Below are 115,343 nucleotides of genomic sequence, written 5' to 3'. Positions count from 1 at the left end.
TAAATAGCCCAAGGGTGCAGGCCCCAATGGAACATAGTTGCCCCCATTGCCAGTTTTGCAGCTTCTGGGGTGTTGGCTGTTACATTCAGTGGTGTTTCATACCAACCAGTAAAATATGCAACCGGTTCAGCTACCCCCCAAAACATTAAGCCAATACCCATGCCTGCGGCGAATAACATAGCGAGCCATGAAACACGAGTATATGAAGGCTTAGCATCACTGCCTCCTAAACGGATCTTTCCGTAAGGAGAAACAATCAGTGCTAAACAAAAAATAACGAAGAAGTTTGCAGCCCACATAAACAAGGCATCAAAATTATTAATTATATCGAGTTTCACACCATCAAGTGCTGCTTTTGCAGTTTGTGGATCGGTAGCGAGAATGGCGATTAAAAAGATGACAATCAGGCCCGCGCTGATGCCAAAAACAGGGTTGTGTATATCAAACCCCCATTTTTGCACGTTATCCTGACCTACGGTGTAATCCGTATTGTCGATACTATATTTGTCATGATTTTCGCTCATGCAATACCTCTTTTGTTGTCCTAACAAGCTGCTTGTTACCAGCAACATACCTAATTTAATTAGTCTAAGTAACCTGAGCTTTGGATAATAAATCACTACGTTAGTAAATTTTTAAAGCAAAGTTCAGGTTAGGTAATAATTGATACTTAAATTTATTTGAAGACTAACTAATTTAAAAGATGATCATACAGCTACTAGTGTATGAGTTAAATACCAAATGTAAATGATTTTGTAGTTAAATAGCGGCTTATATGGCCATTGCAACCATTTTTATGTTTTTATATAAAACTACATAATTCGCAAAAGGTCAAAAATTAGTTTGATTGTTAAAGTAATCGTGGCTGTTTTTTGTGGTTAATTGAACTATTATTTTTTGTAGTTGTAAGAGGCAGCTGCACGAGATTGACGTTTTATAGTCGCAGTAATGAAAGCGTAATATGAATATGATTTAACATTAGGTGAGCTATATCATTGTTAAGTTGTGATAAGGAATTTAGTCATTACTATGAGTAACCATGGCAAAGAGAACACTAAAAACACGGCTGATGAGCATCAGTTAGTCCATCATTACCAGCGTGTTCGACATCAAAGCGTGACGTTAATAAACTCGTTATCAGCAGAAGACTGCCAATTACAAGCTATGGCAGATGTAAGCCCTAGTAAATGGCACCTTGCGCACACAACGTGGTTCTTTGAAACTTTTTTACTAATTGCACATAGCTCTCACTACACAGTATTTAATCCTAACTTTAAAACTTTATTTAACTCATATTATAACGGTATAGGTGAACAATTTAAGCGTGCCTGCAGAGGGAGTTTATCGCGGCCTAGTTTAGATGACGTGATTACCTATAGAGAATATGTTGACCTAGGCGGTGATTGAATTACTGAGTGCACCGTGTAGCGAGTCAATAAAGCAAGTTATTGAATTAGGACTTAACCATGAACAACAGCACCAAGAACTAATGCTGATGGACATTCAATATAACTTTTCAGTTAATCCGTTGTTTCCTGCTTATTGTGACACTAACAACAACCGTATAGAAAATCCTGTTACGCAAGCCAGTCCTCTTAGCTTTGTGGCATTCTCAAAGCATACTGCACATATTGGTGCAACTGAGCAAACGTTCAGCTACGACAATGAACGGCCAACTCATCAAGTGCTTATTCAGCCATTTAAATTTGCTAACCGGCTAACTACCAATGCTGAGTATTTAGCGTTTATACAAGATGGTGGTTACCAAAACCCAGAGCATTGGCTCAGTGACGGTTGGGCGCAGATAAATAATGCTCGGCAAACTGCGCCACTCTATTGGCATAAAGTAAATAATGAGTGGTTTGAATTTACATTAGCTGGATTACAGCCTTTGGCGCTAAATGAGCCGCTAAGCCATGTTACCTTTTACGAAGCAAACGCTTTTGCACATTACTCACAAGCACGCCTCCCAACCGAATTTGAATGGGAAAGCGTTGCTAACAGTAATGCGGCGCAAACTATCACCCAGCTGACCTACAACTGTTGGCAGTGGACAAACAGCGCCTATTTACCGTACCCAGGCTTTAAGCCAATAGCAGGCGTGGCAGGGGAATACAATGGTAAATTTATGGCGAACCAAATGGTACTGCGCGGTGGCTGTAAACTTACCCCGCAAAATCATTTAAGACTAACTTATCGCAATTTCTATTACCCACACCAAGCGTGGATGCGCAGTGGTATTAGACTCGCTAAGGATTGAGCATGAGCCAAGTAACAACATTAATGACAACCGACATTGATAACCGCTTTTTAAACGATGTTATTGCGGGACTGTCACAGCAACAAAAGAATCTACCCTGTAAATATTTTTATGATGATAATGGGGCCGCTTTGTTTGAGCAGATCACTGAGCTTGATGAGTACTACGTGACACGCACAGAGCTGAGCATTTTAACCAAGCACAGCCAAGCAATTGCCAAGTTGCTTCCTGATAACTTATCAATCATAGAGCCGGGCTGTGGCTCAGGTAAAAAAATTGCTTATTTGTTAGCGCACTTAGTGAATGTGAAAAGTTTTGTGCCATTTGAGATCTCTAATGAAATGCTTAATTACTCACTGGCCCATTTATCTCCATTATTTCCTGAGTTAGCTATTTCGCCGTTGTTGGGGGATTTTACTCATAGCCAAATGGTAAAGCAGTTAAGCCGTGAAACACAATTGGATAGCCAAACGAACCTCGTGTATTTTCCAGGCTCAACAATAGGCAATTTTTCACCGCTAAAAGCCATTGAGATCATGAAAAATTTCCATCGGTTATGTGGTATTAACGGTTATGTATTGATTGGCATTGATTTGCTCAAAGACCGTCAAGTATTACTTGATGCTTATGACGATAAACAAGGCGTCACCGCGGCATTTAATAAAAACTTGCTCCAGCGTATTAATGCTGAGTTAAATGCTGATTTTGATCTTAGCCAGTTTAATCACCAATCACGGTTTAATGAAAAACTAAGCCGTATTGAAATGCATTTGATCAGTAACTGTGATCAAACAGTCACCGTCAATGGCGAATCATTTAGCTTTTCTCAAGGTGAGAGTATCCATACAGAAAACTCCCATAAATACGCACTACAGGCATTTACTGAACTTAGCGCCCAAGCTGGATTACGTTTAGAGCAAACGTGGCAAGACGAGCAGGGGTATTTTGCATTGTGTTTATTAAGGCCAATTTAAACAATGAACAGTCCATAATTTATTATTTAACTGTACTTAGCTAAAAATGCTGCGCAAATTGATTTTTTAATAGTATAAATACTACATTAAACCTACGGCTGCTGGTGTAGCCATTATAAAACCTTATTACGAAGAGGTTAGTGTGGACAGTTCTACTAAATTAAAAACGATTGCAGCACATTTATTTGCACAACGCACAAGTGCAGCGCCACAATCAGATTTACCGCCACAATTAGCATTAACAAGCACTGAAGATAGTTTAGCTGTTCAACAATTGATGATTGCATTAAACAAGGGCCAAGTATTTGGTTGGAAATGCCTATTACCACTTGATAACGGTGCGATTATTTTGGCTCCAATATTAAAGCCGCCGCAATCATTTGCACAAATCTGCACATTATATACTGAACAAAACAAGGCACGGATAGAGCCTGAAATTGCTTTTGTGTTTGCGCAAAATATGCCAAAGCAGGCCAGCTATAGCGAAGCTGAAATTGACCACGCGGTGAGTGACACGCATATGGCACTTGAGCTGATCCAAAACCGTTTCTCTACAGCGTATCAAGCAAATCACTTTGCAAAGTTAGCGGATGGTTTAAGTAACCAAGGGGTGTTACTTGGTCCTAAAATTAATAAGCAAGCAGCTTATGATGCGGCACATATTACTATCGCGATAACACAAAATAATCAGTGTCATAGCTATCTTGGCAAGCACCCATGTGGTCTGGCACAAACACCAATCTATTGGGCAATAAATTATCTGGCTAAGTGTGGGATCACGCTCGCTGCTGGCCAAATTCTCATAACAGGCTCATATTGTGGTGTTATTGAGTTAGACACTGATGTTGATACTGAAATTGACTATGCAGGGCTTGGAAAATACACCGTCAAATTTAGTGGCTTAACTGATAATGACATTACTGTTTTTTAAACGGTAATTAATGGTTGCTCCGGCAACTGAATCTTGGAAAAGCTGGCCATGTGTTTGTTCAGTGTATTGTTTGATTATGGGGGCAATAATGCAGATGGCTGAACCTGTAGCGCTATCTTCATCAACGCCATAATAAGGAGCAAAATATCGAAAATGCCACTGTGTGTTTTGATAAGCTGTTTGGCGTTGTTGCAATACAATCACTGCATTTGGGTAGTATTGTAATTGTGCTGTATTTATCGCGAGTGTTTTTAAAGGCTGATCACTGTTAATCATCAAAGTACTGTAGCCGTTAATTTCTGCTGTTTTATAGCTTTGCACTATTGAGGCTGGAATGGCTTGTTGCAGCAGAACCTCTGTTTGTACCTCGGTGCTATCAATGGTGGTTAATTGTAGTTGCAGTGCGCGTTGATGTATTCTGGTTTCAAATACTTCCCCTGTTTTTGTATAAAAGGTGTTTGGGCTAAACCCTTGCCATTTTTTTAAAAACAGTGCAGCGGCGAGTGTCCCATGACCACAGCGGCTGATCTCGTGGCTGTGATTAAACCAACGAATAGGGCATCGATTTTTTTTGATATTGGCTTGATTTAAAAATACGGTGGCGGGCTGAGCGGTGTTTTTTGCAATCCGCTGCATTAGTCGAGTTGTTAACCCAGTTTTATAAATAACAATTAACGCAGACGAACCTTTACAGCGTCTCGCTGTATCGTTAAAAACTTGCTCAATAGCAAAAGACTGCACAAAGCGCGGGGCTTTGTGCAGTCTGTGAGTTATTGCCAGATTTAATAAGCGACTGGGCTTATTATTTCTTTTGTGCATAGGCGTCGTTATGAATACCTGCGGCACGACCTGATGGATCGGCATTATTTTGAAATGATGCATCCCATAATAACGCTTCAGGCGTTGAACAGGCGACTGACTTACCGTGTGGTACACATTTAGCGGCTGCATCACCTGGGAAGTGAGATTCAAAAATAGTACGGTAGTAATACGCTTCTTTTGAATCAGGTGTGTTAATAGGGTATTTAAATTTTGCGTTTTCAAGCTCTTGATCGGTTACTTGCTCGTTTACAAATTCTTTTAATGTATCAATCCAGCTATAGCCTACACCATCCGAAAACTGCTCTTTTTGACGCCATAACACTTCATCAGGTAAGTATCCGTCAAAGCCTTCACGTAAAATATGCTTTTCAATTTTGCCATCTTTACACATTTTAGCTTCAGGGTTGATACGCATAGCAACATCAACAAACTCTTTATCAAGGAAGGGAACGCGGGCTTCTACACCCCATGCCGCCATTGATTTATTTGCGCGTAAGCAATCAAACATGTGCAGTTTAGATACTTTACGGTTTAATTCTTCATGAAACTCTTGTGCATTTGGTGCTTTATGAAAGTACAAGTAACCACCAAATAGCTCATCAGCGCCTTCACCAGAGAGCACCATTTTAATACCCATCGCTTTGATTTGGCGAGCCATTAAGTACATCGGAGTAGAAGCACGGATCGTCGTTACATCGTAGGTTTCAATGTGATAAATAACTTCACGCAGGGCATCAATCCCTTCTTGAATCGTAAATATAATCGGGTGATGAACAGTTCCTATCATATCAGCTACTTTTTGTGCAGCCGCTAGATCTGGGGAGCCCTCAAGGCCAACCGAGAAAGAGTGCAGTTTAGGCCACCATGCATCGCTTTCATCATTATCTTCAATACGTTTTGCTGCAAAACGTTGGGTAATAGCTGAAATAACGGATGAATCTAAACCGCCTGACAACAACACGCCATAAGGTACGTCACACATTAGCTGACGTTTAACGGCGGCTTCAAGTGCATCTTTGACGTCTTCGGCTTTTGCGCTGTTATCTTTAACTGCATCGAAGCTTTGCCAATCACGGGCATAATATGGGCGCAATTGACCATCTTTACTCCATAAAAAATGTCCAGGAGGAAATTCTTCAATATGCTTACAGATTGGTGAAAGTGCTTTTAGCTCTGAGGCAACATAAAAGTTACCGTGCTCATCGTGGCCAGTATAAAGTGGAATAATACCAATATGATCACGGCCAATTAAATAAGCGTCTTGTTCTTCGTCATATAAACAAAAAGCAAAAATACCGTTCAGATCATCTAAAAATTCAGGCCCTTTCTGTTTGTATAACGCTAAGATAACTTCACAATCTGATTGAGTTTGAAAAGTGAAATCGGTTTCAAGGTTAGCGGCAAGTTCTTTGTGATTATAAATTTCGCCATTAACCGCTAGAATATGAGTTTTTTCAGGGTTGTATAAAGGCTGCGCACCGCTTGATACACCAACAATGGCTAAACGTTCATGCACTAAAATCGCTTTCTCAGATGAATATACACCAGACCAATCAGGCCCGCGGTGACGTAATAATTTTGACATTTCAATTGCTTGCGTACGCAATGGAGCGGGATCAGACTTTATATCTAATACACCAAAAATTGAACACATAGTAACTCCTCATTCCTATCATGTGTGTTAGTTAGGTCATAATACCTAACCATTCACGTTTGTTTTAACAGAAATAATTAACTAAGTCACATAGCTTTTACAATATTTTCAGAATAATTTATGCACCAGCATGGCCGCTGATGCACCAAGTTGGTCAGTGGGTGGTGCCAGCCGCGACTTTTACATCTTGTTTTGCAACAATAGCTTCGTTGATCATTACTTTTAACGCGCTTAGCACGGTTTCTTCGCTCATACTCGGTGCGCCATTATGGTGCACGGCTTGGCTTGGTAAATAAGGGATATGCACAAAGCCCCCTTTGATGTGTGGTTCATGCTCATTGATATGATGTAATAGACCATACATAACGTGATTACACACATATGTACCCGCTGTATTAGAAATGGCGGCTGGGATCTCACTTTGTTGCAGTGCTAATAACATGCGTTTGATAGGTAATTTTGCAAAATAAGCAGCAGGAGCATTTTTGACTACGGGGTGATCAATGGGTTGCTTTCCTGCGTTGTCTTTAATTCGGGCATCATCAATATTAATCGCGATACGCTCTATGCTTATTTCACTGCGGCCACCGGCTTGGCCGATACATAATACTAGAACCGGATGATGCTGCTCTATGGCTTTATAAAGCACCTCTAATGAGGTATTAAACTCACACGGTAGCTCAAGGGCTATTACTCGGTGCTTAGCGATTAAATGTTCGTCGAGTTTGCTTACCGCTTGCCACGACGGATTGAGCGATTCGCCGCCAAATGGTGCAAACCCAGTTATCAATACGCAGGGCATGCTTGATGTCAGTTTAGTCATTAAAAATCACCATATACATTAAAATAATATTGACCGTTAATAAGGCCAGCGCAGTAGGTATTTGCACCTTTATAACATGGTATTTGTCTTTTAGGTCGAGTAATGCCGCTGGAATGATATTAAAGTTTGCTGCCATTGGCGTCATTAACGTTCCACAGTAACCACTGTACATCCCAATTGCTACCAGTGGTGCGGCGCTGGCGCCATGACCTTCGATTAAAAAAGGCATAGCAATACCCGCAGTCATTACCGGAAATGCAGCAAACGCATTTCCCATCACCATGGTAAATAACGCCATGCCAACACAATACAGCACCACCAGCATAAAACGATTCTCTGGCGCTATAAATAAAGTAACCAACTCTTTAATTGAGTCTCCTGTTTGCGCCACAATAAACACGCCACCAAGCATTGCTAGCATTTGTGGCAGTATTGCTGCCCAACCGATAGAATCTAGCAGCCGACGGGATTCAGTGACAGCTTCAATCGGATTTCCCCAGTAATTTTCCAGCCAATAAGTAGCGCAGATACACACGCTATAGTGAGCGATGCGAGAGTTAAATGACGTTGATCAAGTAAGTAATAATCACCAATTGCGATACCATCAAAAGAAACAGTCAGTAATACCGTGATCACGGGTATCATTAATGCGGGAACAAATAATTTATTGCCTAGGCGAGAGGCCGATTGTGTTTGTTGCTGCTCAGTGAGTGGTTGATAACTGCCCATGCTTACTAGGTTTAAACCCGCTAACAGGGCAATTAATACTACGCTCACACCAACCCATAAATAAGTGTTGGCTTTGCCGAACAAGGCAATCGATACATCACCAAATAAAAAACTGCTACCAAATAACAACCAAAATAATGCTGTGGTGAGCCTTTTTTGGATGGTTTTTGTCTTGCAGCGTTCGAACAACTAAAAACATCACAACGAGACCAATTAATAAATAAATGTTCTCAATGGTGATAATTGTAGCGTTTGAGTTAGTTACATCTGTTGTTAGTACTTTACTCATCACACTTCCTGCTGTTTGTAGTGAGCAACAGCCAGAGCTATTTTTGCTTCTAAACGAGATAATCTAAATAAATGAATAATGAGTGCGGCAATGGCGGTCGGAATAGCCCATAAACCAATATGCAGCGGTTCAATACCGGCAATGCCGTTTTCCTTTAAGAAGGCATCCATCAATAGTACAGCACCAAAAGCAATGAAAATGTCTTCTCCAAAGAACATCGCAATATTATCAACGGCAGCTGCATGGGCGCTGATCATGTCTTTTATGGGTTTTGGCAGCTCACCGTGTTTATTGGTCGCGGCACCTAATGCCATGGGGGCTAATAATGGACGAACAGTTTGTGCTTGACCGCCAAGGCTTAATAACCCAAGGGCTGCTGAGCATTCTCGAACGATAAAATACAGGGCTAATATACGTGCGCTGGTGGCACTTTGAATTTGTGCAATCCAGTTTTTCGCATGCTGTTGTAAACCATAGCGCTCTAGCAGTGCGATAACGGGTAAAATAAGAATAAAGCTGGCCAGTTGACGAGAGTTCATAAACTTCTCGCCAAAGGTTTGCAAAAGGGTGAGGATATCTAAATTTACCGCCCAACCAGTTGCAAGGCCAGCAACGGTTACTACAATCAGTGGGTTAAAGCGCAAGGCAAATCCTAGCACAACCACTGGAATGCCAATTAATGGCCAATAATTAAGATCAAACATCATAGTTCCTACACTGTGCTGTGTTTATTATTATTTATTAAGCTGAGCTTTTATTTAGTGATTGGTTATCTGATGCTCAAGTTTTTTAGTGCAATAGTCAATTGTTGTAGGTGAGCGTCAAGTTTTCGCTGCGCAGTATTTGCAGCTGCTAGGTTGACGAATTCAAATATTACAAAGTCACCAGGTTTAAGTTGTGCAAATTGGTGTTGATCCGCACTTATTATAGTACCAAGTAGCGGGTATCCTCCGGTTGTTTGGCCATCATTTAGCAATACGATAGGCTCACCACTGGGTGTTAGTTGGATAGAGCCCGGGCTAACAGCTAAAGAAGGCAATGAATGTGTATGCATTAATTGATTATGCTCAGTACTGAGCCTTACTCCCATACGATTACTTTGCGGACTGACTTGCCATTTCGTCTGGGCAAAAAAATCACTAAATTGTTGTGATAGTAATTGTTGATGTGGGCCTGAATGGACGCGGATCACACTGCGCTTAGCGGGGGCAATCGCTCCACGTTGCGGCCAATTGCCATCAAATGGCGTGATTGGGACTTGATCATTGGCTTGTAAAGGCGCGCCCGTTAGGCCACCAAAACCTGCTGCAATATCGGTGGCTGTTGAATTCATCACTGCATGACAATCAATGCCGCCTTTAATTGCGAGGTAGCTGCGAAAACCTTGCCGAGCGGTGGCAAATGTCAGTGTTTGTCCTTGCTCTACTGGATAACTCCAGCCGGATAAATACTTACTCCATCAAGCTTTGCTTGCATATCAGCGCCATGCAGCGCAATAACAGTGGCACATTGAAACTGTAATTGCGCTAAGCCTAAAGTGATCTCAATAACACTTTGATTGTCATCATTGCCTACTAAACGATTGGCAATGATCATTGCATAAGGGTCAAGCGCACCAGATTGGGCAATTCCTAAATGACGATAGCCATGACGGCCGAGATCTTGAATCGTCATTTGCATTCCAGGCTTTATTACGGTGATCATAATACCGACTCCTTAGTAATAAATTGCAGCGTATCGCCCGGTTGTATTGCGCATGGTGGAGTATTTTCACTGTCAAATAATGCAAAATCACTGTGGCCGATAATATGCCAACCACCGGGCGAATCAGCTGGGTAAATCGCGGTTTGATTAGCGCCAATGGCAACCGAACCTTTGGGCACTCGAGTTCGCGGCTGTGCTCTGCGCGGAGTATGTAATTGACTATTCAGACCGTGCAAATATGCAAAGCCTGGCTGAAAGCCTAAAAACAATACTTGATAATGCCCTTGGCTATGTATATCAATTACTTGTTGTGGCGATAAATTGTGATACTCAGCTACATAGTCTAGATCTGGGCCATAGTCACCACCGTATTGGGTAATAATTTTATGATGCTTACCCTGATAGTCGTGCGGATTTATATTTGCCCACCAAAGTGCTAACTGAGCTTGCCAGTGAGCAAGCGAAGTAGGGTCTATTAAATAAACTGTCAGCGAGTTCATTGCGGGTACTACATCTATAAAGGCGTCGCTGGTGTTGCATTGTTGCACTAGTGCCCAGATTTTTTTTGAATGCTCAGACTGTCATCGTTTAGGGCAGTGGCATCAAGCAATATGCTGTTATTACTGAGGACACTAATAGTTGGAGAGATAGTTTGTTGATCCATAGCCAAATGTATTTATTATTCTTGAATACCTCAAACTAGCATATAACGTATGAAATGTTTATAGCGATGCGACTAGTTAACAACCTTGCAATATTAACATTACCCAGTGTAGCGCAAACACATTAGTTTGGTTATGGAATGTTCTGGACTAATACACGTAAACTAGATATGTGAGTCAGACTATAAAAAACTGTGGCATATCACTCACTATTGCTTAGAGTAGGTGTTTGATAATGCCACAGTTGTGATAACAACTAATGATGTTAGTAGAATGCATTAAGTTATAATAGCTTACTGCTAATTACTTAACAGCCACTCACTGAGCAAGCGCACACCATAACCTGTGCCGCCTGGTGAAATTTCATCTTTTCCTTTAGTTGCTAGTGCATTACCTGCAATATCTATGTGTACCCAACGAGTTTCACCAGCAAAATGTTGCAAAAAGCTGGCGGCCGTTGTTGCTCCGGGGCCACTTGAGCCTAGGTTTTTAAGATCGGCAATGTCTGAACTTAAGGTTTCTTTATATCCCAGCGGTAAGCGCCATAGGTTTTCGTTTACTTGCATTCCAGCTAAAGTGAGTTGCGTAACAAGCGTATCGTCATCAGAAAACACCGCCGCATAATCGTTACCTACGGCTTTGATTTTAGAGCCGGTAAGGGTGGCAACGTCTATCATGATCTCCGGCTTGAAATATTCACGTGCATACCACATTGCATCACTTAATACTAGGCGTCCTTCTGCATCAGTATTAACAATCTCAACGCTTAAACCTTCTGCGGTGCGAACCACATCACCAGGGGCAACAGCGTATTGCGACACCATATTGGCAGCCATACCCATAACGGCAACAATGTTTTTGTCAGCTTTTGCAAGCGCCATTGCTTTGATAGTCCCAAGTACAGCGGCGGCGCCAGCCATATCAGATTTCATACGCGCAATTGATGCGCCTGTTTTGATACTATAACCACCAGAGTCAAAGGTGATCCCTTTACCAACCAGAGCAATAGGGGTCGCGTTTGAGCCTTTGTAATGTGCAACGACTAAGCGAGCGCCTTGTTCGCTGCCACGCCCGACAGCTTCAAGTGCCCCCATACCTAGTTCTATTAATTGCTTAGGCTCTAAAATAGTGATTTCTACACCTAGAGACTCAAGCTCTTTTGCCGCACTAGCAAAGTCAACAGGAGTCATTTCGCTGGCCACTTCTGAGGTTAAATCACGTGCTAAAAACACTCCTGCTTGAATGCTTTCAAGTTCAGAATAGTTACGTTTTGTTTGCTTGGAATTACTAACGTCAAAATGATAACTGACAGTGTGAGTGTTCGGATTTTGTTTATATTTTTCAAAACGATGGTCGCGTAAATTTGCACCGTGTGCAAAGTGAGCACTAAGTACACTGTTATTGTTTACGCCTTCAACGTCATCGAATGCAACCGCAGCAGTTGTTGTTTTACTGCTCATTAATCGCGCATGAATATTACCACCTAGTTTGGTCATTAACGCTCTATCAAGCTTATCTTGCTTACCGGTACCAACAATTAGCACGCGTTTATAGTCACTATTATAAGGTGCAATTAATTCAACAGTACTGGCGTATTTGCCACTAAAACTTTCATTTTCAATAGCGTGCTGTAATTGAGCATTGAACTTTTTATTGATTGAGTTAAATGCGGTATTGCTCCCATCCTCACTGTAAAACAACACTAATGCTTGTGCATTACTATCAAGCTTGGAAGAAAAATTAAACTCTGCAGCATGGCTTTGCGTACTAAGTGCAAGGGCAATTGATAATGCAGAAAAAGCAATAAGGTTTTTCATATTTGTACCTTTATTAAATAAACACGTTTTACCTCATTTATTCGCATAGGTTAAGTCGGATTCGGTAAAGCCGCAATAATGAGCGATAAAATAACCCACATTCCTGAAATAATATGTTCTGCTTCAAGGTCTACTAAAATGAAGCAACAAATAGAAAGAGGTAGAGTATGTTGGCAGCAAAGAATTGGCTTAAATTAACCACTTTAACAATTTTGTTCAGTGCGGCAAGTTATGGTGTTTCCCTTAACAATAAAAAAGATAATGATATTCAAGCAACAATGCATTTAGAAACCATGGTACTTGGTTCTGGTTGCTTTTGGGGGGCAGAAAAACGTTATGAAGCGCTTCCTGGTGTAATTGATGCAAAGTCAGGCTATGCCGATGGTAAGGGTTTTAAAGCAACTTATCGTAATATTACCCAATCATCGCGCAAGTTCGATGAAAATAATTACGCTGAAGTTGTTCAGGTTACTTACAATAGCAATATAATCAGTGCTGCAACGTTATTAAAAAGTTATTTTGAAAGTCATGATCCAACGCAAAAAAATCGCCAAGGAAATGATATTGGCACGCAGTACCGTTCAATTATTTTAACTACTACTGAGCAACAAGCTGCACTGGCTGAAGAATTAAAACAGCAGTATCAAGATAAACTAACCCAAGCTGGTTATGGCTCTATAAAAACCATTATAAAACCATTAACGGTATTTTTTCCGGCTGAGGAATATCACCAAGACTACTTAGTTAAAAATCCTAATGGCTATTGCCCTGATCATTCAACAGGCGTTGTTTTTGAAAAACGCAGTGATGATAAAGTTGATAATACGGCTTTACTCGCAGGAAAGCAGATAGTGATCATTGATTCACGAGATTACTGCCCTTATTGTGAAAAACTCAAAAAAGATGTGTTAAATGATTATCAAGGAACCATTGCCGTCACTTATCGTAAAGCCGATCAACTTGATGGTTTAACGATTAAATCAGCGACGTGGGCCACCCCAACAATCTTATTTTTAGAAGATGGTAAAGAGGTTTATGGTCGCCAAGGTTATGTGTCTAGCGAAGAGTTTTATAAAGCACTTGGCGCATTTAAATTAGGGGATAGTGAAGCATATACAGTGGCATTTAAGGCCCGTACAGATAGTCCGTTTTGTAAACAGTACGATATTTTTAAAAATACCCCGGACGGTATTTTTATAGACAAACTCAGTGGTGTACCACTGTTTGATACTCGGGATCGGTTCAAATCGGGCACCGGGTGGCTGTCATTTACTCACCCCATCAAAGACAGTGTGACCATGCATGAAGACAATAGTTACGGTATGCAACGTATTGAAATTAAATCTAAATCTACGGGTATTCATTTAGGGCATTTGTTCCCAGGAGAAGGCCCAAAAGGTGAAGATCGTTATTGTATCAATGCAACTGTGTTAGATTTTGTCGCTCGCAAAGACACCTAACAGTTTAGAATAATGGCTGAGGAAATTGCAGAGTAAGGCTTCAAAATAAACTATTTTTACGATAAACCCATTGAGCTGGGTTTATCGTATTTAATGAGTTGTATATCAAATTATAAGAGTACAATTAATGTCGGATCATCACTGTTATTGGCTTTATTTTAAGTGTTTAAATGTGTCTAGCAGCCATTTTATAAATAGCTCAAGCTGTGCATTTGCCTCGCCAGGGTAGTGCTGTACTAAATAGTATTTATCCTTGGTTACTAATGGTTCATCAGTAAAGTTGCACAACCAGCCTTCGTCAAACCATGTTTGACTAATAGGCAAAGGAATTAGCGCTATACCCATACCTTGTTGCGCTGCACGGGCAACACCAAACATACTATCTACTTGTATAATTTGCTTGGGTGAAAAGTCATCAAGGCCTGCATGTTCAGCCCATTGATGCCAAGCCCAAGGACGCGCTTTGTGCAAAATTAACGGCACTTGTTGTAATGCTTCAAGTGGCTTTTTGTGCCACTGTTGCCAATTTTCTTTATTACAAGCCGGTGTGTATTGTAATGAAAACAGCTCGTGGACAACGCCTTCAATTGGCTTCGAAGACGACAGCACAATAGATAAATCACTTTGTTTAGTTAACTCTTTACGCGTTTTCATGGTGTTTAGTTGTAAATTGGTTTTAGGGTGCTCAACAGTCCACTCGCTCAGTTTCGGCATTAATAACTCACTGGCAAAAAACTCTGGCAAAGTAATGCTGATGGTTATATTTTCTTGCAGCTGACTAAATTCGTTAATGGTTTTTTCGAGTGCTTTTATAAGTGGTGATACCGAGTCATAAAAGTTTTTCCCCGCAGCTGTGAGTCTAATTGAGCGTGTTTGGCGCTCAAACAACTCAATCCCTAACTGTTCTTCTAGTTGCTTTATTTGATGACTAACAGCAGATGGAGTCAAATAAAGCTGATTGGCGGCTTCTTTAAAGCTTAGCGTTCTTGCCGCAAAACAAAATGAACGCAATCCTCTGATAGGTGTTTGCATAGTCGTTGCTAGTAATTCTCAATAACGTTAGTTAAGCAATTATTATCCCAATTTGCAAAAAACCTCTGCTTAAAGTATGGGAATAGGTAATATTTGCCAGAATGCCTAATAAATAGACTTTATTGGATTGTTTAATCTGCTATAAGTATTTAAATAGCTAATATATTAAGTTATTTCCGTTGCTTATTAAATTATATGTTTAAGCAATTTCAGTGATTTTCACAATCATGGGGCATTATACGCTATTTGTGTGACAAATTGGTGCAGCCAAAAAAATCCCTCTTGCGAGGGATGCAACTCTTGTAATGAACTTTGAAGGGGCAATTTTAGTGTAATTGTGTGACGTAATAATACCTATTTGTGTACAAAAATAAAGTGGAGATATGAAGCACAACCAATCTTGATTAGACATTAATGTAACAAAACACAATAATAGTAGAAAAATGAAAAAGGATTTACTGATAATGTTTTGTACAAATTGTGGAAAGGAAAACCAAGATTCTAATAAGTTTTGCTTTAATTGTGGCCTTAGCTTAAAGGAAGTAATTACATTTAAAGCCTCTTGTACTAGTGAGCCTAAGAGCACTCACAATAATTTTCCATTAGTAACTATTCCGCAAAATAAACACTTCAATAAAGCCGTTATAGTTTTTATATTCTTGTTAGTTATTGCTGTTTTAGCCCCAGATAAAGAAGAAAGTGAATTTTACTCAGCTGAAGATAAATCAAGACTCTGTAGAGCTTATATAGGAACAGTTTTTCATAAACCATTTACTCATGTTTCTGCATACAATCAGCATGGTAATCATACCTATGTTGAATATACTAGAAACTCTGATATGACTAATTGGCAATATGTTTGTAATGTTACTGATAAGGAAATTGTATGGGCAGGATGGCAAAGTGATTTAAATGATTGGGGGCGTTGGAGGTATGAAGAACTAGGTAAATTGTCATATCGAGAAGATGAGAATATTGTAATAATTTCAGGTAAGAAAATAGATGTTACGAGAGTCTATTTGATGGATTGATAAGCATGGATAAAAAAATCCCTCTTGCGAGGGATTTTGGGTAACTCAGCGCCATTGGCACTGGGAATGAGGTCGGTACAGGGTGGACCTGAGCGTTAAATTAAAAAACCATCTCAGGGATTTCACCATCAACAAGTAATTTACCTGCTGTTTTACTAATAATTTCATCAACTGACACGCCCGGTGCGCGTTCTAAAAGATGAAATGCGCCGTCTTTGACTTCTAACACGGCTAAATCTGTTACTATTTTCTTCACACAGTTAACACCAGTTAAAGGTAAAGAGCAACTTTCTAGCAGTTTCGAGTCACCATGTTTACTTGCATGGGTCATAGTAACGATAATATTTTTTGCACCAGCGACAAGGTCCATCGCGCCGCCCATGCCTTTGATCAACTTTTTAGGGATCATCCACGATGCGATACTACCGTTTTGGTCAACTTCAAATGCACCTAGAACAGTTAAGTCTACATGACCTCCACGGATCATTGCAAAACTATCTGCACTATTAAATATGGCTGCGCCTTTAGCTGCTGTCACGGTTTCTTTACCCGCGTTTATCATATCTGCATCAAGCTCTGCTTTAGTAGGGTATTGCCCCATGCCTAGTAAGCCATTTTCAGACTGTAACATCACCTCAATGTTATCAGGTACGTAGTTTGCCACTAACGTAGGAATACCGATACCGAGGTTAACGTAATAACCGTCTTGTAGTTCTTGTGCAACGCGCATTGCGACTTGTTCACGTGATAATGCCATAATTATTGCTCCTTAATCGCGAGTGGTTACACGTTCAATGCGTTTTTCAAAGTTACCTTTGATCACGCGATTAACAAAAATACCAGGGGTGTGAATTTGGCTTGGTTCTAATTCACCCGGTTCAACAATTTCTTCTACTTCGGCAACGGTAATTTTACCTGCTGTTGCGGCCATTGGATTAAAGTTCATGGCGGTATGACGAAACACTAAATTACCATAACGGTCCGCTTTCCATGCTTTCACAATGGCAAACTCACCAGTGATTGATTCTTCTAAGATATAAGGGCGTCCGTTAAATTCTTTTACATCTTTACCTTCTGCCACAGGCGTACCGTAACCTGTCGCTGTATAAAAAGCAGGAATGCCAGCACCACCGGCACGCATTTTTTCAGCCAGTGTACCTTGCGGAGTAAGCTCGACATCAATTTCGCCGCTCAACAATTGCTGTTCGAATAGGGCATTTTCACCCACGTAGGAGGCAATAATTTTTTTAATTTGCTTGTCGTGCAATAAAATACCTAAACCAAAATCATCTACACCGCAGTTATTCGATACCACAGTAAGTTCTTTGGTTTGTTTACGTTTGATTTCGCTGATCAATCCCTCAGGGATACCGCATAAACCAAAACCACCAGCGATAATGGTATCGCCATCTTTTAAGCCTTCCATTGCAGCTTCATAACTTGAAACCACTTTATCGAAACCGGCCATGGGCCCACTCCTTATTTGTAATTATATGACTACTAATTTAAGGCTAAATATAGACTATTGATCAGTAGTTTGATTTTTAAGTGCCAAGGATACCTTGCTCACAGGTTGTTTATTTAATGCCGTGCAAATTGCCCAACCAGCTTTAGCCAGTCTTTCTAAATCAATTCCATGCTCTATGCCAAGTCCTTGTAGTAAGTAAACTACATCTTCAGTGGCAACATTTCCTGACGCACCCTTTGCATAAGGGCAGCCACCAAGGCCTGCAACCGCACTGTCAACCGTTGCTATACCTCGCTTTAAGGCAGTGTAAATATTTGTGAGCGCTTGACCATAAGTGTCGTGAAAATGAACAGCTAACAATGACTTATCAATTTCAGCTAGTAGCACGTCCAACAGCTCATCGACCTTTTTTGCGGTACCTACGCCAATAGTGTCACCTAGGCTTACTTCGTAACAACCAAGGTCTAATAACTTTTGACATACTTGTAGTACGAGCTGCGGATCGATATCGCCTTCGTATGGGCAGCCAAGCACACAACTAACATAACCACGAACACGAATATTATGTGATTTAGCAAAGGCCATTACATCAGTAAAGCGGGCTATGCTTTGGTCAATTGAGCAGTTAATATTCTTCTGACAAAAGGCTTCACTGGCAGCGGTAAAAATAGCAAATTCTTTAATACCTACAGCATGGGCTGCTTCTGCACCTTTTAAGTTAGGCGTAAGTGCCGTTAAATTAGTCGTAGGTAAATCAAGCGCACTGATCACATTGCTGGAATCGGCCATTTGTGGCACCCATTTCGGTGATACAAATGCGCCTGCTTCAATGTCTTTAACACCTGCATCAGCAAGAGCGTTAATTAAGGTTACCTTATCTTGGGTAGTTACTGCACGCTCGTTTTGTAAGCCATCACGGGCACCAACTTCAACAATGCGAACATGACTTGGTAGTGTACTATTCATCTGCTGCGCTCTCATCGCTGACAATTGCTAATAGGGCACCATGACTCACCAGAGCACCTTCTGCAAAACAATAGCTTTGCAATACACCATCATGGGGGGCGGTAAGCGTATATTCCATTTTCATTGCTTCTATGATCACCACAGCATCACCTTTTGTGATGGTGCTGCCAACGTCAATAAGGTGTTTTACAACGGTACCATTAAGTGGTGCTGCAAGCGGTAGGGCATCGCTTTCGTGATCACTGATATAGTGTTTATCAAAAATATCAAAGGTAGTTTGCAATGCCTTGTACATTACTGTGATGCTATTGTCTGCAGTAACCACATGGGCGATATGTTTATTGCCATTGATAAATACACTACACAGGTTATTGTCGATACTGCCAGAGGTTGTATAGTCAACCTCATCGATGCGGACTGTGTACCCCGCTTGATGAGCTGTTGCAGTGATCGCATTATCAACGAATGGCACCTTGATTGTTGCTTCTGCATTGAGTTTAAAACCAGCTAGACTGTCCCATGCGTTCTGAGTTCCTTGACGATTAAGCCCAGTTAAATAGCTAAATGCAGCTATAATGCGGCTGCTAACAGCGTGTTGTTGATTAACTTTAAGCAACGCATCGCCTTGCTCTTCAATAAAGTGAGTATCAGGAGCGCCTTGCTTAAAGGTTGCATGGTTAGCAAGGGTGTGTAAGAAGCTCACATTACAACTAAAGCCCGCTAAATGAAATTGTTCAAGGGCTGTGCTTAATCGTGCTAAAGCTTGCTCGCGCGAGTCATCATGAACGATCAATTTAGCGATCATAGGATCGTAAAATGGACTGATCTCATCCCCTTGCATGATCCCAGTATCAATGCGTACATACTCAGATTGAACTGGTATATACAAGCCATTGATGGTACCAGAGCAAGGAATAAAGTCATTGCTTGGATCTTCGGCGTAAATACGCGCTTCAAAGCTGTGGCCCTGTAATTGGATATCACTTTGTTGCATGGGTAATGGGTTACCTGCGGCGACGTTAATTTGCCAATTAACTAAATCGACACCAGTCACCATTTCAGTAACAGGGTGCTCAACTTGCAGCCAGGTGTTCATTTCCATAAAGAAGAATTCATCGCCACACAGTAAAAACTCAACCGTGCCTGCACCTCGGTAATTGATCGCAAGTGCACAGCGTACTGCGGCTTCGCCCATTTCTTTGCGTAGTTCGTCAGATAAACCAGGCGCGGGGGCTTCTTCAATCACCTTTTGATGGCGGCGTTGTAATGAACAATCACGATCACCTAAGTACACACAGTTACCGTGATTATCAGCAAACACTTGCACTTCAACATGGCGTGGTTTATTAACATAGCGCTCAAGTAGTACTAAGTCGTTACCAAAACCGGCGATTGCCTCACGCTGTGCACCTTGTAGAGCACTGATAAAGTCTTTTGCATGTTCAACCACGCGCATGCCTTTACCACCGCCACCAAAGGCTGCTTTGATAAGCACTGGGTAACCAATTTTTTCAGCTTCAGCTTGTAAAAACGCAGGATCTTGTTTGTCACCATAATAACCAGGTACTAATGGTACATTCGCGGCTGCCATTATTTCTTTGGCGCGGGTTTTTGAGCCCATTGCTTCGATACTGCTCGCTGGTGGGCCTATAAACGCAATATTATTGGCTTCACAGGCCTTTGCAAATTCACTGTTCTCAGATAAAAAGCCGTAACCAGGGTGAATGCAATCAGCACCTGCATCCAGTGCTACTTGGATAATTTTATCAGCTACCAAATAGGAGTCTTTACTCGGCGCTGCGCCAATATGGTAGGCTTCATCGGCGAGTTTTACATGTTGTGAATTTTTATCTGCATCAGAGTAAACCGCCACAGTGGTTAAGCCCATTTGCTTTGCGGTACGCATAACCCGACAGGCAATTTCGCCGCGATTAGCAATAAGAATTTTTTGTAATGATTGTGTGCTCATGGTGATCCCTATTTTTGCCAATTTGGTGGGCGTTTTTCAAAAAAGGCAGATAACCCTTCTTGACCTTCTTCAGATACGCGAATTTTGGCGATACGCTCTGCGGTTAAATTTATGATTTGTTCATTAATATCATGGCCAGCTACATCGTTGATCAATTGTTTTGCTGCGCGAACCGCGACAGGGCCGTTGTTGATCAGTGTTTCGAGTAGTTGATCAAGCGCGCATTCAAGTTTACCGGTTACTTGATGAATTAAGCCTAATTGCTTGGCTGTGTGGGCATCAAAAATCTCAGCGGTTAAAAAATAACGACGTGCAGCGCGCTCGCCAATGGCTCTGATCACATACGGGCTGATTACAGCTGGAATGAGGCCAAGTTTTACTTCGCTTAAACAAAACTGTGCATTGTCTTGGCATATGGCTATGTCACAACAGGCAATTAAGCCCAGTGCGCCGCCAAATGCCGCGCCTTGCACAGCACATACCGTTGGCAGTGGGCTGCTGGCTAATACATGCATTAATTTGGCAAGTTGTTTTGAATCCGCAAGATTCTCACTGAAGTCATTGTTTGCCATGGACTTCATCCAATTAAGATCAGCCCTTGCAGAGAAATGCTCTCCCTCAGTTTTTAAAACAAGGGCGCGTACATTTAAGCTATTAGCATGCTCTATACATTGAATAAGTTCTTGGATCACTTGCTCGTTAAAGGCATTGCGCTTTTCAGGGCGACTTAAAACGAGTACAGCCACATTTGATTTAGTTATTTGTAGTGTTACTGACATACTCACGTCCTTACATTCTAAATACGCCGAATTGCGAATCACGTTTTGGTGCATTGGCTGCAGCACTGAGAGCTAAACCTAGCACACTTCGGGTATCTGCTGGATCGATGATACCGTCATCCCACAAACGGGCGCTGGCATAGTATGGATGACCTTGTTGCTCGTATTGCTCGATAATCGGCTGTTTAAACTCGCTGATTTGCTCATCAGTCATGCTTTGGCCTTTACGGGCTAAACCATCTTGTTTAACTTGCGCCATAACGCCTGCTGCTTGTTCGCCGCCCATCACAGAAATACGCGCATTAGGCCACATCCACATCATAGTCGGTTCAAACGCACGACCACACATGCCATAGTTACCTGCGCCATAAGAGCCGCCAATTAATACGGTAAATTTTGGAACATCAGCACACGAAACAGCCATCACCATTTTAGCGCCGTGTTTAGCAATGCCTTCGGCTTCGTATTTTTTACCTACCATAAAGCCGGTAATATTTTGTAAAAACACCAGTGGAATATTTCGTTGTGCGCACAGCTGTATAAAGTGCGCGCCTTTTTGAGCTGACTCACTAAACAAAATGCCATTGTTAGCAACAATCCCAACCGGATGACCATAGATTTTCGCAAACCCAGTCACTAAGGTATCGCCAAAGTAACGTTTAAACTCATCAAACGAAGAGTCATCCACGGTACGTGCAATCACTTCGCGAACATCAAATGGCTTTTTAAGATCGGTGCCAACAATGCCGTATAATTCGTTAATATCATAACGCGGTGCTTTTACTTGCTCTAATATTGGCGAAGTAGGGCGTTGATAATTAATTCGTTCAATACATTGGCGAGCAATTGATAACGCATGAGCGTCATTTTCAGCGTAATGATCGGCAACCCCTGATGTTTTACAGTGGACATCAGCGCCGCCAAGTTCTTCTGCGGTTACCTCTTCACCTGTAGCCGCTTTTACCAGCGGTGGGCCGGCTAAAAATATTGTGCCTTGCTCTTTTACAATGATGCTTTCGTCGGCCATTGCAGGCACGTACGCGCCACCTGCGGTACATAAACCCATAACGACTGCAATTTGTGGAATGCCTTTGCCCGACATACGCGCTTGATTATAAAAAATACGACCAAAGTGCAGTTTGTCAGGAAATACATCATCTTGCTCAGGTAGGTTGGCACCACCTGAATCAACCAAATATATACACGGTAGGTGACACCGCTCGGCAATATCTTGTGCGCGTAAATGTTTTTTAACGGTTAGTGGAAAATAGGTGCCGCCCTTAACTGTCGCATCATTGGCGATGATCATACATTCAACGCCTTTAACACGGCCAATACCAGCAACTACACCGGCACAAGGAATCGCTTGCTCATAAACACCAAAGGCTGCAAATTGTGAAATCTCTAAAAATGGTGAACCTTCGTCAAGTAAGGTACTAATGCGTTCACGCACGAACATTTTACCACGGCTTTCATGGCGTTCTATTAACGCTGGGCCACCACCTTGGCTGATCTCGCTTACTTTATCGCGTAAATCATCAACCAGTGCCGCCATATTTTTATGATTTTGCAAAAACAGCGGGTCGTGAGGGTTGACGCTTGATTTTAAAATAGTCATAGCGCTTATCCTTAACGGCTTTCAGTGAATAATTCGCGACCAATTAGCATGCGACGAATTTCTGAGGTGCCGGCACCAATTTCATAAAGCTTAGCGTCACGCAATAGGCGGCCAGTGGCGTATTCGTTGATATAACCGTTACCACCAAGAATTTGAATAGCATCAAGTGCCATTTTAGTTGCCAGCTCTGCCGCATATAAAATTGCGCCTGCGGCATCTTTACGGGTCGTTTCACCGCGATCACATGAACGCGCAACAGTGTATACATAAGAGCGGGCTGCATTCATTTGTGTATACATGTCGGCTACTTTGCCTTGTATCAGCTGAAATTGACCAATCGGTGTATCAAACTGCTTACGTTCATGAATATACGGTACTACAATATCCATACAGGCTTGCATGATCCCCAGCGGGCCTGCCGCTAGCACAACACGTTCATAATCAAGGCCACTCATTAGTACCTTAACGCCTTCGTTTAAATTGCCAAGAATATTCTCTTCTGGTACTTCACAGTTTTCGAACACTAATTCACAGGTATTTGAGCCGCGCATCCCGAGTTTGTCGAGTTTTTGGGCGGTAGAAAAACCAGGGAAATTACTCTCAACAATAAATGCGGTGATGCCTTTAGCGCCAGCGGTTAAATCAGTTTTAGCATAGATCACTAAAGTATGCGCATCTGGTCCATTGGTGATCCACATTTTATTACCGTTTAAAATGTACTTATCGCCTTTTTTCTCGGCTTTAAGTTTCATTGATACTACGTCAGAGCCAGCGTTAGGCTCACTCATGGCAAGGGCACCAATGTGCTCACCACTAATTAATTTAGGTAAGTATTTTTCTTTTTGTGCTTGCGTGCCATTGCGATTAATTTGATTAACACACAGGTTAGAATGAGCACCGTAACTTAGGCCGATAGAGGCACTCGCTCGGCTAATTTCTTCCATTGCGATTACGTGTTCAAGGTAACCAAGACCGGCACCACCGAGCTCTTCGGGTACGGTCATACCTAGTAAGCCCATTTCGCCAAGTTGTGGCCAAAGCTGATTAGGAAACGCATTATCAAGATCGGTTTTTTCAGCTAAAGGGGCAATTTCTTGGCTAGCAAAACTGTTTACATGATCGCGGATCATATCTGCGGTTTCGCCAAGGCCAAAGTTCATTTCTTTATATAGTGAAATAGTGCTCATGATTCATTCCTGTGTGAGAGACTGTTAATGAATAGTCATTTAATCGTTATTGTTTAAAACTAGTTATTCATCTAATTGATTTAAGGTGTCGCGACAACGACGCTCTGCGGTTACTAATTCCATCAAGACAACTTTAATGTCATCCATTTGTTGGCTTAGATCAGCTTTTTTATCTGAAATTAAGTCAAGCATAGTCACTAACTGTTTAGCGCTGGATTTATCGGCATCATAAAGTTCAAACAAACGGCCTGTTTCAGCTAAGGTAAAACCTAACCGCTTGCCACGTAAAATAAGTTTTAAACGCACTTTATCGCGTTTTGAATAAATACGGGTTTGGCCATTACGCTCAGGTGAAATTAAGCCCTGATCTTCGTAAAAGCGAATTGAGCGGGTGGTTATATCAAACTCTTTAGCCAGTTCACTGATACTAAAGGTTTGTTCATTGCTTGCCGGTTCGGCGGCTGAACTTGCAAAGTTTGTTTGATTATCTTGATTCATAGTGTTTTTACCTCATTCGAATAACTCCAATATAAGTGAAGTTTACGTAAAGGTAAAGTGGATTGTAGAACTTATACTTTAGACTAATAACCTAAAGCCATAAATAGCAGGTGTAACCTGTATTAATGCAGCTTGCAGGGGCGCTGTTTGTATTAGGCTACAGCAAAATAAAGATATGTTTACACTTTCGTTGGGCGCAAAAATCTTGATTTTAGATTTACGTTGGCGTAAACGTAAATATTATGTATGCTCATAAGCAGATTATAAATTACAGTGTTTGGCTAATCTCTGCATATGAATATAGCCAATTATAAAATGGAGCCTTTTTTATGACTACCGAAGCCGTTGTTATTGTAGCAGCAAAACGCACCCCAATGGGTGGTTTTATGGGAGCCCTTAGTGATGCAGCCGCCACTGAGTTAGGTGCAACAGCCATTGCCAGTGCGCTTGCTGACACCGGATTAAGCGATACAGCTATTGATGAAGTGATCATGGGCTGTGTATTACCGGCAGGTTTAGGTCAAGCGCCAGCACGTCAAGCAATGTTAAAAGCAGGTCTTGCGCGCAGTACTGGCGCTACGACCATCAACAAAGTATGTGGTTCAGGTTTAAAGGCCGCCATGCTTGCACATGATTTAATTAAAGCCGGTTCAATTAACAGCGCGGTTGCAGGTGGCATGGAAAGCATGACCAACTCGCCATATTTTATTCCTAAAGCGCGTGGCGGTATGCGTATGGGCCATGGCGAAATTAAAGATCACATGATGAGTGATGGCCTAGAAGACGCATACGATAATAAAGCGATGGGCTGTTTTGCTCAAGATACGGCTGATGAATACGGTATTGGCCGCGAGCAAATGGATGAATTTGCACTTAATTCACTGACCAAAGCCAATGCAGCGATTGCAAATGGCGATTTTGTAAATGAAATTGCGCCGCACACTATTAGCTCTCGCAAGGGCGATGTAACCATCAGCATTGACGAGCAACCAGGTAATGCACGCCCAGAAAAAATTCCTGGTTTGCGTGCTGCGTTTAAAAAAGACGGCACCATCACTGCGGCTAATTCATCGTCAATTTCAGACGGTGGCGCAGCCCTTATTTTAATGAGTGAATCGCACGCCAAAGCACAAGGGCTTACGCCACTGTGTCGTATTGTTGCGCACAGTACCCATTCTCAAAAACCAAGTGAGTTTACTCTTGCTCCTGTTGGCGCAATGAATAGTTTGCTTGCAAAAGCAGGCTGGACAACTGACGACGTTGACTTATGGGAAATTAACGAAGCATTCGCCATGGTAACAATGTTGGCGATTAATGAATTAAAACTTGATGCCAGCAAAGTGAATGTTAATGGTGGTGCTTGTGCACTTGGCCACCCAATTGGTGCTAGCGGCGCACGTATTTTAGTGACACTTATCCATGCTCTTAAAAATCGTGGCCTGAAAAAAGGCGTAGCATCTTTATGTATTGGCGGTGGCGAGGCGGTCGCACTGGCGGTTGAAGCACTATAAATTAGTTAAATTTAAATTCTTACAGCCGTAGGCTCTTTTAACAATAACTACTGCGGCTTAATTTATTACCCTCTGGGGAGGAGTGCGTTATGCACCAAGTACCATTACTGATCAACGGCGAATTTGTTCAATCAACATCAGATCAACTGATTGACGTTATTAATCCAGCAAACCAAGAAGTGTTAGCACAAGTTCCGTGTGCTACCGACGCTGAAATGGATGCGGCTATCGCATCTGCCAAAGACACCTTTAAAAGCTGGAAAGACGTGCCAATTACTGAACGTGCGCGCATTATGATGAAGTATGCAGCACTTTTAAAAGAGCACCACGATGAACTAGCCACCATTATTTGCCATGAATTAGGCAAAACCTTTGAAGATGCCAAAGGCGATGTTTGGCGTGGTATTGAAGTGGTTGAGCAAGCAGCTAATGCGCCATCTTTAATGATGGGCGAAACCATGGAAAACGTGGCCCGTAAAATCGATACTTACTCATACATGCAACCACTGGGTGTGTGCGCGGGTATTACGCCGTTTAACTTTCCAGCGATGATCCCACTATGGATGTTCCCACTGGCGATTGTCTGTGGTAACACCTTTATTTTAAAACCCTCTGAGCAAGATCCGCTGACGCCAATGCGACTCGCTGAACTGTTCATTGAAGCCGGCGCACCTGCAGGTGTACTACAAGTTGTTCATGGCACTAAAGTACAAGTTGACCGCTTATTAGAAGATCCCGCAGTACGCGCAATTTCGTTTGTTGGCTCGTGTGGCGTAGGTGAATACATTTACTCTAAAGGCACTGCTAATTTAAAACGTGTACAAGCCTGTGTCGGTGCTAAAAACCACATGGTGATCATGCCTGATGCAAGTCGCTCACATGTAGTTAATAACCTTGTTGGTGCCTCTGTTGGTGCTGCGGGTCAGCGTTGTATGGGTATTTCAGTGGCGGTGTTTGTTGGCCAAGCGAAAGACTGGGTTGAAGACATCAAAGCCGGTTTTGCCAATGTGCGCCCGGGTGTGTGGGATGACAAAGATGCAGCCTATGGTCCGCAAACATCGACCGCAGCCAAAGCGCGTATTTTGTCACTGATTGCACAAGGTAAAGAGCAAGGTGCAACGTGTTTAATTGATGGCTCTGATTTTACTGTTGCAGGCTATGAAAAAGGTAACTGGGTAGGACCTACCTTATTTACTGACGTCACCACTGAGATGGATTTATACAAAGAAGAAATTTTTGGCCCAGTACTGGCGTGTATGTTTGTTGATTCGCTTGATGAAGCAATCGCGCTTATAAATGATTCTCCATTTGGTAATGGCACGTCGTTATTCACTTCAAGTGGTGCGGTTGCGCGTAAGTTCCAACATGAGATTGAAGTCGGTCAAGTGGGTATTAACGTACCAATTCCTGTGCCACTGCCATTCTTTTCGTTCACCGGTTGGAAAGGTTCATTCTATGGCGATACGCATACGTACGGTAAGCAAGGTATTCGTTTTTATACTGAGACCAAAACAATTACTTCACGTTGGTTTGAAGACGAGATTGCCTCTGGTCCAAACATGAGCATTAATCTTAAATAACTAATTTAACTTACTCCACATAATAAAAAAGAGGGGCACGAAGGCTATTTCACACACAATATTGCCTTCGTTGCTCTTCACGAATATCTAATTTGACAACGCAATTATAAACAAGAGGTCTCCAATGGACTTTAATTTAACTGAAGATCAGCAAGCATTTGCTCAAACAGCTCGTCAATTCGCAGAATCAGCACTGGCTCCTTATGCAGCAAAATGGGACCGCGAACATATTTTTCCAAAAGATACCATTAAAGCTGCAGGTGAACTGGGTTTCTGTGGTTTGTATACGCCAGAGGAAGCAGGCGGTTTAGGCCTGTCGCGCTTAGATTCAAGTATTATTTTTGAACAGTTGGCGATGGGTTGTACAGCTACAACCGCCATGTTGACCATTCACAATATGGCGACCTGGATGATTGCAAGTTTTGGTACTGAGCAAACAAAAGCTCAATATTGTGATCAACTTGTTATGGGTGAGCTACTAGCTTCTTATTGTTTAACAGAGCCTGGTTCAGGCTCCGATGCAGCCTCATTGAAAACAAAAGCGGTTCGTGATGGCGATGATTACGTGATCAATGGCTCAAAAATGTTTATCTCAGGCGCAGGCGAGACCGAAGTGTTAGTAGTTATGGCGCGTACTGGCGGTGAAGGTGCGGCGGGTATTTCTGCGTTTGTGGTACCGGCTGATGCCAAAGGCGTTGAATACGGTAAAGCAGAAGAAAAAATGGGCTGGAATGCGCAGCCAACACGACTAATTAGTTTTGAAGATGTACGCATACCTGCTCATAATTTATTAGGTCAAGAAGGTGAAGGCTTTAAGTTTGCAATGCAAGGCCTTGATGGCGGGCGTATTAATATTGCAACTTGTTCAATTGGCACTGCCCAAGCGGCACTTGAAACAGCCCGTGAATACTTAAAAGAACGCACACAATTTGGTAAACCGTTGGCTGCTTTTCAAGCGCTGCAATTTAAAATTGCCGATATGAATACCGAGCTTGTTGCGGCGCGTCAAATGGTGCGTTTAGCGGCTTTTAAACTTGATAATAATGACAGCGAAAAAACCACTTATTGCGCCATGGCAAAGCGTTTTGCCACTGATGTAGGTTTTACTGTGTGTAATGACGCACTACAAATTCATGGTGGTTATGGTTATATCAAAGAATATCCACTGGAGCGCCACGTTCGTGATGTGCGCGTTCATCAAATTCTTGAAGGTACTAACGAGATCATGCGGGTGATTATTGCACGTCGTATTTTAGCTGAATCAGCAGCCGATATTTTATAAGGAGCGCGAAATGTCAAACCCAAGTATTGAATTAACCATTGAAGGTCACGTAGCGATTTTAACCATGTCTAATCCGCCAGCGAATACCTGGACTAAAGACACGTTAATTGCCTTAAAAAATATGGTAAATGAGCTCAATGACAATAAAAATGTTTACTCCTTAGTGATCACCGGTGAAGGTGAAAAATTCTTCAGTGCTGGTGCTGATTTAAATGTATTTGCTGGTGGCGATAAAGGCGTAGCAGCGACTATGTCGCAAGTATTTGGTGACGCATTTGAAGCATTAACTGCATTTAGAGGTGTATCCATTGCCGCGATCAATGGCTATGCCATGGGTGGTGGTCTAGAAGTGGCGTTAGCATGTGATATTCGCATTGCAGAAGAGCAAGCACAAATGGCACTACCAGAAGCCAAAGTAGGTTTACTACCGTGTGCGGGTGGCACGCAAAACCTAGCATGGTTAGTTGGTGAAGGCTGGGCTAAACGTATGATCTTATGTGGTGAGCGTCTAAAAGCAGATAAAGCCCTACAAATCGGCTTAGTTGAAGAAGTGGTACCACAAGGCGAAAGTCTTGCTGTGGCACTTAAATTAGCTACTCAAGTGGCAGATCAAAGTCCTGTTGCTGTTAGTGCCTGTAAAACCCTAATCCAAAAGGGCCGCACTCAGCCAATGGCGCATGTATTACCGCTTGAACGTGAGTTATTTGTTGGTTTGTTTGATACACAAGATCAACAAGAAGGGGTGAATGCCTTCCTAGAAAAACGCAAAGCAAATTGGGTGAATGGCTAATGATTGAGTTAACGCAATTAAATTCACCAGATGCGCCCGTGGTGTTTGAAACTGCGAGCGCTGCAAACGGTTCACTCATTGGTTTTGCCACGCTCAACTCCCCTAAATCGTTAAATGCACTTAATTTTGAGATGATCAAATTATTAGCGCCGCAACTTAACGCATGGGCGGCTGACAGTAATGTTGCGATGGTGATACTTAAAGGGGCAGGGGATAAAGCATTTTGTGCCGGTGGTGATGTAGTCAGCCTACATAATGCTATGAACAGTGGTGAACCGGCAAATCTAATAGAAGATTACTTTGCTCACGAGTATCGCCTTGACCACCTCATTCATTGTTATGATAAACCGATCCTTGTTTGGGGTAATGGTATTGTGATGGGCGGCGGTTTAGGCTTAATGGCCGGAGCGAGTCATCGTGTGGTAACTGAGAACTCACGTATAGCTATGCCTGAGCTAACAATTGGTTTATACCCAGATGTAGGCGGCAGTTATTTTCTACATAAAATGCCTGAATATGTTGGCTTATTTTTGGGGTTAACTGCAGCGTCTATTAATTGTGACGATGCAATGTATGTGGCATTAGCTGATCACTACCTCAAGGCGGATAAATACGACACTCTGATTGAGCAATTGTGCAGCATTAAGTGGGGTAAAACGGCTTCATTGAATCACGAGAAGCTGACCAGTTTACTTACCGAACTTGATAATGTTTCTGGGCGAATGCCAAAAGGCAATGTAAAGGCGCATTTAGCCACCATTCAACAATTGGGTGAATTTACTGATCTACGCGATAAAGTAAATTATATCTTAAATCTAGAAACTGACGATACGTGGCTTATCCGAGCACAAAAAGCATTAAAGCATGGTTGCCCGCTCAGTTGCGCCTTAGTTGAGCGTCAACTTGCCAGTTCAAAAGGAAAAAGTTTAGGCGAATGCTTTCAAATGGAACTGGGTATGTCGGTTCGCTGTGGTGAAGTCGGTGAGTTTCAAGAAGGTATTCGTGCGTTACTGATTGATAAAGACGGCGCGCCTAATTGGCAGTATAAAACGCTTGAACAGATCCCAGATGAATTAGTCGAGAGTTTTTTTGTTCAACGTTGGGATCACGACTCACATCCACTAAAACAACTTACACAAGGATAATGTTATGTCACTTTCTATTGGTTTTATTGGTTTAGGTAACATGGGTGGCCCAATGGCTGCCAACTTAGTTAAAGCGGGTCATCAGGTTAAGGTGTTTGATTTAAACCGATCGGTCGTAAATCTACTTGCTGAAAATGGCGCGATCGCCGCGGATGATGCTAAACATTGTGCAACGGATGTTGATGTATTGATCAGCATGCTACCGGCCAGTAAGCACGTTAAGTCACTTTATTTAGGTGATACCGGACTTGTACATATTTTAGCAAAGTCAACGTTAGTAATTGATTGTTCAACGATTGATGCAGCATCAGCACGCGACGTAGGCGCTGAGCTTAGTGAGCATGGTATCGACTTTGTTGACGCGCCGGTATCCGGTGGTGTTGCCGGTGCAACGGCAGGTACACTGACCTTTATCGTCGGTGGTGGCGATGAGCAATTTGCTAAGGCCCAACCGGTGCTTGCTGATATGGGTAAAAATATCTTTCATGCAGGTGATATTGGCGCAGGACAAGTCGCAAAAATTTGTAATAACATGCTATTGAGTATTTTAATGGCGGGAACCAGTGAAGCAATTCAAATGGGTATAAATAATGGCCTTGACGCAAAAGTGCTGAGCGACATTATGACCGCCAGCTCTGGTCGTAACTGGACCCTTGAGCTTTACAATCCTTGCCCAGGTGTGATGGCCACAGCCCAGGCTAGTAATGATTATAAACCAGGCTTTATGGTTGATTTAATGGCTAAAGACCTAGGTCTTGCGATGGAAGCCGCGCAGCAAAGTAATTCAGTAACCCCGATGGGGTCAATGGCTAAAAACCTTTATACCATGTTGCAACACCAAGGTGCGGGCAGCGAAGACTTTAGCGCCATATTTAAATTATTCTCGAAGGAGTAACAGGTGGAAATTAAAAATAATACCGTGGTGATCACCGGTGGCGCGCAAGGCTTAGGATTTGCAATGGCGCATAAACTTGCGTCGCTTGGTGCTAATATTGCGTTAATTGATATGCAACAAGCGTTGTTAGATGATGCAGTTGCTGAGCTTAGCCAACATGGTGTAACTGTAAAAGCCTATGTTGCCAATGTGACTGATGAAGATGCGGTGGTAAATACATTTAATACCATCAATACAGATTTTGGTCATATTGGTGTATTGATAAATAATGCCGGTATTTTACGCGATGGTATGTTTATCAAAGCCAAAGAAGGCAAAGTGGTTGCTAAAATGGCCCTTGATCAATTTAAGTCAGTGATTGATGTAAACTTAACCGGCGTGTTTTTAGCGGGGCGTGAAGCTGCGTGCCATATGATTGAATCGGGTAAAGGTGGCGTGATCGTTAATATGTCGAGTGTTGCTCGTGCGGGTAACATTGGTCAAACTAACTACGCTGCATCGAAAGCCGGTGTGGTAGCGATGACCACAGGTTGGGCAAAAGAGCTTGGCCGTTTTGGTATTCGTGTTGGTGCCATTGCCCCAGGGGTTATTCGTACCAATATGACTGACGCCATGAAGCCAGAAGCCAAGCAGCGTATGCTTGCAGTCACGCCAGTAGGGCGCTTTGGTGAGGCAGATGAAATTGCGCATACTGCACAATACATTATCGAAAACGACTTCTTCACCGGTCGCGTGGTTGAGATTGACGGCGGTATTCGTTTGTAAGTAAACCTTTTTTAAGTGTAATAAAACGGCAAGCCTCGGCTTGCTGTTTTTGTTTATAACTTAATTGGTTAATAAAGTAGCATCTTAAGTGGTGCTGTATGCATATACAGTTCTTTTTATTTGTCAGTAATAGCTTAACGAATTGGGCTGTAATTCATTTAGCGCTTCCTATTTTAGTTGTCATAGTTGCGATGAACTTCTACTATTAATTATCTATTTGTTCTTATAATGATAAGCACCTTCAGGGATCAAACATACATGATTGAGATAAACGAACAGATACTGAAAGATATAAATAGAAATTTTATTATTCCTCCTAAACCTGAAATATTAACTGAGTTACAAAATTTAATAGCAACTGGCGATGCGCCTATTGCTGATGCCGCTAAGGTAGTGGTAAAAGATTTAGCAATTTCATCAGCAATACTAAAAATAATAAATTCTCCTGCTTATGGCTTATCCCGTACTGTGGCTGATATAAAACAAGCCGTGATGTTTCTTGGTTGGGACGGAGTCAATGCGCTTGCACAGGGCTTGAAATTAAAAGAAATGTTTGCAACCGATAACAGCTGTATTAGCTTAGAAAGATTTTGGGATACTTCAACCGAGATTGCTAATGTAAACATGATGATAGGTCAGCGTCTTAAAAAACAGATAGCCATAGAGCCCTTGTATACGCTTGGGCTTTTTCATGATTGTGGCGTGCCTCCTATGGCAATAAAATATGATAATTATTTAACCGCTTTACACTGCGCTAATCAAACAGACAAAGAAACTATTATTGAGATTGAAGAGCGTTTATATAAAACAAACCATGCAGTTGTTGGCTATTATTTTGCTAATAGTTGGCATTTACCAAAAGAGATATGTCAGTTAATCCTCAACCACCACAATGCAGCTATTCTTGCTGAGGTGACAGATACAGATGAACAAATCTGCTTTGCTATTTTGAAAATGTCTGAAAACTTAGTGACTATGGTCAGACGAGGCTCGCCTATACCACAGTGGGGTATTATAGAATCAAAAGTCTTAGATGTACTGCATTTGAACGATGATGAGTATTGTGACTTACAAGAGGACGTTATTGATTTTTTAAACAATTTATCATAAACACATTAAGCATTATTTATGGTTAATTAAGGTTTTTTGCTTTCGCCTCAGTCATTGTTTAGTGCCAATGTTAGTCCAGTTTTTAGCACTATATTTCTACTTGCTTGGGCACCTTACTGAGCAGCCTAATAACCTTGAGCCGCTGTTACCCTGGAACATTGAGTAAACTAGGTGTTGTTAGCCATATGCCTACCGTTGAAGCTCGAAAACAAAAGGAATTAACATTGCGCTAGGCAATGACTTAGATTCACAAGGTTTAGTGTCACTGAGAGATATTTGGATCAATATTCATTACGGGACATGACCCGCCCATTGCACTTCATTTTAATAAAAAGTGCATGATGGGTGGTGTGGGGGCTGGAGGTTATAGACCTACGTCTACCCGATTAGGTTAAATTAATCACCGTGCCTCCAGACTGGAAAAGCATATTCTAAGCCTTGTTCTTCATGTAAATCTAATAGTGGATCTAGTGCATCAAGATCTAGTCCTGGCGGTACATCGACTGACATTAAAGAAAACTGGTTGAGAGTCTCAACTTTACAACCTAGTCGTTTAAGCATATCTATGAAAAAAGTGGTATCTATACCATCATTATTCATAACCCAGATAACAGAATGACCTGACTTTTTTACAACTTTAAATTCAAATATATGCTCATTTACTTCATCAGGAGTAGCAGAAAAAATATCGCCATAAGCCAAATCAGGAACAAAGAAAGGGGCATTAACTAACTTATAGTTACCATTAACTCGCTCGCACCAAGCACCTTCAGCACTTACTGGTGGCCAACCGTTTTCGATATCTAAAGCGAACATTACTTTTTTGGCAGACACTGAACTTCCTTTTTCACCTAACGAGCCTGTAGAGTAACTCGTCTTTAATTTATTTTTATTGATGCAGTAACCATAGCGGAGTAACTATTGTGATTCAATTAGTTACTTCGGTTATACGTAAAATATAAAATGGTGTGCTGTCGCTTTAATTGGCGTTTTGCTAAGGAGCAACGGCGATTAAACTGCTTACCCGAGTGGGAAAGGCTAAAAAATAAACATTTCGCTAAACAATGACAACTTAGCTTCATTGAGAGATATTTGGATCAATATTCATTACGGGAGATGAATCGCCTATTGCACTGTTTGTTATTAAATAGCACATGATGCGTGGTGTGGGGGCTGGAGGAGGCCTCCGGCTACCCTATTAGGCATTTTGTCGAATATCTTCAAGGATAACGGCAATCTCATGTATCTCAAGTTGTTCATATATACCCTCCTTTTTCTGCTCTTTCCAAAGCGAGGGGTCTGAGTCATCGAATTTGACACTGAAATGGCCGGAGAAGTTATAAAAATAACATTCAGAGACTTTAAAGTTACCATCTTCGTCTACCTCTTTGTCTATATTATTCAACCTCTGCTGATTGATCATGTCAATTTCATCTTTAGTGGCGTAAGAATCAACAGTACACTTTACTTTGGCTTCAAACGAGACTAAATAAGTTAATTCGGAAATGTTCGTTGCTTCATCAAACTTTTTAATTAAATCTATTACATCCGTTGATATATCACTATATTCACCAACAGCTTCCTCAACGATCATATCGTCGATAATATCAGTAATATCTGAATATTCTATTTCCGAAACTAATTTTCGCCGTATTTCATCCTCATATATTCTAAATAAAGTAAAGAATTTATTGTCACCTTCTAGTGAACTAAAAAATCTGGCATCAAGCCTCAACGGACCAGAACTAAAAAGTTTAGATAAATTATCAAAGCATATAATATTTTCACACTGAATTTCTTCAGTGAATTTTTTATCGCTAGAAATGAATACTACCTTTTCATTCGACTTCAATAGTTCATTTAAAGCACAGAAAATAAATGCATCGGGAATATCATTACGATTTTTTACCTTACTAAAAGGCTTACCACCACTAAAGTAAGCATCCATAACTGTTTTTCCGTGTTCCGGATGTATGGGAATAACTGTGGCATTTGTTTTTTCTTTGAACGAAATCCAGTTATCATTTACTTTTTTCAAAATTCCGTTTATATGGCTTGCTGCAATGCTGATTGTCGAATTGAATTCAAACTTGAACCCTAGAATACTTGGCTCTTCGTAGTACTTATTCAAAGTATTTGTTGCTTTTGCCACCGAGTCATAAGAATTTTGTGCTTCATCCCTTATCCATGATATATATTCTTTCTCTACTATTTCGGACACGTACAAACTGTATAAGTCTGCACGAATATACTTCACCAATTCGTTAAAGAGCGCTGAGTTCAACTTCGGCACTTGCTTCAAAATCGTCGAATCAAGCATTATTGGTATTTTTTTTCCATTCACGGGAACCTGAATTCGTGAGCCTAACGCTTATTGAACACCACTTTGGGGTTTATAACACCTCAAAACGGTACCTATTACATACCTTGATAATTCCACCAATAATTACTTTTGTAAATAAGTAATTAAAATAGCAAAATTCAAGACTTGTTATTTTGCAGTAAAACGGCGGTTAATAATGTCTGATAGCTTCTTTTTAGTTACTTTTAAACCCAATTCTAAAACCGCCCCAGTGTTTGCCATTTACATAAATGGGTACTGATAGGTCATGTAAAATTTCACCGGTATCACGTTTATAGGTTTGCAATAAAAAGCTCTCAGTGTGGCTACCACAGCGGCTGCCGGTGGCATCGTTGAAAATACGTTTAGTGCGGTTATTCACTAAATCTTGTTGGTAATTGCCCGTTAGTGGCTGGCTGTAGCGCTTATTGTGGGTAGGGAAGTAACCTTTTTTGTCTACGGCACCAGCAAAAAGAATTTTGTCATTTTCAAGAATAGGCTCTTGAATTGGCGGTAAAATTTTATCGGTTAAAGTATCGTATGGTGTTGTATATTTTGTCGGGTTAGTATTTTTAATTGCTTGATATTCTTGTGAGAACAACTGCTTTTCAGTTAATTGCTTCGTTTCTAGCAACTCAGTAAATTTTACCGCGATTGCATTGCTTGCCGTTGTTGCTGCCTTGAGTATAGGCTTGAAAAAGGCATTGTGTTCAACTTTACTGAGCTCTCTAAAGATGGTTTCAGATCCTATCGATAACATAGCTGCTTGTGATGAAATTGAGTTACCTTTGGTTGCTATTTCAGCTAGCAAATGGCTGATACTTGATACAGAGGTATTTATTTGTGTGGTTGCTTGTTGAAAAGCAGATACTGCTTGCTGCATGTTTTCTAAGGTTGATGATGAGTCTGTAATATCATGATTTATTGTTAAAAATGCTTGGGTAACATTTTCGAGTTCGGTTTTCACTTCATCACTTTGTAAAGAAACCTGTTTCATATCATCATTTGTTTGCACGCTATTAGTATTGATCTCAGTTAGCATCTGTGCAATTTGTTTAGTGGCTTGATTGGTTTTATTGGCAAGATTACGTACTTCATCGGCAACTACAGCAAAGCCTCTGCCTTGTTCACCCGCTCGTGCTGCTTCTATGGCGGCATTTAATGCCAGTAAATTAGTTTGCTCAGCAATGGTTTGAATAACTTGGGTAATGCTTTGAATATCAGTTGCACTTTTTAATAATAAATCTAACTTACTTGCGACGTTAGTAATTGAGTTAGACAACGAATCAATTTGTTGTGTGGCTATTTGCAAAGCGTTGCTCTGCTGATGTTGATGCCTGAGATGTTTGCAACATTGCTGCATTTACGATGGTGATACTATTAGTGAGTTCACTACTGTTATGGGATAACGCCTGTGTTGCAGCGCTAACCGATTCGCTTTCACTGTAACAACCATCAATTTCTTTAGTTAGGCTATCTACATAGAATCCGACTTCTGCTGCACCAATTGCATTTTGAGAGGTTGCCACTGTGATGTTTTGAGCAACATTGCTGAGTTGGGGCTGTTTATTAATGTCTGACGCAGGGTTTGGTTTTTTGTCAGTTAACTTGGCTGTAAAAGCGAATAGAGCAGTAAAAATTGCAATGATTAGCGCCGCGACTATCGATAGTTGCTCGAGTAATATAGAAAACCAATACTGACAGCGAAGAGTGTATAGCATAGCGATTTTAAATTCATTCCATTGACCTTTGTTGAGTTGTAATTTTCAGTCTTAAATATAAAGCACAGAAAATCAATTAATAAAAGGTCTAATAGGGAAGTCGACTGATTGACTTAGCAAAAAAAAAGCCAACCCTAAGGTTGGCTTTTGCAGTAATCTATTGCAGTAATGAGCATCAACTCATTTTAGTAAGTTGCACTGCCTTTGGTACGAGGGAAGGCGATTACGTCACGTACGTTGCCCATACCCGTTACATAGGCAACTAAACGTTCAAAACCTAGGCCAAAACCTGAGTGTGGTACAGTGCCGTATTTACGTAGGTCGCGATACCAGCTGTAGTCTTCTTTGTTTAAGCCCATTTCTTCTAAACGTGCATCAAGTACATCAAGACGTTCTTCACGTTGTGAACCACCAATGATCTCGCCAATACCTGGTGCTACAACGTCCATTGCAGCAACGGTTTTGCCGTCTTCATTTTGGCGCATGTAGAATGCTTTAATATCACGTGGGTAGTTTTTAATAACCACTGGTGCTTTAAAGTGCTCTTCTGCTAAGTAACGCTCGTGCTCAGATTGTAAATCTACACCCCATTCAACGGCGTATTCAAATTTCTTACCACAGCTTTTAAGAATTTCTACTGCATCAGTGTAATCAACTTGTGCAAAATCTTTCTCAACAAATTCTTCTAGGCGCGTGATAGCTGTTTTCTCAACACGTTGAGCAAAAAATTCCATATCATCACGACGTTCTTCAAGCACCGCTTTGAACACATACTTCAGCATGTTTTCAGCAAGTTTGGCGATATCTTCAAGATCAGCGAACGCAACTTCTGGCTCGACCATCCAAAACTCTGCCAAGTGGCGAGAAGTATTTGAATTCTCTGCACGGAAAGTCGGGCCAAAAGTATAAATTTTTGACATCGCTGAGGCGTAAGTCTCACCATTTAACTGACCTGATACAGTAAGGAATGCTTCTTTACCGAAGAAGTCTTCGCTGTAATCAACATCGCCTTTATCTGTACGTGGCAAGTTTTGCATATCAAGCGTTGATACGCGGAACATTTCGCCTGCACCTTCACAGTCACTTGCGGTGATGATAGGGGTGCTGATCCAGTAATAACCCTGCTCATGGTAGAAACGGTGAATAGCTTGCGCTAAACAGTTACGTACACGTGTTACCGCACCAATCATATTGGTACGTGGGCGAAGGTGAGCGTGCTCACGTAAATACTCAATGCTGTGGCGTTTTGCCGACATTGGGTATGAGTCTGGGTTTTCTACCCAACCAAGTACCTGTACGCTATTTGCTTGAATTTCGAAAGATTGACCTTGGCCTGCTGATTGTACTAAAACACCAGTAACTGACACAGAGCAACCGGCTGTTAGGCTAGTAACTTCATCATAATTATTTAGTGAATTAGGTACTACCGCTTGAATAGGATCAAAACACGAACCGTCATGAACGGCTAAAAATGAAATTCCTGCTTTTGAATCGCGGCGTGTACGGATCCAGCCTTTAATTGTTACTTGGCTGTCTACCGCAACCTTGCCTTTTAATAGCTCTGAAATCGCTAAGTGGCTCATCTTCACTCCAATGATATAAGTTGCCTACATTAATATGTGCGCTATTGCACTTGAACGGTGTATCTTACCTTTGAATGTAAAATAAAAAAACATTCAAAAGTAACTCTTTGCTTATTCTTTTGCATTTTTGTGGTTTTTTGTCGTTTAAAACCTAGAACTTTAATTTTTTGTGATAAGAAACAACTTAGATCAAAATTTAAAGGCGATTTTCACTGCGATAAAAACGGGTTTTGTGGCATTATATGCAATTACGATATTTAAACTAACTTGCTAAACATATAGGTATTATGAAACAAGTCTTTATTTTACGTGGTTTACCAGGGTGTGGTAAGTCTTATTATGCGCAAAACCTAGCCGATGAAATGGTAGCGGGCGATCAAAGCCAATACTTAATTTGTTCGACCGATGATTATTTTTATAATGAGCAAGGGGAGTATCAGTTTGATAAGTTCAAACTGTCGCAATACCACAATTTAAATTTAGCTCGTTTTATAAATGCGTTAGCGCAAGAAATCCCACTTATTATTGTTGATAATACTAACATCAAGAAATGGGAATTTATTGCTTATAGCCAAGCCGCTGTTGCACTAGGCTACCAAGTTAAAGAAGTGATTGTGGGTGAAGTAAAAGACAAATCAATGCAACACCTGTACGCCAAACGTAATAGCCATAACATTCCACTGAAAATGATCAGCAAAATGGCTTATATGTTTGAGTGGTAATAATTACCCAAATTACGATTAGATTGGGTAATTATTTAGGGTCTTGATGATATGCTAATAATGTTTTCCGGCAATTGCGGCGTAAATAGCGTCAGCTAATGTGGTGATATCGCCTGAACAACTAATATACGGTGGCATTAAATAGATAAGCTTACCAAAAGGGCGAATCCATACATTTTTACTAACAAAGAAAGCTTGTATCTTTGCTACATCGATAACAGTATCGAGTTCAACAACACCAATTGCTCCTAACGTTCTTACATCAACAACATGCTCAAGCTCATTACAACGGTGTAATGCTTGCAGCGCATCGTTTAGATGGGCTATTTGTGCTTGCCAGTCTTGCTCAAGTAATAAATCAATACTTGCACAAGCCACAGCGCAGGCCAATGGATTGCCCATAAATGTCGGGCCATGCATTAACACCCCAGCTTCACCTTCGCTGATACCAATGGCAATTTTATCTGTGGTTAATGTTGCAGATAACGTCATCATGCCACCTGTGAGTGCTTTACCTATGCATAAAATATCTGGCTCAATATCAGCATGTTCTACGGCAAATAGCTTACCTGTGCGGCCAAACCCTGTGGCTATTTCATCACAAATTAATAATACACCGTAACGATCGCATAGTTCACGCACGGTTCTTAAATACTCAGGATGATAGAAGTTCATTCCCCCTGCATTTTGTACAATTGGCTCGATGATAAAAGCTGCAACATGCTGATGATGTTCTTCGAAATACTGTGCAAGGTGGTGTGCTTCTTGTTTATTGAACTGTTGTCCAAACTGAGTCTTTGGTGCAGGCACAAATACATGCTCTGGTAAAAAGCCTTGGTATAAAGAGTGCATAGAATTAATAGGATCGCACACACTCATCGCTGCAAACGTATCGCCGTGGTAGCCTTTATAAGGCGTCATTAGTTTTTGTTTGCTGGTTACTCCTTGACTAAGCCAATATTGCAAAGCCATTTTTATGGCTACTTCAACACTTACCGAGCCGCTGTCGGCTAAAAATACTTTTTGCAACTTACTCGGGGTTATTGCAACCAGCTTTTTACAGAGCTCTACTGCTGGCTGGTGGGTTATGCCACCAAACATTACATGGCTCATTTTATCTACTTGCTCAACCACTGCATTTTTCAATACCGGATGACCATAACCATGAATAGCACTCCACCAAGAGGCCATACCATCTATTAGCACTTCGCCGGTGGCAAGGAAAATTCGATTATCGCGAGTGTGGCTAACAGGGTATACAGGCAACGGCTGGATCATTGATGTGTATGGATGCCAAATGTGCTGACGATCAAAATCAAGGTCTATCGTTTGTTTTTTGTTCATATGTAAGCTTTAACTAAGTGGGCTTTGTTGACAATGGTACGGCAATACGTATTCTAAGCCAATAACACCAAGAGCAAAAAATAAAAGAGAGTATTATGGAGCTTGCAACAGTTCGACACGATTGGACCCACAGTGAGGTGAAAGCCTTATTTGAAATGCCATTTAACGATTTATTATTTAAAGCCGCCTCTGTTCATCGCGCTAATTTTAATCCAAACGAAGTACAAATTTCTACGTTGTTATCTATTAAAACCGGTGCATGCCCAGAAGACTGTAAATATTGCCCGCAATCGGGGCATTACAAAACTGATTTAGAACGCGAGCGCCTAATAGAAGTAGAAAAAGTGGTAGAGCAAGCGCGGTTAGCAAAACAAAAAGGCGCCACCCGTTTTTGTATGGGGGCTGCATGGTCAGATCCAAAAGACAGAGACATGCCATACATTTCGCAAATGGTAAAAGAAGTAAAAGCCCTTGGCCTTGAAACCTGTATGACTTTAGGCATGTTAAATAACGAAAAAGCCCATGAACTGCGTGATGCTGGCCTTGATTACTATAACCACAACCTAGACACCTCACCTGAATACTATGAGCAAATTATATCAACTCGGACATTCCAAGATCGTTTAGACACCATTGATAATGTGCGAGACGCTGGTATGAAAGTCTGCTCCGGCGGTATTGTGGGTATGGGTGAGCAAGCAAGCGACCGCTATGGCTTATTAATGCAGTTGGCTAATTTACCCCAGCAGCCCGAAAGCGTGCCAATTAATATGCTAGTAAAGGTAAAAGGAACACCGCTTGAAAACGTTGATGACTTAGATCAGTTTGAGTTTATTCGTACCATAGCCACAGCACGTATTATGATGCCGCATAGCTATGTACGTTTATCGGCAGGGCGCACAGCAATGAACGAACAAATGCAGTCAATGTGCTTTTTTGCAGGTGCTAACTCTATATTTTATGGTGATAAACTATTAACCACAGAAAACCCTGAAGCTGACGCTGATATGAACTTGATCAAAAAGCTCGGTATGAACCCAGAAACACGCCACGATTATTCAGACGAGGCCTATGCTGCATCGTTATCGTCAGCGGTCGCAGATAAAGCAACCTCTGAGATGTTTTACGAAGCGTAAAGCGCTTAGTACTATGGTAATGGTTTGAAGTATCGCGTTGCAGGTTAAAGCATTTATGTCATTTGAATTTATAAACACCCATTTAGATGAACGCAAAGCACAACAGCTCTTGCGTAAACGCTATGTAGTGCAAAGCGCAACAGCGCGCACTATTACGGTTAATGATAAAACCTACCTTAACTTTGCGAGTAACGATTACTTAGGGTTTGGCGATTCGCCGGTGGAGTTAACCAGCGCGCCATTATTAGGTAGCCACAGCTCAGCACTAGTGACGGGTTATCAACAACCACAGCAAGCGCTTGAGCATGCTTTATGTAGTGCTTTGGGTTATGAGGCAGGCATGTTGTTTAATTCGGGCTTTAGTGCAAATAGTAGTGTTATTAAAGCCTTGTTTCAAGATAAAGCGACAGCGCAACACAGTGCTATTTTTCAAGATAAACTCAATCACGCTAGTTTAATTGATGGCGCATTACACGCCAACGCAGCTTTAATACGCTTTAACCATAACGATATAAACCATTTACGCTCACGGCTAGAAAAATCAAAAGCGCGCAATAAGCTCATCGTATCTGAAGGTGTGTTCTCCATGGATGGTGATACCGCGCCAATTAAAGCGCTATTTACCTTAGCAAAGCAGCATAACGCCTGGTTAATGATAGACGACGCCCATGGTTTTGGTGTTTTAGGAAAATCGGGTCTTGGCAGTTGTGAAGCCTTAATTACAGCCGACACCTTGCCCGATATTTTAGTGATCACCTTTGGTAAAGCGGTTGCTAGTAGCGGGGCGTGCGTATTAGGTTCGCGGCATTTTATAGATTACATGCTGCAGTTTAATCGTGATTATACCTACTCAACCGCTATGTCACCGTTTATTGCCGCTCATACTTTGGCACGTATTAAAAGCATAAGAGACGCCAACGACAGGCGAGCCAAATTAAACGCTAATATTGCGCTGTTTAAACGCCTAGCAAAAGAGCAGCACATTGCGTTAATGGAATCAAACACCGCGATTCAACCGATTGTTTTAGGCTGCGCCGAGCAAACGTTAAAAGCCAGTGAGCAACTAAAGCAGCAGGGCATTTGGCTAACGGCTATTCGCCCGCCAACTGTTTTACACAATACCTCGCGTTTGCGTATTACCTTAAGTGCAGCCCACACCCATGACGATATAAAACAGCTCGTTGGTAGTTTACAAAAGGTCATTTCATGATAAGCCCGCAGGCAATTAAAACTAAGCCACTTAGCCCCACTACAGTGTATTTAGCTACTCAGGCTTTAAAAAAAACCACAGCGCATAACTTTTCAAAAGCAGCAAATAGTTACAGCCAGCATGCCAATGTGCAAAAACAAGCGGCAAATGATTTATTTAAACTTATTAGTGCAAACCCTAAAAAGCTCTGTGTTGACCTAGGCGCAGGGCCGCTTGTAAATAGTCAGGCTTTAAAGGCATTATTTGGCCAAGTTGTTGCCATAGATTTAAGTTTTAACATGCTAAAAAGCAGTAATTTAAACACTCCTAAACTGTGCGCCGATATGGATAACTTACCGCTGCAAGCTAACAGTATTGATGTGCTATTTAGTAATTTTGCGCTGCAGTGGTCTGCTAATTTTGAAATCTTAATGCACTCGCTTTACCAAGCATTAAAACCAGGCGGGCAAGCCTATATTAGTACGGTTGTTGCAGGGTCATTAAACGAAATAAAAACCGCCTTTGCAGCGCTTGATTCACATAATCATATTAATCAGTTTGCAAGCCATAATAATATAAACCAATCGGTCGAAAAGGCAGGGTTTAAGATCAACGCCTCAAAAAAAGTCATTTATACCGATCAACACAGCAGTGCATTAGCGGCTATAAAATCGATTAAAGCCATTGGTGCCACCACACAAAACCATGCAACAAGTCGTCGTGGTTTATTAACTAAATCAGCACTAAAAAAGTCTGTGATGCCTATCCGCTTGTAAACAATAAAGCCCATGTATCTTACCATGTAGTATTGTTATCATTAGAAAAAGCCCAGTAAAAATAATAAGGCCATGCCATGAACCAGTTTTTTATTACCGGTACCGATACCGACGCCGGTAAAACTCATGTAACCAGTTTGCTGTTAAAGTTACTCGCACAACATAAAAAGCGCGCAATAGGTTTTAAGCCGATTGCCTCTGGGTGTGAAATGGCGTTTGAGCAGCTCGTAAACGCCGATGCGCTAATGCTAATGGAAAGTGCCACAGTCAGCGCTAAATACGACATAATTAACCCATTTGCATTTGCGCCGCCAATAGCTCCCCACATAGCTGCAGAGCAAGCGGGTATAAACATAACAGTAGAAAAGCTGAGCATGGCTTATCAACATGTTAAGCAACAAGGCGCAGATTACCTGTTAACAGAAGGCGCGGGTGGTTGGGCTTTACCTATTAATAATAACGAGTATTTATACGACTGGGTAAAAGCAGAGCAACTGCCAGTAATATTAGTGGTCGGGATGAAACTAGGCTGTATAAATCATGCATTACTCACGGCAGCACATATGCAAAGTATGGGTGTTAATTGCATTGGCTGGATTGCTAACCAAGTTGATGCCACTATGGATGAATACCAAGCAAACCTAGATTCACTGAAAACACGTTTACCATTTCCACTGCTTGCCATTAGCCCATACACAGAGCAAACCCCTAAATTACAAATTTATAAAACCCTGCTTGAAAAATTATCAATAAATCCATAAATAACCCTTGTGTTGTGACATAGTTTGTCACAGAATAGCGCTGACGTTATGACATAGTGTGTCATAACGCAGTGATTGCTCAAAGCCGATCAAACATAGTAAATCGCTCAGCAATAAATGTTATTTTTGGAGAACTCGTATGAAACGTGTATTTTTGTTTTTATTAACTAACCTCGCGGTTATGTTGGTATTAGGTGTGGTGCTTTCAATCATAATGAGTGCGCTGGGCTTAAGCCATCGTAGCCTTGGCGGAATTTTACTAATTGCGACTGTATTTGGTTTTGGTGGATCGTTTATTTCGTTATTTATGTCGAAATGGATCGCAAAAAAATCAACCGGTGCGCAAGTGATCACCCAACCTCGTACCGAAACCGAACAATGGCTGGTAAACACTGTGGCTGCTCAAGCTAAAAAAGCTGGCATTAACATGCCAGAAGTGGCGATTTACGACAGCCCAGAAATGAACGCCTTTGCAACCGGCCCAAGTAAAAATAATTCGTTGGTGGCGGTAAGTACGGGTTTATTACATAACATGAGCCAAGATCAAGCAGAAGCCGTACTGGCGCACGAAGTATCGCATGTTGCTAATGGCGACATGGTAACGCTAACGCTTATTCAAGGTGTGGTTAATACTTTTGTTATTTTTGCCGCGAAAGTGCTGGCTGGCATTGTAGATAACTTTATCAATAGCGATGAAGAAGAGGGCGGCAGCAGCTGGACTTACTTCTTATTCGATATGTTATTCCAAGTATTATTTGGTGTATTGGCAAGCATAGTGGTTGCCCATTACAGCCGAAAACGTGAATTTGCAGCCGATAACGGCGCAGCTCAGTTGGTAGGCGCAGATAAAATGCGTTCAGCCCTTGAGCGATTAAAGCAAAACCACCCATCGCAATTAGAAGGCTCAATGATGGCCTTTGGTATTGCCAGTGGTAAAGGCATGGCTGAGTTGTTTTCATCTCACCCACCGCTTGACGCACGAATAGACGCACTACGTCGTTAAAAAAATCCAAGTTTTTCACAGTACTTGTAAACAAAAAGCCTGCATTTGCAGGCTTTTTTATTTTTAATGGTTTTTATTGCGATTGAATAATCTCAGTAATGCCCTCCGGCGAGAGTATTTCAATCCAGTAACCGTCTGGGTCTTTAATAAAGGCAAGGCCTTTCATTGAGCCGCCATCTGGCTGTTTTACAAACTCCACATCGTACTTAGCAAAGCGCTCGCACGCTGCATATACATCAGGCACACTAATACCAATATGGCCAAAGCCTTTTGGTTCTTCATTACCACTATGATAACCGCTAAAGCTGTCGTCGTTTTCAGTGCCCCAGTTATGGGTAAGCTCAATGAGTGCAGGGCGGCGAAACACCCACTGGGTTTTTTCTTTATCATCACCCTTTGGCATGTCTTGTTCGTAGCCTAAAAAGTACAAAGTAAACTCCATACCAGGAAAGTCATACTTTCCTAATAGTTTCATGCCCAATACGTTTTCATAAAATGCCAGCGACGGTTTTGGATCTTTAATACGCAACATAGTTTGCTGCATCACATAGCCTTCAGTGGCCTGTGCAATTTGCTCTGGAGATTCATTATAGCTAGACATGAGATAATCCTTAATAAAATGACTGAAAAAACCTTAATGGATTTAAAAAGGCAGGGTGTGCGCTCATCATAATCAACAGCAGCACAAATTAAAACCACCGAGCTAAATTACCAGCCAGTGAGCTGAATGTTTTATAAGCAAAAAAATGGCATATTTAGCGATACTGTTTATTTATACAGCTCTTGATGTTTTGTCCAATATTACTGATCACCACCATTTTGGGGTATTTCTGCATTTATGAAGTATGACCTGAAGTTAACTAGCTGTTTACAGGTGTTTATTTGAGGGCTAAGATAAATGCAATGTATATATGGACATTTGTCGGTTTATAAAACGACAAATGTCGTAGACAAAGTTGTTAAATGCCTATGAAGAAAATCATCGCTAATATTTTTACCAGCGCCATTTATTCCTCGTTCTTGGGTAGCGTGGTGGTCTTTATTGGTATGGTTGCATCGTTCTTGGCTGGTGGGTGGGATTTTATAGGTGGCGCAATTGGTGGAGCTATACTGTTTTACTTTATTACAGCTATTTTTTCATGCGTTATAGCAACAGTTGTTGCTGGGCCAATTTACGTTGTACTCACTAAATATAAGCTTGCCAACTATTACACGGCATTTTTGCTAGGTCTTACTGTTACATTCTTTTGCTTTGGGTTTTCCACCTCGCTAGAGAATCTATATTGGAATTTGGCCGGTGGTATTACTGGTTTGCTGTTCCACTACCACTATATTAATAAGCCTAGTTGGGTGGGGAGCCCGCATTTAACAAAGCCATCAAATTGACGTCTTTTCCGTCGCTTTTTTGGTGGTTTAACGCTACGCTACCACAAAAAATCAACTACAAAGCCGCAATTTATGGCGGCGTTATGAGCCATATGAATAACTTACTAATTTGTAGCCTGATAATTCTGTTGGTTAGTTGCACAACCATAAAAAATGTTTCAGATAGTTCTCAATTTGAAGGTGACATAGGCATAAAGTATTTAGAAAATAACGCTTTCATTTGCACTGTTGATAATAATGCAATGTTTACGAAAGGCTTACCCGTTAACGAGCTATATGAAAACCATGGTTTCAAATCCTGTCCTCGCGGAATGGATGTTGCGTCCCTTCTAAAGGGGGCTGAAATTAAAGTTTCAGAGGCTTCTCATAGCTCACACTTCGGTTTAGTGTCTTATACAGATCATTGGTATTTTGTTGGTTCCGCCGACATTGGCGGTAAAATGGTGAGTTTTTATTACTACTTAGGGTTAACTACTGATGGAAAACCTCCTGTGAACTATAAGAATAATTTGTTGTGGCACTAGCAAAAGCTCATAACAAGGCCAGCCAGCATCGCTCCCTACGGTCGCTGGACCTCGTTTCACTCGGCCGCTGCTGGCGGCGTTATATGTATTTTTGAGGTTGTACTATTTGTCGTCGATTATAAGTAAAAACTTCAAGAAGCATTAAAAGCTCAATTCAAAGCTTTTGGATTTAAAAAGAAAGGGGCTTCTTGGGCTTGTGCTGAGGGTGAATTAGCAAAGTGGTTCAACATCCAATGTTCTCGGAACAGCGGTTGTGTTTACTTTAATGTTGGTATCTATTTTCAAGCAACAAAAGAAGTAGACTACCCAAAAGAACTAGATTGCCATTTACGCTTTCGATTTGAGCAGCTGTTAAGTTCTGATGAAGAAATTAGAGATTTTTATAGGCTGTCTGATTTTGAGTCAGGCCTAAATACAGAAGCTAAAATTACAAGATTAACAAATCTTATAGCCTCTAAACTTATTCCATTTTTTAATCAGTATAATAGCGTTACTGATATTTTAAATTCTGACAAAATTAGGCCTCATATGTACTGGAATAACGGTAAAGAGATAGCAATTAAGCTTTGTGCTTAATACATATAACTACAAGGGCTTTAAATTTGACTCCAAAAGCGCTCATATTTTTTGCGGAGCAAAACCAAAGCCAGCTTTTTACGCAATTTAAGCGGGCGTTATATGCAAAATGAATGAATCTAGCATTTATGCCAAATTAGAGTTTTTAAGAGATCAATTTATCAATGGTAAATTGATGCCTTGCGTTGACATTAAATTAGAAATAGATGGTCAAATATTTACCCAAAATGTTTGGCTAGAGCCACATGAATTAGGTAATGTGGTAGTCGTTATGTTGGCAACTAACAAGCTCTTTATTTCTAATAAATATTGTTTAGGTTTAATCCAAGCAAATGACGGGACAAATGAGCTTTTAAGTAATGAACAACTATGGGAAATTGGCATCCCGTAAATTGCATATAACTATAAGCCAATCAAGCGGGACTAAAAATAGTTTGCTCGGTTTCGCTTCGCTACACATTTTAGCCAACCATTTTTTGCCTGTTAATTAGGTGTTATGTTTACAAGGAAAGTTATGTATAAATTATTTATTTTAGTATTTTGTCTAGCTATGGTCGGATGTGCTTCAACTTCATCCTCATATGATGGGATTGAAGGTAGCTCGTTTGAAAATGCAGTTGTTTTTCCTAATGCTAAAAGTAGCTTTGATGGTATACCAATGGAGAATCAATGGCTGCAAGAGAAGTATCCAAACTTTAAAAAAGTAAGTCAATCTATGCTCTCCAACGGCAATGATGTATACGATGCTATAACCATTGAAACATCAAATGGCGAAACTAAAGTGGTCTATTTCAAAATGACTAGTTGGTTTGGTATGTAAGAAACCATATGGGGTCAAATCTTGACTTCAGACATCAAGTTCACACGGCAAACTTATAAGCTGCTTTTAAAATGCCGGTGACTTACAAGCTAATTAATCTCTAAGTTAAATTAAGGAAAAGGATTTTTTGTATTAATTATAAAAGGCATTAAACGTATTTGGTTTTGGTTTACGCTAGTTGTATGCCCATTATTAATTATTTTAGGTGTAGCTACCTTTGCACAGTTGTTAGGGCAGTACATGTATTCTCAGCAATTTAGTTTTTCTTTGCTATCTAGCTTTCAAATTGCGTTTATGTGTGGTGGGATTTGTGCGTTTTCTGTATTTTTAAGCACATTAAAAGAAGCAGAAATACGCTTTTTTTGCAAAATGAGTTAGTTAACATGGAAAATTGCTAAGTTTAACTCACTAAGGCTTACTTGGTTTTAAACCTCTTTTAAAACGGCTGTAAAATTAAAAATAATGAAATGGACGACTCAAGGATGAACAAAGGATTATTAAAATCGTGGAATGACGATAAAGGCTTTGGCTTTATTAAATCAAGCACACTGCAACACGATACCTTTATACACATATCATCGCTCAAACATATGAGCCGCAAACCTAACGTGGGTGACATTATCTATTTTGAAGTTGCAACCGAGCCTAACGGTAAAACCAAAGCTGTAAATTGCCGTATTGAGGGCGTATTAGTACTACCACAAATAAAGGCTTCAACAAGGCCGATTAAAATAAGCAAAACGTCACGTAAAAACTCACCGTTAATGAAACTTATAACGCTTGCCATTATTTTTAGTATTGGTTTTAGTGTGTATAAAACCGGTTTTTTAAATACCAAGCAAACACCAGTCGTGACTAATGCTAACTTAGAGTCATTTATGCCCGCTAGTTCAAACTCAATTACTAAAACACCACCAACATTTCGTTGTGATGGCCGCCAACATTGTAGCCAAATGACGTCCTATGCAGAGGCATTATTTTTTATTCAACATTGCCCCAATACCAAAATGGACGGGGATAAAGATGGCGAGCCCTGTGAACGGCAGTTTGGGAATAGGTAGTTTTTCGATAAACCAAAAATTTGGTTGAAGCCTGTTAGGTGGAATACGATTTTTGATAATACAGCTATAAATAGCTGGTGGAAAAAAGGCACGATAAGGTGCTTTAAGTTAAGCTATATTGAATTAACTGTTAAACACCATGGAGGATGTTATGTTTAAAATAATAATTGGTTGTGCTGTCATATTTTCGTTTGTTTGCATGTTACTCGCGGCCGCACCTTTTACGCCTGCGATATCAGGATCATTTATTATGCTGTTGTTTGCAGGAGCTATTGGATACAAGGGCTACCTGCAATCAAGTTTAATACTGCTGTTAATTAATACGCTGGCGGTTATTGGTAGCCCAGCTACAGATATAGACAACACTAATACATTACTGTTTTTACCGATATTATTTTCAATCTCATTTGGCGGTGTTTTATTAGGCGTAAGAAAGTTAACTTTAAAACACGTTTTGTAGACGAGAGTTTTGCCCACGTTTGAGGTAAAGCGTTTGTTATTAACCTATAAGGTGTAGCAGCGCTTTGCTCCCTTTGTGAAGATAGCCTTTCACATTGTTTGTTTCCTCTAACAGCAAAGCGTCTCTTAGTTCTCCTTGTGAATAAAGCTCTTATGTTTAAACCTAATATGGTATCAAATAGTTGTTACAAACTTAGAATCAAAGCGCTTCAAAAATGGCTGCAATGCCTTGCCCGCCACCAATACACATTGTGACTAGCCCATATTTGCCTTGAATTCGTTTGAGTTCATACAAGCATTTAGTTGATAAAATTGCACCCGTTGCGCCAACAGGGTGGCCTAAGGCAATTGCACCACCATTCGGGTTTACCTTATGGGCAGGAAAGTTTAATTCGTTTGCAACGCACAGTGCTTGTACTGCAAAGGCCTCGTTAGATTCAATTACATCCATGTCGTCAATGGTTAAGCCTGTTTTTTCAAATACGTGTTTTACCGCAGGAATTGGGCCGGTGCCCATTAACGAGGGATCAACGCCCGCTCTGGCATAACCTATTAATCGACCAAGAGGTTTTAAGCCTTGCTCATTCGCTTTTTGCTCAGACATGAGTACCAACATGGCTGCGCCATCGTTTATACCTGATGAGTTTGCTGCGGTAACGGTTCCATCTTTTTTAAAGTAGGGCTTTAAGGTAGCGAGCTTCTCGGTTGTGGTATCGGCTCGCACGTGTTCGTCAGTATCAAAAATATGGCTGCCACTTTTTGATTTGATTTCAATAGGGAGTATTTGCTGTTTAAAATGGCCTGCAGCAATCGCTTTTGCTGCTTTGTGATGACTTTGAGCTGTGTAAGCGTCTTGCTGGTCGCGGCTAATAGTGTATTTATCTGCAATGTTTTCAGCGGTTATTCCCATTGGGTTATTATCCCATGGGTCTTGTAATGTGGAGGTGAGTTCATCTTGCATGATGCTATTACCCATTTTTTGCCCCCAGCGATTACTTTCGAGGGTATAAGCTGAGCTACTCATGCTTTCAGCTCCGCCAGCAAGGGCTGCATCTACATCACCTAATTGAATTTGTTGTGCGGCTTGTATAATGGCTTCAAGGCCAGAGCCACATAATCGGTTGAGAGTTACTGCGTGACTACTAATAGGTAACCCCGCATCTAGCCCAATGACTCTTGAAAGGTATGCGTCTTTAGGACCGTTATGAATTACTTTACCAACTACAGTTGAGTCAACTTGGTTGGGTGATAGCTTGGCTCTGGCTAGTGCTTCTTTCGCACATAGAGTGCCTAGCTCGGCGGGCGTGAAATTTTTAAGGCTACCACCAAAGCTGCCGATAGCGGTACGAACTGCGCTTAATATAACTACGCTATTGTTATTAAGTTTTGTCATTATTTTCTCTTCTTATTTTTAAACTTTATTCGCTTTGTTATAAATGAAGCTACTTAAGAACCAAAGGGATCTAAATTTTAGGTAATTCATCAAAACACAATTAAGCAATAAACAAAAGTAACAGCCGTATCCTGTTTGTTAATAAAGCCTATCAATTTATTTGAACATATAGATAAGTAATATGGCTTTTTCTAGATTTTGAAATAATTTATTTAGTTGGACTCTCATTTTAACGATAACCCAATGTTTAATTTATAAATAATAAATAAGTAAGACAGCCACCTTAATTTTTGCATTTTACAAAGCTAAATACTAAGTTTTAATTAGTGTGAAAAATAATCATGGTGCCGCTACAAAGTATTATCACTGTATTTCACGTTGTGTTCGCCGAGCATTTTTATGTGGTGAAGACTGCTTTACAGGAAAGTCTTATGAACATCGCAGAGGGGGAAAGGCAAGTTACTTGCTTTAGTCGCAAAGACATTTTGTATTTATATATGTGCTAACGCCGTAATGAATAACCAGCAAAATGTAGCAACGTTAACAACAGCGAAAAACTACTGGCCAGTACTTATACCCAGCTAAAACGTCAAATATTGCCCCAAGGCAAGGGTTTGCATGTCAGTAATTTTGGATTTGTAGAATAAAAGCTTCCCAAGATAATTGTAAATGTAATTTTGAATGAGTTTTAGGCGGTAAATTGATTTGATCTGAACTTATTTGATGCTATTTTTAGGTGATTTTAAAATGGGGGTGTCATTTTTACTTGTTACACCGCTTCGCGGCATCAAAATTGTCGTAAAACTCAGCGTTAGTTCTCAAGGATGAAAATTTTGAAAATAATTGTAGTTTGCATTTTACTCGTATTGTTCGTGTTCTATTGGATTCGTCCACTGGCTAACCCTGACATTACAGAATATTATCCTCCAATCATATATTCTGATGAGACCTATTTTTCAATTACGATCCCTGTGGAAATTGATTTAAAGGATGGTAAGCGATCATTCACAGAGTTGTTTAATGCCTATGGTTTTAGCGGCAATGGCCCATCTATAGAGCAAGTTGTGAGAGCAAATACACATTTTGCATCTGTTCAATTTGATAGCGAAGGTGATGCATTTGTTATGTATACGTCAAATGAAGAGCAGTATTTGTCGATTTTAAATGAACTACGCTGTATGGAAGAAATTGCCTGTTTAAAAAAGTGGGTTAAAACCGCGCGATGGGTGTTGATTAAAGAGTGAGAGCAAATCGGATAGCCAGGGTCTCTAACATCAAGCCCCAGACTGCTCATCATGCGCTTTTTATTAATAGCAAGTGCAATGGGCGGCTCATCTCCCATCATGAATATTGATCCAAATATCTCTCAATGACACTAAACCTTGTGACGCTAAATAGTCATTGCCTAGCGCAATGTTAATGCCTTTTGTTTTTGAGCTTTGACAAGAGCTTTCGCTTCCAAGCGCCTACTTTTGGTACTGGTGATACCACACTATATGGATATGGCGAGTCGATCACTAACCTTCAACTTGATTAAACTGCGTATCTAATTAGTGCGTACTATTTTTATAAAAAGCACCACTGTCGCCTGTAACACATTATTACTAAACGGGGGATCTTGTGTTCTAAACCCACGGTTAGTCGATAAGCGTTGGAAGACTGCAAGTAAGTTACATCGACAAAATGAAGCTCAAAAAGACAGCTCAATAGGGCGATGAAAGCTTTTTATTTAAGGAATGGTAAAAGGTTAGGCTGTAATTGAGCCTGTTTGCTTGTAAGTAAACTGTGCAATATTACAGTTAAAAATGCATGAATAAATTGACCTTACTCGGAAAAACAGAAAGTAATGCTTTCATTGCATTATGCGGCAACTTTATTGTCTTGTTCATAATATAGAAAAGCTACTTGCTTAAAACGTCAACCAAACAAAAAGCTGCGCATTGCAATAATGCACTTTTTAGTGTGTTTGTTATTTAGGTTTTTTATCATGAGTTGTTTATTTGCATGATAAATTGAGAGCATGTTAGGGGACACAGTAAAATTACCAGATAAAAATCATGTTTAGTCTGAGATTATTAAAAGTGGGTGTCTATTTTATTGTTATGGTGGGTATTGCTAGTGGTTAATACTAGTCGTGTTAAGTTACTGACCATTTATAGCGACAGATAAATACAGTGATAACAAGGCAGGAATTTTGACATGTAGTTGTTCTCGGCAATTGCTCCTGCATTGCTCTACCTCCTGCATCCATGCAGTCGTACATAAAAAATCACTAACGCAGTCAGCACTTTATTTAGCCCGCTAGAATGGTTAAATATTTAAGTCGATTGGTATAAGGTATGGCTGAGTTACTCTCTTCACCCCACCACTTTATGGTCGAATTAACGCGTTACGTTAATTTTCAATTTAGACGTTAAAAAGCCAGCGATGCTGGCTTTTTTTGTGGGGTAAATTTGATAATGATAAACAGGAAAGTTATGAATTACCTGAACCTTGGGTAAGGGATTTATTATCCTAAGTTCAGATTAATTACAGCCTTTTTGAATTGGTTGTGTTGTGACATTTACGACGAAGTCATTGTAGTCTCTGTCGTTTTGATCTTCCCAATATTGCTTAGTACCACTGGCTTTATAGGCTGTTTTAAGATTGTTTGCATTACCGTTCACGGAAAGTACGTAAACGATTGAATCACTGGCTTTAACGTCGTAATAACCTGATGCTCCATGCTCATCTAACAATTTAATATATTGGTTATTAACCTTAATACCCCAATCATTATTATAACCAGAATTTTCAGAGATAAAAGAGTAACTGATCCGTGTGTAATTCTCGGCAATACACTGAGCATCATCATTTAAGATAGACGCTGGTAGAGAACTTGAACCAGTTACATTAAGCTGAGCAACGGCATTGACGGTAAAGGTTTTAGTTTCACTATAGTCATCGTTATCAATTGTTGGGATTGTAAATGAAGCAGTTGTTTCACCTGCCGCAATAGTAATGACTTGATCAGAGAAACTGTAGTCGCTACTTGTTGCTGTTCCTGCTGAAGTCGATACATAAATATCACTATCTTGTTCATAACTATTGCTTAGCTCTAGTTTATAAGATAATGCGCTACCTTCGTCTACTGAATCAACAATCGGTACAATAGTAAAGCTTGGAATATCTGACGCGGTGCAAACTGGTGCATCGTAGCATGCAACTGATTCGTTAAAATTAGTTGCTAAATCATTTAAACGTACTGGAAAATCTGCAACATGGCAGGTATTACCAGTGTTTTTATTTACTTTGTACAACTCAGATTTATTAGAATGGCCTAGATCAGTTAAAATAGTTCGGCTTAATACAATATCACCTTGCTGGTTAAGTGCAGCGCCTGTGACAGTCGTTAAGTTGTGATCAGATAATTTTGTTGCCGTAAGTTCCTGCACATTCACAGTATATAAACTTGTACTGGTGACTAAGATTAATTCACCATTTTTAAATACCATGTCACCACGCCAGATACCTTGGTCATTTTCAAGGCCTGTAATATTTCCAAGTAAAATTGTTTCGCTAGTTTCAGGATCGATCGCGTATAGCTTATCTTTATATGATCCAAGTAAGCGATTATTTTGTTGGTCATACACTAAACGATACATGTTACTTGTTCTGCCAACTTCAACATGTTCGTTTGTATCTAAATCAACATAGGCCAATTTGATGTACTTAAACTTACTGCCACTAATAGGTAGAGATTTGAGCTCTGTTGAATTAAAACCTAAGTGCTCAACATCTACTTGATATTCAATAGGGCGAGGTGCTGAGATGTAATACAAGCGATTTGTTTCCGGAATATGAGCAAGCGCTGAAGAGCTGTATTTAGCTCTAGAATGTGCTTGAGTTTGTTGTGTATATTCGTCTAGTTTAAATATAATACCGGTGTCACCGCGTCCAGCATTAATACCATAAAGTTGACCGTTACATTGGTTTGCATGCGCAACTTGCAAAGATGAAAGGATAGCAACAGACAGGGTTGTAATTTTTAGTGTTGTTTTCATTTAGAGTAGGCCTTTTAACGAGGATCCATTGTTACAGCTATAGTTAGTCTGAGGTAATTACAATTTGGTTTATAGCTGCCTATCCTTGTTCCCAAAATTGTATTGCTTAATTCCTATAAGCCGAGCGCATCCGTTATTAACCTCAAAGTATTGTACAATTATCCTAATGGTTGATTACAAAAGCAACATATCTTAACAAGCGGTTGGCATTTATACACGAAATGCTGGCTAAATTGAGGTGTTTTATAATACTAAAGACTTAATTTTGTATCTTTAACGGGGAATTTTAAGTTGTGGCTATTTTTGTTCACGAGCAAGCTGGTTAGGTAATAACTGTTCAATGATTTCACGTGCAGGTAACGTATAACGCACACCATCAAACATAACAGATGTAAATTCATTAATGCTAGTAATACCTGTAAGGGTCCAACCTTCACCGCGCTTTGGGCAATACACTGTGGTTGTAGGTTGTATTACTTTAAATTCGTCATTCATAATTAGCTCAGTTATTAACTTGTATGGCGGGTATCTTAAGGGAATAATAGCGGGCTTTAAAGCCGTAATTTAATTTTATTTATGAACAATGAGTTTGCACTAAGTCGAATCACATTAAAGCCAATTAAGCATAGGGACTGTAGTGCGTTGTGGGCTATTTTGTCTGAGCCGTTAGTTGCTCAGTTTAATGACTATGCAGTGCCACTTACGCGTGATGACGTAAAACAACTGATCCAAGATGATATTACTGGCATGTATGAAGGAAATACGCTGCGCTTTGGAATGTACTTATTAAATACGTCGACCTTGATTGGCTGCATTGGTTTATATGATATTGAAGAAGATACTGCTTGGTTAGGTTTTGAGTTGTCTCCAAATTATTGGGGGAATGGGTATATGTCTGAAGCATTAGCATTCTTGCTAACAAATATAAAAGCCGTTGTTAAGCTGTTAGGCAATGAGTTGAACATTACTAATTTAAAGGCTAAAGTGGCGGTAGAAAACACCCAAAGCCAGCAATTACTTCGCCGTTTTAAATTCACTCATGTAGCGAGTGAACAATGGGCGTATCAACTGTAAATCATACTTTGTTACATAACGGTAGTTTAATTAAAATACAGAAAGGGTATTGTTTTTAAAACAATCTTTACCTGAAAGCTATGCTTCTATTAAAAAAACTTAATCGCACTGCAATCATAATTCTATTGAGTATAGCCGCCTTCATTGCATGCACTATTGTCATTTATAAATACAACGCGCATTACAGGTCAAATTTTAAAGACATCACAATTTATTCGCAGGTATTGGATGAAAATAGGAAAGTGTTTATTCGTTTACCTAGCAATTTTGAGCCAAATAAACGCTACTCCTTGATCATTAGAACCGACGGTAACTTCAATCTTACGCAGTGGGATTCAGTGATGGCTGAGCTACCAGCGCAGCAGGATACAATTTTGGTATCGATCCCCAATCAATTTTGGACCTTTACTAGAAATCGAGATTTAGTCCCACCGTATGCACGCCAAGATGTGAATACCCAAGCAAGACCAGCAAGTGAAAATTCACCAGAATTATTTGGTCAAGCTGATCAATTTTTGGCTTTTATTGAAGGTGAGTTATTACCGTATTTAGAATCACATTATAAGCTAGATAATAATCGTGTTTTGTCGGGCTATTCAGCAGGAGGGAGTTTTGTTTTATACACTATGAGTACAAAGCCTTGGCTGTTTAACGGTTATTTTGCATTTAGTCCGGCTGCTTGGTACGACGATATGACCGTTGTAAAAGAGTTTGATCGATTCTTATCGCAACGATGCCTCAATACAGACGATAACATACCGCTGTCGCTCTATATAACAGTAGGAGGCGCCGAGCATCCTTTAATGTTAAGTGCCTTTGCTGGTCTTAATAATAGCCTTAACATATATGCTAATGATATTATTTGGAATAGCAGAATTAATGAAGGTTTAGAGCACAGGGAAAACCACGGTGCATAGTGTTAAGCAGGCACTCGATTTCTATAATTCATCAATAAACTAATATGCTTAACTAAATAATAAGACAGTAATAAACCACAAAAGAACACATCATACTATATTTGTTAAATAAGATAACTCTGCATAAAAAGTTATTTTCAACTAAAAGCTATCAAGAAGAATCATGAGCTTGATAAATCAAAGTTAGTAATTCGATTAAACGTATCACAAGAGTTATGCTTATTTGGCTATGGAGGGATCTTCATTGATACAACGACAACGTCTTAAATCAAAAAATATCAGTAAACAGTCGGTAATTGCAGCGAATTAGTAGGGGTTCAGAAGGTGAGTTTTATTTACACACTAACGACGTTTAATTTATCAATAGATAAGTTACAGAGTTTGCACTTAACCATAGAAAATCGCTATTACTTTAAGTTAAAAGCTTAAATTTAATGCCCAAAGTGAAACACACCATGAAATAAGTTGTCGCTAAAGAATAGATATTTTGCTGGTGAGTTGACGTAGCATTTTTTCAGGTTCTGGCGCAGGTTCATTTAATCCTGAAATAATAGTCATAAAATAACAATCTAACATCACATTTGCTTTTATATCGTCAAACTCTTGCTGTTCATCGAACAGCCGTTTTTTAAACTCACTCATTTGCTGTTCAAAAAAATCGGCTTGCCAAATCATATCGCTTATCAATATTTTACTAAATTCAATGTTATTACAATAAAATTCAAATAACGGTAGGGCATAGTGACGTAACTTAAGCCTTGGTGCATGTTGGCGATCAGTTAAACTAGCCTGATGAATGATCGTATCTATTTGTTGCTGCATTCCTGCTTTTAGTAAGTCGATTTTATTTTCGAAATGACTAAACACTGTACCAACGGCCACATTAGCCGCTTTTGCGATTTCTCGTGTAGATGTATGAGCATAACCTTGCTCTAAGAATAACAGCCAAGCCGAGGTAAGAATTTTATTATAGGTTTGCGTTTTTTTATTCATTGTATATCAATTGATTATATTTAACTTGTGATAGTAAAGATGAAGTTACTTGAAAAAGTGACTGCGCTCAATTATATTTATGAGCGCGCTCATTTAAGCAAGGAACTTATATGAACTTTATCAAACAAGTTATTGGTTACGGACTATTTATCCCATTTATTATTTTTATTCTTACATGCTAGGACCATTACTTAAAGCAATTTTATTACCGGGGGAATTTTAATGTTATGGATAATTTTAGGACCTAAGGAAGGTTATTTGGCTTTGACAAAAGCGTTTGCAACTAAAGGTAAAGCAAAAAAGTGTGATCGCAGCGGGTGGTTAATATTAGCAAAACAGGCTGATTAAATAATCAGCCTGTAAGTGTTCTAGTTATAATGTGTAATGAAAACCAAATGCAATGCCATCATCTTCTGATAGACCCATTTGATATTCTTGCTCTTTATCGGCACTTGAAAAATCACTAAAGTCTTTACGTGCTTCAATATAAAAAATCGTATCTTCGTCGAATAGATAGTGAAAGCCAAGTACTGTAAATTGACGTTTAAAGTTGTCATTAGGATCGGCGTTAAAATTTGGCTGGATCACGTAATCTGTTCCAGCATCATAGAGGTTATATGCAATGAAGGTACGAATGTCATTATCAAACTTATAAGATAATAATGACTCTACCCCAATCGCGTCTTTGATCAGACGGCCTAAGTTATCGGTATCATGATTTTCATTTTTGTTGATATTTGCGGCAAAATAAAGGCCATCATTGTTGAAATTACCCCAAGTAACACCTGCGCCATAAATAAAATCATTAACAGACTGAATACGTCCTGCTGCGTAATTTACGGTTAGTTCACCGCGGTTAAACCAGGCAGTAAGTTTTAAGTCGTCGCTTACAGAATAGGTAACGGCTGCCCCATAGGTTGAATTAAATTCTACTTGTTGAGCAAGATCACTGCCACTTTCCCACAATGTCTGGCAAGCAGCTTCTGAAATGGCTTCAATATCGCAGGTATAAAAATCATTATTTTTAAATTGCACTTGAGTTGCAATACTAAAATCACCAAACGTATTACGATACTGCAATAACTTATCACCGCGCCCGGTGCCATTAATTGCACCATCGTCTTTGTTGTAGGTGTAAACACCGGCTGCATTACCATCCCAAACTAGGCTATAGTTAGTACTATAAACTACGTCGTACCAAGCCCCCATTGTTTACCTATTGTCACTTGGCCATATTTTTCATGCGCTATACCTATATAACCAAGTCGGTTATATAAAAATTCATCTTGAATAGATTCAAAGCGGTTGTTATAGATGATATCGCTACTGCCAACAGGGTTTACACCCCATTCTAATAAGGCTAAAGCTGACCACTGATCTTTTAGTTTGCGGCTAAAATCAAAGCTAATCCGTGATGCACCATTAACTATTTCAGTTTGCCCTTGTGTGTGGATTATTCTGGCGTCAATAAAACCACCGATGGTTAAATTGTTTTTTCCGTCATCATAAACTTCAACAGCGTTTACGCTCGGTGCCATCAAAGCGCTTGCGATAATGACCCCAATTAATTTTCTATTCATTTGATATTGCCTTGTGTGCTATCTATCATTGTCCTTTGGTCGCGCAGACTAACAAAGCTAAATTAATGGCTAAAGTGAAAAAATATCATTAAAAAATGATAGAGGAAATTTGAATTGTTAATTTCTGTTCCTTTTTTGTCCGGCGACAAAATGCGAGCACAATAAATTGATCCAAATTAGCTTATTTTAATGCGTTGCAGCTATAGCTCACAAAGCTAATAATTCATGGAAAAATAGGCCTATTTGGTTTACACTCCAGCCAATTTTATTTCTTTGATTTTCCCCGTTGGAGGGTAGCGCTATCATCAGTACAGCTAACATCACCATGCAATTTGGTGCTAAACCGTTATTTGAGAATATTTCAGCTAAATTTGGCGAAGGTAACCGTTATGGTTTAATTGGCGCAAATGGCTGTGGTAAATCAACATTTATGAAAATCTTAAGTGGGGAATTGGAACCGTCAGCTGGTAATGTAAGTACTGATCCAAATGAACGTGTTGCTAAACTAAACCAAGACCAGTTCGCTTACGAAGAATATTCAGTTATTGATACTGTAATAATGGGCCACAAAGAGCTGTGGGCGATTAAACAAGAGCGTGATCGTATCTATAGCTTGCCTGAAATGAGTGAAGAGGATGGCATGAAGGTTGCCGATCTTGAAACTGAGTTTGCTGAAATGGATGGCTATTCTGCAGAATCTAAAGCCGGCGAGCTACTAATGGGCGTAGGTATTGCAACTGATCAGCATTACGGTCCGATGTCAGAGATTGCTCCTGGTTTTAAACTGCGAGTGCTTCTTGCGCAAGTGTTATTTTCAGATCCAGATATCATGCTACTCGATGAGCCAACTAATAACTTGGATATTTATACTATCAAGTGGCTTGAAGATGTACTGAATCAACGTGATTGCACAATGATCATCATTTCCCATGACCGTCATTTCTTAAACTCTGTATGTACGCATATGGCTGATATTGACTATGGTGAATTGCGTATTTACCCAGGTAACTATGACGAATATATGTTTGCAGCAACGCAAGCTCGTGAACGCTTATTAAGTGAAAATGCCAAGAAGAAAAATCAAATTGCCGAGCTACAACAGTTTGTTTCGCGCTTTTCAGCTAATGCATCTAAAGCAAAGCAAGCAACATCTCGTGCCAAGCGAATTGACAAGATTCAATTAGATGAAGTTAAAGCATCGTCACGTCAAACACCGTTCATTCGTTTTGAGCAAGAAAAACAGTTATTCCGTAATGCCCTTGAATTAACAAACTTAGGCCAAGGTTTTGACGATATGCTGTTCACTGGCCTTGAAGGCTTAGTTGAAGTAGGCGAGCGTATCGCTATCATCGGTGAAAATGGGGTTGGTAAAACAACACTGTTAAATACTTTAGCAGGTCGTTTGGCACCGAAGCAAGGCGAGTTTAAATGGTCTGAAAACCACAATATCGGTTATTATGCGCAAGATCATGCTGATGAATTTGCCACCGATATGAACTTATTCCAGTGGATGGAGCAATGGCAGCAAGAAGGCGATGATGAACAAGTTGTTCGCAGTTTCTTAGGCCGTATGTTGTTCTCACAAAATGATATTAAAAAGTCTGTAAAAGTAATATCTGGTGGTGAGCAAGGCCGCATGTTATTTGGTAAGATTATGATGCATAAACCAAATATCCTATTAATGGATGAGCCAACGAACCACATGGATATGGAGTCAATAGAAGCATTAAACCTTGCGCTAGAAGCATATGAAGGTACGTTGATGTTTGTATCTCACGACCGTCAATTTGTATCCTCAGTTGCAACCCGTATTTGGGAAATCAAAGACGGCAAAATAATTGATTTCAGAGGTACTTACTCTGAATATTTAGCCAGTAAAGAAGGCTAAAGCTCAATTTACATACTGATCAAAAAGCCATGCTAGTCATGGCTTTTTTGTTACTCGATATTCGCAATTTAACAATTAATACGTGTATAATGACCGCCTTTAATGCGGACATAAGTCCGCTATAGGTATTAAAACCATTACTGAGGAGTATTTATGACTGTTGGCATTATTATGGGTTCCAAGTCAGATTGGCCAACTATGGAACATGCGGCGATCATGCTAGATAAATTTGGCATCGCTTACGAAACTAAAGTTGTATCGGCTCATCGTACTCCTCAACTACTCGCTGATTACGCAAGTTCAGCAGCAGAACGTGGTATTAAAGTAATTATTGCCGGTGCCGGTGGTGCAGCGCATTTACCAGGTATGGCCGCTGCTTTCACATCGTTACCAGTATTAGGTGTGCCGGTTAAGTCTAAAACGTTAAATGGCATTGATTCATTGCTGTCGATTTGCCAAATGCCAAAAGGTGTTGCAGTAGGTACATTAGCAATTGGTGAAGCTGGTGCTGCAAATGCAGGATTATTAGCTGCACAGATTTTAGGTTGTCAGCAACCGGAGATATTTGCCAAAGTTGAAGCGTTCCGTAAAGAACAAACCGAAACTATTTTAGCTAACCCAAATCCAGCAGAGTAATATGACTATTTTAATTTTAGGAGCCGGCCAATTAGCACGTATGATGTGTTTAGCTGGTGCGCCATTGAATTTAAATGTGGTTGCGTATGATGTTGGTAGTAAAAAAATTGTTCACCCATTAACTGGGCAAATCTATACTACAATGTTAGAGCAAGCAATTGTAGACGCTCATGCGATCACCGCTGAGTTTGAGCATATTCCTGATGATGTGCTAACGCTATGCTGTGCAAGCAAGAAGTTTTATCCGGGTAAAGCCGCGATTAAAACGGGTGGCGATCGCGCCCTAGAAAAAGCATTACTAAGTAAAACCGCAGTTAAGTGCGCACCATATCAGTTGATCACTGAAAAAGCCCATTTAGAACAAGCCGTTGCTAGCTTGGGTAAGCCATTAGTTATCAAAACCTGTCAAGCCGGTTACGATGGGAAAGGCCAGTGGCGTTTAAAATCAGATGATCAAATTGAGCAGATATGGTCACAAATGGCTGATTTTATTGCCTCCGGTACTGAATCCGCGCCACACACTATTATTGCCGAACAAATGATCCCATTTGATCGTGAAGTATCAATCATTGGTGTTCGCGATAAAAGTGGTAATACCGCTATTTACCCACTTACTGAAAACCAGCATACCAATGGTGTTTTAACCTTATCTATCGCCGGTAAAGAAAAATCTGTGATTCAACAACAAGCTGAAGATGCATTTAATAAATTGGCTAATGAGCTTGATTACGTTGGTGTATTGGCGATTGAGTTTTTCGATGTGGCAGGGCAGTTATTGGTCAATGAAATTGCTCCTCGGGTTCATAATTCTGGTCATTGGACCCAACAAGGCGCGCATTGCAGTCAATTTGAAAATCATATGCGTGCAGTCTCTGGGCTGCCATTAGGTAGCACACAATTGCAGCGTGTTACGGCAATGGTGAATGTGCTCGGACAAGCCGCGATTCCTCAGCAAGTACTAAGCATTGCTGAGGTTACGAGTCATTGGTATGGTAAAACAGCAAAGCCTGGTCGTAAAATGGGCCATATTAATGTATCTGCTGCGAACCTTCATGAGTTAGGTGAACGCTTAGCACAATTGTCGGAGTATCTTCCGGAGGAAGATTATCCAAGCGTATTAGCGGCCAGCACCGCGTTGATTTTAAATTAACTAAAAAAGCCGAGTTTATCTCGGCTTTTTACTTGAGGAATGGTTTTATGATTAGCGCTAAATACAGAACCGTGGTATTCGCTTTTTTCATGGCATTATTTATGTCTGGTTTTATGTCATTGGTAATTTCAATTTTTAATGTTGGTTTAATTGATAACATAGTTTCTATTTGGCTAGCGGCGTGGGCTTTTGCATTTTGTGTCGCATTTCCTACCGTAATTCTTGTAGCGCCAGTTGTGCATAAGCTCACTACAAAGATTGTGCGCTCGTAACGAAGGGATTATTTTGTCTGTGTCTGATCGGATTAAAAAGCCTCTATACTTGCTTTTTTTGGCCTGTGTATCACCCCTTGGATTGGTGGTGGTAGTGCCCTAATTTGTGGCGCGATGTTTGCTATTTTGCTCGGTAATCCATTTGCAGAGCTATCCCAAAAGGCGAGTAAATGGATGCTCAAAGCCGCGGTGGTTGGCTTAGGTTTTGCTGTTGATTTTAATCAGGTGATTGAAGTTGGTCGCAGTTCGCTGGTACTGACCATAGTCAGTATTACAGCGATCATTGGTCTTGGTGAAATTTTAACGCAAGTCTTTAAATTAAATCGTAACACAGGTGTATTAATATCATTCGGTACGGCCATTTGTGGAGGCAGTGCGATTGCAGCGATGGCGCCTGTAATTAAAGCTAAAGATCACGAAGTAGCGATTGCACTTGGTGTAGTGTTTTTATTAAACGGTGTCGGTTTGCTACTATTTCCAACCATTGGTCATTACTTTAGTTTAAGCCAACACCAATTTGGTTTATGGGCAGCGTTAGCTATTCATGATACAAGCAGTGTAGTAGGGGCCTCAGCAGCTTATGGAGCTGTGGCACTAAGTATTGCTACAACAGTTAAGCTCACACGTGCGATGTGGATCATTCCCTACACTACGATTGCAGGTGTCTTTTGGCGCTCAGAAGAAAAGGCCAGCATTCCTTTATTTATTGTTGGTTTTTTAGCTGCTGCATTGATCAATACGTATTTGCCTCAATTTACGGATCTCTGGCAGCTGATCAACACCGTAGCAAAACAACTATTGGTAATGACTTTATTCTTAATTGGCAGTGGCTTATCACTGGCTGTATTAAAACAAGCAGGACTAAAGCCCTTTATAATGGCAATTATTTTATGGATAGTAGTAAGTAGTGTCATTTTGTTATTAATTTTAGATGGATATATCGTATGAAGAAGCAGTTTTCTATCGCCACATTAGCGTGCCTATTAATCAGTGGTTTTTCTAACTCAGCATTGGCCGCATCATCTTTACGTGTAGCCACGTTTAATGTGAGCATGGATGCAACAAATTATGCTGAAAATGATAAGGACGTTGATCCTAATGGCCTGGTAAATGCGTTACAAACAAATCATCCACAAATCAAAAATATTGCCGAGATCATTCAACGTATTCGCCCTGACATTTTATTATTAAATGAATTTGATTATGTCAGCAAAGCGCAAGGCATTGATTATTTTAAAACGCACTACCTTGCTAAAAGCCAAAATAAACAGCCCGCTATAGATTATCCGTACAGCTATGTTGGCCCAGTAAACACAGGTTTGAAAACGCCATTTGATCTAGATAATGACGGCCAAGCAACTGGTATTAAAGGGGATGCATTTGGTTTTGGCTTTTTTGAAGGCCATTATGGTATGGCCGTCTTATCTCGCTACCCAATTGATTTTGATAAAATTCGTACCTTACAAACCTTTAAATACAAAGATATGCCAAATGCTAAAATGCCAATTGATCCAACTACAGGTGAAAATTGGTATAACAACGAAGAGTGGCAAGCTTTGAGGCTCAGCTCAAAATCGTTTTGGGATATTCCGGTTACTGTAAAAGGTAAAACGCTGCACGTTATTGCATCGCACCCAACGCCTCCTGTATTTGATGGTGCTGAAGATAGAAACGGCTTACGTAATCATGATGAAGTACGTTTGATTAAAGATTATATCGCCAGCGCAGATTACCTCTATGACGATCATGATGTCAAAGGCGGGTTAGCTGAAAAATCACGATTTGTTATAGTCGGAGATTTAAATGCGGCTCCTGAAGGAGATAAAAAACGCCCAGATACAACGAATCAACTTTTAAAAAACTCATTAATAAATAGTCAATTTACACCAACTAGTAAGGGCGCTAAAACCACTTACAGTGAAAAATATGCTGCGGCTTACACAGCTTACTGGCAAGCTCGTGCAGATTATGTTTTGCCTTCAACTTATGGCATTGAAGTCCATGACGGTGGGGTATTTTGGCCAACTAAAAGTAGCGAGTTATACCGGTTAATTAAAGATCGTAATGCATCGTCAGATCATCGCATGGTGTGGTTAGATATTTCTATAAAGTAACTTGGTTATTAAACAGCAAAGTTTGGCTGTTTGTCTGAAATAATTGCTATTACATAGGCGCTTCTGCTTAAATTGGGGGAATTACAATAACCTTACAGAAGCCCTATGATTTTTAAATCTTCTACTCAAAAAACCTTAATTGCACTTGCCGTAGCATCCAGCGTTATGTTGTCCGGTTGTCAATCAACCGCATCTACCCCTAAAGAGCAACCACAATCAACTGTTGCCAGCGTTGTTGTAACGCCTGCTGATACAGGCAGCAGCGCGATCACACTTGAGCAAGCAATGGCTCATCCTGATTGGTTAGGCCGCCAAGCAGAGCGTGCGTTTTGGGCTGCTGATTCAAAAACAGTTGTCTATGCGCAAAAACAACAAGGTAATGAGCTTCGAGACTTATTTACACAAGCTGTTGATAGCCAAGCGGCAAGCCAAGTAGCGTTAAATAAGTTGCATACATTAGGGGCTGGTGATGCTGTTTATTCAGTGGATCGTACACAGCAAGCCTATGTATTTGAAGGTAATATATTTGTAAAGAACATCAATACAGGTGCAATTACACAAATTACTCACGACAGTGCTAAACAATCTAAACCACAATTTTTAACTGATGGTAATTTAGCTTATCGTCAAGGAAACACTTTTTATAAAGTAGATTTGGCAACGGGACTGCAAGCTGAGCTTGTAAATCTTCATTTGAGCGATGCACCAAAAGGAGTTACAGAGCCTGAAACTTACATCGCTAAAGAACAGCATAAACTGATTGATTACATTGCGCTGACTCATAAAAATAAAAAAGATAAACAAGCGCGCAAAGAGCAACTCAACCAGCAAAATAGTTCAATTGCCGATGCTCAGTTTTACTTAGGTAAAGGCAATGAGTTAGCCGATGTGCAGTTATCACCAAATGGTAAAGCATTAATTGCTGTTGTCACTGAGGCCAAACCTTGGCGAGATGAAGCCGACATCATGCCAAACTATATTGCTGATGATGCACGGGTAAAAGCTGAAAAAGTACGTCGTCGTGTTGCTGATGAAAAACCACAAACCTCGCAAGTTATCTACATAGATTTAACTGAGCAAACGCAAACAGCACTCGCATTTGATACCTTACCTGGTTTTGATGAAGATGTATTAGCGGCAGTTAAAAAAGAAAACTATGCCCGTGACGGCAAAACATATGAATCTAAAAAAGAACTTCGTGCTATCAACCTAATGATGGATTGGGGATGGGATCAAAGTGCTATCGTCTGGAACAAAGCCGGCACGCAAGTCGCGATTATGCTTGAAGCATGGGATAACAAAGACCGTTGGTTAGCTACTGTTGATGCTGAAAATTCCAAACTTGTTTCACAACACCGTTTACACGATGATGCATGGGTTAACTATGCTTATAACGATTTTGGCTGGTTAAATAATTCAGATACCTTGTATTATTTATCTGAAGAAACTGGCTATAGCCACCTATATAAAAAACCACTCAATGGTAAAGCAACACAACTTACCAAAGGTCAGTTTGTCGTATCGAACCTCACACTAACAGATGACGACAGTGCAATTTATTACAAAGCCAATGTTGAGCATCCTGGTCTATATGAAATCTACCGCGTTGATCCACAAACGGCAAAATCAGAGCAAGTAACCAACTTAGACGGTATGACCGACTATAAATTAAGCCCTGATCAAAGCAAATTATTGTTAACACATTCCAAAATCATGGCTCCACCAGAGTTATATGTTGCTGATGCAAAAGCGAATACAACTGCAACGCAGCTAACTCATACAGTATCGAGTGAATTTTTAGCAAAACAATTAATTGCGCCTAAAATTGTTGCGGTACCGTCAAGTCATACTGAACAACCGGTATACGCTAAAGTATATTACCCAGCAGACTATGTAGAAGGTGAGAGCGGCAAAAACCGCAAAGCGATCATTTTTAACCATGGTGCAGGTTATCTACAAAACTCACACATGGGTTGGTCAGGTTACTTCCGCGAATTTATGTTTCATTCATTACTAGCCTCTGAAGGTTATGTAGTGATGGACATGGATTATCGTGCATCAAAAGGTTATGGACGTGATTGGCGTACGGCGATTTACCGTCAAATGGGTACCCCAGAAATTGAAGATTTAGCCGATGGTGTTAAATGGATGGCTGAAAATGCCAATGTTGATACCGGTGCTGTGGGTACATATGGCGGCTCTTATGGTGGCTTTATGACCTTTATGGCGTTATTTACTCAGCCTGATTTATTTCAAGCCAGGGCTGCGCTTCGTCCAGTTACCGATTGGGCACACTATAATGGTCCATACACATCAAACATTTTAAATCACCCAGATGTTGATCCAATTGCGTATGAAAAAGTTCGCCTATATATTATGCGCAGGGACTTAAAAACCGCTTATTGATCAACGCCCCTATGGTTGATAATAATGTGTTTTTCCAAGACTCAGTACGCTTAGTACAGCGTTTAATTGAGCTTGAAAAAGAAAACTTTGAAACGGCTATATTTCCAGTCGAACCACATGGTTTTGTACAGCCTTCTAGTTGGTTAGATGAATACCGTCGTATTCATAAACTATTTAAAGAAAGTTTATAAGCACTAAATTTTTAGACAACGCCAAGCTTATGCTTGGCGTTTTTTTATATAATTTATCAGCAGTGGCGTTGCGAGTACTATTCCGCCAATTGCACCTATTAAGTGAGCATCAACAGCAACCCGAGAGGCAATTAATTTACTCACTTCAGCACTGGGGCCATGAAATTGTTCATAAGCAATTTTAAGCCAAATACCGATAAACAATAAACCGCCGCTTTTCATGCCAACTTCAATATCTTTGATTGCCCCCCACACAATTACACCATGCAGTAGTGCACTCAATCCGGTGTAAATGTGAATGTCAGGACAAAAAAAGTAAACACCAATACCGCACCAAGCAGCCAAAAATAAGGTGTGCAATGCATATTGCGTCGGTTTTGTATGCTCAGCATGTAACGCCCATATCAGTACGATACCGGCACAATTTAATGCTAAGTGCGCCCAGTTAGCATGCACATATTGGCTCGTGATCAAACGCCATACTTGGCCTTGGTCAATGAGCTGGCGATTAAACTCTAAAACATCATTTAAATTAAACGCTGCAAATAGGGCGCTTAATGCCATTAAACACAGCGGGGGTAAAATATATCGGGGTTGAAGTGGTAAATTGACCATTTTATTCTTATTTTTACAGCAAAATTTTGCATATTGTGCCCGTTTAACTTTAAGATGCCAAACATCTCAATGCAATTAAGGTCTTTTTATGTTTTTACCTTTTAAAACCAGCGTCGTCTTTAGTTTAACTCTTCTCACTTTACCTGTTTTAGCCACTCAAACACCACGAGAAGTACGCGAGCCAGAAGCCGCTACAGGCCATCAACTTAAGCAACATGTAACTGGTCAGCAGTATATGGTTGCTGCGGCAAACCCCTATGCTGCTAAAGCAGGACAAACCATACTCGCTAAGGGCGGCAGTGCAGTCGATGCTGCCATTGCAACGCAATTAGTCTTGACCTTGGTCGAGCCGCAATCATCAGGAATTGGTGGTGGGACTTTTATGCTGCATTTTGACAAAGGTCATAATAAGCTAACCAGCTTTGATGGCCGCGAAACAGCTCCAAGTAATGCTGACGAAACATTGTTTTTAGATGAAAAAGGTAACGCGGCACCTTGGATTGAAGCAGTGGTTGGCGGCCGTTCAGTGGGTGTACCTGGTTTATTGCACGCCTTTGCTAAAGCGCATCAACAATATGGCAAACTTGCATGGGCGGAACTGTTTAAACCGGCCATAGAACTTGCTGAACAAGGATTTGTAGTATCACCGCGTTTACATGCTTTGTTAGCCAAACAAATAAACCCTGGGGTGACAACACTTCCAGTGATCCGTGATTATTTTTTTCCAGATGGTAAACCGCTTGCTGTTGGCACTGTTAAAAAGAACCAACCACTTGCTGAAGTTTACAAAAAAATCGCCAGTAAAGGCATTGATGCTTTTTATAAAGGCGATAACGCTAAGCAAATGGTTGCTGCGGTCACTCATTCTATTGTGGCACCAGGTACTTTAGCATTAACCGATTTAGCTAATTATCAAAGTAAACAACGTGACGCAGTTTGCACCCCGTACCACAGTTATAAAGTATGTTCCATGGCACCACCGAGCAGTGGCGGAGTCGCGGTGTTACAAATTCTCGCTTTGCTTGAAGATAAGAACATGGGTCAATTTAAAGCTAATTCTGCACAAGCCCTGCATTATTTTAGCCAAGCATCGCGACTCGCTTTTGCGGATCGTAATGTGTATATGGGCGACCCCGATTTTGCAGATATTCCTACTAATGAGCTACTCGATAAACGCTATATCGAGCAACGGACAAAATTAATAAGTGAGCGAGACGAAAAAGCCTATGCAGGGCAACCTCGTCCATTACTGAGTTACGCACAAGATGATGCGTATGAATTGCCATCTACTACTCATGTATCTATTGTTGACAGTGAAGGGAACGCGGTATCAATGACCAGCTCAATAGAAATGGCGTTTGGTTCAACGGTTATGGTGAACGGTTATATATTAAACAACCAATTAACCGACTTTGCCTTGTCGCCGCGCAAAAACGGCAAATTATTAGCCAACCGCGTTGAAGCAGGTAAACGCCCGCGCAGCTCAATGTCACCGGTGATGGTGTTTAATAACGATGGCAGTTTACGCTTAGTGGTCGGCTCACCTGGCGGTAGCCGAATTATCGACTATGTCGCGCAAGTAGTTATTGGCGTATTAGATTGGCAACTAACTGCTCAACAAGCCATTGACTTACCAAGAATTACTAATCGTAATAATTATACAAGTGTTGAAAAAGGCACCGCTATAGAGGCGATTATTCCTGATTTACAAAAACGTGGTCATACAGTAAAAGTCGTCGATTTAAACTCTGGCTTGCATGCGGTTGAAGTCGTCAATGGCACTTTATTTGGTGCCGCAGATCCTCGCCGCGAAGGGATCGCTTTAAGTGAGCAAAGTATTGTTCTTAAAGAGCACGAAATGCCAGTGAATAAGCCTTAATTGACATCGTGATTTAATGTACAATCTACTTTTACGTGTGTGTTAAGCGCACACGTCTTATTTTCTCCTAATGGTCTGACAAGATTGAATATCATTGCTTTTTAATATTCAACAGTAATAATGACAGATCGTAACTTAAAGACTTCGTTAAGCTTGGACTTATGACTACAAATACTGACCCAAATTATCTTTATATTCATCACTCAGGCCCAGGTCTGATCGAAACGCCACTCTTAAATAAAGGCAGTGCATTTACTCAAAAAGAGCGTGAAAGTTTCAACCTTGCGGGATTACTGCCTCCTCGCTATGAAACGATTGAAGAGCAGGTTGAACGTTGTTATCAACAATATTCAAGTTTTAAAGACAACCTAAATAAACACATTTATTTACGCGCCATCCAAGATAACAACGAAACACTTTACTATCGTTTAGTGCGTGACCATCTTGAAGAAATGTTGCCTATTATCTACACCCCAACCGTGGGTGATGCCTGTGAAAAATTCTCAGATATTTATCGCAGCGCGCGCGGTTTATTTATCTCTTATGAAGACCGTTATCAAATCGATGATATTTTACGTAATGCGACCAAAGGCAAAGTAAAGGTTATCGTTGTCACCGATGGTGAACGTATTCTTGGTTTAGGCGACCAAGGTATTGGTGGCATGGGCATTCCAATTGGTAAGCTATCACTTTATACCGCCTGTGGTGGCATAAGCCCAGCCTATACGCTACCGGTTATGCTTGATGTAGGAACGAATAACGAAAAGTTATTAAACGATCCTATGTATATGGGTGCTCGCCATAAACGTATTGCACAAGATGAATACGATGAATTTTTAGATCTATTTATTAAAGCCGTTAAGCGTCGTTGGCCAAATGTGTTATTACAATTTGAAGACTTTGCACAACCTAATGCAATGCCTTTATTAAAACGCTACCGTGATGAAATTTGTAGTTTTAATGATGATATTCAAGGCACAGCGGCGGTTACAGTTGGTTCGTTACTTGCTGCATGTCGTGTGAAGAGTGCACAGTTATCAGAACAAAAGGTAGTGTTCGTAGGTGCAGGCTCCGCAGGCTGTGGTATTGCCGAACAAATCATTACACAAATGGTGTCGGAAGGTATTTCTGACGAGCAAGCCCGCAGCCAAGTTTTCATGGTTGATCGTTTTGGTTTGTTAACACAAGGCATGGAAGGGCTGCGCGACTTCCAGCAAGCACTTGCCCAACCTACAGATAAATTAGCTGATTGGACATACAGCGGTGAATACGCGTCATTGCTAGATGTGATGCACTGCACAGCTCCTGATATTCTCATTGGTGTATCAGGGCAACCTGGTTTATTTACTGAGCAAGTTATTCGCGCCATGCATAATGGATGCGAACAGCCCGTTATTTTCCCGTTAAGTAATCCATCTAAGCAAGTTGAAGCACTACCTGAAGATGTGATCAATTGGACACAAGGCAAAGCGATTGTTGCAACTGGCAGTCCATTTGCACCGGTTGTTTATGACGGTGAAACATTTGTAATCCCACAATGTAATAACAGCTATATTTTCCCTGGTATTGGTTTAGGTGTCATTGCGGCGAAGGCCACCCGTATTACTGATGCAATGCTCATGGTGTCGAGTGAAATATTGGCAGAATCATCACCTCGAGCTAATACCGGTAAAGGGAGTTTATTACCTGCACTAACAGAAATTGAAACACTGAGTAAACGCATTGCTTTTGGTGTGGCTAAAAAAGCCATCGAAGAGGGGGCTGCACTTGAGATCAGCGATGATATGTTATGGGCGGCAATTGACAGAAATTACTGGTTACCAAAATACCGTAATTACAAACGTTGTAGTATCTAAGTGATCACTGCTGATTAACTAGTAAATTATCTAGAAACAGGCTTCGGCCTGTTTTTTTATGCTTGTTCATTTTAAATTAACCGCGTACGGTATCTAATAACGTTATTAAAACTATTAAGGATATGTATGCGTTATTTACCATTGTTAGCCGCGACTCTAAGTTTCAATGTATTTGCAGCCAGTACACCAGATGCCCCACACATTTACATTCAAGGCCAAGCGCAAATCTCCACTATTGCCGATAATGTAAGGTTAGGCGTTGCAATTGTTGAAGTTGATAAGGACTTGATGAGCGCTAAACAAAAAGCTGATCAAACTATGGCTAAAGCGATTAAATTAGCACAGCAGCAGGGGATTGATGAAAAAAGTATTTATGGTTCACAAATCTCAATTAACCGAGAAAATCAATACAACCGTGAAACAGGTAAGCAAGACTTTATTGGTTACCGGGTTAGTCGCACACTTTCACTCACACTGACGGATGTAACAAAATATCCATTACTGCTGCAAAGTTTAGTGAACGCAGGCATTAATGAAATAAACCAAACTGAGTTCACATCGAGTCGTTTTGAGTCATTGCAAAAGAAAGTGCAAAAAATGGCAATTGCAGATGCAAAATCAGCGGCAAAAGAATTTGCTGCTGATTATGACGTAGAACTCAAAGGTTTGTATAGTGCTTCAAATGCCCCTATGAACGTATCAGCTCAACCTTATATGCGTGCTGAAAAAACCATGTTGTCAGACAGTAATTCTGGCAGTTTCGTCCCTGATGCCTATCATGCCGGCGAAATCACAATTTCGGCAGACAGTTACGCTATTTATCTAATTAAAAATTAACAGCCAACTCATTGGTGGCGAAATTTCGCCACCAATTTATCTCCCATTTCAGGGGAGATTCTCGCGATAGCATTAAGCATATTAATTATTTGGTCGCGATCATACTGATTACTAATATTCTCATTTACATCATCGATAATAGCATCTAAATAAGTAAATAGACTCTGCGCTGCTTTACTGTTCTGGTGGGTTCTGAACAAAATGTTTTTGAACGCTTCGAGTACATTATTCATCACATAACCATCACTTTTTGCATAGTTGCGGATTGGCGTGAAGTTATCATGCAATAATTCATCAAATGATGTTTCATGGAAATATAACAGTGGCTGTTTATCATCACTATGTTTTAAAGAGTAATTAACGTTATATATGCTTAATCGATCAATGAGTAAAATACTGAGCATATCGATCGCCTTTACCGCAGTACCAGGATCGTTAATACCCGGGCTCATCGCTTTCACTGCAATCTCTGAAATCTGTGTCATTCCAAACCTATAATTGTCACTTACATATTCTTCGATATAAAAAATAAAGCAATTAAGTAGATCTTCAAGGAGTTGCTCGTTATCAGATAAATCATGATTACATTTTAAAAACGGATAGCCTTCAACAGTAAAAAAACCCTGCTTAACTACAACATAAATTTTTATATCATGTTGTTGGCAAAGGGCACATAGTTTATCGCTATTCACGCCTTTAAAGTAACCTTCTGTTTTACTTGAAATACTCGACCAATCGTCAAAGTTAGGAAATACATCGATAGGGTTATCTTTTTGCATGCTAATAATCGATTTCAATTCATTTTTAGTATTCTTATATAAGTCGTTTAATACGTTATCGACTTGAATAGCCCTTGAAATTGAATGGATGAAAAATACAAAAAAGCCTAACGATATCAGGCCAAAAACAAGTGAAAAAAGTATGCCCAATGAAGGAATTCCTATTTCACCATTATCCATAGTCCGGATGTTGATCAGCATAACGATTGAAAAAATAATACTGCCGAGATAAAAGCCCAAAACAAGTTGATGTGATTTACGCGTTATAAGCCCTGGTAATACTCTTGGTGATAGACTTGCGCTGGCACTATTAAGTACCACCATAACCATAGAAAAACTAAAAACAGTTAGCGAAATAATACTACCCGTTAATGTACTTAGAATCGTTCGTGCATTTTCTTCGCTATCAACCAATAGTACCTCAAGCAGCGATTTAAGCTCCATAACAAAAGACGTATACTCTGTAGTTGTTACAAGTACAGCAAACAATAAAAATATCACTGATAATAACGATGGATAGAAACCGATACTACTGACTAATTCTCGGTAATTATCGGCAATTTTTCGTGGAGTGAACATATATGAAACCCTAAGATGACTTAGTTGTTGTACCAACAACAGCTAATTTATGCAGTAAGCTTAACAACAAACTTTGTTTTACGTCTAATTATTAATAATAACGTTTCCAATATATGCATGTTTTATTAGCTGGAGGCTTAAAACTTACTTAGTATATGGACTCCTAATAGCAAGCAGCAAGATGTTGTAACTTTAATTTTACGGACCGCATTGAGCGTCTTGACTACAATATTTGCTTATTGCTTGATATGCGACGAAATCGTCTAAATAATAGACGTCATTGAGAGGGCATTGTATAAGGTCATTCTATTAATCTCAGTAGCAAGACCATACAAAGGTTAAAATAAGTGATGTTGTTTTCTGAGGTTGATTATCATTTGTTATTTAAATAACAATAGTTGTATAGTAATACGAATTATTAGGGGGACTTGGCAATACACAAGTTCTTATAAACTATTAGATAAAAATTAGGTTTATTGTGATCATATCTTTCTACGCAGCCATATTAGCTTTTATGTATATTTATTTAAGTATAAATGTTGTAAAAGTGCGAAAAGCAAATCAAATATCATTAGGTACTAACGATAACCAACAACTACTGAGAGCAACGCGAGCTCATGGTAATTTTATTGAATACGTACCTTTCGCGCTGATCCTTATTTTTTTAGCAGAGTACCAAGGTTTAAGCAGTCATTATTGCCATCTTTTAGGGACTTTATTAGTATTTGGTCGCGTATGCCACAGCATTGCGATTAATGATAATACCTTAAAACTTAGAGTTATAGGCATGCTATCAACCTTTGCAACCCTCGCGTTAAGTGCAATTGCGTTACTGCTCGGTCGTTTTTTCTAAATGTTTTGTACATGGCTTGCACTTTCTACATCATTGATAGTAAACCCTGTTAGTGCAGCTGTTGATCATAATGATCCGCGTCAAACACTGAATGTTATTTATCCTAAGCCAGAGCGTGAATACGAACTAGATAATTGGTATCCGCTAGAGTTACTCAAACTTGCACTAAAATATAGTGGCCAAGCGTATACCTTACAATCATCGATAAAAATGGTACAAAGCCGTTCTTTAAAAGAGCTAGAACACGGTGAGCTGGTTAATGTAGTATGGTCAATGACAAGTATAGAAAGAGAGCAGTTGTTTAAGCCTATTAGAATTCCAATTTATAAAGGTTTATATGGTTGGCGTTTACTACTTACTACTGAAGACAAACTTTCATTATTTACAGCCGTAAAAATGCCATCTGAACTTAAAAAGCTTTATTTTATTCAAGGACATGACTGGCCAGACACGGTAATTCTAAGCGATAACGGTTTTCAAGTTTCAACATCAACAAGTTATGACTCCTTATTTAATATGCTTGTTAAAGGACGTGGGGATGCATTTCCTCGCTCAATTTTAGAAGTTGATTGGGAATTAAAGCAGCTTGATGCAAGCGATCACATTACTACGGTGCCTAATGTCGTTTTTAATTATCCAGCAGCGATCTACTTTTTTGTTAACTCGCAGCGCGATGATTTACATAATGCAATTAAAATTGGTCTAGAAAAAGCACATCAAAATGGTGAGTTTGATAAATTATTTAATCGCCACTTCGCTGAAATTATTGCAAGCGCAAAATTACAAGAAAAAATGATTATAAAATTAGAAAATACACATCTTCCTCACTTAACTCCTATTAACAACAGTGCATTATGGTTTACTCCAGAAAAAAGCATTCAGTTCCACAAGTCATTATGAATCCAATAACTAAAATCTTTATAATTGGCCTACCTCGTACGGGCACAACCAGTGTATGCCATGCATTTTTACAACTTGGTTTTAGTTGTGCCCATACAGCCTATACCAAGCAATGTTTTAACCAAGCGCAAGTGATTGCTGACACACCAATTTTTAATGATTACGAATATTTAGATTCACTTTATCCAGGTGCTAAATTTATCTATTTAGAGCGGGAAGCAGAAAAGTGGCTGCCTTCAATTCGCCAATTATTACTGAGAATGCACACCAACTTAATGCGAGAGGATGGGGGTTTTAACCCACATATTAAGCGTTGTTATCTGCATACCTTTGGTAGTTTTTCTATTAATGAGTTACACAATGATGCCTATTTACAACAATGCTATGAGCAACACAAAAGTGCTGCACATAACTATTTTGCTAAGCGAGCAGCTGACTTTTTATCAATAGATATAGCCCATCCAAAAAGTTTTAATCAGCTTTGTGATTTTTTGCAATTACAAACTGAACTGACAAAGTTTGAAAAAATGAATATTGGCGGCAAGGTAACAGCTTGGAATGCAATAAAGCATCCACTAAAAGTTGCATCAACAGCAAATGGTAAAATCGATAAATATCTATACCCAACATCTTGATAAGAAGTAACTACTCAAGGTAATTAAAAATTATTGCTGTAACAAGATTTTGTAGTTCAATTGCGTTAAAATCTCGCCATTAGTTTTTAGGTAAAATATTTATGTTCGAATTAAAATACCACACTCCATTTGCATGGACCGAAGCTGTGATGGCAGACTTTGACACCTTTTTACAAGATCATGCCGCTGCAGAAAAAAGCGTCCGGTATGGCTATGTCGATGTTGTCGCATTATCCAGATCGCCGCAAGCTTGTAAAAGCAATGACCGATTTAGCACTGGAAGAAATGATCCACTTTAAACAAGTATTAAAGCTATTGCTTGATCGTGATGTTAACTTAGGTAACGACCAAAAAGATCCGTACGTAAAAAAAATTCGCGCGATTTTTAGAAATGGCCGCGATGAATTTTTAATGGATAGATTATTAGTAGGTGCCGTAATTGAGGCGAGGGGACACGAGCGTTTCTCTTTAGTTGCACAAGCATTACCAGTCGGCAAAGAAAAAGATTTTTATGTGGCAATAGCTAAATCAGAAGAAAAACATAAAAACTTATTTGTCGAGCTGGCTTATGAATATTTTGATAAAAATGAGGTCGATTCGCGATTAGAAGAAATTCTTATCGCTGAAGCTGAAATATGTAAAAACATCCCATTTACTGCGGCGCTGCATTAATCAGATCAGCGCTTGATAGTGCACGTTGAAGTGTATAACCGCTGAGCAGCAACAGCTGCCATATGTTCAGCCATTAATTTGGCTGATATTTGCTTGTATGTAACTCACTTTTTTGAATTTTTTTGGTTGTAAGATCACTGGAAATTGGGCTACTACCTTAGTCCCTTTGCTGCTAGAGCTTCGCTTAATAGGCAGTTTATATTCTTTTGCAATACTATTCATCACGTAATAACCTAGGCCAAAATTTATAGAGCGGGTAAACATTGATAGGCCTTTACCGTTATCTAGTACCTGCAATATTAACTTGTTACCGATCTTATTTAAGTGAACTGTTATTTTAGTTGCACTTGCATGTTTAAATATATTCTCAACAGCATGGTATAACACCGCATAAATATCACACTGTAATTGTTTAGTAAGAACTTCATTACCAAGCGTGATATTGAATTCCGACTCAATACCATCCCTTGATAAACATTTAATATGTAGCATATCAATCGCTGTAGCCAAGTCGTTCTGCCCAAGGCTTGCATGGCTATTAGCAATAGGGCTTAAAATTTCATGTGCTTTTTTAAGTTTATCAAGGCCTTTACATACCATTATTTGATCTCCGCCACATAAATCTATGCCGTTTGCTAAGTTTATAGCAGCAACACTTAGCCCTTCACGCTGTAATTGCTTTTGATGTGACTTAAAAACACGGTGAAAACTCTGCAACCAAAAGAATACAAAGCTAGCAACACCTAAAAATAAGCTAATTAGTATTAAAGCATAAAACCACAAAGCACTATTTGAGCTATACCAAGGCCCACTTACAAAAAAATTGAAAGACTGTGGCTTACTCCACATACCTCCATTAACTTTGCTTCTATATTCTAATGTGTAATTATCAGGGTTTAGCTTATTTAATTGTATTAATGGGGTAGGGATATCATGCCATTCACTCATATTTAAGCGGTATTGATAATTAATGTGATCGCTAAGCGTGTAGCTATAATTAGTCAAAGCTATATCAAGCCAGCCAGAGTTATTCACTTTTAACGTTTCTGGATTTAAGTACGTTTTAGTGTTTGTTCTTATATAACTAATACGACTATTTGGTATAGTTTCTTGCTTTTTTCTTTCAACTCTTATTACGCCTTGGTTGCTAACCGCAACAATTTTATCACTAATACTTAATATTCCATTTGGTGTAAAAGAATGATCTCCTGTACCTTCTAAAAGATTAGTGTAAGCATCATCCATACTAAACTTGTGAATACCATGGTTAGTAGATAAATAGAGCTCTTGGCTCAATGAATGTAGCTCATTAATATATAGCGGGCTTACAATAGATTCCCACTGACCGTTAATTTTTCTAAATAAACCGCTGCCGTAAGTTGCAGCATAAAGTGTATTACCTAACAATTGAATATCTGCGATAGGTGCATATTTTTCAAGTTCAATCGAGGCATCACCCCGTTGATTAAAAGATATCAACCCCTTTTCATTAGCAATATAGAGTATACCTCCAAGGTTTTTAGTTGCCCAAGCAGTCTTATGCGATAGAAATTTATTGATATACCCTGAATCGAGTTGCGAAAGGGCTAAATCAAATATTTGAACTCCCTCATCATTTGTGGATAAGTAAATCTGTTTATTAATAACTGCTAAGTTAATTACATAACCTTTAAAGAACTGAGTAACAAGCTGTGTAGTCAAGTTAATAGCATATGCACCTAAATTAGTAGTAACGAACAGCGTGTCACCTTCTTGCTGTAATGCAGTGACAGAAAAACCAAGTTTTGAGATTTGCTGATTCAAATTGTTAAGAGCAGAATAGTGACCGTCAGAGTAAATATAAAGCCCGTTATCAGAGCCTATCCAGGTTTTACCATTTACTGTTGCGATCACATTGTAAATCGAAGCAATTGAAAGACGATCGAGTCTGACCTTAGATGAAACGACCTCAAAGCTATTAACATCTAATGCCCATAAATTTTGTTCATCATCAACAAACAAGTCTTTATATGCTTGAGGATGGGAGTTTATGCCTTTTTGTAACACTGATAGTTGTGTTATTTCAGCTTGGTTTATAGAGCCACGGTCTACATAATACAAAAAATATGGAGGTGAAAAGCGCAGATGTCTTGCACTTGTAATGTCGTCATTAACAATTTTTATGTCATTCAAGTATGAATATGATGTCATATGATCATTTAAAAAATAAATCACTCCGTAAGGTGTAGCAACTATCTCTCCGTCACTAACATGTGTGTCATCAATTAATCGTACACTCCTATTATTAATCACGTAGACACCGTCATTTGCCATAATGTACCCATGGTTGGCTGAGGCAGATACATCAAACATCTTATCTTTTTTACCAAGCGGCTCAGTAACTTCAAATGTTTCTAGATCAAGTAACGTTAATTGCTCTCTAGCTAACATAAATAAATATGTATTATTTACTGCCAGCTTTCTAGCTGCGATATCACTAAGTTTAACGGCTTCAAGCGTATTTAGATTAAATTGCCACACCTCTTTATCTTTATAGGCTATATACAAATAACCTGGTGATTGAAAGATAACATCACTTGTCCAACGCTTAGGTAAAATAGAGATACTCGAAAGGTTTAGGTAATGACTACCATCGAAACGATAGACACCATCATGTGAAGAAAAATAAATATTCTTGTTATTATCTTGGGTAGCGGCATTCAAATGCTGCATGTTAAATGCAAAACAATAAGTGCTACTCAACATAAAGAAGATTAAAAATAGTAACTTGTTCATAATGGTGTCCATTTTATTATTATTACCAATCAAATTGGCTTACACATTTCCTAGTGACCATTATTGTGCCGATGTTGGCCTGTGATCTCTAGAACCACAATATGGCTTTACAATTGGTAACTCTACGTTTAAATCATCAGAACGTTCAGATGTTAATGATTCCGCTTGATAATTTAACGTTTTTTTAACCCCTTTTGATATAGTACTTTTATACCAATTTTCATGAGCATTTTCAGGAGGAGTTACAACTAGAAATGTAGGCTTTCGAGGGTCAGCTTCATTTACTTTAGTGTTCCAACTATGCAAAACCTGATCACCTGCTGCGTTGCCGTACATACTTGCAAATGCAGTAGCAAGTAAATGCGCACCTGCATCACTGGTTATAATCATCGCCGTTTTAGAAAAGTCACTACCACAATCAAAGCTCATATCAACATTAAGCAATGAATTATCTGGTAGTAAAATATCTGCACTCATATATTGAATAACTGCACGATCTGCTTGAGGAGCAAGGGCTGCAACATTACAAATCGTTAATGTTGCACACAGTAAAGTTGCAATTTTAAATGTATTTTTAAGCATATTAATATCCTTTTTTACGCCATAGACAAAGATCCATCTGCAACAGTATCAACAAATACCTCACTCATGACAGTCAAAAGCTTTTGAGTCAGTATTGTTGTAACTTTTGCACATCAGAAGTTCACGTCTTGTAGGCAATTTTTTATAAAGTAATTTCTCTAAAACTTTTTCAACCAAAGTGTTAGCTACTAATCACTAATATTAGTTGGAGAAGTTCTGAGCTAGTTTTATTAACTTCATCTATTTCAACTGCCAAAATGCATAAATAAAGTTCCAGTGAATATTTTTTAAGGTACATACTAACAATTGTCCACAACACGGAGTGTTCTTATGTATGTGAATACAATAGCTACATGTAGTAAACCTTTATCATTATTTACTGCTAACTTTTCTTTTACTTTTTCTAAAATACCGAAGTCAACATCATCGATATTATCGATATTATCGATAATGTTATTTAGCAAAAAATTTTGCATAGAATTAATTTAGCATGACTTCTGAAAAAATGATATTTGAAGAAATAAAGACCATTATTAGTCACTCTATGTAAATAACTATCACGAATATTGAATACGGCATTAGTTTGGAGCTATATCACTCATGATGAGCATAAAGACTTTTAAATGAAATTTTCAGACAAACTCGCATCTGCAGGTTATTCTATTGGTATTTAGTTAATGCAGAAACAATCCAATAGTGGCCGGAGTAGGGGGTTACCGTTAATATTTTTATTCTTTATTGTGCATTGTAACGGTTTGTTTAATAAGCTCAGATGTTAATTGTAGAGTTGTAGATTCAGATATTGATTTATTTGCAGATAGTTGGCAAATATAGAATAATCCCATGTTCAAAAAAGCAGTTCGTTCAGTAGTTGTTGTTAAAATATTTGCAGTTTGCTTAATTGAACCAGATAACTCAGCCAGCGCAAGCGCTTTTTCAGAACTAGTGCCTTGACTAGTTGAGACACTTTCGGCAGTTTTGGACAAGTTCAAAATAGCTTCTGAAATAGTTGCTTCACCTTTGCTATCGGTTGTTTTAATAGCTAATGCAGTTTGCATGCAAGCTCTAATTGTTCCATCTGGATCGTTTAAGATAACTGCAGCACTGGTATCTGGCTCCCAAACAAAGAGCGTACCAACAGTTTGTTCATTTTTATCGGCAATAGATATATAGGATTTTTTAAAGTATGTACTGCAACCACAAAGTATAGATGTAACAGCAATAATAGAAATAAGTTTCATATCGTACTCCTTTACATTAGTAACTAATATAAACATGGTTTACAAATATAATTATGTAAAGTTAAAAATGATTAGTAAGTAAATATGGTTGAAATTTAAGTAACAGCAGCAAAGTTAGCGCTTAAAAAGTCGATACCAGATAGCTAGCAATTAACGCTAGGGCACTTGCCTGTGAATATACTAAACGGAATGTCACGTAAAAACGCACCTATATATAGTAGCGCTGTTACAGTTAGCAGCACTCAAGTTGAAAAGTTCTTAACTGGCCAACTGGCAATTGAGCAAGTACACGAACTAATGAACGCTGTTCAAAAACCAAATACGTTTGCTTATATAGGCAACCAAGTAAAAATATCGTACCAAGATTTTATGATCACGGCAGAGCTAGGCCAGGGTTAAATACCATCATAGCTGCCGGTAAAGTTTAAACATCGGCAGCTCATTATAGTTGTGTGTAAATGAGCAGTGCTCAAAGTCAGCTAATATAAAACAGCTTTTAAAGTGCGTTTAGAGTCAAAGTTAAACAACCAGCCATTAACAATTAGTTATGTGTGAGTTAGGTGTTTGAAATTGGTGTAACTGATTTAATCTAAATTTGCATGCAAATAGGGAAAATAGCGTTTATTAATCACGGTAATTAGGTTGTTACTTATAAAACTCACTCTATTTAACATAATCTTTCTGTTAGGCTGCGACCGTAGCTGTGTCCCTTGCTGCGCCTTACTTTGTATATTTATTCCCCGCCATTTTGACGGGGGATAAAATGACCTAAGCGACATACTGGCGCCATAATTTAGCGCGTTCTGTATCACCAGCCTTTTCAGCCTTAGCTAACTCTATGGTAGCTACTATTTTCAAGGGTTCAGGGTGTTTACCAATCGTTGCGATCATTAAAGCGTTATCTTCACTAAATTCATTGATTCCTTGTCTTATCTTGGATATTGCTTGTTTTGATACACCTAGCAAGCTGGCTGTCATATAGTCGGACTCAATGTCCACGGTGGCTTTAAACCAATCGAGTAGTTCAATCGAATTGCTTATTTTCATAACTTTTCTCATTCAGGCCGCAGGTGCAGAAGCATAAAATAATCTAATTTCAGGGCTTTGCAAGGTAACTTGGCAATTGACTTGGTCGATTGGCAAGTTACTATTGTGTGGCCTCGGCAGAGGTATCATTCAGGTCAGCGGGGCGGCTGAGAGGGTCGCAGCTTTCAGTTTAGCCCCGTCTTCTTAATTTGACATGAATGGTTACTTAAAACGTCCCTGAATGGATTAGAAGCGATGACACAAGCAACTAAAAATTTAAGCCTAGAAACGGCTTTAAACACAAAAATAAGAGTTTCCTTTGATAATGGTATTGCTAGCTCAGATGGTGGCATAGCCGTTTACTTTGACGCACTACTTTTCAATGATGACATTGAAGTAATTTATTTGGTACGTGGTGGTGAATTTTGCGGATCCTTTCAAGTACTCCCCCAGGAATACCTAAAGCTTAAAGAAGAGGCTAAAGCCCTCAACCTAATTACCTAACCAGCCTTGTGCTGGTTTTTGTGTTTATAGCTAAAGCTATCAAGGTAGCTTTAGCTATAAATACACTCGTTAAATAAACGGTTGCGGAGCTTTAGCGCTTAAATTGGATCATAGAGTTTTGTGGTTTAAGCGCACCGCAATAGTGGGGGTTGAGTGCTCCAATAGGGCTATCACGGGAACAATACCAACAGCCCTACCTGTACGAAGCGATAACATTTTTGGCTAGGATAAGCGCCCAACTGGGGTAATTGGAGACTCGCAATCTCCCGCACATAACCGTTAGGAACACGGCCAACGTTATGAGAGTGAGCAGGGGTATCAGGGGTGCGTAGGTTGAAAGCACTTGAATAGTCACTCTTGCGGTACGTTTACCACGACAAACCGCCATCCGAAGCAACGGCTTACCAGTACGCACTAAATTAGCGTGTACTGATAAGCCCCTCAAGCGGCTAAGGGTGCAGCGCCTACATTGTAATTAGCATAAGTACCGATTGAGTTCGGTTAATCTTATAGCGGTTTACAAGGGGCTTGCTGCACCCGAAGCGCAGCGAGGGGCAGCAAGACTATAAGAGTCTCCAGCCCTTTTAGGGCGCGCATCATAAACTAGGAGAATAGCCCCGCAGGGGCCATCCTTTTTCTGGGCTGCAATGGCTCTTTATTGCGGCCCATACAACCCTAGGCGTAAGTGAGGAGAAAAGCCCCGCAGGGGCCAGCATTTGGCCCGCCGCAGGCGAATAAAAAAACTGACCTGTTTTGATAAAAATGCAAATAAAACTTATTGGGCGGTGCGGTATGTGTGTCAACAAGACCCGAAGGGGCTTTTGTCCACATATCCACGGCTTATTGTATTGTGCGGTAAGTGTGGCAATAAGACGCGTAGCGGCTTTTGTCCACTTATCCACAAATTTCGTTTTTTTCGTTAAAAAACAGGTGGTTAAAGTTAAATGTCTGATTCTAAAGAAAAAATCCATGCGCAATTTGAATCAATCCTGGTGCTTGAAACAGAAGTAGCTGCAAGTAGTGCATTCAACGTCAAATCTAAAGCCTTAGAACTCGCTAAAGCCCAACGCAGGCTGTGTGCGTTACTCATGAAAGAAGTGATCACACTGTCGCACAATGTAGAGCAGCTACAACGGGAGCGCAGCAATGGGTAAAGCCGTATTAGGTAAAATCACCTGCCCGCACTGTGGCAGTGAAGATGCAACCGTTCACGAACAAGCCAGCCGTTCAGCCCGTTTATATTATCGGTGTATGGACGGCCCACACGGCCCATGCGGCACCATTCAATGTACATTACCAGGCGGGCAAAAATTCATTCGTGACAATATGCGCCAACTTAACGGCGTAGAAATTGACGAAGCTGCCCACGAAGCCGCCGAAGTTGCCCGCGAGGAGCAAACCAAAGCCGCCACAACACCCACCCGTAAAAAAACCTTTATGGATTCACTCTTTGGAGAGGATGACACATGAGCCTAAAAACTGACGTACCAGAGCAAACAATTGATGATATTGCGGCCCGTTTAGGTAGCCCTGATTTTGGTGATTTTGGTGATTTTGCTGATGATGAAAAAAGTCCCGAAATAACTGATCAGGTTATGGCTGAGCAGGGCGAAAAGCCCAAAATTAATGCCGGTGATCTGCTTAGTACCATGGTGGTGTTCGGCACTAATTACCTAGCGGCTCGCCGTGGTGAGCATTGGGTACTAAGCGAAGATGAAGCGCGAGGGCTAAGCCATGCCATTGATGAAGCCATGCCAGACGTTGAAATGTCGCCTATGTGGGCGCTAGGCGCTGTTTCAGTGGGGATATTTGGCCCGCGCATAATGACCGATATTAACCTAGACAAAGTTGAGGAGGCAAACGAGGATGAAGAGACCACCGACACCCCTAAAACGCCATGATGCCAGTTTAGAAAACCGCAATGTGTTAATTGTTGGCGCGTCAGGTAGCGGCAAATCAGCGTTTTTGCGTGAAACTGTCGACTTTAAACAAAAGCGGATCATTGCATGGGACCCTGACGAAGATTATTCATTACCCCGCATTCGGACTATGGCCGCGTTTGAAAAGCTGGTTAAAAAATGCGGTTTTGGTCCTATTCGTTGCGCGCTTACGGTTCGGCCCACAGAAGAAAATTTCGAGAAGTGGGCGGCCTTGGTCTTTGCTATTTGCCACCAAGCGGCCCCGATGGATATTTTAGCTGATGAAATAGCCGATGTTACTCGCGTTGGTAAAGCCCCGCCTAATTGGGGGGAGCTATGTAGAAAGGTGCGTAAATACGGCGGTAGGTTGCTTGCAATCACCCAGCGCCCACAAGAATCGGATAAAACGATACTCAACCAGGTTGAATTTATGTGGTGTGGCGCGCTGAAATCCGCAGCCAGTTATAAATACATGGCCGCAGAAATGGGGGTAACTGTTCAGCAGTTGCAAACGATTAAAAACATTCACCGTAAGCAAATACAGTATTGGATCCGTAAAGGAACCGACAAGGCTATGCTACAAACGATTGAGTTTAGATAACAGTTCTAATAACTGACATGACATTCTGAAGCAATACACAGAATGATAATAAAAAGCCGGAAAGGTACAATACAAGAATTATCAATCTAAGAATTGGTTTTTGGTCATCAAAGATCTTAATGGTAAATTCAAATATTGCTTTAAACCTTTCTGGCGATAAGTTGTATAGCGTATCAGTTTGTTTTTCAAACGCTTTTGGGGTTTGACTTTCTATTTTTTCAACAGATTTATTATTCAAGTGAGCAACATAAGAATTTGCTATAGATTCTGGAGTTGTATTTTTTAATTCTGCTTCAGTAACAAACTCTTTGTAAAAATTGCGCTTTGTATATACTTTTGTCTTCCTATCTATTAATAAATTTTTCAAATAAGAACCTAGCTGAATAACGCTCTTTCCATCATCTTGAAATTCATTAATATTTTTATATTTCTTTATTATATCGGGACAAAATATCGCATATAAAAATTGAGCTAATGTAAATGTGAGTGCTGAAAAAAAGAACAGCTGCCAACTAAATGGTAGTGCCAAATTAAGTTCTATAGTTACTTGCCCTATAGTGATAGGTAGAACTTCAGTAATTTTATTTAAACTTTTGGCTAGAATTGGCACTATTATTATCCAAACATATGAGATTTTTACTAGCTTAATATCTGCCATGCTTCTTATTACTGACCAATGAGGGATATGATCTTTCCAATTTGTCATTATTTTATCCATAAATTTTTTCTTCATTTTAGCTATAAGTAAAGCTTAAGCAAACCAATATATTACTATTTACTCTCCAGGCTCCATTACCGTGCAACTACATTTGGAGCCGCACATATGTTTACTAAAAATCGTTTGATCACAGTTGGTATGGCATTAGCCGCTTTTGCCGTTATCAATAAAGTACGCGCTTTGCGTCCTGTTAAAAACTTAATTAACTAGGAGCAATTTACATGCGCGAAATTTCAAAAATGCCAAGTATTACGGGTGTAGAAGCTGGTAACACTGTATCGCTAGACGTCCCCGTTGGCCTGACTTACGACAAAATCCATCTGAAATACTCAGGTATGACCGCCGCCCAGCTTAAAAACATTCGTATTGAGCTAAATGGTAACTTGCTAACAGAATACAAAACCTTGCAAGACTTACTGAATGAGAACAACACCTTTAAGCGTGAAACCTTAAACGGCTATGCAACTTTCCATTTTGTACGTGATGAACTAGAAAGCGCACAAGGCCCTAAGCTTGTTGAGCAACGCTTTTTTGCATTGGGTACCGTTGGCCTTTCAACTGTGCAAATCAAGTTTGATATTGATGCCGCTGCAACAGCACCAACGCTTGAAGCATACTGTGAAAAATCAGCCCCCGCTGTGCCTGGTTGGTTATTCAAACGCCGCTCGTATATGAAAAACCTGCTCAATGGCCGCACAGAAATTGAAAACTTGCCAAAGCCACCTGGTGCGCACATTGGTCAAATTCTTATTAAAGCGCCAGGCATTACAGGCGTTGAGTTTTTGGTTGATAACGTGAAATGGCGTGATGCTATCCCACTTGAGTTACACAACCATATTCTTAAACAAAATGGCCGTAGCCCACGCGTTGATGAGTATTTGATTGATTTCATGCTCGAAGGCGATATGTACGGCAGTTTAAAGTTAGATGCAGCTATTCGTGATATGCGCTTAAAAATTGATTCTGAGACTGAAGGTCAATGTGAAATCGTTGTTTACTACTTCTCAAACTACGCACAATCGACTTTCTAAGGGGGTTGTATGTTTGCAAACATGTTAGGAGCAACGGGGGTCGCAGCAAATAATATTATGCCTGTTGGTGCCCCTCAGCCCTCAAGTATCTGGGGAGATTTTGGCGGTTTGTTATCGCAGGCTGTTAACTCTTACGGACAGTATGAAGCCATCAAAGCCGCTAAAAACAGCACAGGTCAAGGGCGTGTTGAACACACCAGTACACCAGAACTTAAAAATGGCGCAGCGCGTTTAGTTGATGCGCCAAAAGTGCCACAAGTACCAGGTTCTCAAGCCGCTGAGCCAATGGTATTTGGCTACCCACAAAAAACGGTGATCATGGCGTTTGGTGGGCTACTTGTCCTGGGCTTAGTTTTGCGAGGTAAAAAGTAATGCAACAACCATCTGGAAAAGGCATTAAATTTTTTGCTTACGGTGTGGCCGTCGCGGCCATTGGTGCAATCGTGGCTGAATACGCCCGTGATTGGATACGTTCACGTAAGGCGGGTAAGTAATGGGACCATTAACAAGCGGTGGTGGCATGAGTAATTCCAGTGCCGCTAGTTCAGGCACTGGAGACCAGTCGGCGAATATAGGATTCCAAGGCGGGGCTATCAATTTTGGGTCGAATAACAACAATCAGTTGTTAATACTCGGCGCAATTGCCCTTGCTGCATTGTTCTTATTCAAAAAGTAATTTTATGCGTATTGCACACAGTAGCGAACTTGAAAACATCAAAACAGCAGCTGGAAACCTCAACGATTACGCTGATATACAGCGACAAATAGAACTTAGCCAGGCTTTATTAGTTGAATTTCAAAACTGCTACTGTGTGCTCCGTCTTGATGATGACGGGTTATGTGTGGTCTGCGCCGAGGGTAAAAACTTGCTCAAAATGGCCCCGCACATCGTTAGAATTGCGCGCAAATTAAAAACCCCCTCCATTGTGTACCACACAAAGCGAAAAGCCTTAGCGCGTCATTTACGTGCTTACAATTTTAACTATGAAATGACCGATACCTACGGGCATTTAGTTTATAGGATGGTTTTATAATGGGTAGTAAATCCAGATCTGATAGCCGCCAAACCACTAATAACACCAGTACGTCTTTGGGTGTACAAGGTGATAACACAGGTTATATGACCGTTGGCAACGGTAACACCTACAATATTCAACAAACAGATCATGGTTTAGTAGACGGCCTGGTTAATATTTGGGGGGATATGTCAGGCAACATGGACACCATGGTCAGTGCTGCTAGTGATATGACCTATCAAAACAACATCATGACCGAGAACGTCACCAGTGACGCGTTTAACATGGCCCGTGATGTAAACAGCGACAGCTTAGATTTTGCCAATAACAGTTTAGGCGAAGCGTTCGATTTTGGCCGTGATTCACTCGACTTTGCTGAGCGTTCACAGCAAGGCATATTTGACGTTGTAGGTAACGCGCTTGGGTTTGGCTCTGATGCGTTAGACGCTAATACTAATTTAGCCCGTGACAGCATTGATGCACAAAGCGGCCTTGCTCGTGACAGTATCGATGCACAGAACAACTTAGCGCGCGATAGCATCGAGGCACAAAGTTACCTGGCAGAAACCTCAATTGATGCCAACAGCAGCTTAGCCCGTGATGTAGCGAGTCTATCTGAATCCATGCACGCAACCAATACCGCCTTTGCTAACAACGCCATGTTAAACACGATTGACGCAATCGGTGATAGCAATGAACGGGTATCAGAATTAGCCTATTTTACCGCCAATAACAGCAGTGATTTAGCCCGTGATTTTGCCACCGGTACCGCCGCCGCTTATTCGGATGCAGCTAAAAGTTCACTGTTGGCCAGTGAGCAAGCATTGCAGTTCGTTGATGACATGAGTCGCAGCGATGACAGCCAATTGGCAAAAGACACAAACAAAACCATGATTTATGTCGTTGTCGGCATGGCGGGCGTTGTCGCCCTGGCGCTAACCGTAGGGAGAAAATAAATGCTATTTCAAAAACGTCAAAACGATAACGAAGGTGTGTTCATAAGCACAGTCGGCAGTCATTTTACATTATTAAAAGCGGCGCCTGTTACTCGCGTCAGTCTATTTAAAAACGGCAGTAAAGTATTTGAATCAATCATGTGGCAGGGCATGTCACTTAAAAATATTCCGTTTGATAATATTTATATTAGTTCTGATGTTATCCAGGATATCACTATCTGGGCTGGTCAGCAGCCAATTGATGTACAAGAGCCAAGTATTAGGCAACAAACAATACGTGCTGATCAGGTGTTTATTAGTAATGGCATCAATACACTTTTAGAGAATGATCCAGCGCGAGTAATAGCCCGTGTTGAATGTGATAAGGATATTTGGATTGGTGGTGAAAACATGGCCGTTGTACTCGGTACACCACAAAATGCCCGTAGATATAAAGCGGGACAAGAGTTTGAAATACGCGCTTATGGGCATGTGAATTGTTATATATCCGATACAGCACAAGCAGTGTTGTTTGATAATGATGGCAGTGTAAGTAATGTTGCTGTTCCCTGGGAATACGGAACGGTAAGAACGCGAACTGAATTAGAAAACCTGGGGGTACCTTACTTTGATATTGAAATTCCTGCTCGTATGGCTGGTGTGCCTTTTAAATTAAAGGTCTTACTTCAATTTGATGAAGGGGTGACTGCGCATGGCTCGAAATTATTTATTACCCAAGGCGATCCAACGACAGAAGCACTTGATAATACTGGGTTCGTTTCAGGTGGGGTGAGTCCTGGCACTTATGAATATGAAGGTAATCAACACTTGAAATGGCCTAACGGTCTCAGTGTCGGCGTACACCGCGTTTTTATGGTAGATGAAACCACATCAGCTGGTTATACAGCTGGGCAAACTGTGGGCACTCGTTTCCTAAAAGTGTGGACTGAAAACAATGTATTTGCTTTAGCGGGTACATGCCAAGTTATGCAGGAGCGCGGCTAATGTCCCAAAACACACTAATCACCTTAACTTTTGTCACTATTATCTTGCTATCTGGAGCGCTGTACATGGCTAAATCTAAAGGCTTACGAAACAATAACCCACTCAATATTGAAGAAAACGGCACTGATTGGGTTGGCCGTGCGGGCGATGATGGCCGCTTTGTGATCTTCGAAACGGTAGAGCATGGTTTAAGAGCAGCGGGGCGCATATTGCGCACCTACGCCGCCAAATACCAACTAACGACTATCGCAGGTATTGTGTCGCGTTGGGCTCCACCTGTTAATGCTCAGGGTGAACATGAAAACGACACACAAAATTACATCAACTTTGTGAGCCAAAAAACAGGGATTGAGCAAGACCGGCCTTTAACGCGGGAGACTTATCCGCAGGTATTGGCCGCGATGATACACATGGAAAATGGATCGCAACCGTTTAGCCTGGACGAAATACGCCAGGGCTTCGAATGGGGGTTTTATGGCTAACTTTATGAATGCTAATTTTAAATGGTTGCTACTCGCAGCTGGCGCATACTACTGGTACACAAAAGAAGGCGGGTTCTTTGATACCGCTAAAAAAGGTAACACGGCCATTAACGCGGCACGTAGCGGCAGCATTGTCTGAAGTGCAATTTGCCGTTAATGGCAGCAATTACATCAAATACCCTAATCCTGGTTTCTACCTAAATCCAGATAAGTTAGACGCTCAGCAGCGCGTAATTGATAAGACCTGGCTTAAGGCCATGTACATGTCACATGACGACCACGGCGATTACATAGAACAAATATTTGATGCCAACTTACAGCTCAAAGCGCCCTATATACCGCTTATTGGTGGGCTAGTTGATGCGTCTAGCATCGTGACAGCGCTTAAGGGATAACGTATGGATTCAGGTACTTTGATAGTAATAGGCGTACAAATAGGGGGCTTTATTGCCACTGTAGCCACGTTAAAAAATGACATTAACTGGCTAAAGGTGATCATCAACGCCCAGGACGAACGAATAAAAGCACTAGAGGGTAAACTATGTTAGCAACACTCGGTAAATACTTAGCAGTAAAGTTAGTCACAGAAGCGTTTTTAAAGCGCGTATGTCTGGCTACGGCCAAACACCTAGCCAGCAAAACAAGCAATAAACTGGATGACGAACTTGTCAGCGCCTTAAGTGATGCGCTAAAGTAAGTTTTTAAATGGAGGTAATAATGTTTGTATTGTCAGATACGTTAAATAATATAAATCAGGAAATTGAAACTAAATATAGAATTGGTGATACTTTACCAGGTCAAGAAGTTTTTGCAATGGATACACTTTACAGTTTGCCAATGGTTAGGGAGGCATTGTTTATACTTGACATTATTGGTGTTATTAAAGTCTCGCCTGGGAAAAGAACAAGAGTTATAAATAAAATTGAAAATATTTCTAAACAGGATATAGAAAGAGGTTTAAATAAATTCCTATCTTCTAATGTTAATTATAGTGAAATTAGTAGTCACTTAAACGAAATATATGATGTCGGTGAAACGATTATTTCTGAAAGAATTTTCTCTAATGTGTTAAACGTAAGAAGGAATGAGCTTAGAAAGTATTTTATTTTCCTTGATTTCTTGGGCTATTTTGAAATTAAAAAAGGTGACTCTAGAACAATATTAAAAAAATTACCGACTAATATTTGAGGAAAAGCCCTTGCATAATCGCCAGGGCTTTTTTATTACTACGCCTTTTTAAGTGGTGCGATTGGCTCCAGTTCGTCGGCTTGCTCAGTCATTTGTTTTTGCATTTGCTCCACAAAATCCCAGTTAGTGGAGATTTCTATTAATTCGTGGCCCATTTCTTTTAAGCGCTCCCGGGTAGAAACCAGGTTCTTTAAGTGCGTAAGCTCCGCTTTTAAGTTCACAATGGTTGCATCCTTAAAGCGGGTGCTTTGCTGCAGAATCCACACACGCTCTAAATACAACGGCTCAAAACGTCTGCCGTTGGGCGTCCATAAATACCCTTGAGGGCAAATATAAAAGCCGTTCCAATTCCCGTTTTGGATAACACCCGCAATCTTTTGTTCGAGTAATTTTAGGGCGCGTTTGCATGGTTTATTGGTTGTGATCCAACGCTCCAGAGTGCGTTCAGAGGTCAACAAATACTCAATAGCGGCTTTTCTATCAATCAATCCTGTCGCTGTAACAAAGCCAGCTTTACGCAGTGCGGTTTTAAAATCGGTCATTTTTTACTCCTTTGAATGTCGATTTAATGGTTCCGCGTAGGGTTGTTTCATGAAATTGATCCAAAAATTGAAAAAAGATCGAAAAAAATAAAAAAAGATCGTAAAAAAACAAAAGTTATTAAAACAGGGCTTAGGGCTGTGATTTTGATTGAACTGCAATAGTGGCCTGATTAGTGTCAAAATAACGGTATTTAACATAATATAAATTATAGGTTATTAAATATATTAATGCGAACCTCTGCAAATACACACCTAGAACCACCTTCTAAGTCCAATACTAGACGGTATCGGACTTAGTGATGATTTATTTCAATAATACAGTTTAATTCGAGTATCTTTCTTGAGCTTCATTATCGCTTAGCATAGTATTAAAAATACAATTTAAGCTGTATCACAAGAAGTAAACAATATGGAATTTGTGCGCCCGTTAGAACCAATCCTAATAATTGATGATGTTCAAGATATACGTGACTACTTAAATCAGATCTTAACTGAGTTAGGTTTTGAAGATATTCTTGAAAGCAGAGATTTTGAATCGGCTAAAACGTTGATTGATGAAAAGTCTCCGAATGTTATCTTTCTCGATATTGAACTTCCCGATACCGATGGTACAGAAATTCTTGAATACTTAAATGACAATTACCCACATACACATGTTGTCATGTGCTCTGGCCATAACAGCCTTGAAAATGTTCAAAATACTTGGGAACTAGGTGCTAAAGGTTTTATTGCAAAGCCATTTAATGCTAAAAAAGTTGATACTGTGATGAAACGCCTCGAACTTATTTAATGTAATTTATCAACCTACAAGGTTACTATGCAACAGACCGTACAAGCGATCATTGATGATTTATCTCAGGTTATTTTTGGCAAACAGCAACAAATAAAACTCGCGTTAACCTGCTTATTTAGCCAAGGTCATTTATTAATTGAAGATTTGCCAGGTATGGGTAAAACCACTTTATCGCATGCACTTGCTGCGGTATTAGGTTTATCATATCAACGAGTGCAATTTACCAGTGATTTATTACCCTCAGACATACTGGGCTCAAGTATTTTTAATGCCAATGAGCATAAATTTACTTTTCATAAAGGGCCTATCTTCAGTCAAGTTGTTTTAGCGGACGAAATAAATCGCGCAGGTCCAAAAACACAAAGCGCTTTATTAGAGGCAATGGAAGAAAACCAAGTTACTATGGATGGTGATAAGCATGCCCTACCAACACCATTTTTTGTTATAGCAACTCAAAACCCTTTATATCAATCAGGTACTTATCCTTTACCTGAATCTCAATTAGACCGTTTTTTTATGCGTATTAGTTTGGGTTTTCCACCTAAAGAAGCTGAACGTAAACTCATTTTAGGCCAACATAATCGTGATTATGCACACTTACCTGTACGTATCGATACACAACAATTAATTGAAATACAAAATAAAGTAAGTGCTGTTATGTTAAGTGAACCAGTTGTTGATTATATTTTGGCGCTTGTATCTGCTACCCGAAATAACAGCCAATTTGCTAATGCGTTATCTCCACGGGCCAGTATTGCAGTTGGCAAAGCCGCGAAAGCATGGGCGTTTATTGATGGTCGTGACTTTGTTACCCCTGATGATGTCCAAACTATTTTTGCTAGTGTTAGCGAACATCGTTTAGGTCTGCAGCATGATGTTAGCTCACAACAGATCAAACAATTAATAAATACTGTTGATGTGCCACTTTAAGGTATGAACAATAAAACAGGAAAGCGCCCTACTTTTTGGTTTCAGTTTAAAGCTAAGGTATTCAAGCTATTAGTAAGAAATAAACATAATACCGAACATCTTACCTTAACGCATAACACAATATATGTTTTGCCATCAAAATTGGGCGTGAGCTTTTTAGTGGTTACTATGCTTAATTTTATATTAGGCATTAATTATCAGAATAATCTGATTTTAGCGATGGCTTATTTAATGCTTGTCGTAATGATATTTTCGCTACTTATGGGTTATAGCAATCTTAAAGGATTAAAAATTGATTATAAAAATCATATAGCTAGCTATGCTCCCTGCTCTGCATTATTAGAGCTGCAACTAAAAACCGAAAAAAATGTCAATCATTGCAGTTTATTTATGAAAATAAAACCCTCACAACCGTTGATGAAATAACCAGTCAAAAGCAAATAGTTAATTTAGATTTAGGATTAAAAGAACGTGGTGAATACCCCTTGCGCCGATTAAAAATAATCAGCAAGTACCCGTTTGGATTAGTATCAGTATGGAGCTACATGCAATTAGCACATACGGTATTTGTCTACCCGCAACAACTCAAACCATTGCATGAAGCTAGTTTGCAAAATAACCACAACACTGATGATGGCCTGCATAAAAACAGCCATGGTAGTGATGAATTTGATGGTTTAAATATTCATCAAACTGGTATGAATATGAAACGAATATCATGGAAACATTACGCAAAAACTCAGCAATTAATGGTAAAAGAGTTTGTAAATTATTCAGCCCAAAGTGTTGTTTTTGATTTTAATCAGTTACAAGGAAATACCGAATCCCGCCTACAACAATTAAGCTATTTAGTCACTCAGGCTTACTCACAAGGCGTTAGTTATGGCCTGCAATTAGAAGCAGGACTATACGCGATCAGTGATACCAAAGAACATTGTAAACAGTGTTTAGAAGCACTAAGCCGTTTTGCAAAGGATGAAAATGAAAGTCACTGATAATTTAACCGCGATCAATTTGTCGTTATCTATTGTTTATATTTTAGTGCTGAGTTTTATTTTTACTGAGTTACCTCCTCTATTTAATACATTATTAGCTAGTTTGTGTATTTGGAATCTAGCCGTTACCTTATTGAAAAGAAATAAACCCAATGCCATATTAGCAAATACTTTGGCCGGTTTGAGTCTATTGATCTTGTTTTATGACGTAGGTTTTAGCGATACGGTGACTTTATTTGTTGCGATGCTGATCCTCTCTAGCTTATTTAAATTACTGCAAGCCAATACAAAAAAGCATTATCAAACTATCATTTTGTTAAGTTTTTTTAGTCTCTCAACAGTATATCTATTTTCTCAGAGCTTATTTGCTACGCTAGTAATTAGCATGCTATATATTTTAAATTTTGCGCTTTTAGCGCTGATTGAATCTAAACATAGTTTAAAAATTGCAGCTAAAGACAGCTGCAAACTTTTGTTGCTAGCACTACCTTTAGCGATATTTTTATTATTATTGTTACCGAAACTTCCCGCATTTTGGCAATTACCGGGGCCAAAACTCGCTAAAACCGGTTTGTCAGAAAGTGTTGATCCATTTGATATAGCCAAACTGTCTAATTCAGATGAGTTAGTATTTCGAGCTAAATTTGATCAGCAAAAGCCATCTTCCCCCTATTACTGGCGAGCGATTATACATGATGAGTTTGATGGGAAACGCTGGTTAATATCGGACATTTTAAAAAGCCAACAAGTAATTGACCAAACCACATCAGCTGAACGTGGTGAACCATTATATAGTTATCAAATTTTTGCAGAGCCTGGCGCTAAGCCTTGGCTTTATGGTTTACAGTTTGCCGACTCGGCCCATCAAGATGTAAAAACAACCAGCAATGGATTACTACTGCGGAAACGTTTTTTAGCTAATAGTATTAGCTATACAGCCCAGAGTTATGCTTTTAGCTTGGCTGAACTCTCTCGCTCTGCACACTATCAAAACGTGCAGCTTAGTTTAGCTAAAGAGACTAATTTACAGTCGCAGTCTTTAGCTAAACGTCTGTATGAACAACATAATAACGATGATCAGGCTTTTTATTCAGCACTGTATGACTACTTTGCCAATAATAACTTTAGCTATACCTTAACGCCCGATCCAATTACCGGTAACAACACCCTTGACCAGTTTTTATTTGCTAATAAACGTGGTTTTTGTGGCCATTATGCCAGCACAGCTGCATTTATGTTTAGAAGTGTTGGTATTCCTGCCCGCGTTGTTTCGGGGTACTTAGGTGGTGAGTATAATCAACAAAATAGTTATATGAGCGTCTATCAATATGATGCCCATGCATGGGTTGAAGTATTTATAAAAAATAAAGGTTGGCAAATTTTTGATGCAACTGCGGTTGTTTCACCTGAACGATTAAACGGATCTTTATCACAGCACTTGCAGCTTAATAGCGAATTTACTAGCAACTTGAGTTTTGGCTTATTACGATTGAGTAATATTGCTGGTATTAACTGGTTAAGGCTTAAGCTTGAAAATCTTGATTACCAATGGACAAATTGGGTGTTAGGTTTTGACCAGCAAAAGCAATCTTCCCTGCTAAAAGAATTATTCGGTAATAAACAGCTTTGGCAAATTTCACTGATCGTGATAGCAACCGTATGTTTAGCCTTTATTTGTTACTTTGTGTATTTGTCTTGGCCTAAAAAGCCAGAATCGCCAGCGCATTCACTCGCAAAAGACTACCTTACTGTTGTGCGTTGGTGTAATAAGCAAGGTATTTCTGCACCGTCAAATCAAACGCCGCTGCAATTTTTAGCATATGCAGCTCAACAGCTGCCTAACAAGCGGACATATATCATGCAATTTGCGCAATTATACTCCGATGTGCGTTATCGCCAGCTAATATTTAGCGCTTATCGTAAAAAACACAGTAAAAATCTGGTAAAATTAATTAAAACAACAACTAAGAGAACTCTATGAATGCAGTCGTGATTGGCGTTATTTTAATGCTTGGCCTTACTTTAGCCCGCGTTAATGTAATTGTTGCTATGACTTTAAGTGCTTTAGTCGCCGGTTTAACCGCCGGACTTAGCTTAAACGATACCCTAAACGCATTTAACGCAGGCCTCTCTGGCGGAGCTGAGATCGCTCTAAGCTATGCAATGCTAGGCGCATTCGCTGTTGCGATTTCAAAATCAGGCTTAACGCGCATTTTAGCTGCAAAACTACTCGCTAAAGTAAATAACATTAGTAGTAATAGCGAAACGAATTTAAGCTATTTTATTTTACTGATAATTTTAGTGTGTGCAATTTCATCGCAGAACCTAGTCCCAGTCCATATAGCTTTTATACCAATTTTGATACCCCCGCTACTGGTTATATTTAATAAACTAAGGTTAGACCGACGTGCTATTGCCTGTATTTTAACGTTTGGTCTAGCAACCTCATATATGGTTTTACCCTATGGCTTTGGTGGAATTTATTTATACTCGATTTTACATAAAAACTTAGTGGAAAATGGCTTAGATATCATTAATACCCAAGTACCTATAGCGATGATCATTCCTGCCTGTGGCATGTTAGTTGGGTTAATTGTAGCTGTGTTTATCAGTTATAGAAAACGTCGGGATTATCAGCATGATGAACATCAAGAGCACGCAACTAATGTGGTTGTAGAACAACCTAAAAAAGTATTGTTAGTCGGTATTACAGCGGTATTAGCCTCTTTAGCAGCACAAAATGTCAGTGGTTCAATGATTTTAGGTGGCTTAGTTGGGGTGATGATTTTTAGTTTGTTTGGCGTAGTTAAGTGGGAGCAAAATAGCGACGTATTTAGTAAAGGCGTAGCAATGATGGCAATGATTGGATTTATAATGATCTCAGCTCAAGGGTTTGCCTCTGTAATGAAAGCGACAGGCGATGTGACTAGCTTAGTACAAAGCGCCGCATTGATTATTGATGGCAACAAACCTTTGGCAGCTGCACTAATTTTATTAGTTGGTTTAATGATCACCATGGGGATTGGCAGCTCATTTTCCACAGTGCCAATAATAGCAACCTTGTTTGTGCCACTGTGCTTAGAGCTTAACTTTTCAATGATGGCAACCGCAGCTTTAGTGGGAACCGCAGGTGCTTTAGGCGATGCTGGCTCCCCTGCTTCCGATTCAACCTTAGGACCAACTTCCGGCTTAAACGCTGACGGTCAGCATGATCATATATGGGATTCAGTTGTGCCTACTTTTATCCACTTTAATATTCCATTACTAATATTTGGCTGGATAGCCGCTATGGTGCTTTAATACCTTGAATGTGAGTAACCAAGTAGAGAATAGATTAAGCCCCCTACTTGGTTACTCAATTATTGTTTTAACGCAGATGCTAAAGATATAAAATAGTGTAATATAGTATGATGTGTTCTTTTTATAAAGCAAAGAAAGCACCATAAAAGTGCTTTCTTAACTTAACAACTCGGTTTAAAAACCATAAATCATCTTATCGCATACAACCGGCGTAGGTCTGTGATTGTCATCGACCGCAACGAATGTAAAACTCCCAGTAATTGCCGAGTGTTTATCATCCCTGTGCATTGTTTCTAAGAATATTTCAACGTCGACTCTTAAACTTGTATTGCCTACATGCACAACTTTTGAGATCAATTCAGCGAAGGTTCCAGCTGGAATAGCTTCTTTAAAATCAACTCTATCTGATGAAATGGTTACCAATGGTTTACGGCAAAAGCGCGTTGCAGCAATAAATGCAACTTCGTCCATCCATGCCAATGCATCACCACCAAACAAGGTATTGTGGTGATTAGTGCGCCCAGGAAATACTGTTTTTGTGACCGAAGTCGTTGAGTCTTTAATACGCTGAGCAATTATTTCTTCACGGTTTACTTGAGTTGTCATGTTCTCTACTTTTGGTTTGCTAATTTATCTAACATCATAAGTGCAGGATCAAGGCGTTCGCCTTTCCAATTAAAACGCCAATCCAGATGAGGGCCAGTTACACGGCCAGTCGCACCAATTTCAGCTATTTTATCACCGCGTTTAATGGTATCCCCTACTTTTACATCAAGCTTACTTAAGTGTATGTAGGTAGACGTGACACTGTGGCCATGATCTAAAATTAAAGTTCCGCCAGAGTAATAAAGGTCGTTATCAGCAAAAACAACGGTACCACTGACAGGCGCATAAACAGGGCTGCCTGTTTTGTTGGCTATATCTAAACCAAAATGTGGCCGACGAGGCTCACCATTAAAATAGCGTTGGCTACCATACACACCCGAAATACGTCCTTGTGCAGGTTTGTAAACTGGATCTAAAAAATACCTAAGCTCAGAGTCAACTTTTCGGGCATTTCTTACTGCCACAGCTTCGCGGCTGATACGTTCACTTACCGCTTTTGGCGGTGACACATATTTACTTGCCACTCCAGTAATTTTATCAATTTTATAATCACGTTTAGTGATCTTAATCGCTTGCTGATGTTTGACACCGTCTGAATCAACCCAGGCTAATTGATGGGTTAATTCAGCATCACGGCCAAAGCCAAATACAAACTCACCTTGTGCGGTGGTTTTTAATGCTTGGCCATTAAAAATAACTGACTTAACCCCATCAATTTGACCCGTCACTAACCCGCCTTGGGTTAAGTGACCTTTTAGCTCCACTGCATCAGCAAAAAAGCTCACAGTAGCAAATAACGAAACGGCTAATAATTTACGCATAACAAATGGACCCTTTGGCCACACCTTCGTATGCTGTGACTTTTACGTCATTGTCAGGATGCTGCGCTTTAACTTGCTCAGCAAGGTAACCTGCAATACATTCAACCGTAGTATCAATGGGTAAAATATCACACCGTTCTTTACTTATTGCCATTTCAAAATAGCCTTGTGCGGCGGTATAGGCAAAACAGAGGTCATTTTCTTTGGCGCTGATGTGCTGTAGCTGCGGCGCTTGAATTTGATCTTCTGCTGTCGCTAAATAAATATCTTGCCATTTATCAGCCCATTGCTTTTGTAAGCGTGGCATTGCCATGCCATCAAGGGCAATACCAATTTGCGAACGGTGACCATGAATAATACGCTGGCAATTACCGTCGTGCTTTTTAAGGCCATGACTATAGTGATAATAAAAGCTCTTACTATGCTCTGGCTTTAACTCAATTTCAATTTTATCGATATTGCTTGGTAACTGCGGCATGATTGTAGCAATTAAAAATTCAATAACTGACTGCTCATTAATAACATCAGCATCAATTAAACAAAACGCTTGGTTTGGCGCGCTCATTGCTAAGTGGTGATCATCACCAAAAGTACAATCAAGTGTTGTGTAGTCACCATGGTTTTCAACTTGGCCGTTAATTTGGTTGCCAATGGCCAGCTTGTGATCAATACATTGGTCGATAATGCCTTTGATTTGCTTTTTAACTAAGCCAAAATCAAGCACCATAGACTCTTCATTTAACTTGCCATGCAAGGTTAAATCAACAATCCAGCTCTCGCCAACTGCGCCTCGTTTATTACACAAGTAAGAAAAATCAATTACGGTAAGTGCGTTAACAAAAAGGATCATAAACTTCCTTTATACTGGTTAAAAAATCACGGTAATTATAATGATTTTTGCTAGTAATTGCGCGATTTAATCGTGTAATTAGCATGTTCTTCACCTAAGCGGTGGTATTTCGTGCAAATAAATTATTTTTTTAACTGCTCCGAGTTGTTTAGCGTACAAGTGTACGCTAAAGTACGTGGCAATTTCTAAGCGATGAAAAGTGTTATGGAACCTAAAAATAGTTATACAAAAGAAGATTTGATCCTATGTGGTCAAGGTGAAATGTTTGGAGAAGGCAATTGTCGTCTACCAAGTGACAACATGTTAATGATGGACCGTATCGTCTCAATCACTGATGACGGTGGAGAGCATGGTAAAGGTGAAATCGTTGCTGAGCTTGATATTAACCCTGATCTTTGGTTTTTTGCTTGTCACTTTAAAGGTGATCCAGTCATGCCAGGTTGTCTTGGTTTAGATGCAATGTGGCAACTGGTTGGCTTTTTCCTTGGTTGGTCTGGTGGTCCTGGTCTTGGCCGTGCGCTAGGTGTAGGTGAAGTTAAATTTACTGGGCAAATTTTACCAACAGCAAAAAAAGTTACCTACCGTTTGACCATGAAGCGCGTTATTAAACGTAAATTATTCATGGGGATGGCTGATGGTACTGTTGAAGTAGATGGCCGCGTTATCTACGAAGCAAAAGATTTAAAAGTTGGTTTATTCCAAGATACTAGCGCGTTTTAATTTTTTATTAAAACCCAGCTACAAAAACGCCGCTGTTTCATAAACAGCGGCGTTTTTGCTTTAATTCAATACTTAAAAATTAGGTTTTATACATATTGCGATTTTCTATCGCTTCGCGCCAACCGCCTAACCACTCTGATTTTGGGTCTACTTGTTGATAAGGGCATAGGTCTTTTGAACGGCCCGCGAGGCCTGCTTTAAAGCCTTGAGAATGAGCTCTTTCTAACCGATCTCTTTTCTGTCTCTTCATAGGTAAATCCTCACCTTTTATATTTATATATTTGTAGTGTTCGTGACATCTACATTTAATGAATAGTTAATAAAACTGTTAAATTCAAATCACAAAAGCAATTAAATAAATTGACTTTAACTAAGCTGCTGATGCAAAAATGAATTAACATATAAAAAAGTAAAGTGGTCGTACCATCTTCTGTGCGACCCATATATGTACAAAAAATTACGACTATCTAATCACTAACACGCAGTTTCCTGCTCTAATTGTGACTGCGGTTTATGGATGAAGTTCCTATAAAAAATGTAATTATGACAAATTTATTTCAACTCATTAATAGTAAAGAAGTTTAATTTTTGAACTTATTTCAGACCACTTTACTGCGGCTTATTCGCACTTAATTAGCCCACATTTCACGTACACTTTTTTAAATTGTTTAATAATTAATCCTTGCAACTATACCCAAACCACCTCAAGATACAGAATTCAGCGTTTCACAGGGGCTTAGTATCAAGGCGTTACTTTGCAACAATGGCAGCCCCTTTTAAGAAGTAACAACGCTGAGAGTAAGTGCCTGTGAAACGCCCAACGGGTTGGTTTAAAAGCGATTTATACTGCGTTATTGATTTTAACAATAGAACCACTATTACTTGCAATCAATGCCTTGCCTAAATCGCTTTTAATTCCAACTGAAACTCGCATCCTGAGGTGGTTTGGGTATATTAATACGATCGGTCTAATATGTGTTTATGCTAAAAAATAGTCAAAATCCACCACGACGTGGTCGCCCACCAAAAGTTGCCCGCAGTAATGCCGACACCAAAGCATTACTTATTGCTACGGGGGTAGAAACACTTACCGAGTTTGGCTTCAGTGCCACAGGACTTGATACTATTTTAAAAAAAGTAGGTGTTCCAAAAGGTTCTTTTTACCACTACTTTAATAATAAAGATGCCTACGGCTTAGCTGTTATAGACGCTTATAACGATTACTTTGTTGCTAAACTTATTCGCTATCTAGGGGCAAGCGATATCCCTCCTTTAGAGCGACTAATCAATTTCACCCAAAGTGCAGCAAGGGGTATGCAAAAGTACGATTTTAGTCGCGGTTGTCTAGTCGGTAATTTAAATCAGGAACTAAACCACCTCAGCGCTGACTTTAAAAATAAACTATTGACCAGTTACGAGATTTGGCAACAACATGTGCAAGTTTGCCTGGCACAAGCTCAGCAGGAGCGTGTTATTGCAGCCAACGTGAATACCACACAAATGAGTGAATTTTTTTGGATTGGCTGGGAAGGTGCTGTAATGCGTGCCAAGCTAACTAAAAATACTCAGCCACTTATTTTATATACTGAAATGTTTTTACGTGCATTGCTTAGGTAACGGCTTAAGTAATTGCTCTTTTTGCATAACAATTAAAAGACGATCGGTCTAAATGGAGTCCAGATGAACAATCAATTTAAAGCCATTGTTATAAATAATACTGACGATAAGTATACCGCGTCAGTACAAACACTAAATAATAGCGAATTACCCAATCTCCCTGTCAAACTAGATGTGCTTTACAGCACCCTAAATTATAAAGATGGTTTAGCTATCACAGGAAAAGGCCCCGTGGTGCGCTCATTTCCTATGGTGCCGGGTATTGATTTAGTGGGTAAAGTAACAGCCAGTGATTCTAGCGAGTTCGCTATTGATCAGTTGGTATTATTAAATGGCTTTGGTGTTGGCGAAAAATACTGGGGGGCTGGCTCAACAAGCCGCTGTTAATGGCGATTGGTTGATCACACTCCCAACGTCGTTAACACCTAAACAGGCCATGCAAATTGGTACTGCCGGTTACACCGCGATGCTCAGTATTATTGCGCTTGAAAAGCAAGGCATCACTCCCGACTCTGGTGATATTTTAGTAACGGGTGCAAACGGTGGTGTAGGTAGTTTTGCCGTCTATTTACTTAATCTACTAGGTTTTACCGTAGTTGCAGCAACAGGTCGTGTAGATCAAAGCGAACATTTAAAACAACTTGGCGCCTCTGAAGTGATCGACCGAAATGAGCTATCAAATCCAGGTAAGCCATTAGCAAAAGAACGTTTTGCTGCAGCCATTGATTCAGTTGGCAGTCACACCCTTGCTAATATTTGTGCTTCTTTAAAGTATGGCGGTGTTGTTACTGCTTGCGGTTTAGCACAAGGCATGGATTTTCCTGCATCCGTTGCGCCGTTTATTTTGCGTGGTATTTCATTAATCGGCATAGACAGTGTAATGCGTCCTAAGGTCGACCGCATCCAAGCATGGCAACGTCTAGGTGAGCTTGTTGAGCAGAGCTACTTAGATAAAATATCGACTGAAATTAATTTAGAGCAGGTTATTAACGCGGCTGATGAGCTGATGGCCGGAAATATCCGAGGCCGTGTAGTAGTAAATTGCCAACAGTAAAAATAAGTTATACCAATCGTGTTAAGTTACTAAGTATTTATAGCGACATAGAAATGCAGTAATAACAAGACAGGAATTTTGACATGCCGTTGTTCTACTTGAAAAATTACTGACGTAGTTTTTAGCCCGCTAGAATGGTTAAATATTTAACTCAATTGGTATTATTAAAGCTTCTTGTAAAAGAAGCTTTAATTTCTTCGTCATTGCACGCCTAAAGCAGCAAGCTTTTCGTTTAATTCGTCTTTTGAAATTAAACTCATTTCATACTGTTTTTTAACTTTACGAATAGTGTCGAAATTATCAAGTTTTAATCGTGCTTTAGCTAATTTCTGTTCTTTTTCTGCTACAGAGATCACATCAAGTTTAACGGCTTTTTCAAGCTTCTCTTTTTCTTGATCGTATTCTTTTTGAAAAATTGCTTTTTCTTGAATGATGATTTGATCTTTTAGCTTTTTCTCAATTTCAATAGCTTCATCTTCAAGCTCAATTTTTTTCTCAAGTAACGGTTCAACACGGTTTAATGCTTCTTGCAAAGCACTTTCGATATTTTGTCCTTGGTTTTCTAGTAAATTTTCGACGTATTTTTTACCAATATCTTGATAACCAATATTTAGCTGCCCTTCTATTGAAGTGATCTCAGAGCGGATCGCCGATAACTTTGAGTTCTCTTTCATTGAGGTGCTCATATCAGAGCTTAGTTTAGACGTTGATTCGCTGATATTTGAACCAATAGTGGTAGCTTGTGTTTTAATTTTATTAAAAAGACCCATGTATATTATTCCTTAAATCTATCATCCAATGTTGTGGCGTCATGCCGATGCTTATTAAAGCGCGCTAATATTACCGATAAAGTAAACAAATGTAAATTACACAAGCAAACTGACTTGATATTCTTGTATCAAATTATCGTGATAAAAATTATAATTCTGGGATTAGATTTTAGAAAAGAGTGTAAAACATGAGTAATGAAGATTTATTCGGCAATAACCCGCTACAAGGCGTTAAACTTGAGCAAGTTGTATCAGAGTTAGTTGATCAATATGGGTGGGAGCTTTTACATGCTTATCTACTGCTAAATTGTTTTAAAAACAACCCTGACATCAAATCTGCAGTTAAATTTTTGCGTAAAACCCAGTGGGCACAAGATAAAGTTGAAAACTTTTATCTTTATAGATTAAAAAATCTACCTAAACCCGATGATGTTCAATATGAACTACCACCGCGTGACCGCGTTATTCCTGAAGATCATAAACCGGGTGAACCATGTGAGTTAAGTTTTAGCGACGCAAAACGTATTCAAGCGAAAAAAGAAGCCAAAGATCGTGCACGGACGCGTAAACAACGCTCAAATGCCAGTAATCCTTGGGGTAACTAAGTGCTAGGTGCTAGGTGCTAGGTGCTAGGTGCTAGGTGCTAGGTGCTAGGTGCTAGGTGCTAACAAATGTTTTAATAATTAAGCTGGCAGTGCCAGCTTTTTTGCGTTTATACGGATACTTTTCATAAATGTTCTAATGTACTTTCATTTAAAAAACGACTTAGCTTTCTCAGATTTAAGCCCTCATTTATTTCTCATTCTTTCCTCTTTTTTGTGCAATAAAATTTTAGTGAATTATTCACAAAGAAATTAAGGTTCGCTGCGCTTAAAGAGCTAGCCTACGCAAATAGAGCCGATTTGATTAATTATTGGCTCTAATCGTATCACTAGCAGCACCCTTTCATTTAATACATAATCATTTTGACAGCGGTTGCTAGCAATAATGCGGCGAAGATTTTTTTGACTAACGAGACTGGTAAGTAATGGGTGGCTTTGGCGCCTAACGGGGCGGTAAACCAGGATGTGCAAATAATACCGAATAACGCTGGTAAATACACAAATCCAGCAAATCCATCTTCTAGTGCAAAATGGCCGCTACCTGCGCTGATGTAACCAATTGAACCAAATAATGCGATAACAATGCCGCATGCGGATGCACACCCTATGGCTTTTTTCATATCGACTGAGAAGAACGTTAACAATGGTACCAAAAGCGCGCCTCCGCCAATACCGATCATCGCAGACAAGCCGCCGGTGATAGTGGTCATAATGGTTAACACACCTTTATTGGGCATGTCACGCTCAACCGATGGCTCACGCTTATTACTTACAAACATCTTTATCGCAATAAGTACCACTGTGACAGCAAACACTAAGCGAACAACCTGCTCAGGTAATAGTGCCGCTATAAAGCCACTGATAAGCGCCCCCAGTGCAACGCCCGTCATTACCCAAGGAGCAAGAGTCCATGGAACATTGCCATTTTTATGATGTGCGATTGCGGAAGACGTTGATGTAAATAATATTGATGCTAATGACGTTGCAATTGCGGCAATAACGACTTGCTCAGCTGGTAGAATTTCAAAATGCAGTAAAATAATACTCAACACAGGAACAATAACCAGTCCGCCCCCAATACCTAGCAGCCCTGCTAAAAAACCTACGCCACTGCCAAGTAAGGCGCAGTATAAAATCAACATTATTAATTCACTCATTGCGTTTATCTCTTATTATAATTTGGGAGCACTCATGCTAAATGAATGCGGTTCTATTTCCTATTGAGCAGCTATCACTCACCATATTGGCCGCGAGTATATCAATATAACTGATGCCTATTGATATATTTGGCTACATTAAGCCCTGAATAATCCTCATGTTTTAGATGAAACAAATACAAGTCACCCATCTAGAAGTCTAAATGTTTGGATAGCCAAGTTGGAACTCTGTTTTTTCAAGTGCCACTTCAGATAATTTATCGCTAATGGCGTGCAATATTATTAGTTGATGAATACAGCTCATGTTTTAGGTGAAATTAAACCGTTTTTATTCATGTACCGATACACGTATAAATAGCTCAACTCTTAGAGGCAACACAGTTTTACAGCGGTTTTAATCAAGCCATCAGGCACAACACAAAAACTGTGAACATCACTTACCGAGAGATCAGTAACGTTAATTCGCTCAAGAGCACAGCATAAACGCAGGTTTTAAATCAGATAATTGGATACAGATCACAATGACTAAAGATTTCACATTTACTATTAAGAGTATTTGTCTCGATGAAAATTATCATCCAGCAGCTAATACACGTATCACTACCAATTTTGCAAACTTGGCCAGAGGCAGTTATCGCCAAGCAAACTTACGCAACGCCTTAAAAATGATCGATAACCGTTTTAATGCCTTGGCGCAGTGGGATAACCCAAAAGCGGATCGTTATTCTGTAGAGCTTGAAATCATCTCTGTTGATATGGATATTGCTGGCAGTGGTAATAGCTTTCCATCGATTGAAATATTGAAAACAAATATTGTTGATCATCACACTAACAAACGCATTGAAGGTATTGTAGGAAATAATTTTTCCTCCTATGTGCGCGACTATGATTTTAGTGTATTACTGCAAGAACATAATAAAGATCAGCCTAAATTTAGTATTCCTGATAACTTTGGCGAGCTGCATGGCAAACTATTTAAATATTTTCTTAGTTCTGACAGCTACAAAAAGCACTTTAAAAAGCCGCCAGTAATATGCCTAAGTGTTTCGGATAACAAGACCTATCATCGTACTGAAAATCAACACCCTGCGTTAGGTGTTGAATATCAGCCAAATGAACCGTCTTTGACTGAACAATATTTCAAAAAAATGGGCTTGCAGGTGCGTTATTTTATGCCGCCAAATAGTGTAGCGCCCTTAGCCTTTTATTTTGTTGGTGATTTGCTAAATGATTACACTCATCTTGAGCTTATTAGCACTATTAGCACAATGGAGACATTTCAAAAAATCTACCGACCAGAGATCTATAATGCCAATGCGACTGCGGGGAAATCATATCAACCAAATTTGAAGAACCTAGATCATTCACTCACGCAAATTGTTTATGACCGTGAAGAGCGCAGTAAATTGGCGAATGAACAGGGGAAATTTGCTGAGCAGCACTTCATCAAGCCATATCAAACAGTGCTTGAGCAATGGTCTGCTAATTACGCGTAATAGCGAGTTCAATCGTTAGATTCAATCGCAACTTAAAAAGTTAACCCAAATAAATGGCATTATTTATTATGAAAACATCTATTAGCAAAACAATATTACCGACTTCAACTGCAGGCAGCTTACCTAAACCTTCATGGCTTGCAGAGCCAGAGACTCTTTGGTCACCTTGGAAACTTCAAGGTGATGAATTAATTGACGGCAAACACGATGCATTACGGCTCTCTCTACAAGAGCAACAACGTGCAGGTATTGATATTGTCAGTGATGGCGAACAAACACGCCAACACTTTGTTACCACATTTATTGAGCACCTTAACGGTGTAGATTTTGAAAACCGTAAAACGGTGAGAATTCGTGACCGCTATGATGCCAGTGTACCTACTGTGGTAGGTCCTGTTAGTCGTATAAAACCGGTTTTTGTTGATGATGCTAAGTTTTTACGCAGCCAAACCAAACAACCGATCAAATGGGCGCTACCAGGTCCTATGACTATGATAGATACACTTTATGATGACCATTATAAAAGCCGCGAACAGCTCGCTTGGGAATTTGCCAAAATTCTTAATCAAGAAGCCAAAGAACTAGAAGCTGCGGGGGTTGATATCATTCAATTTGATGAGCCTGCATTTAACGTGTTTTTTGATGAGGTAAATGATTGGGGAATTGCGTGTTTAGAAAGAGCCATTGAAGGCCTTCAATGCGAAACGGCCGTGCATATTTGTTATGGTTATGGCATCAAAGCCAATACAGATTGGAAAAAAACGTTAGGCTCAGAATGGCGACAATACGAAGAAGCATTTCCAAAACTGCAGCAATCTAATATTGATATTATCTCATTAGAATGTCACAACTCTCATGTACCAATGGAACTACTTGAACTTATTCGCGGTAAAAAAGTAATGGTAGGCGCCATTGACGTTGCCACCAATACCATAGAAACACCAGAGGAAGTGGCAAATACGCTACGTAAAGCACTGCAGTTTGTCGATGCTGACAAGCTCTACCCGTGTTCTAACTGTGGTATGGCTCCGCTACCTCGGGCAGTTGCAAGAGGTAAGCTCAATGCGTTAACCGCAGGCGCAGAGATTATTAGAAATGAGCTGGCTCAAAGTAATTAAAATCTAATTTATTTCATGAGGTGGAGTAACCACCTCGTCCTAATTTATTTTCAACAATTACACTTACTACAAATACAATAAGCCTATATACACATAAAGTATTTAATACCCGCGCTTTTGCCAAAACTCAATTTCTGACATGGACTCTTGTTCAAACACTGAAAATGTTTTATCGGCAATCAGTTTACCGTTTAGCTCTATGGTCATACGCCAATCGCCTATCTTATTGCTTATAGGTTGCCACAAGGTATCACCTAGGTAAAAGTGCCAGTCATTGTCTTTAACGTATTCAAAGCCGTCAAATGGTGGCATTACCTCACCATCAGCATCCGGTATATCAGGATGGTATATACAATAATGAAGTTTTTCGCCTTTGGCTTTTTTAATATTAATGATAAAACCAAACTCCACATCGAGTTGTGCGGGTACTTTTGTGGTAAATGCTTGAATTTGCGGTAAGGCTTTTGATGATGAGTCCCACTTTGTATAAATACCAAAGCTTTGCATAGTGATCACGGGCTTAGTTTTTGCCATTATTTATCCTTTTTTTGATGCATTAGTTTAACGTATTTATACGGCAAAATTAAGCGCCAAAACGTTTAGGATCTTTAGGATAGAAAAAATCAGGCTGGCGATCACACAAGGCAAACTCACGGGTATTTTTGTAAGGTAGTTTCATAAACCCGGCAACCCCCACATCAGTAATGCTCACCGCATATTGCATCAACTTATTAAGCAAGCGCTTAAACTGTGCTTCTTTAGTGCCATCTAACAAACGATAGTAATGATGTATTTTCATTCTATCAGGTAAAGCTTCAAAAATAATGCAGCCGGTATGATGTATTTGGTTTAACTCAAATACGCATTTGATCACTTTTTTAGGTAGCTGCAGTTGCTCGTCCGGATCTTTACCGTCTTCAAAATAAGAATGTGGTCGGGTGACTTCTGAGCTTTTTAAATTCATTACCTCATAGTCAAGCTCTGGAAGTTGTTCAAACTTAAATGCCCCTGTGCCATCACGCTCCAGTTGAATGGTCTTTCTTGCATCAAATAAACAACACTTAAATAAGCCTTTTTGATGAATGCCTTGTGCCAACATCACGGTATTATTAACCGCTTGGGTAAAAGCATGGCCTAAACTTTCATCATGCATGATCAGTGATGATTCAACGAACAGTGATTCTTCTTTCCAATGAAAGCTTAAGCCCCCTACTACTGGGTATTTTGCTAATCGGCTGATAGAGGCTAAAAATGCTTTTTCAGTATCACCGGTGTCAAACAGGAATTCTTTATAATACCGGTCCAATTGAGCGTCATTTACATCAAGCAGTTGTTGATTGTGGTCGGCTTGGCGTAAAAATTGTTTACGTGAGCTATAAACCACAGTATCAGGTCGTTCGTCATCGTTACCAAACCAAAATGGAATATTGGCTCGCACATCTTCAACTAAATTGAGCTCTGGTAAATATGCTTTAGCCATAGCAGGCATATTACGCATAAAGTAATCACCCGCCCCGTCTCTTGTAATTTTATTTTTAGAGAGCATACCGTCAATCACTTTTGCAAGCTCCATAGGGAGCCCTAATGAACTGGCTGGGATCACTTGCGCGCCAAATCGGCATGACTGTGCAGAAGCCAGTGCGTATAAGGTGGACGCCACGCCTTGCTCATCAAAACGCGGCGATGATTTAGCACCTGACATTTGCTCATCACCAATAAAATACACATCCCCCATCCGCGCATTGGTGGTACTTAAATCGCCAGACATTAAATCCATAAAGTTACTGGTAATTGGCTCGCCATTACTGTCTATTTGGGCATACACAGAGCTGCCCCAGTCCACCAGCGATAAGCCTTGGGTATGTTCATCCCACACTAGATTAGAAGGCTTGATATCGCCATGCACAATCGGTTGTGGCGTTATGCCATTTTGCTGAGTGCGAAGGTCTATTAATACATTACGCAGTTTTAGCGCTAAACTGGTGATTGCTGCGGCGCTAAAGCGGCCTTTTTTAAGTGATACTTTTTCTAAGTCTTCGCCCAGCGCGCGGGCCATCATTAAAATGCCCTGCTTTTTTATCCGTTCAAAAGCATAAAACTTAGGCACTAATGGGTTATCAACTTGCGAGAGCATATACGCTTCGTCCTCAAGTCGATCACGTACACTTTGCGCCAAGGTGATACGTGAAAATTTAAACACCCAAGGAAGTTTACGCTCATCTAAACCCGCAAATACAAATCCAAAAGCACCCGAGCCAATCATTTCAACCTGGCTGTAGCCTAAATTAGTGAGTTGCTTAATACAGATATTCAACCATTGGCGGTGTTTTTTGCGTCATGGTGCGAAAGCAAATAGACCGACTGCTCTTCATTGATATAAAAATTGCGGATTGCTTTGGTTTTCACTGCGAGGTCTCAATGTATTCTAAAAAATGTAAGGGATAAGGGTGAAGCTAGCTTATTGATTATTAATTTTTTAGTTCTAAATTTCTAGTCATTTAGCCTCAGCTTAGCGTGTCCTGACATTTTGCGCAAAAAAAGTGTAAAAAGGCAATCTGTGTTAAAAAATAATGCACCCAACTCACTAAACGACAGGTGATACTCTTTATTCATGGTAATTGCTTAGTTAGATATTACAGACTTTCTGATTGGTAAAATAAAAGAAAAAAGCCGCGTGATCAGCGAACTGATCACAACAGCTTTTAACAACCAGAATCGTTATAAATTAGAGTGCTTGTTCAAGCTCTGGTAGCACATCAAATAAATCTGCTACTAAACCATAATCCGCCACTTGGAAGATTGGCGCATCGGGATCTTTATTGATAGCCACAATCACTTTAGAATCTTTCATACCCGCTAAGTGCTGAATTGCGCCACTAATACCTACAGCAATATATAAGTTAGGCGCAACGATCTTACCGGTTTGACCCACTTGCATATCGTTTGGTACAAAGCCTGCGTCAACCGCAGCACGAGACGCACCAATTGCCGCGCCTAGTTTATCGGCAATACCATTAAGTAATGAGAAGTTCTCGCCATTTTGCATACCGCGTCCACCTGATATAACCACTTGCGCAGCAGTTAACTCTGGGCGCTCAGATTCGGTTTGCTCAACACTTACAAATGCGCTTAATTCACTGCTAAACACAGAATCAACAACACGACTCTCAGCGGGAGCTTGCTCACTTTGCAGATCAAAGCTACTTGCACGAACGGTGAGCACTTTTTTGCTATCCAGTGATTTTACAGTTGCGATGGCATTACCGGCATAGATTGGGCGTTTAAATGTATCAGCGTCAACCACATCAATGATTTCTGAAATTTGTGCAACATCAAGTAATGCGGCAACACGTGGCATAAAGTTTTTGCCCGTTGTAGTAGCACTAGCAACAAGATGCGAATAATCTGGCGCAAGCGATAATACTAAATCTGCGATGTTTTCAGCTAACTGATGCGCATACTCGCTATGATCAGCCACCAGCACGGTGTTTACACCTGCAATACTGGCCACTATTTCACTCATTGGTGCTACGT

The 115,343-nt window shown here is 40.0% G+C and carries 110 protein-coding genes and 12 pseudogenes (2 of these 122 cut by a window edge); 75 read left to right on the top strand and 47 right to left on the bottom strand.

Annotated elements, in window-relative coordinates:
- On the bottom strand, window positions 1-524 hold the beginning of the coding sequence (locus P4S61_RS18050; protein ID WP_145233245.1) for a BCCT family transporter. It extends 1,057 nt beyond the left edge of the window; only the first 524 of its 1,581 coding nucleotides appear in the window; the start codon lies at window positions 522-524; its stop codon lies beyond the left edge, outside the window.
- A 640-nt stretch (window positions 525-1,164) separates the two neighbouring features.
- Here P4S61_RS18050 and egtB point away from each other — a divergent pair.
- The 3 genes and pseudogenes from egtB (at window position 1,165) to P4S61_RS18030 (ending at window position 4,165) form a co-directional block, all read left to right on the top strand.
- Window positions 1,165-2,260 (top strand): annotated as a pseudogene (gene egtB / locus P4S61_RS18040) (ergothioneine biosynthesis protein EgtB).
- Between the two features lie 2 nt (window positions 2,261-2,262).
- On the top strand, window positions 2,263-3,234 hold the full coding sequence (gene egtD, locus P4S61_RS18035) for an L-histidine N(alpha)-methyltransferase (protein WP_145233249.1): 972 nt from the start codon (window positions 2,263-2,265) through the stop codon (window positions 3,232-3,234).
- Between the two features lie 142 nt (window positions 3,235-3,376).
- Window positions 3,377-4,165: a 2-keto-4-pentenoate hydratase gene (locus P4S61_RS18030; RefSeq protein ID WP_337118801.1), complete on the top strand. Its 789-nt coding sequence runs from the start codon at window positions 3,377-3,379 to the stop codon at window positions 4,163-4,165.
- Here P4S61_RS18030 and P4S61_RS18025 read toward each other — a convergent pair.
- The 8 genes and pseudogenes from P4S61_RS18025 to P4S61_RS17990 all read right to left on the bottom strand — a co-directional run bounded on the left by P4S61_RS18025 (window position 4,136) and on the right by P4S61_RS17990 (window position 12,665).
- Window positions 4,136-4,984, bottom strand: a complete 849-nt coding sequence (locus P4S61_RS18025; RefSeq protein WP_337118800.1) for a PhzF family phenazine biosynthesis protein — start codon at window positions 4,982-4,984, stop codon at window positions 4,136-4,138. The genes P4S61_RS18030 and P4S61_RS18025 overlap by 30 nt on opposite strands.
- Window positions 4,968-6,641: an asparagine synthase B gene (gene asnB / locus P4S61_RS18020; protein WP_145233255.1), complete on the bottom strand. Its 1,674-nt coding sequence runs from the start codon at window positions 6,639-6,641 to the stop codon at window positions 4,968-4,970. The genes P4S61_RS18025 and asnB overlap by 17 nt, the downstream gene beginning before the upstream one ends.
- A 154-nt stretch (window positions 6,642-6,795) precedes the next feature.
- Window positions 6,796-7,464 (bottom strand): pyroglutamyl-peptidase I, encoded by a 669-nt coding sequence (gene pcp, locus P4S61_RS18015; protein ID WP_145233257.1) that lies wholly within the window; start codon window positions 7,462-7,464, stop codon window positions 6,796-6,798.
- A pseudogene (locus P4S61_RS18010) lies at window positions 7,457-8,482 on the bottom strand (DUF979 domain-containing protein). Before P4S61_RS18010 ends, pcp begins: the two are co-directional and overlap by 8 nt.
- Window positions 8,482-9,186: a DUF969 domain-containing protein gene (locus P4S61_RS18005; protein ID WP_145233413.1), complete on the bottom strand. Its 705-nt coding sequence runs from the start codon at window positions 9,184-9,186 to the stop codon at window positions 8,482-8,484. The pseudogene P4S61_RS18010 and the gene P4S61_RS18005 overlap by 1 nt, the downstream one beginning before the upstream one ends.
- 65 nt (window positions 9,187-9,251) lie before the next feature.
- Window positions 9,252-10,186, bottom strand: a pseudogene (locus tag P4S61_RS18000) (biotin-dependent carboxyltransferase family protein).
- A pseudogene (pxpB, locus tag P4S61_RS17995) lies at window positions 10,183-10,850 on the bottom strand (5-oxoprolinase subunit PxpB). Before pxpB ends, P4S61_RS18000 begins: the two co-directional pseudogenes overlap by 4 nt.
- A gap of 297 nt (window positions 10,851-11,147) precedes the next feature.
- On the bottom strand, window positions 11,148-12,665 hold the full coding sequence (locus P4S61_RS17990) for a leucyl aminopeptidase (protein WP_182759306.1): 1,518 nt from the start codon (window positions 12,663-12,665) through the stop codon (window positions 11,148-11,150).
- A 167-nt stretch (window positions 12,666-12,832) separates the two neighbouring features.
- Between P4S61_RS17990 and msrA the strand changes: the two genes are divergently transcribed.
- Window positions 12,833-14,125, top strand: a complete 1,293-nt coding sequence (gene msrA, locus P4S61_RS17985) for a peptide-methionine (S)-S-oxide reductase MsrA (protein WP_442961579.1) — start codon at window positions 12,833-12,835, stop codon at window positions 14,123-14,125.
- 153 nt (window positions 14,126-14,278) lie between these two features.
- On the opposite strand, the gene P4S61_RS17980 is transcribed toward msrA, so the two are convergent.
- A complete protein-coding gene (locus P4S61_RS17980; RefSeq protein WP_145233266.1) occupies window positions 14,279-15,157 on the bottom strand; it encodes a LysR family transcriptional regulator in 879 nt (292 codons plus the stop codon).
- A gap of 443 nt (window positions 15,158-15,600) precedes the next feature.
- Between P4S61_RS17980 and P4S61_RS17975 the strand changes: the two genes are divergently transcribed.
- Entirely contained in the window at window positions 15,601-16,188 is a 588-nt protein-coding gene (locus tag P4S61_RS17975) for a zinc-ribbon domain-containing protein (protein ID WP_145233268.1), read from the top strand.
- Between the two features lie 100 nt (window positions 16,189-16,288).
- On the opposite strand, the gene P4S61_RS17970 is transcribed toward P4S61_RS17975, so the two are convergent.
- From P4S61_RS17970 to P4S61_RS17935, 8 genes are all read right to left on the bottom strand, one after another.
- Complete coding sequence (locus tag P4S61_RS17970) at window positions 16,289-16,945, bottom strand: 3-oxoacid CoA-transferase subunit B (protein WP_145233269.1); 657 nt, start codon at window positions 16,943-16,945, stop codon at window positions 16,289-16,291.
- A gap of 12 nt (window positions 16,946-16,957) precedes the next feature.
- Window positions 16,958-17,656, bottom strand: coding sequence for a CoA transferase subunit A (locus P4S61_RS17965; RefSeq protein WP_145233270.1), 699 nt, complete (start codon window positions 17,654-17,656; stop codon window positions 16,958-16,960).
- A gap of 54 nt (window positions 17,657-17,710) precedes the next feature.
- Entirely contained in the window at window positions 17,711-18,622 is a 912-nt protein-coding gene (locus tag P4S61_RS17960; protein WP_337118798.1) for a hydroxymethylglutaryl-CoA lyase, read from the bottom strand.
- Window positions 18,615-20,591, bottom strand: a complete 1,977-nt coding sequence (locus P4S61_RS17955) for an acetyl/propionyl/methylcrotonyl-CoA carboxylase subunit alpha (protein WP_337118797.1) — start codon at window positions 20,589-20,591, stop codon at window positions 18,615-18,617. Before P4S61_RS17955 ends, P4S61_RS17960 begins: the two co-directional genes overlap by 8 nt.
- An 8-nt stretch (window positions 20,592-20,599) precedes the next feature.
- Window positions 20,600-21,370: an enoyl-CoA hydratase/isomerase family protein gene (locus tag P4S61_RS17950; protein ID WP_337118796.1), complete on the bottom strand. Its 771-nt coding sequence runs from the start codon at window positions 21,368-21,370 to the stop codon at window positions 20,600-20,602.
- Between the two features lie 10 nt (window positions 21,371-21,380).
- The gene (locus P4S61_RS17945) at window positions 21,381-22,988 is read right to left on the bottom strand and encodes a carboxyl transferase domain-containing protein (RefSeq protein ID WP_337118795.1); all 1,608 of its coding nucleotides are present in this window, start codon (window positions 22,986-22,988) and stop codon (window positions 21,381-21,383) included.
- Window positions 22,989-22,999: 11 nt separating this feature from the next.
- The gene (locus P4S61_RS17940) at window positions 23,000-24,175 is read right to left on the bottom strand and encodes an isovaleryl-CoA dehydrogenase (protein ID WP_145233275.1); all 1,176 of its coding nucleotides are present in this window, start codon (window positions 24,173-24,175) and stop codon (window positions 23,000-23,002) included.
- Window positions 24,176-24,238: 63 nt separating this feature from the next.
- Window positions 24,239-24,673: a MerR family transcriptional regulator gene (locus tag P4S61_RS17935; RefSeq protein ID WP_145233276.1), complete on the bottom strand. Its 435-nt coding sequence runs from the start codon at window positions 24,671-24,673 to the stop codon at window positions 24,239-24,241.
- A gap of 329 nt (window positions 24,674-25,002) precedes the next feature.
- Between P4S61_RS17935 and P4S61_RS17930 the strand changes: the two genes are divergently transcribed.
- From P4S61_RS17930 to P4S61_RS17895, 8 genes are all read left to right on the top strand, one after another.
- A complete protein-coding gene (locus tag P4S61_RS17930) occupies window positions 25,003-26,184 on the top strand; it encodes a thiolase family protein (protein ID WP_145233277.1) in 1,182 nt (393 codons plus the stop codon).
- 89 nt (window positions 26,185-26,273) lie between these two features.
- Window positions 26,274-27,764 (top strand): CoA-acylating methylmalonate-semialdehyde dehydrogenase, encoded by a 1,491-nt coding sequence (locus P4S61_RS17925; protein WP_145233279.1) that lies wholly within the window; start codon window positions 26,274-26,276, stop codon window positions 27,762-27,764.
- A gap of 124 nt (window positions 27,765-27,888) precedes the next feature.
- Complete coding sequence (locus tag P4S61_RS17920; RefSeq protein ID WP_145233281.1) at window positions 27,889-29,046, top strand: acyl-CoA dehydrogenase family protein; 1,158 nt, start codon at window positions 27,889-27,891, stop codon at window positions 29,044-29,046.
- A 10-nt stretch (window positions 29,047-29,056) separates the two neighbouring features.
- The gene (locus P4S61_RS17915; protein ID WP_145233284.1) at window positions 29,057-29,836 is read left to right on the top strand and encodes an enoyl-CoA hydratase; all 780 of its coding nucleotides are present in this window, start codon (window positions 29,057-29,059) and stop codon (window positions 29,834-29,836) included.
- Window positions 29,836-30,981, top strand: a complete 1,146-nt coding sequence (locus P4S61_RS17910) for an enoyl-CoA hydratase/isomerase family protein (RefSeq protein WP_337118794.1) — start codon at window positions 29,836-29,838, stop codon at window positions 30,979-30,981. The genes P4S61_RS17915 and P4S61_RS17910 overlap by 1 nt, the downstream gene beginning before the upstream one ends.
- Window positions 30,982-30,985: 4 nt before the next feature.
- On the top strand, window positions 30,986-31,876 hold the full coding sequence (mmsB, locus tag P4S61_RS17905) for a 3-hydroxyisobutyrate dehydrogenase (protein WP_337118793.1): 891 nt from the start codon (window positions 30,986-30,988) through the stop codon (window positions 31,874-31,876).
- Window positions 31,877-31,879: 3 nt separating this feature from the next.
- Window positions 31,880-32,641: an SDR family oxidoreductase gene (locus P4S61_RS17900; protein WP_145233291.1), complete on the top strand. Its 762-nt coding sequence runs from the start codon at window positions 31,880-31,882 to the stop codon at window positions 32,639-32,641.
- A 258-nt stretch (window positions 32,642-32,899) separates the two neighbouring features.
- Window positions 32,900-33,751 (top strand): HDOD domain-containing protein, encoded by an 852-nt coding sequence (locus tag P4S61_RS17895; RefSeq protein WP_337118792.1) that lies wholly within the window; start codon window positions 32,900-32,902, stop codon window positions 33,749-33,751.
- A 396-nt stretch (window positions 33,752-34,147) separates the two neighbouring features.
- On the opposite strand, the gene P4S61_RS17890 is transcribed toward P4S61_RS17895, so the two are convergent.
- The 5 genes from P4S61_RS17890 to asnS all read right to left on the bottom strand — a co-directional run bounded on the left by P4S61_RS17890 (window position 34,148) and on the right by asnS (window position 39,396).
- A complete protein-coding gene (locus P4S61_RS17890) occupies window positions 34,148-34,585 on the bottom strand; it encodes a DUF4265 domain-containing protein (RefSeq protein WP_182718992.1) in 438 nt (145 codons plus the stop codon).
- 364 nt (window positions 34,586-34,949) lie between these two features.
- On the bottom strand, window positions 34,950-36,071 hold the full coding sequence (locus P4S61_RS17885) for a PIN domain-containing protein (protein WP_337118927.1): 1,122 nt from the start codon (window positions 36,069-36,071) through the stop codon (window positions 34,950-34,952).
- A 217-nt stretch (window positions 36,072-36,288) separates the two neighbouring features.
- Window positions 36,289-37,404 (bottom strand): methyl-accepting chemotaxis protein, encoded by a 1,116-nt coding sequence (locus P4S61_RS17880; RefSeq protein WP_337118791.1) that lies wholly within the window; start codon window positions 37,402-37,404, stop codon window positions 36,289-36,291.
- Complete coding sequence (locus P4S61_RS17875; RefSeq protein WP_337118790.1) at window positions 37,379-37,813, bottom strand: hypothetical protein; 435 nt, start codon at window positions 37,811-37,813, stop codon at window positions 37,379-37,381. Before P4S61_RS17875 ends, P4S61_RS17880 begins: the two co-directional genes overlap by 26 nt.
- A gap of 185 nt (window positions 37,814-37,998) precedes the next feature.
- Window positions 37,999-39,396 carry an asparagine--tRNA ligase gene (gene asnS, locus P4S61_RS17870; RefSeq protein WP_064666209.1) on the bottom strand — a complete coding sequence of 466 codons (1,398 nt, stop codon included), beginning with the start codon at window positions 39,394-39,396 and terminating at the stop codon, window positions 37,999-38,001.
- Window positions 39,397-39,683: 287 nt separating this feature from the next.
- Between asnS and P4S61_RS17865 the strand changes: the two genes are divergently transcribed.
- Window positions 39,684-40,118, top strand: coding sequence for an AAA family ATPase (locus P4S61_RS17865; protein WP_145233300.1), 435 nt, complete (start codon window positions 39,684-39,686; stop codon window positions 40,116-40,118).
- A 54-nt stretch (window positions 40,119-40,172) separates the two neighbouring features.
- Here P4S61_RS17865 and bioA read toward each other — a convergent pair whose 3' ends face one another.
- The gene (gene bioA / locus P4S61_RS17860; protein WP_337118788.1) at window positions 40,173-41,462 is read right to left on the bottom strand and encodes an adenosylmethionine--8-amino-7-oxononanoate transaminase; all 1,290 of its coding nucleotides are present in this window, start codon (window positions 41,460-41,462) and stop codon (window positions 40,173-40,175) included.
- A gap of 95 nt (window positions 41,463-41,557) precedes the next feature.
- Here bioA and bioB point away from each other — a divergent pair, with 95 nt between their 5' ends.
- The 5 genes and pseudogenes from bioB to htpX all read left to right on the top strand — a co-directional run bounded on the left by bioB (window position 41,558) and on the right by htpX (window position 46,327).
- The gene (gene bioB, locus P4S61_RS17855) at window positions 41,558-42,598 is read left to right on the top strand and encodes a biotin synthase BioB (RefSeq protein ID WP_337118787.1); all 1,041 of its coding nucleotides are present in this window, start codon (window positions 41,558-41,560) and stop codon (window positions 42,596-42,598) included.
- A 55-nt stretch (window positions 42,599-42,653) separates the two neighbouring features.
- Window positions 42,654-43,808 (top strand): aminotransferase class I/II-fold pyridoxal phosphate-dependent enzyme, encoded by a 1,155-nt coding sequence (locus P4S61_RS17850; protein ID WP_337118786.1) that lies wholly within the window; start codon window positions 42,654-42,656, stop codon window positions 43,806-43,808.
- Window positions 43,805-44,622 (top strand): annotated as a pseudogene (locus tag P4S61_RS17845) (methyltransferase domain-containing protein). Before P4S61_RS17850 ends, P4S61_RS17845 begins: the two are co-directional and overlap by 4 nt.
- 18 nt (window positions 44,623-44,640) lie before the next feature.
- Window positions 44,641-45,324 carry a dethiobiotin synthase gene (bioD, locus tag P4S61_RS17840; RefSeq protein ID WP_064666215.1) on the top strand — a complete coding sequence of 228 codons (684 nt, stop codon included), beginning with the start codon at window positions 44,641-44,643 and terminating at the stop codon, window positions 45,322-45,324.
- A gap of 139 nt (window positions 45,325-45,463) precedes the next feature.
- Window positions 45,464-46,327, top strand: coding sequence for a protease HtpX (htpX, locus tag P4S61_RS17835; RefSeq protein WP_064666216.1), 864 nt, complete (start codon window positions 45,464-45,466; stop codon window positions 46,325-46,327).
- A gap of 73 nt (window positions 46,328-46,400) precedes the next feature.
- Here the strand turns inward: htpX and gloA are convergent, their stop codons facing one another.
- Window positions 46,401-46,928, bottom strand: a complete 528-nt coding sequence (gloA, locus tag P4S61_RS17830) for a lactoylglutathione lyase (protein ID WP_145233310.1) — start codon at window positions 46,926-46,928, stop codon at window positions 46,401-46,403.
- A 362-nt stretch (window positions 46,929-47,290) separates the two neighbouring features.
- Between gloA and P4S61_RS17825 the strand changes: the two genes are divergently transcribed.
- The 7 genes and pseudogenes from P4S61_RS17825 to P4S61_RS17800 all read left to right on the top strand — a co-directional run bounded on the left by P4S61_RS17825 (window position 47,291) and on the right by P4S61_RS17800 (window position 51,154).
- Window positions 47,291-47,713 carry a hypothetical protein gene (locus P4S61_RS17825; protein WP_337118785.1) on the top strand — a complete coding sequence of 141 codons (423 nt, stop codon included), beginning with the start codon at window positions 47,291-47,293 and terminating at the stop codon, window positions 47,711-47,713.
- The gene (locus tag P4S61_RS17820) at window positions 47,710-48,237 is read left to right on the top strand and encodes a hypothetical protein (RefSeq protein WP_337118784.1); all 528 of its coding nucleotides are present in this window, start codon (window positions 47,710-47,712) and stop codon (window positions 48,235-48,237) included. Before P4S61_RS17825 ends, P4S61_RS17820 begins: the two co-directional genes overlap by 4 nt.
- 156 nt (window positions 48,238-48,393) lie before the next feature.
- Window positions 48,394-48,813, top strand: a pseudogene (locus tag P4S61_RS23015) (DUF4304 domain-containing protein); the annotation flags it as partial.
- Window positions 48,814-48,922: 109 nt separating this feature from the next.
- Window positions 48,923-49,204, top strand: a complete 282-nt coding sequence (locus tag P4S61_RS17815; RefSeq protein ID WP_145233317.1) for a hypothetical protein — start codon at window positions 48,923-48,925, stop codon at window positions 49,202-49,204.
- Window positions 49,205-49,327: 123 nt separating this feature from the next.
- Window positions 49,328-49,633 (top strand): hypothetical protein, encoded by a 306-nt coding sequence (locus P4S61_RS17810; RefSeq protein WP_337118783.1) that lies wholly within the window; start codon window positions 49,328-49,330, stop codon window positions 49,631-49,633.
- A 482-nt stretch (window positions 49,634-50,115) separates the two neighbouring features.
- Entirely contained in the window at window positions 50,116-50,694 is a 579-nt protein-coding gene (locus tag P4S61_RS17805) for a cold shock domain-containing protein (protein WP_337118782.1), read from the top strand.
- A gap of 151 nt (window positions 50,695-50,845) precedes the next feature.
- Window positions 50,846-51,154, top strand: coding sequence for a DUF6419 family natural product biosynthesis protein (locus P4S61_RS17800; RefSeq protein WP_145233324.1), 309 nt, complete (start codon window positions 50,846-50,848; stop codon window positions 51,152-51,154).
- A 198-nt stretch (window positions 51,155-51,352) separates the two neighbouring features.
- Here the strand turns inward: P4S61_RS17800 and bktB are convergent, their stop codons facing one another.
- Window positions 51,353-52,546 (bottom strand): beta-ketothiolase BktB, encoded by a 1,194-nt coding sequence (gene bktB / locus P4S61_RS17795; protein ID WP_337118781.1) that lies wholly within the window; start codon window positions 52,544-52,546, stop codon window positions 51,353-51,355.
- A gap of 322 nt (window positions 52,547-52,868) precedes the next feature.
- Between bktB and P4S61_RS17790 the strand changes: the two are divergent.
- Both P4S61_RS17790 and P4S61_RS17785 read left to right on the top strand, forming a co-directional pair.
- Window positions 52,869-53,080 (top strand): annotated as a pseudogene (locus tag P4S61_RS17790) (hypothetical protein); the annotation flags it as partial.
- A gap of 338 nt (window positions 53,081-53,418) precedes the next feature.
- On the top strand, window positions 53,419-53,790 hold the full coding sequence (locus P4S61_RS17785; RefSeq protein ID WP_182758789.1) for a hypothetical protein: 372 nt from the start codon (window positions 53,419-53,421) through the stop codon (window positions 53,788-53,790).
- Between the two features lie 1,281 nt (window positions 53,791-55,071).
- On the opposite strand, the gene P4S61_RS17780 is transcribed toward P4S61_RS17785, so the two are convergent.
- Together P4S61_RS17780 and P4S61_RS17775 are read right to left on the bottom strand one after the other, a co-directional pair.
- Entirely contained in the window at window positions 55,072-56,589 is a 1,518-nt protein-coding gene (locus tag P4S61_RS17780; protein ID WP_337118780.1) for a hemolysin, read from the bottom strand.
- Between the two features lie 297 nt (window positions 56,590-56,886).
- Complete coding sequence (locus P4S61_RS17775) at window positions 56,887-57,084, bottom strand: hypothetical protein (protein WP_145233335.1); 198 nt, start codon at window positions 57,082-57,084, stop codon at window positions 56,887-56,889.
- Between the two features lie 81 nt (window positions 57,085-57,165).
- On the opposite strand from P4S61_RS17775, the gene P4S61_RS17770 reads away from it, so the two are divergent.
- Both P4S61_RS17770 and P4S61_RS17765 read left to right on the top strand, forming a co-directional pair.
- Window positions 57,166-57,663 carry a GNAT family N-acetyltransferase gene (locus P4S61_RS17770; protein ID WP_182732081.1) on the top strand — a complete coding sequence of 166 codons (498 nt, stop codon included), beginning with the start codon at window positions 57,166-57,168 and terminating at the stop codon, window positions 57,661-57,663.
- A 242-nt stretch (window positions 57,664-57,905) separates the two neighbouring features.
- Window positions 57,906-58,580 carry an alpha/beta hydrolase gene (locus tag P4S61_RS17765; RefSeq protein WP_337118779.1) on the top strand — a complete coding sequence of 225 codons (675 nt, stop codon included), beginning with the start codon at window positions 57,906-57,908 and terminating at the stop codon, window positions 58,578-58,580.
- 471 nt (window positions 58,581-59,051) lie between these two features.
- Here P4S61_RS17765 and P4S61_RS17760 read toward each other — a convergent pair whose 3' ends face one another.
- Both P4S61_RS17760 and P4S61_RS17755 read right to left on the bottom strand, forming a co-directional pair.
- Complete coding sequence (locus P4S61_RS17760) at window positions 59,052-59,573, bottom strand: TetR/AcrR family transcriptional regulator (RefSeq protein WP_145233339.1); 522 nt, start codon at window positions 59,571-59,573, stop codon at window positions 59,052-59,054.
- A gap of 372 nt (window positions 59,574-59,945) precedes the next feature.
- A pseudogene (locus tag P4S61_RS17755) lies at window positions 59,946-61,153 on the bottom strand (porin).
- A 301-nt stretch (window positions 61,154-61,454) separates the two neighbouring features.
- Here P4S61_RS17755 and P4S61_RS17750 point away from each other — a divergent pair.
- The 7 genes and pseudogenes from P4S61_RS17750 (at window position 61,455) to P4S61_RS17720 (ending at window position 69,810) form a co-directional block, all read left to right on the top strand.
- Window positions 61,455-63,041 (top strand): ABC-F family ATPase, encoded by a 1,587-nt coding sequence (locus P4S61_RS17750; protein ID WP_145233417.1) that lies wholly within the window; start codon window positions 61,455-61,457, stop codon window positions 63,039-63,041.
- Between the two features lie 153 nt (window positions 63,042-63,194).
- Window positions 63,195-63,677, top strand: coding sequence for a 5-(carboxyamino)imidazole ribonucleotide mutase (gene purE / locus P4S61_RS17745; RefSeq protein ID WP_145233343.1), 483 nt, complete (start codon window positions 63,195-63,197; stop codon window positions 63,675-63,677).
- A gap of 1 nt (window position 63,678) precedes the next feature.
- Window positions 63,679-64,827: a 5-(carboxyamino)imidazole ribonucleotide synthase gene (locus P4S61_RS17740; RefSeq protein ID WP_337118778.1), complete on the top strand. Its 1,149-nt coding sequence runs from the start codon at window positions 63,679-63,681 to the stop codon at window positions 64,825-64,827.
- A gap of 47 nt (window positions 64,828-64,874) precedes the next feature.
- Window positions 64,875-65,099, top strand: coding sequence for a DUF2798 domain-containing protein (locus P4S61_RS17735; RefSeq protein WP_145233348.1), 225 nt, complete (start codon window positions 64,875-64,877; stop codon window positions 65,097-65,099).
- A gap of 114 nt (window positions 65,100-65,213) precedes the next feature.
- Entirely contained in the window at window positions 65,214-66,047 is an 834-nt protein-coding gene (locus P4S61_RS17730; RefSeq protein ID WP_442961575.1) for a YeiH family protein, read from the top strand.
- A complete protein-coding gene (locus P4S61_RS17725; protein ID WP_337118777.1) occupies window positions 66,044-67,213 on the top strand; it encodes an endonuclease/exonuclease/phosphatase family protein in 1,170 nt (389 codons plus the stop codon). The genes P4S61_RS17730 and P4S61_RS17725 overlap by 4 nt, the downstream gene beginning before the upstream one ends.
- Before the next feature lie 105 nt (window positions 67,214-67,318).
- Window positions 67,319-69,810, top strand: a pseudogene (locus P4S61_RS17720) (prolyl oligopeptidase family serine peptidase).
- 27 nt (window positions 69,811-69,837) lie between these two features.
- Here the strand turns inward: P4S61_RS17720 and rrtA are convergent.
- Window positions 69,838-70,425 carry a rhombosortase gene (gene rrtA, locus P4S61_RS17715; RefSeq protein WP_149981163.1) on the bottom strand — a complete coding sequence of 196 codons (588 nt, stop codon included), beginning with the start codon at window positions 70,423-70,425 and terminating at the stop codon, window positions 69,838-69,840.
- Between the two features lie 88 nt (window positions 70,426-70,513).
- Here rrtA and ggt point away from each other — a divergent pair, with 88 nt between their 5' ends.
- From ggt to P4S61_RS17700, 3 genes are all read left to right on the top strand, one after another.
- Complete coding sequence (gene ggt, locus P4S61_RS17710) at window positions 70,514-72,304, top strand: gamma-glutamyltransferase (RefSeq protein WP_337118776.1); 1,791 nt, start codon at window positions 70,514-70,516, stop codon at window positions 72,302-72,304.
- A gap of 161 nt (window positions 72,305-72,465) precedes the next feature.
- Complete coding sequence (locus P4S61_RS17705) at window positions 72,466-74,160, top strand: NAD-dependent malic enzyme (protein ID WP_145233359.1); 1,695 nt, start codon at window positions 72,466-72,468, stop codon at window positions 74,158-74,160.
- 126 nt (window positions 74,161-74,286) lie between these two features.
- Entirely contained in the window at window positions 74,287-74,997 is a 711-nt protein-coding gene (locus P4S61_RS17700; protein ID WP_145233361.1) for an SIMPL domain-containing protein, read from the top strand.
- An 8-nt stretch (window positions 74,998-75,005) separates the two neighbouring features.
- On the opposite strand, the gene P4S61_RS17695 is transcribed toward P4S61_RS17700, so the two are convergent.
- Window positions 75,006-76,355: a DUF2254 domain-containing protein gene (locus P4S61_RS17695; protein WP_145233363.1), complete on the bottom strand. Its 1,350-nt coding sequence runs from the start codon at window positions 76,353-76,355 to the stop codon at window positions 75,006-75,008.
- Between the two features lie 478 nt (window positions 76,356-76,833).
- On the opposite strand from P4S61_RS17695, the gene P4S61_RS17690 reads away from it, so the two are divergent.
- The 4 genes and pseudogenes from P4S61_RS17690 to P4S61_RS17675 all read left to right on the top strand — a co-directional run bounded on the left by P4S61_RS17690 (window position 76,834) and on the right by P4S61_RS17675 (window position 79,415).
- Window positions 76,834-77,208, top strand: coding sequence for an MAPEG family protein (locus P4S61_RS17690; RefSeq protein ID WP_145233364.1), 375 nt, complete (start codon window positions 76,834-76,836; stop codon window positions 77,206-77,208).
- Window positions 77,209-78,108: a transporter substrate-binding domain-containing protein gene (locus P4S61_RS17685; RefSeq protein WP_145233366.1), complete on the top strand. Its 900-nt coding sequence runs from the start codon at window positions 77,209-77,211 to the stop codon at window positions 78,106-78,108.
- A gap of 5 nt (window positions 78,109-78,113) precedes the next feature.
- Window positions 78,114-78,743 carry a sulfotransferase family protein gene (locus P4S61_RS17680; protein WP_337118926.1) on the top strand — a complete coding sequence of 210 codons (630 nt, stop codon included), beginning with the start codon at window positions 78,114-78,116 and terminating at the stop codon, window positions 78,741-78,743.
- A 101-nt stretch (window positions 78,744-78,844) separates the two neighbouring features.
- Window positions 78,845-79,415, top strand: a pseudogene (locus tag P4S61_RS17675) (tRNA-(ms[2]io[6]A)-hydroxylase).
- A gap of 66 nt (window positions 79,416-79,481) precedes the next feature.
- On the opposite strand, the gene P4S61_RS17670 reads toward P4S61_RS17675, so the two are convergent.
- The 3 genes from P4S61_RS17670 to P4S61_RS17660 all read right to left on the bottom strand — a co-directional run bounded on the left by P4S61_RS17670 (window position 79,482) and on the right by P4S61_RS17660 (window position 84,013).
- Window positions 79,482-82,190 (bottom strand): ATP-binding protein, encoded by a 2,709-nt coding sequence (locus P4S61_RS17670; protein WP_337118775.1) that lies wholly within the window; start codon window positions 82,188-82,190, stop codon window positions 79,482-79,484.
- Window positions 82,191-82,250: 60 nt separating this feature from the next.
- On the bottom strand, window positions 82,251-82,772 hold the full coding sequence (locus P4S61_RS17665; protein WP_182732069.1) for a hypothetical protein: 522 nt from the start codon (window positions 82,770-82,772) through the stop codon (window positions 82,251-82,253).
- 728 nt (window positions 82,773-83,500) lie between these two features.
- The gene (locus P4S61_RS17660; protein WP_337118774.1) at window positions 83,501-84,013 is read right to left on the bottom strand and encodes a hypothetical protein; all 513 of its coding nucleotides are present in this window, start codon (window positions 84,011-84,013) and stop codon (window positions 83,501-83,503) included.
- Between the two features lie 171 nt (window positions 84,014-84,184).
- On the opposite strand from P4S61_RS17660, the gene P4S61_RS17655 reads away from it, so the two are divergent.
- A complete protein-coding gene (locus tag P4S61_RS17655) occupies window positions 84,185-84,412 on the top strand; it encodes a hypothetical protein (protein WP_259397336.1) in 228 nt (75 codons plus the stop codon).
- 369 nt (window positions 84,413-84,781) lie between these two features.
- On the opposite strand, the gene P4S61_RS17650 is transcribed toward P4S61_RS17655, so the two are convergent.
- Complete coding sequence (locus P4S61_RS17650; RefSeq protein ID WP_064666337.1) at window positions 84,782-85,060, bottom strand: hypothetical protein; 279 nt, start codon at window positions 85,058-85,060, stop codon at window positions 84,782-84,784.
- 234 nt (window positions 85,061-85,294) lie between these two features.
- Here P4S61_RS17650 and P4S61_RS17645 point away from each other — a divergent pair, with 234 nt between their 5' ends.
- The 5 genes from P4S61_RS17645 (at window position 85,295) to P4S61_RS17625 (ending at window position 88,063) form a co-directional block, all read left to right on the top strand.
- Window positions 85,295-85,543, top strand: a complete 249-nt coding sequence (locus tag P4S61_RS17645) for a hypothetical protein (protein WP_337118773.1) — start codon at window positions 85,295-85,297, stop codon at window positions 85,541-85,543.
- Window positions 85,544-86,487: 944 nt separating this feature from the next.
- A complete protein-coding gene (locus P4S61_RS17640) occupies window positions 86,488-86,697 on the top strand; it encodes a hypothetical protein (RefSeq protein WP_337118772.1) in 210 nt (69 codons plus the stop codon).
- Window positions 86,690-87,013, top strand: coding sequence for a hypothetical protein (locus P4S61_RS17635; protein ID WP_337118771.1), 324 nt, complete (start codon window positions 86,690-86,692; stop codon window positions 87,011-87,013). The genes P4S61_RS17640 and P4S61_RS17635 overlap by 8 nt, the downstream gene beginning before the upstream one ends.
- Entirely contained in the window at window positions 87,010-87,444 is a 435-nt protein-coding gene (locus P4S61_RS17630) for a hypothetical protein (protein ID WP_337118770.1), read from the top strand. The genes P4S61_RS17635 and P4S61_RS17630 overlap by 4 nt, the downstream gene beginning before the upstream one ends.
- Window positions 87,410-88,063 (top strand): ATP-binding protein, encoded by a 654-nt coding sequence (locus tag P4S61_RS17625; protein WP_337118769.1) that lies wholly within the window; start codon window positions 87,410-87,412, stop codon window positions 88,061-88,063. Before P4S61_RS17630 ends, P4S61_RS17625 begins: the two co-directional genes overlap by 35 nt.
- On the opposite strand, the gene P4S61_RS17620 is transcribed toward P4S61_RS17625, so the two are convergent.
- On the bottom strand, window positions 88,056-88,769 hold the full coding sequence (locus tag P4S61_RS17620; RefSeq protein WP_337118768.1) for a hypothetical protein: 714 nt from the start codon (window positions 88,767-88,769) through the stop codon (window positions 88,056-88,058). The genes P4S61_RS17625 and P4S61_RS17620 overlap by 8 nt on opposite strands.
- Window positions 88,770-89,002: 233 nt before the next feature.
- Here P4S61_RS17620 and P4S61_RS17615 point away from each other — a divergent pair, with 233 nt between their 5' ends.
- From P4S61_RS17615 to P4S61_RS17555, 13 genes are all read left to right on the top strand, one after another.
- Window positions 89,003-89,812 (top strand): major capsid protein P2, encoded by an 810-nt coding sequence (locus P4S61_RS17615; protein ID WP_337118767.1) that lies wholly within the window; start codon window positions 89,003-89,005, stop codon window positions 89,810-89,812.
- 9 nt (window positions 89,813-89,821) lie between these two features.
- Entirely contained in the window at window positions 89,822-90,184 is a 363-nt protein-coding gene (locus tag P4S61_RS17610) for a hypothetical protein (RefSeq protein ID WP_337118766.1), read from the top strand.
- The gene (locus P4S61_RS17605) at window positions 90,184-90,306 is read left to right on the top strand and encodes a hypothetical protein (RefSeq protein WP_337118765.1); all 123 of its coding nucleotides are present in this window, start codon (window positions 90,184-90,186) and stop codon (window positions 90,304-90,306) included. Before P4S61_RS17610 ends, P4S61_RS17605 begins: the two co-directional genes overlap by 1 nt.
- Window positions 90,306-90,488, top strand: coding sequence for a hypothetical protein (locus P4S61_RS17600; RefSeq protein ID WP_337118764.1), 183 nt, complete (start codon window positions 90,306-90,308; stop codon window positions 90,486-90,488). The genes P4S61_RS17605 and P4S61_RS17600 overlap by 1 nt, the downstream gene beginning before the upstream one ends.
- A gap of 4 nt (window positions 90,489-90,492) precedes the next feature.
- Window positions 90,493-90,846 carry a hypothetical protein gene (locus tag P4S61_RS17595; RefSeq protein WP_337118763.1) on the top strand — a complete coding sequence of 118 codons (354 nt, stop codon included), beginning with the start codon at window positions 90,493-90,495 and terminating at the stop codon, window positions 90,844-90,846.
- Window positions 90,846-91,784 carry a hypothetical protein gene (locus P4S61_RS17590; protein ID WP_337118762.1) on the top strand — a complete coding sequence of 313 codons (939 nt, stop codon included), beginning with the start codon at window positions 90,846-90,848 and terminating at the stop codon, window positions 91,782-91,784. Before P4S61_RS17595 ends, P4S61_RS17590 begins: the two co-directional genes overlap by 1 nt.
- A complete protein-coding gene (locus P4S61_RS17585; RefSeq protein WP_337118760.1) occupies window positions 91,785-92,768 on the top strand; it encodes a hypothetical protein in 984 nt (327 codons plus the stop codon). It begins immediately after the preceding gene.
- A 65-nt stretch (window positions 92,769-92,833) separates the two neighbouring features.
- Window positions 92,834-93,250 carry a virion protein gene (locus P4S61_RS17580; protein ID WP_337118759.1) on the top strand — a complete coding sequence of 139 codons (417 nt, stop codon included), beginning with the start codon at window positions 92,834-92,836 and terminating at the stop codon, window positions 93,248-93,250.
- A complete protein-coding gene (locus tag P4S61_RS17575) occupies window positions 93,243-93,389 on the top strand; it encodes a hypothetical protein (RefSeq protein WP_337118758.1) in 147 nt (48 codons plus the stop codon). Before P4S61_RS17580 ends, P4S61_RS17575 begins: the two co-directional genes overlap by 8 nt.
- On the top strand, window positions 93,382-93,645 hold the full coding sequence (locus P4S61_RS17570; protein WP_337118757.1) for a hypothetical protein: 264 nt from the start codon (window positions 93,382-93,384) through the stop codon (window positions 93,643-93,645). Before P4S61_RS17575 ends, P4S61_RS17570 begins: the two co-directional genes overlap by 8 nt.
- Before the next feature lie 3 nt (window positions 93,646-93,648).
- Complete coding sequence (locus P4S61_RS17565) at window positions 93,649-93,798, top strand: hypothetical protein (RefSeq protein WP_337118756.1); 150 nt, start codon at window positions 93,649-93,651, stop codon at window positions 93,796-93,798.
- A complete protein-coding gene (locus P4S61_RS17560) occupies window positions 93,792-93,947 on the top strand; it encodes a hypothetical protein (protein ID WP_301562226.1) in 156 nt (51 codons plus the stop codon). Before P4S61_RS17565 ends, P4S61_RS17560 begins: the two co-directional genes overlap by 7 nt.
- A gap of 20 nt (window positions 93,948-93,967) precedes the next feature.
- Entirely contained in the window at window positions 93,968-94,438 is a 471-nt protein-coding gene (locus P4S61_RS17555) for a hypothetical protein (RefSeq protein ID WP_337118755.1), read from the top strand.
- A gap of 38 nt (window positions 94,439-94,476) precedes the next feature.
- Here P4S61_RS17555 and P4S61_RS17550 read toward each other — a convergent pair whose 3' ends face one another.
- Window positions 94,477-94,980: a DUF3653 domain-containing protein gene (locus P4S61_RS17550; RefSeq protein ID WP_337118754.1), complete on the bottom strand. Its 504-nt coding sequence runs from the start codon at window positions 94,978-94,980 to the stop codon at window positions 94,477-94,479.
- 409 nt (window positions 94,981-95,389) lie between these two features.
- Between P4S61_RS17550 and P4S61_RS17545 the strand changes: the two genes are divergently transcribed.
- Genes P4S61_RS17545 through P4S61_RS17520 form a run of 6 tightly spaced genes read left to right on the top strand, consistent with a single transcriptional unit; the run spans window position 95,390 to window position 100,998 of the window.
- Complete coding sequence (locus P4S61_RS17545; protein WP_145233960.1) at window positions 95,390-95,770, top strand: response regulator; 381 nt, start codon at window positions 95,390-95,392, stop codon at window positions 95,768-95,770.
- Window positions 95,771-95,797: 27 nt separating this feature from the next.
- The gene (locus P4S61_RS17540; protein WP_182732067.1) at window positions 95,798-96,703 is read left to right on the top strand and encodes an AAA family ATPase; all 906 of its coding nucleotides are present in this window, start codon (window positions 95,798-95,800) and stop codon (window positions 96,701-96,703) included.
- A gap of 3 nt (window positions 96,704-96,706) precedes the next feature.
- Window positions 96,707-97,129: a hypothetical protein gene (locus tag P4S61_RS17535; protein ID WP_337118753.1), complete on the top strand. Its 423-nt coding sequence runs from the start codon at window positions 96,707-96,709 to the stop codon at window positions 97,127-97,129.
- The gene (locus tag P4S61_RS17530) at window positions 97,081-97,698 is read left to right on the top strand and encodes a DUF58 domain-containing protein (RefSeq protein WP_337118752.1); all 618 of its coding nucleotides are present in this window, start codon (window positions 97,081-97,083) and stop codon (window positions 97,696-97,698) included. Before P4S61_RS17535 ends, P4S61_RS17530 begins: the two co-directional genes overlap by 49 nt.
- Complete coding sequence (locus tag P4S61_RS17525; protein ID WP_337118751.1) at window positions 97,685-99,679, top strand: transglutaminase TgpA family protein; 1,995 nt, start codon at window positions 97,685-97,687, stop codon at window positions 99,677-99,679. Before P4S61_RS17530 ends, P4S61_RS17525 begins: the two co-directional genes overlap by 14 nt.
- Window positions 99,676-100,998 carry a Na+/H+ antiporter family protein gene (locus tag P4S61_RS17520; protein WP_337118749.1) on the top strand — a complete coding sequence of 441 codons (1,323 nt, stop codon included), beginning with the start codon at window positions 99,676-99,678 and terminating at the stop codon, window positions 100,996-100,998. Before P4S61_RS17525 ends, P4S61_RS17520 begins: the two co-directional genes overlap by 4 nt.
- A gap of 174 nt (window positions 100,999-101,172) precedes the next feature.
- Here the strand turns inward: P4S61_RS17520 and P4S61_RS17515 are convergent, their stop codons facing one another.
- From P4S61_RS17515 to P4S61_RS17505, 3 genes are read right to left on the bottom strand one after another with little or no spacing between them, the layout of a single operon-like run.
- Window positions 101,173-101,604 carry an acyl-CoA thioesterase gene (locus tag P4S61_RS17515; protein WP_064666260.1) on the bottom strand — a complete coding sequence of 144 codons (432 nt, stop codon included), beginning with the start codon at window positions 101,602-101,604 and terminating at the stop codon, window positions 101,173-101,175.
- 5 nt (window positions 101,605-101,609) lie between these two features.
- Window positions 101,610-102,425 carry a M23 family metallopeptidase gene (locus tag P4S61_RS17510; RefSeq protein WP_337118748.1) on the bottom strand — a complete coding sequence of 272 codons (816 nt, stop codon included), beginning with the start codon at window positions 102,423-102,425 and terminating at the stop codon, window positions 101,610-101,612.
- Window positions 102,418-103,275: a 6-carboxytetrahydropterin synthase gene (locus tag P4S61_RS17505; RefSeq protein ID WP_149981106.1), complete on the bottom strand. Its 858-nt coding sequence runs from the start codon at window positions 103,273-103,275 to the stop codon at window positions 102,418-102,420. Before P4S61_RS17505 ends, P4S61_RS17510 begins: the two co-directional genes overlap by 8 nt.
- Window positions 103,276-103,479: 204 nt before the next feature.
- On the opposite strand from P4S61_RS17505, the gene fabA reads away from it, so the two are divergent.
- On the top strand, window positions 103,480-103,995 hold the full coding sequence (gene fabA / locus P4S61_RS17500) for a bifunctional 3-hydroxydecanoyl-ACP dehydratase/trans-2-decenoyl-ACP isomerase (RefSeq protein ID WP_182718839.1): 516 nt from the start codon (window positions 103,480-103,482) through the stop codon (window positions 103,993-103,995).
- Between the two features lie 79 nt (window positions 103,996-104,074).
- On the opposite strand, the gene rmf is transcribed toward fabA, so the two are convergent.
- The gene (gene rmf, locus P4S61_RS17495; protein WP_016707188.1) at window positions 104,075-104,245 is read right to left on the bottom strand and encodes a ribosome modulation factor; all 171 of its coding nucleotides are present in this window, start codon (window positions 104,243-104,245) and stop codon (window positions 104,075-104,077) included.
- Between the two features lie 731 nt (window positions 104,246-104,976).
- On the opposite strand from rmf, the gene acuR reads away from it, so the two are divergent.
- Window positions 104,977-105,612 (top strand): acrylate utilization transcriptional regulator AcuR, encoded by a 636-nt coding sequence (gene acuR, locus P4S61_RS17490; protein WP_145233944.1) that lies wholly within the window; start codon window positions 104,977-104,979, stop codon window positions 105,610-105,612.
- Window positions 105,613-105,675: 63 nt separating this feature from the next.
- Window positions 105,676-106,666 (top strand): annotated as a pseudogene (gene acuI, locus P4S61_RS17485) (acrylyl-CoA reductase (NADPH)).
- A gap of 200 nt (window positions 106,667-106,866) precedes the next feature.
- Here the strand turns inward: acuI and P4S61_RS17480 are convergent.
- Window positions 106,867-107,436 (bottom strand): hypothetical protein, encoded by a 570-nt coding sequence (locus tag P4S61_RS17480; protein ID WP_145233940.1) that lies wholly within the window; start codon window positions 107,434-107,436, stop codon window positions 106,867-106,869.
- A gap of 188 nt (window positions 107,437-107,624) precedes the next feature.
- Between P4S61_RS17480 and P4S61_RS17475 the strand changes: the two genes are divergently transcribed.
- A complete protein-coding gene (locus P4S61_RS17475; protein WP_145233938.1) occupies window positions 107,625-108,041 on the top strand; it encodes a VF530 family DNA-binding protein in 417 nt (138 codons plus the stop codon).
- Window positions 108,042-108,385: 344 nt separating this feature from the next.
- On the opposite strand, the gene P4S61_RS17470 is transcribed toward P4S61_RS17475, so the two are convergent.
- A complete protein-coding gene (locus P4S61_RS17470; RefSeq protein WP_145233936.1) occupies window positions 108,386-109,195 on the bottom strand; it encodes a sulfite exporter TauE/SafE family protein in 810 nt (269 codons plus the stop codon).
- Between the two features lie 521 nt (window positions 109,196-109,716).
- Here P4S61_RS17470 and P4S61_RS17465 point away from each other — a divergent pair.
- Together P4S61_RS17465 and P4S61_RS17460 are read left to right on the top strand one after the other, a co-directional pair.
- Window positions 109,717-110,691, top strand: coding sequence for a DUF1852 domain-containing protein (locus P4S61_RS17465; RefSeq protein ID WP_145233934.1), 975 nt, complete (start codon window positions 109,717-109,719; stop codon window positions 110,689-110,691).
- Window positions 110,692-110,759: 68 nt separating this feature from the next.
- Complete coding sequence (locus tag P4S61_RS17460; RefSeq protein ID WP_337118747.1) at window positions 110,760-111,809, top strand: methionine synthase; 1,050 nt, start codon at window positions 110,760-110,762, stop codon at window positions 111,807-111,809.
- A 102-nt stretch (window positions 111,810-111,911) separates the two neighbouring features.
- On the opposite strand, the gene P4S61_RS17455 is transcribed toward P4S61_RS17460, so the two are convergent.
- The 3 genes and pseudogenes from P4S61_RS17455 to P4S61_RS17445 form a co-directional block, all read right to left on the bottom strand.
- Entirely contained in the window at window positions 111,912-112,343 is a 432-nt protein-coding gene (locus P4S61_RS17455) for a DUF3859 domain-containing protein (RefSeq protein ID WP_145233930.1), read from the bottom strand.
- A 49-nt stretch (window positions 112,344-112,392) separates the two neighbouring features.
- A pseudogene (locus tag P4S61_RS17450) lies at window positions 112,393-114,215 on the bottom strand (protein kinase domain-containing protein).
- A gap of 319 nt (window positions 114,216-114,534) precedes the next feature.
- Window positions 114,535-115,343 carry the 3' portion of an electron transfer flavoprotein subunit alpha/FixB family protein gene (locus P4S61_RS17445; protein WP_145233926.1) on the bottom strand. The gene runs 118 nt beyond the window's last position, so the window shows 809 of its 927 coding nt (coding positions 119-927); its start codon lies off the right edge, out of view; it ends in the stop codon at window positions 114,535-114,537.

This window comes from Pseudoalteromonas sp. B160 (genome assembly GCF_037162485.1).
GTDB lineage: Bacteria > Pseudomonadota > Gammaproteobacteria > Enterobacterales > Alteromonadaceae > Pseudoalteromonas > Pseudoalteromonas rhizosphaerae.
This window is presented reverse-complemented; position numbering and strand designations above follow the sequence as displayed.

Coding starts and splice junctions, on each gene's coding strand:
- P4S61_RS17555 (WP_337118755.1), top strand. CDS start 93,968: ATGTTTGTATTGTCAGATACGTTAAATAATATAAATCAGGAAATTGAA.
- P4S61_RS17760 (WP_145233339.1), bottom strand. CDS start 59,573: ATGAATAAAAAAACGCAAACCTATAATAAAATTCTTACCTCGGCTTGG.
- P4S61_RS17945 (WP_337118795.1), bottom strand. CDS start 22,988: ATGACTATTTTAAAATCAAGCGTCAACCCTCACGACCCGCTGTTTTTG.
- P4S61_RS17965 (WP_145233270.1), bottom strand. CDS start 17,656: ATGGCCGGTTTCGATAAAGTGGTTTCAAGTTATGAAGCTGCAATGGAA.
- htpX (WP_064666216.1), top strand. CDS start 45,464: ATGAAACGTGTATTTTTGTTTTTATTAACTAACCTCGCGGTTATGTTG.
- P4S61_RS17980 (WP_145233266.1), bottom strand. CDS start 15,157: ATGCAAACACCTATCAGAGGATTGCGTTCATTTTGTTTTGCGGCAAGA.
- P4S61_RS17705 (WP_145233359.1), top strand. CDS start 72,466: ATGACTACAAATACTGACCCAAATTATCTTTATATTCATCACTCAGGC.
- P4S61_RS17585 (WP_337118760.1), top strand. CDS start 91,785: ATGCTATTTCAAAAACGTCAAAACGATAACGAAGGTGTGTTCATAAGC.
- P4S61_RS17805 (WP_337118782.1), top strand. CDS start 50,116: ATGAACAAAGGATTATTAAAATCGTGGAATGACGATAAAGGCTTTGGC.
- P4S61_RS17800 (WP_145233324.1), top strand. CDS start 50,846: ATGTTTAAAATAATAATTGGTTGTGCTGTCATATTTTCGTTTGTTTGC.
- P4S61_RS17940 (WP_145233275.1), bottom strand. CDS start 24,175: ATGAGCACTATTTCACTATATAAAGAAATGAACTTTGGCCTTGGCGAA.
- P4S61_RS17650 (WP_064666337.1), bottom strand. CDS start 85,060: ATGAAAATAAGCAATTCGATTGAACTACTCGATTGGTTTAAAGCCACC.
- P4S61_RS17610 (WP_337118766.1), top strand. CDS start 89,822: ATGTTTGCAAACATGTTAGGAGCAACGGGGGTCGCAGCAAATAATATT.
- P4S61_RS17620 (WP_337118768.1), bottom strand. CDS start 88,769: ATGACAAATTGGAAAGATCATATCCCTCATTGGTCAGTAATAAGAAGC.
- P4S61_RS17695 (WP_145233363.1), bottom strand. CDS start 76,355: ATGTTCACTCCACGAAAAATTGCCGATAATTACCGAGAATTAGTCAGT.
- P4S61_RS18005 (WP_145233413.1), bottom strand. CDS start 9,186: ATGTTTGATCTTAATTATTGGCCATTAATTGGCATTCCAGTGGTTGTG.
- P4S61_RS17605 (WP_337118765.1), top strand. CDS start 90,184: ATGCAACAACCATCTGGAAAAGGCATTAAATTTTTTGCTTACGGTGTG.
- P4S61_RS17910 (WP_337118794.1), top strand. CDS start 29,836: ATGATTGAGTTAACGCAATTAAATTCACCAGATGCGCCCGTGGTGTTT.
- ggt (WP_337118776.1), top strand. CDS start 70,514: ATGTTTTTACCTTTTAAAACCAGCGTCGTCTTTAGTTTAACTCTTCTC.
- P4S61_RS17460 (WP_337118747.1), top strand. CDS start 110,760: ATGAAAACATCTATTAGCAAAACAATATTACCGACTTCAACTGCAGGC.
- P4S61_RS18025 (WP_337118800.1), bottom strand. CDS start 4,984: ATGCACAAAAGAAATAATAAGCCCAGTCGCTTATTAAATCTGGCAATA.
- P4S61_RS17775 (WP_145233335.1), bottom strand. CDS start 57,084: ATGAATGACGAATTTAAAGTAATACAACCTACAACCACAGTGTATTGC.
- P4S61_RS17950 (WP_337118796.1), bottom strand. CDS start 21,370: ATGTCAGTAACACTACAAATAACTAAATCAAATGTGGCTGTACTCGTT.
- P4S61_RS17935 (WP_145233276.1), bottom strand. CDS start 24,673: ATGAATCAAGATAATCAAACAAACTTTGCAAGTTCAGCCGCCGAACCG.
- P4S61_RS17640 (WP_337118772.1), top strand. CDS start 86,488: ATGTCTGATTCTAAAGAAAAAATCCATGCGCAATTTGAATCAATCCTG.
- rmf (WP_016707188.1), bottom strand. CDS start 104,245: ATGAAGAGACAGAAAAGAGATCGGTTAGAAAGAGCTCATTCTCAAGGC.
- P4S61_RS17685 (WP_145233366.1), top strand. CDS start 77,209: ATGTTTTGTACATGGCTTGCACTTTCTACATCATTGATAGTAAACCCT.
- msrA (WP_442961579.1), top strand. CDS start 12,833: ATGTTGGCAGCAAAGAATTGGCTTAAATTAACCACTTTAACAATTTTG.
- acuR (WP_145233944.1), top strand. CDS start 104,977: ATGCTAAAAAATAGTCAAAATCCACCACGACGTGGTCGCCCACCAAAA.
- P4S61_RS17660 (WP_337118774.1), bottom strand. CDS start 84,013: ATGAAACTTATTTCTATTATTGCTGTTACATCTATACTTTGTGGTTGC.
- bioD (WP_064666215.1), top strand. CDS start 44,641: ATGAACCAGTTTTTTATTACCGGTACCGATACCGACGCCGGTAAAACT.
- P4S61_RS17665 (WP_182732069.1), bottom strand. CDS start 82,772: ATGCTTAAAAATACATTTAAAATTGCAACTTTACTGTGTGCAACATTA.
- P4S61_RS17520 (WP_337118749.1), top strand. CDS start 99,676: ATGAATGCAGTCGTGATTGGCGTTATTTTAATGCTTGGCCTTACTTTA.
- P4S61_RS17920 (WP_145233281.1), top strand. CDS start 27,889: ATGGACTTTAATTTAACTGAAGATCAGCAAGCATTTGCTCAAACAGCT.
- P4S61_RS17975 (WP_145233268.1), top strand. CDS start 15,601: ATGAAAAAGGATTTACTGATAATGTTTTGTACAAATTGTGGAAAGGAA.
- P4S61_RS17810 (WP_337118783.1), top strand. CDS start 49,328: ATGTATAAATTATTTATTTTAGTATTTTGTCTAGCTATGGTCGGATGT.
- asnB (WP_145233255.1), bottom strand. CDS start 6,641: ATGTGTTCAATTTTTGGTGTATTAGATATAAAGTCTGATCCCGCTCCA.
- P4S61_RS17480 (WP_145233940.1), bottom strand. CDS start 107,436: ATGGGTCTTTTTAATAAAATTAAAACACAAGCTACCACTATTGGTTCA.
- rrtA (WP_149981163.1), bottom strand. CDS start 70,425: ATGGTCAATTTACCACTTCAACCCCGATATATTTTACCCCCGCTGTGT.
- P4S61_RS17630 (WP_337118770.1), top strand. CDS start 87,010: ATGAGCCTAAAAACTGACGTACCAGAGCAAACAATTGATGATATTGCG.
- P4S61_RS17780 (WP_337118780.1), bottom strand. CDS start 56,589: ATGAAAACAACACTAAAAATTACAACCCTGTCTGTTGCTATCCTTTCA.
- P4S61_RS17525 (WP_337118751.1), top strand. CDS start 97,685: ATGAAAGTCACTGATAATTTAACCGCGATCAATTTGTCGTTATCTATT.
- P4S61_RS17535 (WP_337118753.1), top strand. CDS start 96,707: ATGAACAATAAAACAGGAAAGCGCCCTACTTTTTGGTTTCAGTTTAAA.
- bioA (WP_337118788.1), bottom strand. CDS start 41,462: ATGAACAAAAAACAAACGATAGACCTTGATTTTGATCGTCAGCACATT.
- P4S61_RS17510 (WP_337118748.1), bottom strand. CDS start 102,425: ATGCGTAAATTATTAGCCGTTTCGTTATTTGCTACTGTGAGCTTTTTT.
- P4S61_RS17865 (WP_145233300.1), top strand. CDS start 39,684: ATGAAACAAGTCTTTATTTTACGTGGTTTACCAGGGTGTGGTAAGTCT.
- fabA (WP_182718839.1), top strand. CDS start 103,480: ATGGAACCTAAAAATAGTTATACAAAAGAAGATTTGATCCTATGTGGT.
- P4S61_RS17915 (WP_145233284.1), top strand. CDS start 29,057: ATGTCAAACCCAAGTATTGAATTAACCATTGAAGGTCACGTAGCGATT.
- bktB (WP_337118781.1), bottom strand. CDS start 52,546: ATGACAAAACTTAATAACAATAGCGTAGTTATATTAAGCGCAGTTCGT.
- P4S61_RS17635 (WP_337118771.1), top strand. CDS start 86,690: ATGGGTAAAGCCGTATTAGGTAAAATCACCTGCCCGCACTGTGGCAGT.
- P4S61_RS17740 (WP_337118778.1), top strand. CDS start 63,679: ATGACTATTTTAATTTTAGGAGCCGGCCAATTAGCACGTATGATGTGT.
- P4S61_RS17725 (WP_337118777.1), top strand. CDS start 66,044: ATGAAGAAGCAGTTTTCTATCGCCACATTAGCGTGCCTATTAATCAGT.
- P4S61_RS17575 (WP_337118758.1), top strand. CDS start 93,243: ATGGCTAACTTTATGAATGCTAATTTTAAATGGTTGCTACTCGCAGCT.
- P4S61_RS17850 (WP_337118786.1), top strand. CDS start 42,654: ATGTCATTTGAATTTATAAACACCCATTTAGATGAACGCAAAGCACAA.
- P4S61_RS17730 (WP_442961575.1), top strand. CDS start 65,214: ATGTTTGCTATTTTGCTCGGTAATCCATTTGCAGAGCTATCCCAAAAG.
- P4S61_RS17550 (WP_337118754.1), bottom strand. CDS start 94,980: ATGACCGATTTTAAAACCGCACTGCGTAAAGCTGGCTTTGTTACAGCG.
- P4S61_RS17700 (WP_145233361.1), top strand. CDS start 74,287: ATGCGTTATTTACCATTGTTAGCCGCGACTCTAAGTTTCAATGTATTT.
- P4S61_RS17505 (WP_149981106.1), bottom strand. CDS start 103,275: ATGATCCTTTTTGTTAACGCACTTACCGTAATTGATTTTTCTTACTTG.
- P4S61_RS17475 (WP_145233938.1), top strand. CDS start 107,625: ATGAGTAATGAAGATTTATTCGGCAATAACCCGCTACAAGGCGTTAAA.
- P4S61_RS17925 (WP_145233279.1), top strand. CDS start 26,274: ATGCACCAAGTACCATTACTGATCAACGGCGAATTTGTTCAATCAACA.
- P4S61_RS17580 (WP_337118759.1), top strand. CDS start 92,834: ATGGCTAAATCTAAAGGCTTACGAAACAATAACCCACTCAATATTGAA.
- P4S61_RS17815 (WP_145233317.1), top strand. CDS start 48,923: ATGAATGAATCTAGCATTTATGCCAAATTAGAGTTTTTAAGAGATCAA.
- P4S61_RS17770 (WP_182732081.1), top strand. CDS start 57,166: ATGAACAATGAGTTTGCACTAAGTCGAATCACATTAAAGCCAATTAAG.
- P4S61_RS17515 (WP_064666260.1), bottom strand. CDS start 101,604: ATGACAACTCAAGTAAACCGTGAAGAAATAATTGCTCAGCGTATTAAA.
- P4S61_RS17600 (WP_337118764.1), top strand. CDS start 90,306: ATGGGACCATTAACAAGCGGTGGTGGCATGAGTAATTCCAGTGCCGCT.
- P4S61_RS17615 (WP_337118767.1), top strand. CDS start 89,003: ATGCGCGAAATTTCAAAAATGCCAAGTATTACGGGTGTAGAAGCTGGT.
- P4S61_RS17470 (WP_145233936.1), bottom strand. CDS start 109,195: ATGAGTGAATTAATAATGTTGATTTTATACTGCGCCTTACTTGGCAGT.
- asnS (WP_064666209.1), bottom strand. CDS start 39,396: ATGAGCCACTTAGCGATTTCAGAGCTATTAAAAGGCAAGGTTGCGGTA.
- P4S61_RS17560 (WP_301562226.1), top strand. CDS start 93,792: ATGTTAGCAACACTCGGTAAATACTTAGCAGTAAAGTTAGTCACAGAA.
- P4S61_RS17895 (WP_337118792.1), top strand. CDS start 32,900: ATGATTGAGATAAACGAACAGATACTGAAAGATATAAATAGAAATTTT.
- P4S61_RS17825 (WP_337118785.1), top strand. CDS start 47,291: ATGCCTATGAAGAAAATCATCGCTAATATTTTTACCAGCGCCATTTAT.
- P4S61_RS17960 (WP_337118798.1), bottom strand. CDS start 18,622: ATGAATAGTACACTACCAAGTCATGTTCGCATTGTTGAAGTTGGTGCC.
- pcp (WP_145233257.1), bottom strand. CDS start 7,464: ATGACTAAACTGACATCAAGCATGCCCTGCGTATTGATAACTGGGTTT.
- mmsB (WP_337118793.1), top strand. CDS start 30,986: ATGTCACTTTCTATTGGTTTTATTGGTTTAGGTAACATGGGTGGCCCA.
- P4S61_RS17455 (WP_145233930.1), bottom strand. CDS start 112,343: ATGGCAAAAACTAAGCCCGTGATCACTATGCAAAGCTTTGGTATTTAT.
- P4S61_RS17545 (WP_145233960.1), top strand. CDS start 95,390: ATGGAATTTGTGCGCCCGTTAGAACCAATCCTAATAATTGATGATGTT.
- P4S61_RS17875 (WP_337118790.1), bottom strand. CDS start 37,813: ATGCTATACACTCTTCGCTGTCAGTATTGGTTTTCTATATTACTCGAG.
- P4S61_RS17970 (WP_145233269.1), bottom strand. CDS start 16,945: ATGGCATTATCACGTGAACAAGTCGCAATGCGCGTTGCACAAGAACTA.
- P4S61_RS17670 (WP_337118775.1), bottom strand. CDS start 82,190: ATGAACAAGTTACTATTTTTAATCTTCTTTATGTTGAGTAGCACTTAT.
- bioB (WP_337118787.1), top strand. CDS start 41,558: ATGGAGCTTGCAACAGTTCGACACGATTGGACCCACAGTGAGGTGAAA.
- P4S61_RS17625 (WP_337118769.1), top strand. CDS start 87,410: ATGAAGAGACCACCGACACCCCTAAAACGCCATGATGCCAGTTTAGAA.
- P4S61_RS17465 (WP_145233934.1), top strand. CDS start 109,717: ATGACTAAAGATTTCACATTTACTATTAAGAGTATTTGTCTCGATGAA.
- P4S61_RS17930 (WP_145233277.1), top strand. CDS start 25,003: ATGACTACCGAAGCCGTTGTTATTGTAGCAGCAAAACGCACCCCAATG.
- P4S61_RS17990 (WP_182759306.1), bottom strand. CDS start 12,665: ATGAAAAACCTTATTGCTTTTTCTGCATTATCAATTGCCCTTGCACTT.
- egtD (WP_145233249.1), top strand. CDS start 2,263: ATGAGCCAAGTAACAACATTAATGACAACCGACATTGATAACCGCTTT.
- P4S61_RS17885 (WP_337118927.1), bottom strand. CDS start 36,071: ATGCTTGATTCGACGATTTTGAAGCAAGTGCCGAAGTTGAACTCAGCG.
- P4S61_RS17565 (WP_337118756.1), top strand. CDS start 93,649: ATGGATTCAGGTACTTTGATAGTAATAGGCGTACAAATAGGGGGCTTT.
- purE (WP_145233343.1), top strand. CDS start 63,195: ATGACTGTTGGCATTATTATGGGTTCCAAGTCAGATTGGCCAACTATG.
- P4S61_RS17955 (WP_337118797.1), bottom strand. CDS start 20,591: ATGAGCACACAATCATTACAAAAAATTCTTATTGCTAATCGCGGCGAA.
- P4S61_RS17540 (WP_182732067.1), top strand. CDS start 95,798: ATGCAACAGACCGTACAAGCGATCATTGATGATTTATCTCAGGTTATT.
- P4S61_RS17595 (WP_337118763.1), top strand. CDS start 90,493: ATGCGTATTGCACACAGTAGCGAACTTGAAAACATCAAAACAGCAGCT.
- P4S61_RS17735 (WP_145233348.1), top strand. CDS start 64,875: ATGATTAGCGCTAAATACAGAACCGTGGTATTCGCTTTTTTCATGGCA.
- P4S61_RS17590 (WP_337118762.1), top strand. CDS start 90,846: ATGGGTAGTAAATCCAGATCTGATAGCCGCCAAACCACTAATAACACC.
- gloA (WP_145233310.1), bottom strand. CDS start 46,928: ATGTCTAGCTATAATGAATCTCCAGAGCAAATTGCACAGGCCACTGAA.
- P4S61_RS17645 (WP_337118773.1), top strand. CDS start 85,295: ATGACACAAGCAACTAAAAATTTAAGCCTAGAAACGGCTTTAAACACA.